Genomic DNA, 115,343 nt, shown 5'->3' with positions numbered 1-115,343 from the left:
TGAATCTATTTCTACTATTTTGCAACACTCCTTTATGTACTTATTAAACTTCTGGTCAGAAATTACAGGTAAAGGTTCGTGAATTGTATCTTTATATCTTTCTAAAATTTCACTAGAGAACTTGTTTAAAGGTATTTTAGTGTTGATTGCTTTCGTTTTTTGAATAGTGATCAACAAGTAGTCCTTTTTTACATTTGAAGGCTTTAGAGCTTTGTAATCCGATATTCTCAAGCCAGTTACAGAATTGAAAATATACATATCTCTTACTTGGTTTAATCTGTCAGATTCGAAATCATGTTTATAAAGCGTCATTAATTCATCCATAGTTAAATAGATAATTTCGGTTTCATCCTCTCTAGCTTTAAATTTTTTATACTTCAAATTACTGTGATATTCTTTATCTAAAGACCAATTCATAAAAGTTTTTAAAACCTTTATAATAAATGCGAAGTAGCTGTTTTTGTTCTTTCTTTCTGTAAAAGTATAATCCTGTAATTTTTCGAAAAAGGTACTATCAATTGAATCAAATAACAATTTTGTCTTAGAATAGGCTTCAAAATCTTTGAGAAAATTTATAGTTGTAACATAAGACTTAATAGTTCTCGGTGCCTTTGTAGACTTACTTGAATCTTTAAATTCCTCAAAAGTTGGAAAAAACTCATGCGTAAGGTTTACTTTATCTAATCCATTTTCAAGCTTCTCTAAAATATAATCTTTAGTAGGATTGATATTGTTTAGCAGTATATACCTAAACAATTTCTTTATTTCATCCTCTCTTTCGTCAATTATCTTATTGTATTCTATGTGATAATTATAAGGGCTATTTTTCCTTGGAGGATTAAGACGTTCACTTCTTTTATCCCAAAGAGATTCTTTACAGTTAACACCTTTTATTACTTTGAATATTTTACAGTCTTTCGCTGTAATTAACATTCTAATAGGCATTAACCCTTCTTTATTAACCTTATCCTTTCTTAAATGAAATGAAACTTTCATAACTATACAATTTAATACAAATATATAAAACAGGGCAATTAAAAGGGCTACCTATTTAAATAAAATTTGATTAAAATTAATTTCATATAAATTAATTAAGCTATATTATATAGTATTTAAAGGGTTTAAGTAGATATAAACTGATTTAAAAACACAGGTACTCCCACCTTGAGTACCATTTAAAAGAGTTATTACGTTAATATAAAACGTTTTAGCTCTTTTTTTTTGTAAAATTCCGAAAATAGCCCGAAAACATCTTTTAAATATTAATAGAAGTTACAAAAAATAAAAACTAATATTTATGAGTACCATCAACAGACCTATCAACCTTTATACAATTTCACATAAAAACCTGAGATAATAAACTAACACTACAGAAAAGATATCTAAGTGATAATACACAACGGGGTATCTTACTTTTTTACAACTGATATATTTTTTTCATTAAACCCCACTATTCTCCTTTTTCACTCAACAGAAGTCCTTGTTGATATTTCTACTAAATCCAAAATAACGCACTGTAACACCTATTCTTGTTTAAAAACGAATAGTAAATAAATAAACTTTCTTAAAATTACCAAAACGAATCACACTGAAATTGTTTCAGCATGTTATGCCTTAGTAATACAAATAAATATCAAAATGAAAAATTAAATTCAAGGTATCTATCATCTATTTATATGAAATCTATAATTTTCATTAAATCTAAAGGATGCTGTAATACCTGTGCAGCGCCAGCATTAACAAGACTTTCCTTATCTCTAAATCCCCAAGAAACACCTACGGGAAGCATATTTGCATTTTTGGCCACTAAAATATCTACATCTGTATCACCAATAAAAATGGTTTCTTCGGGCTTTACACCGATCTCCTCACAGACTTCCAAAGCTACTTTGGGATTTGGTTTTTTATCAACCTCAACTTTCAATCCCAAAACCGGACTCAAGAATTCTGGTAATAAAAAGGCCGCTATTTTTTTAGTCAATGTATCTTCTTTATTAGAAAGCACACTTACTTTAATATTTTTAGCATTTAATTTTTCTAATAATTCTAATATGCCTTCGTAAGGTTTTGTTTTAACTGTGCAAACCTCACTATATACCTGCATCATATCTTTAAGACACGCTTCTACTTCTTCATTTTTAGGATTCTCTTCTGGAAGCGCACTCACTACTAAACTCCTAACCCCACTACCCACAAAAGTTTTGTAAGTTTCATAATTGTATGTAGGATAGTTGCGTTTTTTAAGAACAATATTCATCGCATCCGCAATATCCTTTATAGAATTTACGAGTGTACCATCTAAATCGAAAATAACAGCTTTATACTTCATTTTTTTTTGATAAAATTACTAATAATATCATAATTACGAGATGAAAAACAAGAAGATTTACATTTGTTTTTTTTTATAAATATTATAACTAGTATCCACTAAAAGACTTCAGACCGCTCCGCTAAACGACAAAAGAAATAAGACTTTCTCCATTAACCATTTTTAAGTGTTATGCATATTAAAAGATCATTTAAAAAAAAAGATTCGTAATTCAAATCTTCACCTAGTAATTTCTATTTAACCAAATTGAATTTCATAAAATTAACTTAAGAACGTGCTATTTTTAGTAGACACTTGAAATATTATATAAAATAAAAATCCCTCTTTTAGAGGGATTAAAAACATTAGAAGTTATAATTCTTAACACTAAAAGGAACTATAATACTAATAATTTACTTTACTATTTTTTATTTTCCACTTAAAAACTTAGGTTTAATTACTAACATTGCCCAAGCCCAATTTTGATTATTTGCCGCAGCCGCTTCTGTAACTCCTTTTAACTCGTACATACCATCACTTGCAAACATTTGAGAATAACCAAGTACTAAAGAATAGCCTTTAAATTTCTTGCTATAAACTAAATCTATTTCTGTTCCTAAATTTTTTTCTCCACTTGCTAATTCTTGTTCTCCTCTAAAGTTTAATGCTTTTACCATTAAACTAGAAGAATTATCTATGGTAAAGTTGGCACTTACATGTACATCTACCAAACCAACAGAGTTTGCGTGGTTACCCACATAAAAATAGTCCATAAAACCATTAAACTTATGGTTTGTTCCATATAAAGGAAAGAATGCTCCGGTTTCTCCTGCAGCTCCATCATTACCACTTATAACCTCTAAACCGGCTCCTAAACCTACTTTCGGTGCTACTTTATAACTTGCATCTAAACCTACTAAATAAGCACCTTTTACATCAACGTCTCCCTGACGTTTTCCTGTTTGTAAAAATGCATTTGCAGACAACCCAAAACTTCCGTCTTTATACTCTAAATGCGTTCCTAAAGTTTGTAAATTACTAACTCCATCTGCTTCATTTGTTGTAGCATCAAATTCTTGAAAACCGTTGTTTAATATTAATAAACTACCAGATAATTTTTCCCATTTTTGCTTCATATATAACATTTGCATCGTTTTATATGAGAAATAACCTGTTGTATTATACGCAGTTCCTGCGGATTGAAATCCTGTTGGATTTGAATAATCTTGGTTAAATGCTAGTGCAAAGTCTAACATAAAATTGTTCTTTTTATACTTAATTAAAGCAGCATCATGATTTCTACCTTGTTGTGCCCAATCTAAGCCTCCTAAAATTCTTTGATCATCATAAGATAACACTTGACGACCAACTCTTGTAGATGTATTTTCTCCTAATTTAATTTCTGCCCAAGCCTGAAAAATAGCAAATGAGTTGTTTTGATCATAAGGTAAAATTTGTCTATTTTCTCCCCAAACCATTACGTCTTGTAAACTAACATATACCCAATAATTATCGGTCATGTAGCTTGTGTTTAACCGTACTCTTGTAGAAATTCCAAACCCTGCATCTGCTGCATCCGGAATTAAACTTCCAAATCCGTTTCTGTATTCTGTACGTGGTCTAAACTCTCCGTCTAAAGTAAGTTGTGCGTTTACAAATTGGAAACTCACTAACAATAACGCTAAAACTATGTATTGTTTTTTCATTTTTAATTCTATTTTAAGTTCTAATTTAATTTTTATTTGAGCACGCAATATAAAAAGACAAAAATATCTTTTTTATGATAAAACTCATATTATCCTGTTGAAAAACATCTTTATTTTAAACTTTTGTATGTTGTATAAATTGATGTTATTTAACGAGTACTATTTTCTGGAAACTACTTTTAGAAGCCTCACAAAGAGGACATTCATAACTTTCTGACAGGTCGTTAAAAAACGTCTTTGGAGGAATATCTTGAGTAATATCTCCTAAAGATTCATCATAAATGGTTAAACAATCTGTACATTGATATACTTCTAATTCAACTGCTTCTTTCTTAGATGCAACCTCTTTTTCATCTTCTTTTTCGCTACCTAATTGATCAAAATACAACTGACTTAATTCCATTAACAAACCTGGTAACTCTACCTTATCCACATCTTGTACGTGCATAATATATTGCCTAGTATTTGGATCGAAATTTTTAGCATATAACAGGTTATACGTATCTCTTGTCTGAAAATTACCAATCATTTCTGGTTGCTTATTTTTTTCAACTACGATGGATGTAAAATAATAAGCCGCTTTGCTATAATCTGTAATTCCGAAGGTTAAACCATAGGTACTAATATCATTCTGATCGAAGTTAGAAACCAAGTATTTCTTTAAATTTAAGGCATCTTTATTTGCTACCGGAATGTGCCAATTTAACTCTAACATAGAATGGCGAACATTGATTCCTCGCTTGCCTAAAAACTTCTCCCAAACCAGTTTAGATTCTTTCGGAATCCCTTTAACCACAAAAGATTTCCAAGGTGTAATAGAAATTTTTCCTATCTTATTTTCAGAGCACAATTCGCACATTTCTTTTAAGAAAGAAATATCATATTTATTGTTTCTCCAATACAAGCCCAACCAATATTTATCCATACCAATTTTGTTCATTCCTTCAAAATAAGGAAAAGGATAAAAAGGCACTTCTAAAGGTTTATCAACCGTTCTATTATTGGTATCTATGGCATCACTTACCAAGTCAAAAATCATTTCTATGGTTTCTGGTTCTTCCTGAAGGATGTTTTCTATAGCAGTTTCAATTTTATCTAAATCCCAACTGTAAATTAAAGCAGGATACATTTGTGTCTTTTTCCATTCTGGAAGCCTTACATACAAATACCAATAATCTTCATGTTCTGAAGCTATAAAATTTATATTCCCTGTAAAAAGCGGAACCAAACGTTGTTTTGGATCTGTTAAATTTATTTTTAATTTTGATTTTGAACGAAACTGTTCTAATAAATACAAGTACCGATCTCCCGTTAACCAAGAAGTGCTCGGAAAAATATCTGCACAAACATAAGACGATACAATATTTTCTACACCAGTTTCATCAGCTTCAATTAATTTTAATTTATCAAATTGAGATAATTCATCTTGATTTATTTTTTTGGGTAATAAAATATCTTGTCTAGAACCAAAAGAAATCGTTTTTTCTCCTAAACTTTCTACAGATTCGCAAATATATTTTAGCTCTCCTGGAGATAAAACACCACCTCTAACTATTAATCTATTTAATTGCTTGCTCATACCGTTACTTTTGCATTATTCAAAATATCTCTTACTTCTGTTTTACAGCTTCCACAACCTAAACCGGCTCCGGTTTTGTTACATAATTCTGTAAAATCTGTACAACCACTTGCAATGGCTTCTTCTATATTACCAGCACCAACCTGACTGCAAGAACAAACTAATTCACCCAACATAGGCGTATCGTTAGAAGCACCTCTTAACAAAGTGTCTCGCTTGTCAGACATTTCAATCTTACTCTCTATTAAAGTTTTAAACTCTGCAAATTCGTTTTTATCACCTACTAAAACTGCTCCAATTAATAAATCGTCTTTTACAATACACTTCTTATAATATCCTTTAGAAATATCTGTGAAAATAATTTCCTCGTAACTCGGATCGTTTTCGGGTACTTTAATTTCACCAATGCTACACAAGTTTAAATCGCTGAATTTTAAAATATTCATCAACACAGAACCTTTGTAAGCTTCACTAATATCTCCCGCAATAAAGTTCGCTAAAATTCCTGCTTGTTCCTCTGCTGCAGAGGTAATTCCGAATAATTTATTTTCGAATTCTGCAATTTCTCCAATGGCAAAAATATCTGGATGTGAAGATTGTAAATGCTGATTTACTTTTACACCTCGTCCGCATAGAACACCATTATTTTTTGCAATTTCTATATTTGGTCTGGTACCTATTGCATACACAATTGCGTTTGCGTTTATATATTTTCCAGATTTTAAGTTGATGGTTAACTCACCTGTATCTTCATCATCAAAAACAGTACTTACTTCATTATCAAAATAAATTTGAATACCTCTTTCTTGTACATTTAGAGATAATAATTTACTAGAAATCTTATCTAATTGACGTTCCATTAATCGAGATGCACGCTGAATGATTGTAATTTTCACATTCTTGTGTTTCATGGCAGCAGCCAGCTCTAATCCTAATAAACCACCACCAACAATTACAACATGTTGTTCTTCTGGCGGCAAACCAGTATTGTCTAAATATTTTTTAAAGCTATCTGCATCACTTTTATTACGCATGGTAAAACGACCTGGTAAATCTATTTGTACATCTTTCGGAATAAAAGGTCTACTTCCAGTTGCTAAAATTAATTTATCAAACGAATGTGTTTCTCCGTTAGAATCTGTAACTACTTTGGTTTCTTTATCAATCTTAGAAATAATTGTTTCTGGGTGAATTTTGATATTTAATTTACCTAACTCCGTATTTTTAATCTTTAATAATTGCTCCCAAGAAAGCTCTTCTGTAATATATTCTGGTAATAAAACACGGTTGTAAAACAGGTTCTTTTCCATAGAGAAAACATGAATTTCATCAACCTCATTATAATCTCTATAATTTTGTAAAAAACGAAAAGCGGCAGCACCTGCACCTGCAATAATAATTTTGTCTTTCGGTTTTTTATATTTTGAAACACTTACAGATGTAAACTTAAAATCGGGTTCTTTAGAAACCGGATCTACATGTGTATTTGTTAAATTATTAGCTCTATTTAAATTACTTTTTAGCACTTTACCCCAATGCATTGGCAAGAAAACAACTCCTACCTTAATATCTTCTGTAATTTTTGCACGAACTCTCACAACTCCGTTTGCACTTTTTATTTCGGTAATATCTCCTTCTTTAATTTTGTTTAAAAAAGCATCTACAGGGTTAATTTCTAAAACAGGTTTTGGGTAATGTGTTTTTAATCTTGCTACTTTCCCTGTCTTTGTCATGGTGTGCCACTGATCTCTAATACGACCCGTGGTTAAAATTAAAGGAAATTCATCGTTTGTTTTTACCGATGTATTTTCTATGGTAGATGGAACATTAAAAATTGCTTTCTGAGAAGGTGTATAAAACTTCTTATCTTCAAAAAGACGCGGTGTTCCTTTACTTCTATATTCATTTACAGGCCACTGAAAAGTACCTTCGTTTTTTAATCGATCATAATTTAAAAAAGAAACATCAATATTTGTTCCTTTAGTCATTGACGCATATTCGTCGTAAATTTCTTCTGCTCCATTAAAATCAAAACCTCTAAAGCCCATTCTTTGTGCAAAATCACAGAAAATTTCTACATCTGGTCTTGCTTCTCCTGGAGCTTCTATTTCTTTTGGTAAATAAGAAATTCTACGTTCAGAATTTGTCATGGTACCTTCTTTCTCTAACCAAGCTGCAGCTGGTAAAACCAAGTCTGCAAAAGCTAAAGTATCTGCTTTGTGAGAAATCTCTTGCACCACCACAAATTTAGATTTTGCCATGGCTTTTTCTATCTGATGAGAGTTTGGCATACTCACCAACGGATTTGTACTTGCAATCCAAACAGCTTTTACTTTTCCGCTTTCTAAAGCATCAAATAATTCTGTTGCTGTTAAGCCTGGTTTTGCAGATATTTTATCTACTCCCCAAAACTGAGCAACTTCTCTTCTGTGTTCTTCGTTTCCTAAATCTTTATGAACTGCTAATAAGTTTGCCATTCCGCCAACTTCTCGTCCGCCCATTGCGTTTGGTTGCCCTGTTAACGAAAATGGACCAGCACCTGGTTTACCAACTTGCCCCGTTATTAAAGATAAGTTTATAAGTGAGGTGTTTTTGTCTGTACCAATTACACTCTGGTTTAAACCCATTGCCCACATGCTGATAAATCCTTTTGCAAGACCAATCATTTCTGCGGCTTTTTGAATTTCTTTTGCCGGAACTCCACAAATTTTGGAAGCTTGTTTTAAAGATGTTCCAAAGATTACTTCTTTATAACCATCAAAACCTTGCGTATGTTTTTTGATAAAATCTTCGTCAATTAAACCACTTTTATACAAACACCTACCAATGGCATTGTGCAAAACAACATCGGTTCCTGGTGTTAATTGCAAATGTAAATCTGCAAATTTTGCTGAATCTGTTTTACGTGGATCAATTACTATAACTTTTACCTTCGGATTTTCTTCTTTGTGTTTTTCTATTCGTCTAAATAAAATTGGATGACACCAAGCAGGATTTGCACCTGTTATTAAAAAACAATCTGCTAATTCTATATCATCGTACGAAATTGGCACACTATCTTCTCCGAATGTTTTCTTGTAACCAACCACCGCAGAACTCATACATAAACGTGAGTTGGTATCTATATTATTGGTTCCTAAAAACCCTTTTGTTAGCTTATTTGCTATGTAATATTCTTCGGTTAAACTTTGTCCTGATACATAAAATGCTACTGAATCTGGACCATGTTTTTTTATGATGGATTTAAAAACGTTCGCAGCTCTATCTAAAGCCGTATCCCAAGATACACGCTCACGCGGATGCGAACGAGACCATCGCATTTCTGGATATAAAATTCTGTCTGAAGTATCATTGGCAACGTAATGAAGATTCATCCCTTTAGAACACAACATTCCTTTGTTTACAGGATGATCCTTATCACCTTCAACAAAAACCTTGTTATTGATGTCTTTTTTTACGATAATTCCACAACCCACTCCACAATAAGAACACGTTGTTTTAATTTCATTTTTAATCATGTAGACCAATATTTTATACTAAATACGACATTATAATTATACCTACCAAAATTCCATTTTATTATTCTGAATACACTAAAAAAAGTATCTAAAAAGGAAATTTATTATCAATCTGAATTTATTTCAAATTCTTTTGAATTTCAACAAATTGTCATACTAAAACAAGTTCAGTATGACAATATTTAATCCTTTTTATTATCCTTTAACATTTATAGGAACTAAAACTGGATTTACACCTTCTGGAATTTGCTCTTCTTCCTCTTCCGTAGAAAATCTTATTGTTAATGCCACAATACCTGTAACTACAACGACAAAACCAATTAGTAAATATCCGCTAGAAACAGCACTTGAAGAAGCGGCAGATTGTGCTGCTTTCACAACCTCTGCACTTAAACCTTCACTAGATAAAATTGCTGATTTTTCTGCCAATGCAGATTTCGATTTTAATAACATTGCTGCTAAAAAAGCTCCTACGTTTCCTCCTGCTCCCACAATACCGGATACAGAACCTATTGCTTTTTTATTGATAAATGGCACTACAGAAAATGTTGCTCCTTCTGCCATTTGAACACTTAAACTAAATAAAATCAATAAAACAACTCCTAAAACTAAACTTGTAGCTCCAGAGAAAAATATCAACATTACTCCTTGTAATGTTAAAATGAAAGATAAGAATAAAACACGACCTCTTAAGCCTTTTAACTTTCCAAATTTATCACCAAAGAAACCACCTAAAGTTCTTGCAAAAATATTCATCAATGCAAATGACAATACAATGTTACCAGCTGTAACTCTTTGTAATTGAAAAGTATTTTGCAAATAATCATCCATGGTACCATATACCGTTAATTCAATTCCGAAACTTGCTGCATAGACAACAAAAAGAATCCAAACCCTATAATCTTTTAATACTTCTAAAAAACCAACTTGGTCTTTTTTAGTAACCACCATTTCTCCAGCTTCTTTTAACTCGCTAAAATTTCCTTTTGGCGTATCTGTTGTAAAGAAGTAATATACAATTCCCATTGCAAAACAAACAATACCAGCAATTACCATAGAATATCTCCAAGCCTCACCATCTGCAACACCAAAAGCAACAACTGCTGCTGCTATTAATGGCATCCCTAATCTATTGGCTCCACCACCTAAATTTCCCCAACCTGCAGAAGTTGCATTTGCAGTACCTACAATATTAGGCGCAAACATTAAAGAAGTGTGTACTTGTGTAATTACAAAGGATGCACCAATAAAACCAATAAATAGTCTACAAACTAAAAATTGAGTGGGTGTTTGTACCAACCCACATAAAATTACAGGAATTGCACCTAACATTAACAACCAAGTATAACATATTCTTGGTCCGTATTTGTCACATAATTTACCAATTAGTAAACGGGCAAAAACAGTACCTGAAACGGCTAAAATAATTGAGTTCCATTTTTGGTCTGGTGTTAATCCTAAATCTTTTACAACATCTGGCATAAAAGGGACAATACCAAACCATGCAAAAAAGCATAAAAAGAATGATATTGAGGTAATCCAGAATGTACGAGTTGCTACATTTTTAAAATCGAATAGACTTAATTTTGTTGACTTTTCTTGAGCTAAATTTATCATAATACATATTTTTAGTTACACAAAACTAAGTATAAATACTTAATTACAATGCTAAAAATACGTATTTTTTAAAATTTACTAGATTGATAATTACGTAGTATCGAATTTAAGAATTTGATAAAATTGGGGTTAAAAAATGAAAGGAGTGTAAAGTTGTTCAATAGAAATTTACTGACAAAAGAGTTATTTCACTGACATTCAAAGAGAAATGAAGACACACACAGAGCTTTTCCCTTTGCGCCCTTGGCGATAATACTTTGCGAACTTTGCGGTTAGTTCTAAATCAACTGGTATTCTTTTGCTTTATTGGTTAATTCTTGAAGGTTCTTAGCTTCTAGTTTCTTCATTAAGTTAAAACGATGCACTTCTGCAGTACGTTTGCTAATCGAAAGCTCATCAGCAATATCTTTATTATTCTTTAACTCTAAAACTAAAGTCAATATTTGTCTTTCTCTCTTTGTCAATTTAAAAGGAAGCTCTTTTATTGCTGTTTTTTGTTCTTCTTTTCTGGCTGTATTTCCGTTTACAAAGTTGTTCATGATAATTGTAGAAACATCACCGGTAAAATACTTATCTCCTGCAGCTACATTATTTACTGCCTTTAAAAATTCTTCTTTACTCGCCCCTTTTAATAAATAGCCATCTGCTCCTGCTTGAATCGATTTTACTACGTATTCTTCAGAATCGTGCATAGAAAGCACCAATGTTTTCACATCAATCTTGTTTTTAGTAATTTCTGCAACTACTTCAATTCCGTTCATTTCCGGCATACGAATATCTACAATAAGAACGTGTGGTTTGTTTTTAGCAATAACTTCTAGCGCTTCTTTTCCATTAGAAGCTTCATCAATCACAGTAATTCCTGTTTGATCTTCTAAAAGTGCTTTTATTCCGTCTCGTACCAAAACATGGTCGTCTGCTAAAACTACATTTATCATACTTGTAACTATTTTATACTTACAAAAATAAGGTTTTTAAGTAAAACTACGTATTTATCTGGCGTGGAGTTTTGTGTTATCACTATTATGGGACTTCTCAATACTTCGAAGTGACAAATTGAGTGGTTATTTCTACATCCAGTTTGTCATTTCGACGATAGGAGAAATCACATAAAGTTGCTCATGTTTTTGTTATCACTGTTATGAGACTTCTCAATACTTCGAAGTGACAAGTTGAGTGGTACTTTCTACACCCAGTTTGTCATTTCGACGATAGGAGAAATCACATAAGGCTTGGTTTGTGTTGTTGTGGTATCACTGTTATGAGACTTCTCAATACTTCGAAGTGACAAATTGAGTGGTGCTTTCTACATCCAGTTTGTCATTTCGTATTCTATGACTCTACCAAATATATTTCACTAATTTTTAAGCAGCATATTTTAAAACATTTACATAAGGAGTTTGTCTTTTTATAGCTGCAAAAATTCGTGATAATAATTTATTTCTAATGATGTTAATTGTACTCATTTTATTCTTTCCTTGTTCGACTCTTCGATTATAAAATAGCTTCATTTCTGGATTGTGTTGTATTGCTGATTTAGCACACATATCAAAAAGACTTTTGAGTTTTTTATTAGCAAGATTACTCACTTTGGTTCTACCTCTTATACTCGTTCCAGAGGTGTTAGGAAAAGGAGCAATCCCACAATATGAAGCAAACTTTCTCCAAGAAGCAAACTTTGTAAATCCGTTGGTTGTAACAATCATAAATAAAGCTGTTTGATTACCAATTCCTTTAATACTCACAATTAGTTTGTATTGTTTTTTAAGTTGCTCACTAGCCTTAATTATTTTGTTCATTTCGGCTTCAACACTTTTAATTTGCTTTGTAAAATATTTTATCATTTTCTCTTGAGTTTCTAAAAGAAGTTGATTCTCTTTTCTAGTATAAACTCTTTTCTGTTCTTTAAGTGTTGCTTTATAACCAGCGTTTTGTTTCACTAGCCTTTCTCTTAATGTTAAAAGGCGTTTTAATTGATGAATGTTTTTTGATGGAAGTTTATATGGTTTAATTTCATCTCTTAATCGATACCCATATAATGCTATTTTTGTAGCATCTACTTTGTCATCTTTTCCTCTTGATATTCCTAGAGATTTCTTTATTTCTAAACCTGGAATTAATGCGAAATAAAAGTTATTTACATCAAAAAATGATGCGATTTCTTCAGAATAAATACCTGTGTGTTCCAAAACAAATAAAGTGTGTTCCTTAGAAATAGAGTTGTTTTTTTCTACCCATTTTATAAGTGCTTTAAAACCTTTTAAGTTATTCTCAAATGCTTGATAACACTGATTACTGTGAATACGAACATCAAAGGTTAATTTACTAATGTCGATACCAATAGTTTGTTTAATTTTCATAATTTTGTTTTGTGTTAGTAAAAAATGATTACGTTGACTAAAACCTTTAAAAGGTCGAAACTGAAATTCTATTTGGTCCTTTGTAATCGGAAATAAAAGAATGGAGACTAATACGAAATATAGATCTGATAAATCTAGACTTAAGGAAAGTTCACTCCATTCTTTTTTATTATAAAACATGAGTTCTATATTGGACTTAAATATAAGAATTAAACTCAATAATTATACTTTGCTAATCTAAAGGACGATAGGAGAAATCACATAAGGCTTGGTTTGTGTTGTTGTGGTATTACTGTTATGAGACTTCTCAATACTTCGAAGTGACAGGTGTTTTGTAATTTGTGTTTTTCTTCTAAATAGGAATATTCAGCGTAACTCTAGTTCCTTTTCCTAATTCAGAATTTAAGAATAAACGACCTTCAATATATTTAATACGCTCCTTCATAAAAGTCATGCCCATGCCACCATCTCCATTTTTAACTTTCTTTACTTTAGAAGGTTCAAAACCTTTTCCATCATCATCAATATTAATACTTAAAATATTTTGGCTATGAGAAAGAGACACTAAAATATGTGAAGAATCTGCATATTTAATAGCATTATTAATGGCTTCTTGTACAATTCTATAAATATTAATTTCTATTAAGGAATCTAAACGCTCATTAAAATCTGTTTTATTAAAAAATATAATTTCTTTTCCTGTTAACCTTCCTAACTCATGCGTTAACTTGGTAATTGCTGGCACAATTCCGTGATCTGATAATTCTGGTGGCGTTAAATTAAAAGTAGCGGTTCTAACACCTTTTATAATATTAGTAGTTAACTCTTTTAGGTGTTCAATTTTTAAAGTCGTTTTCTCAATATCATTCATATTGATACTTTCTAGATTGTACTTCAACCCAGTAAGCATTTGTCCAATTCCGTCATGCACATCTTTAGCAATTCTATTTTGCTCTTTTTCTTGATTTTCAATAATCTTACTAGAGATTATTTTTTGCTGACTCATTTTCTCTTCAAAACTTTCTTCTGTAAGTCTTTCAACTTCAATTTGAGCTGCTTTTCTATCTGTAATTTCGGAGGCAATAATTAACAATTCAGATCTATCTTCTGTTGGTCTATAAGGCACTAAAGACATTTCTAACCAAACAGCTACAGCTCCTTTTATGGTTGCTTTTACTTCTCCTTGCCAACCTGTTTTTTTATATTTATTAATCAAATTTTCAATTAATAATTGTTCGTTTTCATTATCAGATAAAACCTTCCAAATCAATGTTTCTTGATTCGTTTTTGATAATTTAAACAAACGAGAAAACTTATTTCCCATATGAATTAAACTTCCACTTGGAGAAATTCTTGCAAACAACAACGTTTCATCCATTGCATGACTTAGAGCACGTAATTCTTTTATTGATTTTTCTTTAGAAAGACTTAACTCATCGGCATCAAAAGCCATTTTTTTAGCTCTTTTTTCTGCTGATAATAATTCTGAGAGTGTTGCTTTTACCGATTTTGCTGTTGGCCAAAAGATGAATAAAAATTCGCCTAAAAGAATTATTAATGTAAAAGACATTAAAAGAAATTCTAATTTTTTTAACCAATCTATTTTTTTATCAGCCTCTACATTATACTGATTTACAATTTCATCCATCATCAATAAAAAAGAACCTTCATTATGGGTTACTTTTTCAATTTCTGATGATAATTCATCAATAGAAATAGTAGGGTTTTCTAACTTTTTTAAAATAGATTTTGATGCTTTCTGAATAGTCTCAAAAACAGGATTAATCGCTTTAAATTTACTTTTAATTTTATCGCTATTCTGTTCAGGAAGCCCTAAACTGTCATTTCCCTTTTGAAGCGAATAATGAGATAACTGCCACAAATCAAGAGTTTCAATGATATTATTTTTAAGTCGAAGTCTATTTTTTTTATCAGAATAATCAGAAAGGGAAACAATTTCTTTAGTTAATTTCTGACTCAGCATTCTTTGTCTACCAGCAACATTAATTACGGTAGAATCACTTTTTTGAGTCTCTAAATGATTACGAACAAAAATCTGACTTATAATAACCGAAAGTGCAATGGTACTTAATGCAATAATATATAAACGGCTTAATTTATCAAACGTTCTTTGGTCTAATGAATTGCCGTTTTTAGTCATTTTAAATTACATTTTGTTTATGAGATAGCTTGTTTTACCAAAGCCAAGCTTTTTTCTGAAAATGGAATTTTTAAGGCAGCTGCATGTCCATTGTCAGACATTTTTACCCACGTTTTCTTTAAAATATCAATAATTTTTTCGTCGGTATGTTTTGCTGCAAATTCATCAAAATAATAATCTAGAAAAACCAGACAAATAACATCTTCTAAAGTTTGAGATTCTTCGTTTTTCTTTATGAGTTTTTTTAAGATAATTTTTTCTACTCTGTCTACAAATTGTTTATCAAAACCAACTTTTTCCAAAATTTCTCCAGTAGTACTTGCGTGCATCTTTTTTAGTTCTTCACGCCATTTTAAATACCCAACTCTATCCATAGGATATTCTTTTCTACCAATTTTCCAACGACAAATATGATGACCTCTTACAGAAATTTGAAGTGCCTTTGATGCATTTGGATCAAACTGAAGCAACTTTCTCGTCATCCTTTGCGAGTACAATAACTCTTTAGGATACTCTAATCCAGAAACTTGATAGGTGTTTGGATCTTCAGCGTTTTTTTTATCTATTAATGCAATGGCAGTTTCAAATCTTGTTGGCTTCATCTTGTGTGTTTATTCTGAGAAGCCAATATACACATTTTCTGCTTCAATCTTAATTGGGTAGACCGCAATAGGTGCTAAATCTGCATTTAAATTTTCGCCCGTTTCTAATGAAAATGTTTTTTTATGCAACGGACATGCAATTTTAGGAATCCCTTTATGATCGCCCAACATACCTCTAGACAATACGTTTTCTTGTTTTTCTGGTGATAAATTTTGGCAAGCATACCATTTATCTAATCTCGAAAAATTGAAAACTGCAATTTGTAAATCTTTATACTTTACACATGCTCCGCCATCTTTTGGAAATTCACTAATAGGAGCTGCTTTAAACCAAACTTTTACATCTGCTTCTTTTACTGTTTTGTATTTTGAAAGTAATGTATCCATAATTGTTGTTTTTGTTGATATGTTCTCGATACAAAATTTCTGAAAAAGAAATTTCACTCGAACTGACAGTACGTTTTAATAGTTCTAATTTTGTGTTGTCACATCGAGTGATTTTGCTTTTTTGCAAAATTGTATCGAGATGTTGTTATTACTTAGTTTATCTTTAATTTTTCCAGAGTTCTGGCATTTTCTGATCACGTAACGGAACAAATACTAAGTTGTCATCTCTATCTTCTGAATTAACAAAATGTTGGAAACGTTTTTCTGTTTCTTCGTTTTCAATTGCTTGTTTCCACTCACATTCGTAAGCATCTACTAAGAATTGCATTTCTTTTTCTAAATCATCAACAATATTTAAACTGTCTTCAATAACCACTTTTTTCAATTGCTCAATTCCACCTTCTAATTTATCTAACCAAGCAGCAGTTCTCATTAACGGAGCAGCCGTTTGTATGTAATAAATTAAATATCTATCTAAATATTTTATAACTGTTTCGTTGTCTATTTTTTCTGCTAATAATTGCGCATGTCTTGGTGTTGCTCCACCGTTTCCACCAACATAAAGATTCCAACCACCTTCTACAGCAATAATTCCAAAATCTTTACCTCTTGCTTCTGCACATTCACGGATACAACCAGAAACTCCACCTTTAATTTTATGCGGAGAACGCAACCCTTTATATCTATTTTCTAATTCGATTGCAAACGTGATACTTTCATCTAAACCATAACGACACCATGTAGAACCTACACAACTTTTTACAGTTCTTAAAGATTTTCCATATGCATGTCCACTTTCAAAACCAGCAGCAATTAACTCTTTCCAAATTGCTGGTAAATCATTTAATTCAGCTCCAAAGAAATCAATACGCGCTCCACCAGTAATTTTGGTGTATAAATTATATTTAGAACCAATTTGCCCCAAAACAATTAAATCTTCTGGAGTAACCTCTCCACCTGCAATTCTTGGAACTACAGAGTAGGTTCCGTTTCGCTGAATGTTGGCTAAAAATTTATCATTAGTATCTTGGGTAACATCTTCTTTATTTGGAGTGTCATTATATAAACTTGCAAAAATTGAAGAAACTAATGGCTTACACGTTTCACAACCATGTCCGGTTCCACAAGCATCTAAGACCTCGTTAAAAGAAGTCAGTTTTTTAGCTTTTATAATTCCGTATAACTCTTGTCTGCTATATTCAAAATGTTCACAAATAACATTTTTAACCGTTTTACCAAGTGATTTCAACATTTCGTTTACCAAATCTGTAACCATTGGTTTACAACCACCACAACTTGTACTTGCTTTTGTAGATGATATAACTCCGGCTAAATCCTCACAAGAACCGTCTTTTATGGCGCCACAAATCTGACCTTTCGTTACATTCTCACAAGAACAAATTTGAGCTTCGTCTGGTAAATCTAAGGCACTACCAAAAGCGCCGCCTTCTGTTGCTGGTAATATTAATTGTGCTGCATCTTCTGGAATTGGCATTCCGTTTAAATACACTTGATGCAACATATTATAGTCTGATGCGTCTCCTACTAAGATTCCTCCTAATAAAGACTTTCCATCTAAACTAACGTTAATTCTTTTATATAAATGCTGTGTTTTGTTTTCAAAAATAACCGAATGTCCTTTAGATGCCGGCATAAAAGGTTCTCCAAAACTTGCTACATCTACACCAATTAATTTTAATTTGGTAGACATGTCAATTTCTGCAGGCATTAATTCTTCTACATTTCCAATAATTTGATTTACGGCAACACCCGCCATATCATAACCAGGAGCCACCAAACCAAAAATCATTTGGTTGTACAAAGCAACTTCTCCAATAGCAAAAATACTTGGATCGGAAGTTTGCATTTTATTGTCGACTACAATTCCGCCACGAACGCCCATTTCTAAACCAGATACTTTACCTAGCTCATCTCTTGGTCTAATTCCGGCAGAAACTACTAACATTTCTACGTCTAAAACATCATCTTCGCCAAACTCCATTCCAGTAATAGCTTTATCACCTAAAATTTGATTAGTTGCTTTATTTAAATGAATATTTAATCCTATAGATTCTAATTTTAATTGCAATACATTACTACTTCTAGAATCTAATTGCCTTGGCATTAACTTAGAGGCAAACTCTACAATATGAGGCTCTAAACCCATATCCATAACCGCTTTACCCGCTTCTAAACCTAACAATCCTCCACCTAAAACAGCAGCTCTCGCATTCGGATTCTTTTCTTTCAGTTTTGCAGCATACGCCAACATTCCTTCTAAATCTTCTATAGTTCTGTATACAAAAACCCCTTCTTTTTCTACGCCTTTAATTGGCGGAACAAAAGCCGAAGAACCTGTTGCTAATACTAAATAATCATAAGAAAACTCTCTATCGTTTGCTGTAGTAATTACTTTAGATTTTCTATTGATTTCAGATACTCTTTCATCAACAATTAAATCGATATTTTTTTCTTTATACCATTCTGCAGGCGCCATTTCTAGTGCTTTTGCATCTTGATTTTCGAAAAACTCACTTAAATGAACTCTATCATAAGCGGGTCTTGGTTCTTCACCAAAAACAATAACTTTAAAATCTTTACTTTCTGGAGTTGCTGCAAATTTTTCACAAAATTTATAACCAACCATTCCGTTTCCGACAACTATAACTGTTTTCATAATTACGTATTTGAATCACAAAACTAAGTATTATTACTTATTTATACGTATTTTTAGTTATAATATTTACGTATAATTCAAATTATTATTGATTTAAAGAATTGAATACTTATAAATTTGATATTATTTAAAATTTAGCGATCAGAATTGTTAATAGTGTATTTAACCTTTATTTGAATTACAGTTTTTAATATCTTTGGCACTTACACAAACTATATTAGATATTAATGGACGATTTTTTACTGTATTTTAAAATGGGCTTGAACCATGTGCTAGATTTTTTGGCATACGATCATATTTTATTTTTAATTGTTTTGGCTGTAGTTTTTAGCTTTAACCAATGGAAAAAAGTTTTATGGTTGGTTACCTTATTTACAATTGGTCATTCTGTTACGTTGGCTTTATCTGCTTACGGAATTCTAAAAGTAAAAATGGATCTTATTGAGTTTGCTATTCCGGTAACTATTTTTATAACCGGGCTTATAAATGTGCTTACCGCTAAAAAGGCTTCTTCTGACAAACAAAGTATCAATTTACTGTTTGCTGTTCTTTTTGGTTTAATACATGGTTTGGGGTTTTCTAACTATTTTAAAATGATGGTAGGCAAGGAAGAAAGTAAATTGTTTCCGCTATTAGAATTTGCTTTAGGCATAGAGGCTGCCCAAATTATTATTGTTTTAGGTATTTTAATTATTGGGACCATTCTTCAAAACTTTTTTAGAGTTACCAGAAGAGACTGGATTTTAGTTTGCTCTTCTGTTGTTATTGGTTTTGCCATACAAATGATGATAGATAGAGTGTTTTGGTAAGCTAAAAAGTTTCCGTTTTTAATATTTGTTAACAAGTTAGTCGCGTTAGGGATAGAACGGTCTGTTTGAGCTCTTTTTTGTTTTTACAAAAAAAGCGAGTAGTGAAAGCCCGACCTGCAAGGTAACGCCCAAAAAATTATCTTATTATTAACGTCCTATTTCTGTAAATATTTTTACTTTCGTTCTGTATGACTGAAAAAAAACAATTAAAATACGATAGAGCTTATTTAAAAATGGCTCGCGAATGGGGAAAACTCTCTCATTGTAAACGTAAACAAGTAGGCGCATTAATTGTAAAAGGCCGAATGATAATTTCTGACGGCTTTAACGGAACTCCTACTGGTTTTGATAATTCTTGCGAAGATTGTAATGGAGTTACAAAGTGGGAAGTTTTACACGCAGAAGCAAATGCCATCTTAAAAGTGGCCTCTTCTACCCAATCTGCAGAAGGTGCTACCTTATATATTACGTTATCTCCGTGCACACAGTGCAGCAAATTAATTCACCAAGCAGGAATAAAACGTGTTGTGTATGCAGAGTCTTACAAGGATACTTCTGGTATCGATTTTCTAGAAAAAGCAGGCGTAGAAATTATGCATTTACCTTATGAAAAATAAAAACAACCAACCTATATATTTAGCTTTAGCTGTTATTTTTGGCCTACTAATTGGGGTTTCATTAAATGGAAGCTCTACCAATATGCTGTCTTTAAATAAGAATTCTTCTCAAGAACTGAAGATAAAAAGACTCATTAATTTTATTGAAAAAGATTATGTAGATACCGTAAACACAGAGAGCCTTTTAGATGGTGCTATTACGCAAATGTTAGGTAAATTAGACCCACATTCTGTGTATATTCCTAAAGAAAACTTGCAAGCTGTAACAGAAAATATGCAGGGTAATTTTGTGGGAATTGGAGTTCAATTTAGAATGATAAATGACTCTATTACTGTAATTCAACCTATAAAAGGTGGCCCAAGTATAAAAGCAGGCATTAAGGCTGGAGATCGAATTTTAATGGCAAATGCAGATACTTTGTATGGTAAAGACATGTTTACAGATAAAGTACCTGGTTATTTAAAAGGAAAACCAGATACCAAAGTTGCTCTTAAAATTTATAGGAAAAGTATCGATTCTACGTTTACGGTTTCCGTTACTCGTGGCAATGTAAATATTAAAAGTGTTGATTTAGCGTATATGATTAACGACTCTCTTGGTTATATTAAGTTAGATCGTTTTGCTAGAAACACGTATCGTGAATTCCAATCTTCTTTACATTCCTTAATTGATGATGGAATGAAAGATTTGGTGTTAGATTTACGTGGAAATGGTGGTGGATTTGTAGATATTGCTACCAGTATAATTGATGAATTTTTAGAAGACGACAAACTCATTGTTTTTACCAAAAACAATAAGAATAAAATTGAAGAGTCTTTTGCAACCGATAAAGGCGATTTTGAAAAAGGTGGTTTGTATGTTTTAATTGATGAAAACTCTGCTTCTGCATCAGAAATTGTTGCGGGGGCTTTACAAGATAATGATAAAGGTACTATTATTGGGCGCCGCTCTTTTGGGAAAGGTTTGGTACAAATAGAAATGGATTTAGGTGATGGTTCTGCAGTGCGATTAACAACAGCTCGTTATTATACTCCAACAGGTAGATCTATTCAGAAACCTTATAACCATAAAGGAAATAAAAATTATTATAATGATTTTCAGAATAGAATTGCTAACGGAGAGTTGCTAAGTAGAGACAGCATAAAAGTGGTAGATTCATTAAAATTTACAACTCCAAAAGGAAAAGTTGTTTATGGCGGTGGTGGTATTATTCCAGATGTTTTTGTACCCATAGACACCACTTCTTACATGACTAGTTTCTACTTTAATTCTGTAAATAATTTTGCGTTTGATTATGTAGATAATAATAGAAAGAAACTTCAAAAATGGACTATAGATAGCTTTATTACTGATTTTGACAAAGATGAATCTGTTTTTGATACTTTTTTATCTAGCATTAAAGAAACCTCTAAGCCGTCTCTTAAAACCAAACAGAGTTTAAAAAAATACTTAAACGCAGCTATTGCAAACACACTTTTTGGTGATGTTGGTTTTTACAGAATTATGCATCAAGATGATAAGATGATTCAGAAAGTTTTGGAGTTAGAAAGCGGTAATTAGTATTCGGTTTACAGTAGCAGTATTCAGTGTTTTTTAACGCTGCTTGTCTTTTCTAATGTAGAAAGAGAAACCTCATAATGTTGCTCGTTGTTTTGAGATTACTGTTATGAGATTTCTCCTAACGTAGAAATGACAAATTAGGTGTCTTTATCCGTTCAGTTTTGTCTTTTCGACCTTTTGGGAGAAATTACATAAAGTTACTCGGCCTTATGGTATCACTGTTACGGGATTTCTCCTAGCGTAGAAATGACAGATTTGCTTTACTAAGTCTAACTCTTTAAAAAATCTATACAAAGCTCAGTTACCTCTTCTAATTCTTTAGACATGTTTTCTTTTTTCCAAGGATGAGAAGTATTAAAAACATGATCTGCATTTTTGATAATTTCAAATTTACTTTCCCTATTCCAAGAATGTATATTTTTCCCTTCATCAATAGAAACAGAAGTATCTTTATTTCCGTGAATTATTAACTGCGCTATTTTTAAATTCTCAACAGCTTTCTGAATATTTAAGCGTTCTTCGTTTTCCTTAAAATCTAAATAAAACTGATAAAAATGAGGCATATTCTGCTTTGTCCGTCCGTTTAAAACATATTTTACGCCTGTTTTTTTCCAATTTTCTAAATCGCCAATAGTTGAAGTTCTTGAGCCAAAATCTGAAACTGCAGATAACGTAATTACCTTTTTTACTCTTGCATCTTCACTTGCTTTTAAGAGTACAATTCCACCACCTCTACTATGACCAATTATAGAAATATCGTTTACATCAACTTCCTTTTTATATTTTTCTTCGGATGAAATCCAATCCAAAACACACTCTAAATCGTCTAATTCTTTGGTATAATTATTATTACCAAAAGCTTCTAAATCCGGAAAATCTATAGGCTGTTCAACAGTTCCTCCATTATAGGAAAAATTAAATTTTATAAAGAAAAAGCCTGCCTTTGAAAACGATTTTGCCATTAAATTCCAAGCGCCCCAATCTTTAAAACCTTTATATCCATGACAAAAAATTACTATTTTTTTGGGTTGATGATCTTCTTTGTAAAAAACATCTGTTACAATAGGTTTACTGTGTTTTCCTTTAACAACTATATTTTTAATTATTTTCATCTTTTGTAAATTATACTACAAATTTAAGAAATGTAACCAAAGCAAAACCACCTGTAATAAAACTTAATAACAAATTTATGTTATTGGTTAAACTCCCTGTTTTTTGTTGAATTAATTTTGCAAACCGACCATATAAATACAGTATAAAATAGGTACCAACTACAGAACCAAACATAAAAAAAAATGTTGAAGCAAGATTAAAACTAAAACCATTAAATGTAATTAAAAGCGCTGCCGATCCGCAGAAAAAAGGAATTGCAAACATGTTTAATAAAGATAAAATAATACCTGTAAAAAAAGAGTTTTTCTGTTTAACTTCTACTTGTTTCTTTTCTTTCTGATTCTGTTTATAAAAATAAATTGATAAAAAAATAAGGACAACAATGCCAGTTTTTTCTAATATTTCTATAAATGTTGGGTTTTCTAAAATGTACTCTAAAATATAAATGGACACAAAAACTTGTACAAAAACAACCAAAGAAACACCTAAAGTAAACTTAGTAAACTCTCTTTTATTAGTCTCTAAACTAATTTTTAAAGCAGTCATGTTTAAAACACTTGGTAACGTGTATCCTAAAAAGGAAAAAACAAACCCAAAGAAAAAAAGAGAAATCATGTTACTTTATTTAGTAACAATTAAGTCGAAATTTATGTATAAAATTACGATTCTTATTAAAACAACTGTTTTATAAGAGAAAAAACAGCCACTAAACCTGTTAAAATAGCCAAAATTATATTGATGTCCTTTGTTAATTTTCCGGTTTTTTGTTGAATTATTCTAGCAAACTTTCCATATAAAAAAAGAATATAATAAGTACCAATTACAGCTCCTAAAGTAAAAAATAGAACAGGAATGTATTCGAAACTAAAAAGATTAAAAACATCTAACGTAATTATGGTTCCGCTAAAAAAAGGAATAGAAAACATATTTAAAACAGACAATGTAATTCCGGTTAATAATGGGTTTACATCCTTTGCTTTTACTCCTTCCACCACAATTTTACCTTTCTTAGATTCTCTATAAAAATAGTATGATAATGCCATAAAAATAACAATTCCGGCTTTTTCTAAGGTTTCTAAAATAGTAGGGTTTTCTGAAACGTATTTTGTTAAAATAACTGCAATTATTACTTGCGGTACTATAATTAAAGAAACCCCTAAAGCATATTTATTTGTTGCTGCTTTTCCTTTTTCTAAACTAATTTTAAGCGCAGACATGTTTAACATACTTGGTGTTATAGACCCTACAAAAGAAAAGAGAAATCCGAAGAAAAAAAGAGAGATAAGTATCATCAAAAAATATAAATATTTAAACGTAAAAACAAACAACTTTTTTAAATAAGTTACACAAAAAAACGCATCAAAAAAAATTGATGCGTTTTAAAATTTTAAATAAAGCTTTATAATTTATACCACACCTTGCGCTAACATTGCGTCTGCAACCTTTACAAAACCTGCAATATTTGCTCCTTTAATATAGTCTATAGACCCATCTTTATTTTCCCCATATTGCACACAAGAATTATGAATATCTTCCATAATTACTTTCAACTTATCATTAACCTCTTTACGAGTCCAACTTAAACGTAATGAATTCTGACTCATTTCTAAACCAGAAGTTGCAACACCGCCTGCATTAGATGCTTTTCCTGGAGCAAATAAAATTTTTGCTTTTTGAAATTCGTGAATTGCTTCTGGAGTAGAAGGCATATTTGCACCTTCAGAAACACACATACAACCATTCTTAATTAGTTCTTTTGCTTCTTCACCATTTAACTCGTTTTGCGTTGCACAAGGCAAAGCAATATCACATTTTATAGACCAAGGTCTTGCTCCTGCCACAAATTTAGCATTTGGATATTTGACTACATATTCACTAATTCTTCCACGTTTTTCGTTTTTAATAAACATAACGTGTTTTAATTTTTCTGTATCGATACCTTCTGCATCATAAATATAACCAGCAGAATCCGATAAAGCAACCACTTTTGCACCTAATTCTATTGCTTTTTCTGCGGCATATTGCGCAACATTTCCAGATCCAGAAATAACTACTATTTTTCTTTTAATAGAATCTCCTTTTCTTTTTAACATATTTTGAGCAAAATATACGTTTCCATATCCTGTTGCTTCTGGTCTAATTAAAGAACCACCCCAAGAAGCCCCTTTACCTGTTAAAACACCTGTAAAAGTATTGTTTAGTTTTTTATACATACCAAACATATAACCTATTTCTCTAGCTCCAACACCAATATCTCCTGCAGGCACATCTGTATTGTGACCAATATGTCTATACAATTCTGTCATAAAAGAATGACAGAAACGCATAATTTCGTTATCTGATTTCCCTTTAGGATCAAAGTCTGAACCACCTTTTCCGCCACCCATAGGCAAAGTTGTTAAAGAGTTTTTAAACACTTGTTCAAAAGCTAAAAACTTTAAAATACTTGCATTTACCGTTGGATGAAAACGCAAACCACCTTTATAAGGCCCGATTGCAGAATTCATTTGAATTCTATATCCTCTATTAACTTGTATTTCTTCATTATCATTTACCCAAGAAACTCTAAATGATATTAACCTTTCTGGTTCTACCATTCTTAATAGAATACTTTTTCCTTTATAAATTTTATGATTATTAATATAAGGAATTACAGTTTCTGCAACTTCTTGTACAGCCTGTAAAAATTCTGGTTCATGGTTATTTCTTGTTTTAACCATTTCCATAAATTCTTTAATTTTTAACTCCATAATTTTTGATATGATTTTTTACGAATATTATAAAAATTTAACACCGTAAAGATAAGAGTTTTTTAATATCACAAAATTAAAATAACACTAAAAAAGCCCCGTATAATGCTTTACATTTCATACTGTTATTATCTATAAAACTTCCACTTCCTGTATTTAATAAAATCCTATTGTTAGTTGTGTTTCTTAAATAAATATCATTGTTATTCTATAAAAGGCCATTTTGCTTTTAAAGCCAAGACCCCCATTTATATTTCTATAAAAAGCAAAAAAAAACGCATCAAAAAATGATGCGTTTTTTTCTTAAAATATATTTACTTTATATAACTCCTAAATCTATCATAGAATCTGCTACTTTAATAAAACCAGCAATATTTGCTCCTTTTACATAATTTATATAACCATCTTCTTCTGTTCCATATTTTAAACAAGCTGTATGAATAGAATGCATTATTTGATGTAATTTATCATCTACTTCTTCTTTAGTCCAGTTTAGTTTCATGGCATTTTGAGACATTTCTAAACCAGAAACTCCCACTCCACCGGCATTTACAGCTTTACCTGGTCCGTATAAAATTTTGGCGTTATGAAAGATATGAACAGCCTCTGGAGTACAACCCATATTAGAAACTTCTGCTATATATTGTACACCATTTGCAACTAATTTTGTTGCATCATCTCCATTTAATTCATTTTGAGTAGCACAAGGCATTGCAATATCACATTTTACACCCCAAGGTTTTTCATTAGGATAAAATTTAGCTTCTGGAAATTCATCTGCATAGGGAGAAACAATGTCATTATTAGTAGCTCTTAATTGTAATAAGTAACTAATTTTATCTTCATCTAATCCTGCTTCATCATAAATATATCCATCAGGACCAGAAATTGTAACTACTTTACCGCCTAATTCGGTAATTTTTAAAGCAACACCCCAAGTTACATTTCCAAAACCAGAAAGTGCAATTATTTTTCCTTTAAAATCATCATTTTTAGTTTCTAACATTTGTTTTGTAAAGTAAACACCTCCAAAACCAGTTGCTTCTGGTCTAATTAAGCTTCCTCCCCAATTTAAACCTTTTCCGGTAAAAACGCCTGTATGTTCTTGCTGTAGTTTTTTATACATACCATACATAAACCCAATTTCTCTACCACCAGTACCAATATCTCCTGCTGGCACATCTGTACTCGGGCCAATCATTCTCCATAACTCTAGCATAAATGCTTGACAAAAACGCATAATTTCTGTGTCCGATTTTCCTTTTGGACTAAAATCAGAACCTCCTTTTCCACCTCCCATAGGTAGTGTTGTTAAGGCATTTTTAAATATTTGTTCAAATCCTAAAAACTTTAAGATACTTAAATTTACACTTGGGTGTAAACGAATCCCTCCTTTGTAAGGCCCTAATGCATTATTATATTGTACTCTATGTCCTAAATTTACTTGTACCTGGCCAGCATCATCAATCCAAGAAACTCTAAATGTTAAAATTCGATCTGGCTCTACTAAACGTTCAATTATTTTAGACGCTTCGTATTGTGGGTTTTCATTATATATATCCTCAATAGACTCTAAAACTTCCTTAACAGCCTGTAAATATTCTTTTTCACCAGGGTGTTTAGTTTCTAAATTTGTTAAAATTTCTTTTACATTCATAATAATATAATTAATAACTTTTTATTAAATAAATTTAAGATCAAAAATACATTTTAAAATTGATAACAAATAAAACGTTTATCGTATTTTTTGATACATTATTGATATTTTATGCTTTTTTTATGAATATGAATATTTTTCATATTATTGAAAGTATTTTTTTATTATATATACATTCTAAATAAAACCATCCGGAGGTAATTCATCAAATGATTCTTTTATATTTGAATTATTATTTTCTAACGAAATACCCTCTTTAAAGATAGCCGCTTTATTATTTTCTCCATCTATAATAACTGTAAGGTCCTTTTTAAAAGAAATATGTCTTAAATAAGTATCTTCAAAAACAGCTTCTTGTTTATTTAAATAAGCTACGTCAAAAAAACCATCTTTTATAAACGGATTTACGGTTAAATACCCTACTTTAAATGAGGTTAAATTTTGAAAAAAATGAGTTCCCTGACTTGGATCTATTCTAAAATCATTTAAACCAGATTCTACAATTATTTTTGCAGCAGAAATTTGAGACCAAAGTACTGGAATACCTAACCAAGAATCGCTAGACCCCCAACGACCTGGACCTACCAAAATATAAGGTTTGTCTAATGCCACAAATTTTTTATTAATTTCTTCAACTGCGTTTGCAATTGCTCTTGTATTTGCCGAATTAAACGTTTCTGGTTTTACATAAACTACGTCACAAATGTTTTGATATTTACCATTCCCTAAAGCAGATTCAGAATAAATTATGGTATCAGAAATATCTAAATTTTTTGGTAATTTGCTAGCTGTTTCCATGCTTTCTATAATAGGTCTTATCTGTAAAAAACTAAATTCTTTAGGTTTTCCTGATGGAACATCTAACTTTACAGCAAATTCTATTTCTATAGGACTTCTCATTTCTCGCTGTCCTACTCGTAAGAGTTCTTGTAAAATTGCTGGCAACGGAAACGTATTGTATTTTAAAATATTATCGAACGTAATTACACGAATACCATCATGCATTACACCTGGCCTAATGGTATTATTTTGTAAATCGTAGGTAGATGCTACAAACTTTAGAGATCCATGTTTTTCTGCCTGTCTAATTGTTATTTTCTTTTTATTGATGGCTTCACAAGTAGAAACCTTATAACTCTCTGGATCTAAATTTAAACCATAAAAATACTGTTGTGTATCTCTTTGCGTAGATCCTGGAGAAGATAATTGCAAGATTTTTTTAGGATAACGTGGTGAAAAACGTAATGTTTGTCCGCCACCAACAATAATTTCACCTAAACCAAGCGCAATATTTGCAATACCTTCACTAGCCTTTTCATCTCCAATTGGATAAAAATTAATAGAGCGTGCTACTCCAGAAATATTTGGATAATAGACATCTTGGTATTGTTTACCTGTAACTTCTTGTAAAATTACAGCCATTTTATCTTCTTCTATGGTATGTGCTATTGCTTTTAAATAAGATTTACTACTTTGAAAAAAAGCAGATGCTATTACAGATTTAATTGCATTAGAAACCATTTCTACTTTTTTATCTATGTCAGAATCTGGAATCATATAGGTTGCAAAAACACCTGCAAATGGCTGATGATTAGAATCTTCTAACATACTAGAAGACCGAACAGCAATTGGACATTTGGTGGTTTTTAAAAATGCCGTAATATCTTCTAAAGCCCACTCAGGTAAATCTTTTGAGATAAATTCATTTAATATTTTATCATCATCTATGCAATCTGCAACAAACTTAATTAGTTTGTGGGTTTCTATAAACTGATCAAAAACTTCGGTACTTATTACAACGGTTCTTGGTATGGTAATACTTACGTTTTCATATTTATTATATAAATTATTGCGTTTTAAAAAGGAATCTATAAATGCCAAACCTCTACCTTTTCCTCCTAAATTGCCTTCGCCAATTCTTGCATAGACAACAAACTCATCATAATTGTTTTTATTAAATTTTACAATAACACCTCTAGATCTGTAGACCAGATAGGCTTTTATAGAATTAATTAAAAATTCTCGAATTTGATCATTGTTTTCAAATTCATCATATTCTATAACACTTAATAAATCTGCTAAAGGAAAAAGTGCTCTAGATTTTAACCATTTAGAAAACTCACTTCTTGTGGCATGATACATCAAGCAATCTTCTGAAACAATTTTTATGGCTTTTTGAAATTCACTTAGATCTTTGGCTTTTGCGATAACTTCCATTTGAGTAGGATCCCAAAACTCAAAGTCGCCAAAAGCAAAGTATTTTATAATATAATTTTTAATATCAACACCTAAAGTTTCTGAATGTTTGTATAAAAATTTACCTTTTAATTCTAACGTTCGTTTTTCATTATTTTCATTAGATGATTGCATTAAAAAAGGAAAATAACGTTTATATTTTCTTACATAATCTAAAAATAAGAATCCAGCTTCTTTATTTCTAACGCCATCTTTAAAATAATTAACATCAGATATTACACCCAATAAATTATTTTTATAGGTATCAAATAAACTAATCCCTTCTTCGTAAGTAGTGGCTAATAAAATTTTTGGTCTTCCACGCATTATCAGCATTTTTCTATGCTCATTCAAGCCTTCAGACATTAATCCTTGTGTTTGTTTAAGAAGAACTTTATAAATAAGCGGAATATATCTAGAATAAAACTTCAGCGAATCTTCTACTAATAATATGGCTTTAACACCCACAGTATTAATGTCAACCTCTGCATTCATTCTATCTTCTGTAAGTTTTATAATCGCTAAAAAGATATCTGCGTTTCCGTTCCAATGAAAAATAAAATCGATACTATCTGTATTCTCTTTTTCTAGTTTACTTCTTAATACAGAAGAATGATGACTAAGCGCTGCAATTGGCACATCTGGAAAAGTCTCTTTAATTTTTTTTGAGGTCTCAAACGCATTGTAATTATCAATATCTAACCAAGTAATAACAATGTCTATTTGATGAAATTCCATCATTTTAATTGCTCTCTTTGCAGAATTTGCATGTATAAAACTTGGTGGGTGCCTTAAGTTTAAAGAAGTATATTCATTAAAAATTCGTTCTTCTATTCTACCATCTTCTTCAAGCATGTAAAAATCGTAATTAGAACAAACTATTAATACCTTATTAATCCTGTTTTGCATTAATTTATCAAAAGTTACCTCTTTAAATGCATGCGTTTTTAAATTTGATAAGATATTTGGTTTCATTTTAATTCCTTTTTAATAAAGTACAATATATTAATTTTCTAGTGTAAAACTTTAATAAACGTAAGTATTCAGCACAAAATTAGATTCAACAAAAATAAAAATGTGTAAATTTGCTTCCCAATTTATTATGTAATGTTAGATAAAGTAAAAGAACTTATTGGCGATGTAAAATCTTTTAATGCAACTACAAAAGAAGAAGTTGAAACTTTTAGAATTAAATACCTAGGTTCTAAAGGTTTATTAAAAGATCTATTTGCCGAATTTAAAAATGTAGATGCCGAATTGCGTAAAGATTTTGGACAAGCATTAAACAATTTAAAGAAGTCTGCAGAAGGTAAAGTTGCCGAGTTAAGCGATTCTTTAGACAATGCCTCTAGTCAGAAATCTTTTTATGGAGATTTAACGCGTCCATCAGAACCTATTAATTTAGGATCTCGTCATCCAATTTCATTGGTAAAAAATCAAATTATTGACGTTTTTAATAGAATTGGTTTTACGGTTTCTGAAGGTCCAGAGATAGAAGATGATTGGCATAACTTTACAGCCTTAAACTTGCCAGAATATCACCCGGCAAGAGATATGCAAGACACGTTTTTTATAGAACAAGATCCAGATATTTTACTACGTACACATACTTCATCTGTACAAGTACGTTATATGGAAGAAAATAAACCGCCTATTAGAACAATTTCTCCAGGTAGAGTTTTTAGAAACGAAGATATTTCTGCAAGAGCACATTGTATTTTTCATCAAGTAGAAGGTTTGTATATTGATACTGATGTTTCTTTTGCCGATTTAAAACAAACACTTTTATACTTTACAAAAGAGATGTTTGGTAAATCTAAAATACGTTTACGTCCTTCTTATTTCCCGTTTACAGAGCCAAGTGCAGAAGTAGATATTTATTGGGGATTAGAAACAGAAACAGATTATAGAATTACAAAAGGTACTGGTTGGTTAGAAATTATGGGATGCGGAATGGTAGACCCTAATGTATTGAAAAATGCAAATATAGATCCAACAAAATATTCTGGTTATGCTTTTGGTATGGGAATAGAACGTATTGCCATGTTATTATATCAAATACCAGACATTAGAATGTTTTATGAAAATGATAAACGTTTCTTAGAACAATTTAAATCGGTTTTATAAAATTTCTAACTTTACAAAAGAAAAGAAGTAACACGCTTGTATAATCGTGTATTGTAAATATTAATAAAAAAATAATTTAGATAATGAACTACTTTACACAATTTTGGGACGAAGAAAGAGATGATGAATATGCAGACTGGGGAACCTCAACTTGGTATTTTGAAACTAATGATGCAGACGAAGTTTTAAAACAAATCACGGTATATAAAAACGGAAAGGTTACTAAATATAATGATGAGAACCAAGAAGATGAATTTGGTGGATTATGTGAAGACACATTAACTATTGATGAATGTGATGGAGACGTTATTTCTAAAGAAGAATTCTATAAACTTTGGTAATTTAACAAAAAACGAATTCTTTTTAAGAAATCATTTCTTTTCTTAAAAACACCACAAAACACTATTTTACAGCGTCTTGTGATACTTTTAAACAACTTAAAGCCGATATTTCTATCGGCTTTTTCCTTTAACAATATTTTAACTTCGTTTAGTTCGGTTTGTTCCGAACTAACAATGTATCTTTGCCAAGAATTTGACTGTGCTTTAACTATGGCGGTTATAAAAACAGAATTAAAATAATTAAAAATGAAAGAAGAAATCTGCAAAGTGAAAATGAGTTTAGTAGAAAAACTAGGCGTTCATTTAGAAGACAGAGAGCAATTAGCTCCTGTTGCTGCACGTATTCTAGCTTACGTAATTCTTACAGGTAAAAAAGGAGCCACTTTTGATGATATGGTAACCATACTTTGTGCAAGTAAAAGTACCATTTCTACACACCTTAATCATTTACAAGATTTACAGAAAATTATGTATTTCACCAAAACTGGTGATCGAAAAAAATACTTTACCATAAAAAGAGATATGGTTTTTCAGCATATAGAAGAAATGATACATAAATGGAACGAAGAACGTGATATGCATTTAGAATTAAAAGAATATAAAGAAACTATAAATGCAACTAAAATTGAAAATGTTAGCGAAAAGTTCGATTTAACTTTTCATGATGATTATATAAAATTTATAGACGGTGCAACAGCCTCTGTAGAAGAATTAAAAACAAAACTAGCCAATAATAAATTCGATATTTAAACCAAAACAAAAATGAAACATTACAAATTAATAACATTACTATCATTAAGCGCCTTTTTGGTCTTTGCAAGTTGCTCAAAAGATGAAAAACAAGCAAAAGCTGCTGTAAGCCGACCAGCACCTTCATTTCCTGTAGTTGCCATGCAAACTAAAACAGTAACAGGTTATAAAGAATACCCAACAAGTATAGAGGGTATTGTAAATAGTGCTGTAAGAGCAAAGGTTTCTGGATACATTCAAAAAGTAATGGTAGATGAAGGCCAGAAAGTACGTAAAGGACAAGTATTATTTAAATTAGAAACACAATCTTTAAGTCAAGATGCTGGTGCTGCCAAAGCACGTATTAATGTTGCTCAAGTAGAAGTTAACAAATTAATACCATTGGTAGAAAAAAATATTATTAGTCCAGTAGAATTAGAAACTGCTAAAGCAAATTTAGCACAAGCCAAAGCAAATTATAGTAGTGTTTCTGCAAGTATAGGTTACGGAACTATAAGAAGCCAAGTAGATGGTTTTGTTGGTGCAATTAATTATAGAGAAGGGGCCTTGGTAAGTCCTTCAGACCCAACTCCATTAACTACCGTTAGTGATATTAGTAAAGTATATGCTTTTTTTAGTTTAAATGAAAGTGAGTATTTAGACTTTTTACAAAATGCTAAAGGCAGCAATTTAAAAGAAAAACTAGCCAATTATTCTGCTATCAACTTAATTTTAGCAAACGGAAGTACGTATTCTGAAAAAGGTAAAGTAGAAACAAGTAGCGGTCAAGTAAATAAAAACACAGGAACTGTTAGTTTAAGAGCTGTTTTTAACAATCCAAACCAACTATTAACAAATGGTAATAGTGGTAAAATTCAAATTCCAACAGTTTATGAAAATGCAATTGTGATTCCACAACAAGCAACTTATGAACAACAAGGAAACATTATATTGTTTAAATTAAGTGAAGACAACAAGGTTACAAGCAGTATTATTAAGGTCAAAGCTATAATAGATAATTTATATGTTGTAGCATCTGGTGTAGATTTAAAAGATAAAATTATAGCATCTGGCGTTGGTAAATTAAGAAACGGTATGGCTATTACACCACAAAAAACCTCTTTTGAGGAGGCAATTAAACCCGTAGCAATTTTATTTAAAAACTAGCAAACCAAAACTTATTTAGTTATGTTAAAAACATTTATTGAAAGACCCGTTCTTTCAACCGTAATTTCTATTATTATAGTTTTGCTTGGAGTTATTAGTATTACAAGCTTACCAATAGAAGAATATCCAGATATAGCACCACCAACCATAAAGGTAATTGCCTCGTATGCTGGAGCCAATGCAGAAACCGTTTTAGAGAGTGTAATTATACCCATAGAAGAACAAATTAATGGTGTAGAAGGAATGACGTACATTACCTCTACCGCATCTAATACAGGTACAGCAGAAATTACTGTTTATTTTAATCAAGAAATAGATGCAGATATTGCTGCGGTAAACGTTCAAAACCGTGTAGCAAGAGCAACTCCATTATTACCTGCAGAGGTTGTACAAACTGGGGTAACCACTCAAAAGCAAGAAACAAGTGCTTTAATGTTTATTTCTATGTATTCTGAAAGTGATGATTACGACGCTACTTTTATTCAGAATTATTTAAAAATAAATGTAATTCCTGCTATGCAGCGTATTAGTGGTGTTGGAGATGTTAGTGTATTCTCTCAACAAGATTATGCAATGCGTATTTGGTTAAAACCAGAAAAACTAGCAGCATATAAATTAATACCTTCTGATATTACTGCAGCTTTAAAAGAGCAAAATTTAGAAGCAGCAGCAGGATCTCTAGGACAAAATAATGGGGAAGCATTTTCTTATACATTAACTTATAGTGGTCGTTTTAAAGAAGAAAAACAATATGGAGATATTATTATAAAAGCATTAGGTAACGGACAGTTTCTTCGCTTAAATGATGTAGCTACTATAGAACTAGACGCACAATCTTATGCGGCTAACGCTATGAGTAAAGGAAACCCTGCCGTATTTATGGGGATTTTTCAAACTAAAGGATCTAATGCAAGAGAAATTATAGAAAACATTAAAGTAACTTTAGAATCGGTTAAAAAAGACTTACCAGAAGGATTAGATATTTTTGTACCTTATGATACTAGTTTGTTTTTAAATGCATCTATAGAAAAAGTAATTAGTACTTTAATGGAAGCTTTTTTATTAGTGTTTTTAGTGGTATTTATCTTTCTACAAGATTTTAGGTCTACTTTAATTCCTGCAATTGCAGTACCGGTTTCTATTATTGGTACGTTCTTTTTCTTAAATGTTTTTGGCTATTCAATTAACTTATTAACGCTATTTGCATTAGTACTTGCAATTGGTATTGTGGTAGATGATGCCATTGTGGTTGTAGAAGCTGTGCATGCCAAATTAGATGAAGGAGAAAAGAGTCCTAAAAAAGCTACATTAACCGCCATGAATGAAATTTCTGGGGCAATTATATCTATTACTTTAGTAATGGCAGCTGTATTTATTCCGGTAACTTTTGTCACTGGGCCAACAGGTGTTTTTTATGAGCAATTTGGGGTTACTTTAATTATAGCCATTCTTATTTCTGCCGTAAACGCATTAACTTTAAGTCCGGCATTGTGTGCTTTATTATTAAAACCACATAAAGAAGATGAAGAACTAAAAGGTAAAAATCCTTTAAAACGTTTTTATACCTTATTTAATCGTGGTTTTAATGCTACTGTAGAAAGATATGGAAAATCTCTTCACTTCTTATTCAAAAGAAAATGGATACCTGTTTTATTATTAGCAATCGCTATTGTAGGTATTTTTTGGGCATCTAAAAATACACCAACAGGTTTTGTACCTAATGAAGATAGAGGAATTCTTTTTGCAAATATTGAGTTACCTGCAGGTGCTTCTTTAGATAGAACAAATGCTGTTGCTAGAGATTTATACAATAGAATAAATGGTGTAGAAGGTATCGTTGCTGTAAACATGATTAAAGGTAGAAGTTTAATTAGTGGAGCGGGTAGTAATTATGGTTTTGGTATTATAAAATTAGCAGATTGGAGCGAGCGAAAAGATCCATCAACCTCTGTGCAAGCAATTACAGGTAAATTATTTGGAATTGCAGCAGGAATTCCAGAAGCAAATATTATTTTCTTCTCGCCACCAAGTATTAGAGGTTTTGGTAACTCTGCTGGTTTTGAAGTAAATCTATTAGATAAATTTGGAGGAGAATTTAAAGATTTAGATAAAGCTAATAAAGAATTTGCAATGGCTTTAATGAGTCATCCAGAAATTAAATATGCACAATCTTCTTTCAACACCAATTATCCGCAATATGAAATGGAGATAAATGTGCCTTTAGCTAAAGAAAAAGGAGTGCCTATTAATAGTATTTTCTCTACACTGCAAGGTTATATTGGAGGTATCTATGCTTCGGATTTTTCTAAATTCGGAAAACAATTTAGAGTATACATTCAAGCTTTACCAGATGATAGAGCAACGGTAGATGATTTAAATAGCATGTATGTAAGAACTAATTCTGGTGAAATGACGCCAATTACACAGTTTGTAAAATTAGAACGAGTTTATGGACCACAATCGGTAACACGTTTTAACTTATTTAACTCTACCTCTATATCAGGTGCTACTAACGAAGGTTTTAGTACTGGAGATGCTATTAAAATTATTGAAGAAGAGGTTGCAAAATTACCAAGTAATTATACCATTGCATATTCTGGATTAACAAGAGAAGAAGTGAATGCTGGTAACCAAACCGGATTTATATTTGCTTTAAGTATTCTGTTTGTATATTTCTTACTAAGTGCACAATACGAAAGTTATTTATTACCATTTGCGGTTGTATTATCACTTCCGTTTGGTGTATTCGGAGCCTATATAAGCACCTATTTCTTCGGATTGGAAAACAATATATATTTCCAAATTGCTTTAATTATGTTAATTGGGCTACTGGCCAAGAACGCCATATTAATTGTAGAGTTTGCACTGCAGCGACGTAAAAATGGAGAAAGCATTGTAGACGCAGCTATTCATGGAGCAAAATCTCGTTTAAGACCTATTTTAATGACTTCATTTGCCTTTATTCTTGGTTTAATGCCACTAGTATTAGCTCAAGGAGTTGGGGCAGCTGGAAACAATTCTATTGGTACAGGTGCCGTTGGAGGAATGTTAATAGGAACCATTTTAGGAGTCTTTGTAATTCCGATACTATTTATATTATTTCAATGGTTACAAGAAAAAATTTCTAGTAAACCAGCAGTTATTTCTCAACAAAAAGAAGATTAATAAGATGATATCAATTATAAAAAACAAAAACCTTCAAAAAGGAGTCGTTTTAGCTGTAATGGCTTTTACGTTACAAAGTTGTTTTGTTGCAAAAGAGTACACAAGACCAGAAGTTACAGAAACAGAAAACTTGTACAGAACAGATAATTTGCCATCAGATAGTATATCTATGGCAGATTTATCTTGGAAAACGTTGTTTACAGATACATATCTTCAGCAATATATAGAAGAAGGTTTGCAAAACAATATGGACATTCGAATTGCAATTCAACAAATAGTTGCTGCAGAAGCGTATGCTAAACAAGGAAAAGCAGGTTATTTGCCAACAGCAAGTATTGGTGCTAATCTTACGCATCAAGAATTGTCTAAAAACAGTCAGTTTGGTGCGTTTTTAACAAACACCTCTACAGATCAATACGATCTTACTGCATCTCTTTCTTGGGAAGCTGATATTTGGGGAAAAATACGTAGTAATAAACGTGCAACACAAGCAAGTTATTTACAAAGTGTTGCAGGGCATCAAGCTGTAAAAACGCAATTAATTTCTAGTATTGCAGCTACTTATTACAATATTTTAGCTTTAGATGCGCAGTTAAAAATCACCAAAACATCTATTAATACAAGAAAAAAAGGTGTAGAAACCATTAAAGCATTAAAAGAGGCTGGTTTAACAAACCAGGTTGCAGTAGATCAAAATATTGCACAATATAATAATGCAAAAGCCTTAGAAGTAGATTTAGAAGTAGCCCTATTTAGAGCAGAAAATACACTAAGTATTTTATTAGGTAAAACACCTCAACAAATTGATAGAAGTAGTTTAGATACACAAACTATAACTGCTGATATAAAACTAGGTGTTGCTTCTCAATTATTAAGTAACAGACCTGATGTTGTAGCTGCAGAATACGGTTTAATAAGCGCTTTCGAATTAACAAATGTTGCTAGAAGTAGTTTATACCCTTCTTTAACGTTAACTGCCTCTGGCGGATTGCAAAGTTTAGATGTAGATGAGTTATTTAACGCAAATTCTTTATTTGCAAATATTATTGGTGGTTTAACGCAGCCTATTTTTAATCAGCGAAAGCTAAAAACACAAAAAGAAGTTGCCATTGCACAACAAGAACAAGCTCTTTTAAAATTTAAAAAAACCTTATTAGTTGCGGGTAACGAAGTTTCTAATGCACTATACTCTTACAATTCTGAAAACAAAAAGTATGAGTTCTTAAAAAATGAAGTAGAAGCTTTGCGTAAAGCAGAAACAAATTCTGAAGAATTATTAAAAAACGGATATGCAACATATTTAGACTTATTAACTGCTAGACAAAGTGCTTTAAGTTCAGAAATTAAAGTAATAGATAGTAGATTACAACAACTACAATCTGTTGTTACTTTATACGAAGCTTTGGGTGGAGGTTTAAAATAATAACTTAAAATGGTTAGTAAACAAGAACTTATAGAATGTTCTATTACAAAATTTATCAAGTTTGGAAGCAAGCGTTTTTCTATGAACGAACTCGCTTCCGAACTTGGTATTTCTAAAAAAACCATATACAAACACTTTAAGACTAAAGACGAACTCATTTCTAAAGGGGTTCGTTTTATTATTGAAAAATACCTGCATGAAGTAGACAAGATTCTAAAAACTACAGAAGATCCAGTTGAAAAAATAGTTTTAATTCAAAAAGTTAATTTTCAATATTTAGACTATTTTCAACCGACTTTTTTATATGGAATTAAAAAATATTATCACAAAGCAGATACTGTTTTTGTAAAATTTAAAGATCATTTTATAGAAACCAACTTAAAACCTTTGCTAGAAGAGGCTATAGAAAAAGAGTATATTAGCAAAAATTTAAATATCAATTTGTTTTGCCATTTGTATTTTACAAAACTAAAAGGTTTTGTTTTTGAACCTATAAATCTTTTTGATAAATATGGTGTAGATAATGTTTTTGAACATCTTATTATTAATAATTTAAAAGGAGTAATAACATCAAAATACAAAGACACTAACAAATTGTTTTCTTAATTATTTTTATGAAAAAAGACATACATATACCCGAAGTTACAGATGTAGAAATGGCTGTTGTTTATGAATACAACGATATTTATAAAACAGATGATTGGAATGTTTATATTATTAATAACAAAAAGGTAGATTTAGAAATGATGGTAATTGTTTCTCAAGGTTTTTCTGATACAAAAACGACCTCTTTATTGCGTAAAAAATTAGACAAACTCCCTGCAAATTCTTTTGCCAAAATTGAATTTATTCAACCTGAATTATTTAAATTAAACAATCGTTTTCAGGTTTCTTTTTTCGAAGGCAACACTTTACACGAAAAAACATTTTTCTTTAAGGAAAACACAGTAAAAGAAGGTGCTTTACGTATGATTGATGAAATTAAGAAACGTGGTATTTTAGCTGAGTAAAAAGATATTTCATATATATTTATCAACCTCTTTAAGTTTAAAAACTTAAAGAGGTTTTTTATTTTAATAAAGAATTCGAAGAAGCTTTTAAACTGAACACTTCTATATTAGAAGAAGTCCCATAACAGTGATTACACAACACCAACCAAACCTTATGTGATTTCTCCCAAAAAAAGGTCGAAATGACAAAACTGTGTGTACCAAAAACTGAACACAAAAGAAACCCCAACAATTGTCATTTTGTATTCTATGACTCTACCAAATATATTTCACTAATTTTTAAGCAGCATATTTTAAAACATTTACATAAGGAGTTTGTCTTTTTATAGCTGCAAAAATTCGTGATAATAATTTATTTCTAATGATGTTAATTGTACTCATTTTATTCTTTCCTTGTTCGACTCTTCGATTATAAAATAGCTTCATTTCTGGATTGTGTTGTATTGCTGATTTAGCACACATATCAAAAAGACTTTTGAGTTTTTTATTAGCAAGATTACTCACTTTGGTTCTACCTCTTATACTCGTTCCAGAGGTGTTAGGAAAAGGAGCAATCCCACAATATGAAGCAAACTTTCTCCAAGAAGCAAACTTTGTAAATCCGTTGGTTGTAACAATCATAAATAAAGCTGTTTGATTACCAATTCCTTTAATACTCACAATTAGTTTGTATTGTTTTTTAAGTTGCTCACTAGCCTTAATTATTTTGTTCATTTCGGCTTCAACACTTTTAATTTGCTTTGTAAAATATTTTATCATTTTCTCTTGAGTTTCTAAAAGAAGTTGATTCTCTTTTCTAGTATAAACTCTTTTCTGTTCTTTAAGTGTTGCTTTATAACCAGCGTTTTGTTTCACTAGCCTTTCTCTTAATGTTAAAAGGCGTTTTAATTGATGAATGTTTTTTGATGGAAGTTTATATGGTTTAATTTCATCTCTTAATCGATACCCATATAATGCTATTTTTGTAGCATCTACTTTGTCATCTTTTCCTCTTGATATTCCTAGAGATTTCTTTATTTCTAAACCTGGAATTAATGCGAAATAAAAGTTATTTACATCAAAAAATGATGCGATTTCTTCAGAATAAATACCTGTGTGTTCCAAAACAAATAAAGTGTGTTCCTTAGAAATAGAGTTGTTTTTTTCTACCCATTTTATAAGTGCTTTAAAACCTTTTAAGTTATTCTCAAATGCTTGATAACACTGATTACTGTGAATACGAACATCAAAGGTTAATTTACTAATGTCGATACCAATAGTTTGTTTAATTTTCATAATTTTGTTTTGTGTTAGTAAAAAATGATTACGTTGACTAAAACCTTTAAAAGGTCGAAACTGAAATTCTATTTGGTCCTTTGTAATCGGAAATAAAAGAATGGAGACTAATACGAAATATAGATCTGATAAATCTAGACTTAAGGAAAGTTCACTCCATTCTTTTTTATTATAAAACATGAGTTCTATATTGGACTTAAATATAAGAATTAAACTCAATAATTATACTTTGCTAATCTAAAGGACAATAGGAGAAATCTCATAACAGTGATACCACAAAACTGAGCCACAATACTTGTCATCCTATGTTTGTAAACTCTTAAAGTTTATGTTAAAATTAATTACATTTAAGATTAATAATAACAGAAAAGTATAGGGTAAAGGTTAAGATTATAGTCTGTCATTTGTCATAGAAGACCGTTCGAAATGCTAATCACTTTACCCTTTTACTACTTAAAACTTGAACAGATCATTAGGCATTAAAGTCTGCATTTAGGATTGATAAGTATTGTAGTAACTTTTCTATAAAACATTTTAATATGAGTAAAATTATAGGAATTGATATTAGTAAACAAACATTTGATGTTTCTTTTTTAAAAAAAGATAAATGGGAACATAAAGTATTTAAGAATGTACCAAAAGGCTTTCAAAGTTTTAAAAAGTTAATAGAAAAAAATGATTGGATTGTAATGGAGGCTAGTGGTCCTTATTATGTTCAATTAGCAACTTATCTCAACACTTTTAACTTTAATATTTGTGTTTTAAACCCTTTAATTATTAGACGCTATAGTCAAACAAGATTATACAGAGCTAAAACAGATAAAAAAGATGCAAGAACAATTGCTGAATATGGAGCTCAATATGATTTAAAGAAATGGAGCCCTGATAGTAAGGCAAGTACAGAGATAAAACAACTTTACACAGCGTTAGAACTACTTAAAAAACAGATACATCAAACAAAAAGACAATTAGCTTCTTTTGAAGTAACGGGTTTATTAAATAATAGTCTTAAAAAAGAATTAAAACAAGTAGAATTACTCTTACAAAGACGTATTGATAAGTTTGAAAAACAAATAGAGAAAATTGGTAACCTAGCATATAAAGAAACAATTGCCCGACTAAAAACAATACCTGGCGTAGGTATAAAGACAGCCATAATGATGTGTGTAATTACAGATAATTTCACAAAATTTGAATCACATAAACAGTTAATTGCTTTTGTAGGGTTTAGTCCTAGATTATATCAATCAGGTACAAGTGTTAGAGGGAAAGGGCATATTTGTAAGATGGGAAAATCACAAATTAGAAAATTATTATACCTATGTTCATGGTCAGCAAAAAGAGTTAATAAAGCTTGTATAGAAATGTATCAAAGATTAGAATCAAAAGGAAAACCCGAAAGAGTAATTAAAATTGCACTCGCTAATAAACTAATAAAACAAATTTTCTCTATTGCTAAAAACAAACAGAATTATGATGAAAATTTCAAGAATTTATATGTTATAAATTAGAAAGAAAAATATTTTAAATTTTAACAAAATATAGTAGGTTTTTAACACAGATCATTTCGAAGTACTGAGAAATCTCATAACAGTGATAACACAATACCAACCAAACTTTATGTGATTTCTCCCTAAAAAGGTCCTTTAGATTTCAGTTCTTTAATACCCTTTATGTACAATGTATTAGTTTCTGATTTGACGTAATACCAAAGAAGATTTTCTTTACTGTATGCGTCTTTAAACAACATTAACCCAAAACTTCTGCCCCAGTAGGTTGTATCCATTAAAACAATAACCTTCTTTGGTGCTATTTCTACTTGCTTTACTTGATAAAGATCTAGTTTACGTTGGATTGTTCTTTTTGAGCATCCATATTTGACTGCTAGTTGTATATACGTTTGTTTTCCTCTGGCATATTCATCCCAAAGAAAATCTGCTGAAATTTGTTTTCCTCCATTAAAAATCTTGTTACAATTTAAACATTTGTAACGTTGTTTATTTAAGCGAGTACCGTATTTATGTGTGTTTAAACTATCACAAAATTTACATTTTTTTTATTCAAAACCTTTGATTTGCCTCAAAGCTAATAAACAAAAGGGATAAGGAAGATTTTACCAACCATTTTGTCTATTACACCTAAAATTCACTATTCAAAAAAGAAAAAGAAGGGTTCATTTCCTTTATGAGTGCTAATTTTTTTTCACGTCTCCATTTTTTTAATTCTTTTTCTCTAGCAATAGCTAATTGAATCCAAGTATGTTTTTCATAATACACTAAAAACTCAATATTATATTTTGATGCAAATGTTTTCTTCTTTTCAATAATGTTTGTTTTATGCAGTTGTAAACGTTCTTTTAAGTTATTGGTTACTCCAATATAAAATGTGGAACGGTAGCTATTTGTAATTATGTAAACATAATAACTATGAAATCCTTTTTGTGGGTTGAGCATTTTGTTTTAAAGGTAAGAAAAAATATTTGTAGCAATTGTCATTTCGAAGTATTGAGAAATCTCATAACAGTGATAACACAATATCAACCAAACTTTATGTGATTTCTCCCTAAAAAGGTCGAAATGACAAAACTGTATGTACCAAAAAATGGACGCAAAAAAAACCAACAATTGTCATTTCGACGCAAGGAAAAATCCCATAACAGTGATACCACAAAACTGAGCCGCAACAATTGTCATTTCGAAGTACTGAGAAATCTCATAACAGAGATAAAACAACACCAACCAAACTTTATGTGATTTCTCAATCGCTAAAAAGCTCATTTCGAAATGACAAACTGTATGGTTATTGAGTAAATTTTAACTCTATAAAATCAAAAAACTCTAAAATTTTCATTTCGACTCACATAACAGTGATAACACAAAACTGAGTCGCAATACTTGTCATTTCGAAGTACTGAGAAATCCCATAACAGTGATTACACAACACCAACCAAACCTTATGTGATTTCTCCCAAAAAAAGGTCGAAATGACAAAACTGTGTGCACCAAAAACTGAACGCAAAAAAAACCAACAATTGTCATTTAAGAGCATTTCGAAATGAAAAACTACACGAAATTGCAACTGATTTATAGATACGACGCCCGCGTTAGCGATTGCAACGGTATCCTTTTTGTTTTTCACAAAAAGATATAGTGGAAAGCGCGACCCTTGTGGTAACGCCCAAATTCTTAATAAGATTAAATAACCAATTTAGCCTAAAAAACCAATAATTAAATACATTAAAACGGTAATTGCGCCACCAACCAAAGCGTAAGGTAATTGGGTTTTTACATGGTCTATATGATCGCTTGCAGATGCCATAGATGAAATTATAGACGTATCTGAAATTGGTGAGCAATGGTCTCCAAAAATTCCTCCTCCTAAAGTAGCAGCAACCACAATAGTTACATCTGCTCCATGAATATTTGCCATTGGTACAGAAATTGCCAACATAATTGCAAATGTTCCCCAAGAGGTTCCGGTAGAAAAAGCTATAAAAGAGCTAATGATAAAAACGACTGCGGGTAATAATTCTGGCGATAACCATTCTTTGGTAACATTAGCTACATATATACCTGTTTCTAGTTCTTTACAAGCATCTCCAATAGCAAAAGCTAACAACATTAATAATGCTAATGGCATTAGCTCACTAATACCTTTTAATATTAAATCTACCGCTTCATTTGGCTTCATAATTCCTTGGATAAAATATAGTATCATGGCCACTAATAATGCAGTAATTACAGCATATAAAACAGAAGAAGAACCAGAACCTAAACCTATTGCTTCTGTTGCGTGTATAAAGAAAGAACTTTCGTTTTCTACAGCGTTCCAACCTGTATAAATTAAATTTATAGGCATCATTAAAACCATCACTAATAGAGGCACAATCATATTATAAGCTCTTGCCGGTATTCCGTCTTTTGGAGGAAAAGAAGTTACAGCATCAGAAACCAATGGCTTAGAACCTTTATCCATTAACAAGCCCGTTTCTTTGGTTCTCTTTTCGGCTTTTTTCATCGGACCAAAATCTTTCTTCGTTAAAATGATAATAAAAACAGTTGTTATGGCAATTAATGGATAGAAGTTGTATTTAATAGAACTTATTAACATAGCAAACGGTTTGTCTATTCCTTGTGTTAATAACAGGCCCATTATAAAAGCACCCCAAGCATTAAACGGAATTAAAATGGATGATGGTGCAGAACTAGAGTCTGCGATGTAGGCTAGTTTTTCTCTCGGAATTCCTAATTTATCAAAAATTGGTCTATATAAAGTACCAACTGTTAATGAGCTAATACTTGTTTCTACAAATAATAAAAGTCCTGTTAAGGTTGCCAAAACTTGCACCATAACTCTACTATAACCCGTTTTTTTCTCCTCTAATTTTACTAATCTTTTATTTAAAAGATTGATAAACCCCTCTACTCCTCTAGAAAACTGAATAAAAATTAATAGCGCTCCCACCAATGCACTAAACATAATGGTTCTTGTATTTCCTTTAGATTGAAAAACGTTTACCATTCCTTCTATCATTGCCAAGGTTCCGTCTAATGGATTCCAACCTTTTATAATCAACCAAGAAAACCAAATTCCTATTAACAAAGCAATATATACGTGTTTTGTTTTTAAAGCCAAAATAATAGCTACAATTGGTGGTATTACTGATAAAAATCCATATTCCATAAAAAAAGTTTTTATTTTGGTTAAAGGTAATAATTTATAAAACATTTTATCAATCGATATTTTGTAAATTGGTCAGCTAATAATTACGATTATGTCAAAATTTTATACAAAAATCACTTCAAGGCTTCAAAAGTTTATAGAAGCTCAAAAAATATTTTTTGTAACTACTGCTCCAAATAATGGGCGAATTAATTTATCGCCTAAAGGAATGGACTCTTTTAGAGTTGTTGATGAAAACCGCGTTTTATGGTTAAATGTTACTGGAAGCGGCAACGAAACTGCGGCACATTTATTAGAAAATGACAGAATTACCTTGATGTTTTGTGCTTTTGAAGGCGCTCCGAACATTCTTAGATTATATGGTAAAGGAAAAGAAATTAAAGAGGGTGATACTTCTTGGAATGATTTAATTACGCTGTTTCCAGAAACGCCGGGAACACGTCAAATATTTGACATCTCTATTGAATCTGCACAAACTTCTTGCGGAATGTCCATTCCGTTTTTTGAGTATCAAGGGGAAAGGAATGAATTGAATGATTGGGCTTCAGAAAAAGGAAAAAAAGGTATTAAACAATATTGGGAAGACAAAAACCAAACAAGTATAGACGGTTTACCAACAAAAATATTAAAATAAAAATGAACAATTTTTCATATTTAAATAGAGAAAACATTGCCAAAGAATTACAGTCTACAGAATTTGACATGTTAATTATTGGTGGAGGAATTACAGGTGCAGGCATTGCCTTAGACGCCGCTTCTAGAGGCATGAAAGTTGCTTTAATAGAAAAAAACGACTTTGCTTCTGGTACAAGTAGTAAATCTACAAAGCTAATTCATGGTGGTTTACGGTATTTAAAACAATTCGATTTTTGGTTGGTTAAAGAAGTGGGTACAGAACGTGCCATTGTGCATGATTTAGCACCTCATTTAGTGGTTCCAGAAAAAATGATTTTGCCTTTAATTGAAGGCGGAACGTATGGTTCTTGGCTAACATCCATCGGACTAAAAGTCTACGATATTTTAGCTTCTGTAGAAGGAGAAGACAAACGTAAAATGTTAGACAAAGAGGAAGCTTTAGAAAAAGAACCGTTGTTACCAGAAAGTATTTTAAATGGTGCAGGATATTATGCAGAATATAGAACAGATGATGCCCGTTTAACGATTGAAGTCTTAAAAACAGCCTTAGATTATAATGCTAAAATTATAAATTACACAGAAGCTTCTCAATTTATTTATGAAGATAATAGAGTTGTTGGGGCAAAAGTAAAAGACACTTTTTCTGGAGCTTCTTTTGATATAAAAGCAAAATATGTAGTGAACGCAACTGGCCCTTGGGTAGATGAATTACGACAAAAAAACCACTCTAAAACTGGTAAAAGATTGCATTTAACTAAAGGTGTTCATTTAGTGGTTGCACATGAAAAATTACCTGTAAAACAATCTGTTTATTTTGATATTCCAGATGGCCGCATGATGTTTGCCATTCCACGTGGAAAAGTAACTTATTTTGGCACTACAGACACCAATTATCAGCTAGATAAAAATAAAGTAGAAACCAATTTGGTAGATGCTACTTATTTGATTTCTGCGGTAAATAATATGTTTCCTGATATCAATTTAACTTTGGATGATATTCAGTCTTCTTGGGCCGGTTTAAGACCTTTAATTCACGAAGAAGGAAAGTCTACTTCAGAATTGTCTAGAAAAGATGAAATATTTGTATCTGATACAGAACTAATTTCTATTGCCGGAGGTAAATTAACAGGGTATCGTAAAATGGCAGAACGCATTGTAGATTTAGTTGCCAAAAAGTATGAACGCAGATTCGATAAAGAATTTGAAGAAATAAAAACCAAAGAAATAGCACTTTCTGGTGGTACTTTTAATAATTATCAAGAAGTACAAAGTTATACAGATGCTATTCAAAATAGAATTGCAGAAGTAGATTTCGATAGAAAAGATGCTGAGTATTTAGTACATAATTACGGAAAACAAACAGATATTATTTTGCAGAAATTTGATGATCTAATGCACGATAATATGCAAGAAAAATTGATACAAGCAGAAGTTTGGTTTACCATAAATTACGAAATGACTTGTACTCCAACTGATTTTTTTATGCGCAGAACTGGTCGTTTGTTTTTTGATTCACGCAGTGTACTTTTATATAAAGAGTATGTTTTAGACTTGTTTAAAACTCATTTTTCTTGGGATGAAAAAACAGCTGAAAAATACCTGAAAGAATTGGAAGAAAAAATACAATTGGCTACTACTTTTGAGTAAAGTGTAGTTTTGTAAACACAAATAAAAAATCCAACGTTTAAACATCCTACTAAACAATCAACCTGCTGAAAATCAAGCTAATTAAAACATTATATATTCATAAAAAATTAATATGAATACGGGTTTTCAATAAAAAAATAGATTATATTTGATTATCAAAATTATCTTGCTTATGAATTTACCCTTTTCTATTTAAATAACTTCCTTCTCCCAAAGTATTTAAAATATTTATAATTTACAATAACCTTAATTTAAGAATTATGAAAACGTTATATACCGCTACAGTCATCTTGTTTATTGCTTTCTCTTTTTCCGCAAAAAAAATAGCATTTCAAGAAACAGTACATACATTAGTTGCTACTTATATTGGTGCTACAGAAAATCAAGATTATAAATTTATTGATGATAATAATGTAGAATATTTATTTTATGATATCTCAAAAAATATAAGTTTTGAAAAAGAAGATGATAGTAAAATAAATAAAAAATTTATACTTACTTGGAAAAATAAACTTGTAGACGAATATGATTCGGTGGGTCAAAAAACTGGTGGGCAAATTATAGTAAAAACTATATTATCTATTAAGACAAAATAATCATTAAAACCATTTGTAAAATTTTACAAATGGTTTTTTTATGCACTCTATCAATAGTCTTTTATCCTTTTTTTGGTAGATTTTTTAACTAAAATCTAGTGCGTCTTTTCTATTGATAAAATAAATACTTATAACGTTCGTAAAAGAAACCCCTACTTTTAAAGTTTGTTTTATATAGATTACAACTGTTTGAATATCAAGATAATTAAAGTAAAACTAACTTCAGAAAAAACTTTTCATAAAAAATAACTTTTTATCTTTTCAATTCAAAAAAAATGTATATTTGATATACACTATCAGTAATTTTAAGGCTTATGAAAATATAGTTTCGAGTACTCCAAACAAAAGCAGGTTCTTTTAAAAAAAGAGCAGCTACTATATTTATTAAAAAATAACTTTAAAATTAAAAATCATGAAAACATTATATGCTTCAGCATTCGTGCTGTTTATTACCCTATCTTTTGCTGTAAATACAATTTCTGCACAAGAAACAGAAAACAAAATTGTTGCTACTTTTAAAGGAGTAACAGAAATGGAATATTTTAAATTTGTAGATGATAAAAACGCTACTATTTTATTCTACGACTTAGATGAAAACATAGAACTTTCTTTATATGACGATGAATTTATAGGAAAAAAATTCGAGATTACTTGGATCAAAAAAGAAATAGAATTGATTGATGAGGAAGGTAATTTTACAGGAGAAAAACAAATGGTTAAATCCATTACAGCTATAAAGGAACAAAAATAATAATTTTAACACCGCTTATCAATAAAGCCGATAAGCGGTTTTTTTATGCCTATTAAATAAATATAAAATTACGCTTCTACTTGATTTGCTTCAATCTCTTCTGTTAAATCTAAGTCTCTTAAGGTTGGGTTTACAGCACCTATAGTAACAACAGTAATTAAAGTCATGGTTCCGCCAAAAATAACTGCCATAGCAGGACCTAATATTTTGGCTGCTAAACCACTTTCAAACGCTCCTAACTCGTTAGAAGAACCAACAAACATAGAGTTTACAGAAGATACTCTACCCCTCATATCATCGGGTGTTTTTAGTTGTAAAATTGTTTGACGAATCACCATCGATATTCCATCTGCAGCTCCACTTAAAAATAAAGCCAAAATACTTATCCAAAAAATAGAAGATAACCCAAAAGCAATAATGCTTAACCCAAAAACAAAGACAGAAACCAGCATTTTTTTACCTGTTTTTCTGTTGATAGGAATGTAGGTTGTTAAAAACATGGTTACAATACTCCCCATAGAAATGGAGGCATTTAAAACACCAAAACCTTCTGGCCCCACTTTTAAAACATCTTGTGCAAAAACGGATAAAATGGCTACAGTACCACCAAATAAAACGGCAATCATATCTAAAGTTAATACTCCTAAAATCGCTTTATTTTGAAATACAAATTTTATGCCTGCCTTTAAACTTTCTTTCATGGGCTCACCAATTTTTTTGTTTAAAATTGGTTTCTTTTCAATTGAAAAAGTAAAAATTAAAGATAAAATAACCAAAATAAATACCAAACAAAGTGTCATATCAACACCAATCCAACTTATAAAAAATCCACCAAATAAGGCTCCAGAAACCGAAGCCGTTTTCCAGGTACTGGTGCTCCACGTTGCCGCATTATGATATATCTTTTTAGGAACCAATAATGCCACTAAAGAGAAAATTGTAGGTCCAAAAAATGAACGTAAAAACCCGCCAAAGAAAACCAATCCATAAATGCAATATAAAATGGTTTTAGTAGACCAATGACCAACAAAAGTATCTGAAGTTAATAAAAACAATCCCAAACTAATCAACGAAAATGCCGCTGTACAAAGAGCTAATAGGTTTCTTTTTTCATTTTGATCTACAATATGGCCTGCAAACAAAGCCATAGTAAATGCCGGAATAATTTCCATTAAACCAATAATACCTAAAGATAAAGGATCTTTTGTAATGGAATATACTTCCCATTCTATTACAATAAATTGCATAGACCAACCAAAAACGAGTAAAAACCTAACAAATAGAAATATATTAAATTCTTTTATTCTTAATGCTGCATAAGGATCTTGCTTAGACATTTTAACTTAATTTCATATCCATTAGAATGGCAAAAGTTTGGTTAATATCTTCTTCTTTTACCACAATTGTCATTTCATTTGTCGTAGAAATAATTTCTTGTAATGGAATATCTGCCCAAGCCAATTGTTTTAAAATAAAGTAATAAATACCCGATTGTTCTAAGTTTTCTTTTGGAAGTTTAATAGTAATAGAAGCCAAATCTAATACATTAGAAATTAGCGCTTCTTTTTCGAAAATCTCATTTACAAAAGGCTCTAAATTTTTACTAGTTACAATATTGGTTTCAAAAATACCTTGAGAAACCGTTAAAAAATAATCAGAGCTTTCTGATGATTTCATTAAAATTTTTGCAATTTCTTTTAATAATGAAGTCGTATTTTTAAAAGTAAAATCGCACAGATCGGAACGTACAATTACATCTCCTAAATCTAAAGCCAATTTTTTAATGTTTTTTCTAATGCGTAATTCACTTGCAGGAGAAAGCCTATTAATTGCCATCATTACAGCACCAACCTTCACCTCTTTTTTTAAAGCAGCAGAAACTTCAGGTAAAATAATTCTAGCCAAAGAAGAAACATTTATCAATTTTTCATTTAAAGCCTCTTCTATAAAAGGTGTTTTTCTAATGGTGCTTTCTACAACTTCTTGTATTGTTTTCATTGTAATTGTTTAATAATTTACTTCAATGTTCAAAATTAAACATTTAATCTAATTTATCTGTCAATTTTTGAAATTCTTTTTTAGGGTTTTTATTCTCATACAGTATATTATAAACAGTGTCTATAATTGGTGTATTTGCTCCGATGTCTCCCTTCATTTTAAAGGCACTTTTGGTGGCATAATACCCTTCTGCAATCATACTCATTTCCATTTGTGCAGATTTTACCGTGTAGCCTTTACCAACCATGTTTCCAAATTGTCTATTTCTACTAAAAAGAGAATAACCAGTAACCAATAAATCACCCAAATAAGCAGAATTATTAATGTTCCGCTTCATTTTATGCACCTTTTTAATAAAGCCTTTCATTTCTCTAATGGCATTGCTCATTAGTACAGCCTGAAAATTATCTCCATAACCTAAACCATGTGCAATACCTGCTGCAACAGCATAAATATTTTTTAACATAGCGGCATATTCTGTACCAACTATATCATCTGATATCTTTGTTTTTATATACCAACTTTGTAAAGATCTCTGAATAAATTTAGCTTTTTCTTCATCTTTACAAGCAATTGTTAAATAAGATAAACGTTCCATAGCCACTTCTTCTGCATGACAAGGACCTGTAATAACACCAATATTTTCTATAGGAACATTGTATTCTCTATTAAAATGTTCTCCAATAATTAAACCTGTTTCTGGTACGATTCCTTTAATGGCAGAAAAAATGATTTTACCTTCTAAAGAGGTTGTCATTTTTTTTAATTCACTTGTTAAAAAAGCAGACGGAATTGCAAAAATAAGAACATCGTAATTTTGTACGGTATAATTAATATCACTAGACAAATCTAATTGACGTGCATACACATCTGCAGATTGTAAATAATTAGGATTATGATCGTTTTCTTTAATGTGCTCAATGGCTTGTTCATTACGCATGTACCAACCAACTGTTTCTAAGTTTTCAGACAACATTTTTACAATGGCAGTTGCCCAACTTCCACCACCAAAGACCGCTATTTTTTTATGTTCACTCATGAATAGTGTTTTTTATATCAAAAGTAATAAAACTATTATCTTTTGAGGATTACATTTGCGAATTATTATATTTGTAAACGCTAATTTAAAATTTTTGAGTTCCTTAAAACGATTTTTTAAAGACACCATAATATACGGAATTGCCGCTGTTTTACCGCGCGCAATTAACATATTTCTAGTAAAACTACACACCTCTACTTTAGATGCAGAAAAATATGCTATAAACACAGACTACTATGTGTATGCGGCATATTTAAATGCACTTTTAACTTTTGGAATGGAAACTGCCTTTTTTCGGTTTTTTTCAAAAGAAAAAGAGAAAGGTAAAGTGGTGTCTACTTCCTTTATTAGTTTGCTAATTTCAACACTAATTTTCTTGTGTTTAGCGTTGTTTTTTAATCATGAAATTACTGTTTTCTTCGGATTTAAAAATCCCTTATTTTTTAAATTATTAGTATATACAATTACGCTAGACACCTTAGTTGTTGTGCCTTTTGCATATTTACGCGTTACTAACAAACCTTTAAAGTTTACCACTATAAAATTAATAAACATTGGTGTTTTTTCTTTTTTAAATGTTTTCTTTTTGTGGTTTGTTCCTTATGCTATTAAAAACGGAATTTCTTTACCAGAACCTATTGTAAATTATTATAATAACAATCCTAAAGTAATTTTCATTTTTGTTGCAGGAACCGTGGCTAGTTTGTCCACTTTTGTATTGCTTTTTCCGTCCGTTTTTAAATTCAAGTTCGAGTTTGACTTTGAGCTTTTTAAAAGAATGTTCCGGTATAGTTTTCCAATAATGATTGGAAGTTTGGCCTTTGTAACCAATGAAAATTTAGACAAACTTCTTTTAGGTACTATTTTAGGTGAAAAACAAATGGGAATTTACGCCGCTTGTTACAAATTAGGAGTTTTCATGACCTTATATATTATGGCATTTCGTTTGGGTGCAGAACCTTTTTTCTTTAATAATGCTGATAAAAAAAATGCCAAAGAAAACTATGCGAAAATTTTGACTTGGTTTACCATTTTTGGATCCTTTTTTATGCTAATTGTAGTTGTTTTTATAGATTTGTTTGCCCAAATTTTATTAGGTAAACCAGAATATTTTACAGCACTTTCTATTGTGCCCATCATACTTTTAGCAAATTTATTTTTAGGAATTTATAATAATTTGTCTATTTGGTACAAACTAACTGATAAAACAAAATACGGCATGTATTTCTCTATTATTGGCGCCTTAATTACCATTGTTTTTAATATTGTGATGATTCCTAAAATTGGTTTTATGGCTTCTGCATGGGCAACATTAATAGCATTTGGTACTATGATGATACTATCTTATTTTGTAGGTAAAAAGCATTATCCTGTAAATTATAAATTAAAAAAAATAGCTTATTATTTAGTGTTCTCCATAGTATTTGAGTTATTTTCTTTTGTAGTATTTAGAGGGCAGTATTGGTTTTCTATTTTAACCATTTTTCTTTTCTTTGGATTAATTTATTACAATGAAAAAGAGGAAATTAAACAAATTTTAAAACGATAAATATGAATAGAATATCCATACTATTTTTAGCTTTTTTACTTGTTTTAATTTCTTGTAAAATAAAAAAAACCGAAGAAATAAAAGAAATTAAATCTAAAGAACCTTCAAAAAAAATTTCTACCAAGGCAGACAATGTTTCTATTTTAAAAAAAACATTTGTTATTGATGGTTTAAACACTATTGCGCATAAGGTTTGGTTGTATTTACCTCCAAATTATCATACATCAACTGAAAAATATGATGTAATTTATATGCACGATGCTCAGAATCTATTTGATGATGCCACTTCTTTTGTGGGCGAATGGGAAATTGATGAAACATTAAATGATCTTTACAAAAAAACAGGGAAAAGTTTTATTGTAGTTGGCATAGAAAATGGAGGAGAGAAAAGAATTGAGGAATATACACCTTGGGAAAACGTAAGATATGGAGGAGGAAAAGGTAAAATTTATGTCGATTTTCTGGTAAACAAACTAAAACCTTACATCGATAAAAATTACAGAACTAAACCTGACGCAGAAAACACTGCAATTATTGGGAGCTCTTTAGGAGGATTAATTTCCTTTTATGGAGGCTTAAAATATCCTGAAGTTTTTGGTAAAATTGGCGCACTTTCTACCTCTTTTTGGTTTTCTAATAAAGTAATTACATTTGCCGAAGAGAATGGAAATCAGAAAAAAACAAAACTTTATTTATTAGTGGGTGATAAAGAAGGGAACTCTATGGTTCCGGATACCGAAAATATGGCAGAATTATTAATAGATCTTGGTTTTCCATCTCAAAATTTAAAAACAAAAGTACACCCAGATGGCAAGCACACAGAGTCTTTTTGGAAAGCAGAATTTTTAGAAGTAATTACATTTTTATTTAATTTAGAAAACAATGAACGTACAAATAATTAACAAATCGAAACACGCAACACCTAATTACGAAACAGAAGGAGCTGCAGGAATGGATTTAAGAGCAAATATTGAAACTGCAATAACATTAAAGCCGTTAGAAAGAGCGATTGTTAAAACGGGCTTATTTATAGCTTTACCAATTGGTTTTGAAGCACAAGTAAGACCAAGAAGTGGCTTGGCAGCTAAAAAGGGGATTACCGTTTTAAACTCTCCAGGAACCGTAGATGCAGATTATAGAGGTGAAATTGGGGTTATTTTAGTCAACTTATCTAACGATGATTTTGTTATAAATGATGGAGAAAGAATAGCACAATTAATTATAGCAAAACACGAACGTGTAAACTGGCAAGAGGTAACCGTTTTAAGTGAAACAGAACGTGGAGCCGGTGGTTTTGGAAGTACAGGTGTTTAGTCTTTAAACATAGAATTGTCTAAACTAGTTTAACCTTATCATACCAAACTTGTTTCAGTATCTAAACTTACTGAAATTTAAGAATCTCAAATGAATTCCGATTGATAAATAACCAGTTGTTTAGACACCCTATTTCTTTATAATTTTATTCCCGCTTTCGCGGGAATTTTCTTATTAATACAAAATATATAAGATTTTTTTAAATGTTAACTGTTAGATGAATAGCTATTTAATTTAAAAATTACCTGATTCTAATATCAAATAAATTTAGGACAAAAACCTACGTTTAAACTATTAAGTATATTTTTTTAAGGACAAACAATTAATTTTATAGTTAAAAAGAAAAAGAGTTTTTAAGTTTCTGCAGGTATTCTTTTCCAATAGGAATAAAATTTTCTTCTAACTCTTTTGTCACCTCTGTCTGTTGTAAAAACAGTTGACCTTTCCTAGTATTTAATCGTTCAATGCAGTTTCTGTTTACGATGAAACTTCTATGTACACGAATAAAGTTTTTAGGCAAAGTTTCTTCAAAATGTTTTAAAGATTTTGATGTTGATAATTTTTTTCCTGTGATATTAAAAACACTCGTATAATTTCTTTCCGCTTCTAATAAACAAATGTTTTTATAAGCTATAATATGTATATCCGAACCCGTTTTTACTGCAAGATGTGTTTGTTTTTCTGTAAAGACTTTCTCGAACCTTAGTAATGAATTTTCTAATTCTACTCCTATAATTGGTTTACTTAAAAAATAAGAAATTTGATTGTTTACTGCTTCTTTTGCATAATAATTATGAGAGGTCGTCATAATAATGGTTGGCAACTCCATAAAAAATTCCTTTAATTTAGGAATGAGTTTAAAAGTATTTTCTTCTCCAATTTCAACATCTAAAAAAATAAGGTTGGGTTTTGTTTTAATTATTAAAGAAAAACCTTCTTCTAAATTCTCTGCAGTGTCTACAAATTTATAATTAGAATATTTGTTTAAAGCTAATCTTAAGTCGTCATAAGCTTCTTTCTTGTCCTGAATAATGACATATGTATATTTCATAATACGCTTTTCAATAGATATAATCTTAAAAAATGAATGTTTTGCAAATTTATATAAAAAAGTACTAAATACCACTTAATTAGGATTGACATTTAATTATAAAGGACAAAATAAAAAAATGAAGATAAATTTATATTTACAATGGTTTCTTTTAGAAACTTTATATAATTCTCTTTCACAAGAAAATAGAGACCTAGTATTAGAATTAAAAGGCTTTGATTGCATTTACCACCTATAACAAAAAATTTAAAAAAATGATTTTAGGAGTTTCAGATTGGTTAAGTCCAAAGATTAATGTAGAAGCAAAATTTATTAGAATAGGTTTTGTAATGCTGTTTTATTTGCAGGTTTTGGGTTAGGTTTATACCTTATCTTATGGATTGTAAAGTTACTTTCTAAGTAAAATTAGAAAAAATTATATCATAAAAAAACTGCTATAACTTGATTACTTCTATAGCAGTTTAATAATAATAGTTAGAACTTTTAATATTTATTCTTGATTTTCAATAGCAATCTTAATTTTACCTTCTAGTTCTTCTGCTAACTCAGGATTGTCTTTAATTAAACCTTTAACAGCATCTCTACCTTGGCCTAATTTTGTTTCCCCGTAACTAAACCAAGAACCACTTTTCTTAACAATACCTAATTCTACACCAATATCTAAAATCTCACCAACTTTAGAGATTCCTTGTCCGTACATAATATCAAATTCTGCAATTTGAAACGGTGGTGCTACTTTATTTTTTACAACTTTAACTTTGGTACTGTTTCCAATAACTTTGTCTCCGTCTTTAATCTGTGTTCTTCTTCTAATGTCTAAACGTACAGAAGCATAGAATTTTAAGGCGTTACCACCCGTTGTAGTTTCTGGATTTCCGAACATTACCCCAATTTTTTCACGTAATTGGTTAATAAATATAACGGTACATTTTGTTTTAGAAATAGTACCTGTTAATTTACGTAATGCTTGAGACATTAAACGTGCATGAAGACCCATTTTAGAATCTCCCATTTCACCTTCAATTTCTGCTTTTGGCGTTAAAGCCGCAACAGAATCTATAACCACAATATCAATTGCACCAGAACGAATTAAGTTTTCTGCAATTTCTAATGCTTGCTCACCATGATCTGGTTGAGAAATAATTAAATTATCGATGTCTACTCCTAAATTTTCTGCGTAAAATTTATCGAATGCATGTTCTGCATCAATAAACGCTGCAATTCCACCTGCTTTTTGAGCTTCTGCAATTGCGTGTAATGTTAAAGTAGTTTTACCAGAAGATTCTGGCCCGTAGATTTCAATAACTCTTCCTCTTGGATAACCACCTACGCCTAATGCTAAATCTAATCCTAAAGAACCAGATGAAATTGCATCTATATCTTCAGTAACTACATCACCTAATTTCATTACAGCTCCTTTACCATACGTTTTATCTAGCTTATCTAGAGTAAGTTGAAGTGCTTTTAGCTTTGCTGTTTTTTCTTTATCTGTCGCCATTAATCTTGCTTGTTTTATTTTTAAATAAGTCCGACAAGTTACAAAAGAGTTTCTTTTTTTACGCATCTTTTTTTGTATTTTTATAAAAATTTGTAAAATATGAAAAAAGAAATTATACAAGGCTTAGCAAATAGTTTTGAAGACTTTTCTCAAACTACTGAGAGTGGAATTGAGTTTTGGTTTGCAAGAGACTTACAACAGCTTTTAGGATATTCTGAATGGCGAAATTTTCAAAAGGTAATTTTAAAATCTAAAACGGCATGCGAAATTACCAATAATCTTATTTCGGACCATTTTGTTGGCGTCAACAAAATGGTAACATTAGGTTCTGGAAGTAAAAGAGAAATAGAAGATATTATGCTAACAAGATATGCTTGTTATTTAGTTGCTCAAAATGGAGATCCAAGAAAGGAAAGTATTGCTTTCGCTCAAAACTATTTTGCAATGCAGACTAGAAAATTTGAGTTAATTGAACAAAGAATTAAAGATTGGGAAAGGTTACAAGCAAGGCAAAAACTAACGTTGTCAGAAAAAGATTTATCAGAATTAATCTATGAAAAAACTGGTAATGACAGAAATTTTGGATTGATAAGAAGTAAAGGAGACCAAGCATTATTTGGTAAATCTACTAAACAAATGAAAGCTAAATTAGGGATTCCTAATAGTAGAGCTTTAGCAGATTACTTGCCAACTATTACAATTAAAGCAAAAGATTTTGCAACAGAAATAACTGTTTTTAATACCAAGGAAAAAGATTTAAAAAATGAAAAAAGTATTTCAACAGAACATATTACCAACAATAAATCTGTAAGAAAAATTCTAATAGAAAGAGGTATTAAACCAGAAAACTTACCAGCAGAAGAAGATATTAAAAAACTAGAAAGAAGAGTAAACTCTGAATCAAAAAAAATAGGAAAGAATCCTAAAAAATTAAATTAATATGCAAAATATCCTGTCTTTAATTTCTGAAGATAAAAAATCGAAAGTAAACATTGAAAAAGGAGAAATCATCAGTTTTCAAAAAGATGATAAAGAATATATTCATCAAAAAGGAAACAAAGGTTGGCGCAATTCTGATGATGAAATGTTTCCGGTAATTGGTCCTACTTCTAAAAATAATTTTAGAGTGCATACCAAAAATGGCGATGCAATTTTAGATCAACATGGTTTGTTGCGTGAGTTAGAATATGACTTAGTTTCTTCGGATGATAACTCGGCTAAATTCATTAAAAAATATATAAAAAATACAATTGTAAACAATAGTAAATTTCCTGTAAAATCTACGGAAGAAAATCTTTCTTGGCCTTTCGATTTTTCGTTTGAAAAGAATTTTACTTTAGAAAATGATATTTTAAATATAGAATTTATCATCAATTCTATTGAAGGAATGCCTTTTATGTTAGGGTATCATCCGGCATTTATGTTGTCTAATACTGGTAACGAAACCTTAATTTATAACGATACCAAAATTACTTTAGCCGATGTTTATAAAGCGGGTGCAAATGCGTTTCCTATTTTAAATGCTGATAAAATCATTTTAAAAAATATTGATAGAAACGATTTAGAAATTACTACAAAAGGTTTTCATAATTTTATGTTGTGGACAGAGGTTGATAACATGCTTTGTATAGAACCAATTACCCAATATACTTCTTATACAGATCAAAAATTTTCTGAAGAAAACATGCGTTTATCAACAGGAAAAAATAGTTTTTCTATCTCCATAAAAATTTTATAGTTTGATAAAAAAACACCGTCATTTTATAATTCACAAACCTTGGGGAATGATTTCTCAGTTTGTAAATCCCGCAAAGCGGAAGAAAAAACTATTAGGAGATTTACACAATTTTCCAGAAGGAACTATGGCCATTGGTCGTTTAGATGTTCCGTCTGAAGGATTACTTTTATTAACAACAGATGGAAAAGTATCTGCAGAAATTAGAAGTCATAAATACGAAAAAGAATATTACGTACAAGTAGATGGAGTGATCACCGAAAAAGAAATAGAGCAGTTAAAAAATGGCGTAGAAATTGGTTTTAATGGTAAAAAATACATGACAAAACCAGGGAAAGCTTCTATTATTGATGATCCTAAATTTCCGTTAAGAAGTATGAAAATTAGAGATGAAAGACACGGACCTACAAGTTGGGTTTCTATTATTATTACCGAAGGAAAGTTTAGACAAGTTAGAAAAATGACTGCTGCTGTAGGTTTACCTACTTTACGTTTAGTTCGTGTAAGAATTGGCAAAATAGAATTAGGTAATTTAGAAATTTCTGGCGTAAAAGAAGTTGACGAATTAATGTAACATTTATCACAAAAAAATAATATATATATTTCTAATTTTACAACATGAATAACTCCAACACCACTTTATACATAGTAGCTGCAGTAATCATTTTTCATTTTTTGGTAGGTTTTGGTTACCTGATTTATAAAATGACAAAAAAGGAAGATAAATAATCTTTTACTACTCATTTTTACACCTAAAATTTTAAACTTAAATAGATTTTACGAACTGTATTTTTTAATAGAATAACTTTGTTTTATTTTTACACTTTATATTCTTTTTTAAAACCTCTATATGAGTAATAAATCTCTTTGTGATGAAATCTATTTTAATGAGTTTTACACTTCCCATATTCAGTCTGCAAGTAATTTTGCCTACTATAAATCTGGAGATAAAAACGCCTCTTTAGATTTAGCACAAGAAGCCTTTATAAAAATTTGGGAACATTGTTCTAACATAGATTTTACAAAAGCAAAATCTTACTTATTTACCGTTATTAACAATCTTTTTTTAAATAAAGTAAAACATCAAAAAGTGGTTTTTGAATATGCAAAAAGCAGTCCTTATTTAGATGTTAATAACCAAAGTCCAGATTATTTATTAGAAGAAGAAGAATTTAAAGACAAACTACAAAATGCTATTGCAGATTTAACAGAAGCAGAACGAGAAGTTTTTTTGATGAATAGAATTGATGGAAAAAAATACCGAGAAATAGCAGAATTGTTAGAAATATCTCAAAAAGCAGTAGAAAAACGAATGTCATCAGCATTAAAAAAATTAAGAAATAAAATAGACGGAATTTAAGACCGATTTAAGGTAGGGTAAACTACTGATTAGTTGTTTTATATATAGAAGTAGAAGAAATGGAAAAAGAAAACGACATCTTAAAGTGGCTAAACAGAGAAATTTCTGATGAAGAATTAATGCGTTTAAAAGAATCGAAAGATTTTAATACTTTAGACAAAATTGCGCATTATTCATCACAAATAGAAACGCCTAAAGTAGATCTTAACAAATCTCTTGCAGATTTAAAATTAAAAACTAAAAATACTTCTAAAAAAGGAAAAGTTATTCCTTTTAATTTTAAGAATTTATACAAATATGCAGCGGCAATTATTTTGTTATTAACAACTTCTTATTTTCTTCTTTTTAACACTAATAATACAAACTTTAAAACCGCTTTTTCAGAAACGAAAAACTTTAATTTACCAGATAATTCAGAAGTAGTATTAAACTCAAATTCAGAAATTTCTTATGCGAATAAAGATTGGCAAGAAAACAGAAATTTAACTTTAAACGGAGAAGCATTTTTTAAAGTACAAAAAGGAAAAAAATTTACAGTAAATACCGAAATTGGAGATGTTACAGTATTGGGTACGCAATTTAACGTTAAAGAAAGAGTTAATTATTTTGAAGTAAAAACCTATGAAGGTTTGGTAAGTGTTACTTATAAAAACACGCTGATTAAACTACCTAAAGGAAGCATTTTTAAAGTAGTAAATGGAGTTATAGATACTACAAATACCTTTGATATTAACGAGAAATCTTGGTTGCAAAAAGAGTCTAATTTTAAAAGTACAGCTTTGCATTTTATTTTAGATGAAATAGAAAATCAGTTTGGGTATACTATTGAAACTAAAAATGTTGATTTAGATATTTTATATTCTGGCGGTTTTACACATTCAGATATAAATATTGCATTAAAATCTGTTACAATTCCGTTACAATTATCTTATAAAATTGATGGTAAAAAAATTACTATCTTTAACCATGATAAATAAAGTACGGCTTGTTTTATGTTGTTTTTTATTGATAACAAGTGTTGTTTTTACACAGAATTCTTCTGATAAAATAGCACTTTCTTCGTTATTATTAAAACTTGAAAAAAGTTATGATATAAAATTTTCTTATTCTGATAATGATATAAAAGATATTTTTATTCAGCATCCAAAAAAAGGAATTTCTATAGAAAATTTACTCGTTTTTTTAAATAAAGAAACTTTTTTACAATTTAAAACTTTAGATAATAGGTATGTAACTGTTTCTTTTTTAAACAAGTATATTTCTGTTTGCGGAACCATTTTAAAATCTAATACCTTAGAACCTTTATTTTTAACTTCTGTAAAAGTAAAAGGTTATAAATTAGGTACAACCACAAATAATAAAGGTGTTTTTTATTTAAAAAATGTACCCGTAAATGCCACTTTAACTATTTCTTTTATCAGTTTTAAAACAAAAACTATTACTGCAAAAGAATTGTTTGCCACCAGTTGTAAAAAAATATATTTAGAAGAAGAAACAGAAGAATTATCAGAAATTACAATGCCTAAGTTTTTAACTGCTGGTTTGCATAAAAATGCAGATGGAAGTACTGTTTTAGACACAGAAAAATTCGGAATTTTACCTGGCTTAATAGAACCCGATATTTTAAAAACAATTAAAATTTTACCAGGTGTAGAAAGTATCAACGAAAGTATTTCTAACATTAATGTTAGAGGAGGTACAAATGACCAAAATTTAATGCTTTGGGACGGAATTAAAATGTATCATTCAGGTCATTTTTTTGGACTTATTTCTGCTTATAATCCGTATTTAACAAAAAAGGTAGCTGTTATTAAAAACGGAACCAGTAGTGCATTTTCAGACGGAGTTTCATCTACCATAAATATGGAAGCTTCTAATGAAATTACCAATAAATTTTCTGGAGGTGGTGGTTTTAATTTACTTAGCGCAGATGCTTTTTTACAAGTGCCCATAAAAGAAAATTTAGAACTTCATGTTTCTGCCAGAAGATCTATTACGGATGTTATTAACACACCAACTTACAAGAATTATTTTACTAGAAGTTTTCAAGGTAATTCTACCACAAATAATACTGTAAATAACACAGATTCAGACTTTTATTTTTACGATTATTCTTTTAAAATTTTATATGATATTAGTTACAATCATGCCATTAGAACTAATTTTATTCACATAAAAAACAATTTAGATTATAAAGAACAATACACTTCAAATAACACTACAATAGAAGAAAATAGTGTTTTAAAACAAGAAAATTTAGGAACAAAAATTAGTTGGGATGCAAATTGGGATGCAAAGTTTTCTACTAATTTATCTATTTTCTTTTCAGATTATAAAATAAATTCTTCAGATTATAATAGAGATGCAGATCAATATCAAATACAATTTAATAATGTATTAGAAACAGCAATAAAATTGAATACAAAATATGAGTTTTCTGATATTTTAAATTTAACTAATGGATTGGTATTTAATCAAATAGAAGTTAAAAATAGTATAACTGTAAATGCACCAACTTTTATTAACACAGAACAAAATGTATTGTTAAAAAGTGCTTTTTATTCTGAAATTGAATATCATAAAAAGAATACGTATGCTAGATTTGGGGTAAGAGCAAACTATTTTGAAAAGTTTGATAAACTTATAATAGAACCTAGAATTAATATTCGTCAGCAATTAAATACAGCCTTATCTTTAAAATTAGAAGGCGAATATAAAAACCAAAGTACAGCTCAGAAAATAGATTTTGAAAATAATTTTTTAGGAATAGAAAAACAAAGATGGGTACTTTCTGATGATAATATTACACCTATTATAAAAAGTAAACAAGCCTCTTTTGGAGTGGAATATGCTAAAGAAAATCTTTATATAGATATTACTGGTTTTTACAAAAAAGTAGATGGAATTACTGCTGAAAATCAAGGTTTTTATAACAATCAGACTGCAAATTCTATAGGAAATTATGAAGCAAAAGGTGTCGAATTTTTAGTAAATAAGCAAACTAAAAAAATTAGTACTTGGTTAAGTTACACATACTCTAAAAACGATTATACATTTGATATTTTTAACCCAACAACATTTTCTAATAGTTTAGATATTACACACTCTTTAAGTGCTGCTTTTAACTATAATTTTTCTAAAGTTTTTAAAGTTTCATTTGGGGGAGTTTTACGTTCTGGTAAACCTTATACAAAACCTGTTGTAGGAAATGAAACTATAGAAAGTAAAAATAGAACGATTGTTAATTACGACAATCCGAATCAAGAAAAACTAGCTAATTTCTTTAGAGTAGATCTTTCTGGTAGTTATGATTTTAATTTATCTAAGGCTATAAAATCTACTATTCGTCTTGGTTTTACAAATATTACAGATAAAAAAAACATCATAGATGCTTATTATCTTGTAGATAAAACTCGTAAAAATAATGTAAGAAGAGTAGATAATTATTCTTTGCCTTTTACGCCAAATTTAAGTTTTAGAGTCAATTTTTAGTTGAAAAAAAATTCTCGGGGCTCTGCCTTAAAATTCCCTAAAAGACTAGAATTCATTTCTTTACAGTATTATAAATTAAAAATTTTATAAAGTTAGATAATTCTTGTGTTATTACTGTTATGAGATTTCTCAGTACTTCGAAATGATCTGTGTTAAAAACCTACTATATTTTGTTAAAATTTAAAATATTTTTCTTTCTAATTTATAACATATAAATTCTTGAAATTTTCATGATAATTCTGTTTGTTTTTAGCAATAGAGAAAATTTGTTTTATTAGTTTATTAGCGAGTGCAATTTTAATTACTCTTTCGGGTTTTCCTTTTGATTCTAATCTTTGATACATTTCTATACAAGCTTTATTAACTCTTTTTGCTGACCATGAACATAGGTATAATAATTTTCTAATTTGTGATTTTCCCATCTTACAAATATGCCCTTTCCCTCTAACACTTGTACCTGATTGATATAATCTAGGACTAAACCCTACAAAAGCAATTAACTGTTTATGTGATTCAAATTTTGTGAAATTATCTGTAATTACACACATCATTATGGCTGTCTTTATACCTACGCCAGGTATTGTTTTTAGTCGGGCAATTGTTTCTTTATATGCTAGGTTACCAATTTTCTCTATTTGTTTTTCAAACTTATCAATACGTCTTTGTAAGAGTAATTCTACTTGTTTTAATTCTTTTTTAAGACTATTATTTAATAAACCCGTTACTTCAAAAGAAGCTAATTGTCTTTTTGTTTGATGTATCTGTTTTTTAAGTAGTTCTAACGCTGTGTAAAGTTGTTTTATCTCTGTACTTGCCTTACTATCAGGGCTCCATTTCTTTAAATCATATTGAGCTCCATATTCAGCAATTGTTCTTGCATCTTTTTTATCTGTTTTAGCTCTGTATAATCTTGTTTGACTATAGCGTCTAATAATTAAAGGGTTTAAAACACAAATATTAAAGTTAAAAGTGTTGAGATAAGTTGCTAATTGAACATAATAAGGACCACTAGCCTCCATTACAATCCAATCATTTTTTTCTATTAACTTTTTAAAACTTTGAAAGCCTTTTGGTACATTCTTAAATACTTTATGTTCCCATTTATCTTTTTTTAAAAAAGAAACATCAAATGTTTGTTTACTAATATCAATTCCTATAATTTTACTCATATTAAAATGTTTTATAGAAAAGTTACTACAATACTTATCAATCCTAAATGCAGACTTTAATGCCTAATGATCTGTTCAAGTTTTAAGTAGTAAAAGGGTAAAGTGATTAGCATTTCGAACGGTCTTCTATGACAAATGACAGACTATAATCTTAACCTTTACCCTATACTTTTCTGTTATTATTAATCTTAAATGTAATTAATTTTAACATAAACTTTAAGAGTTTACAAACATAGGATGACAAGTATTGTGGCTCAGTTTTCTGTTATCACTGTTATGTGAGTCGAAGTGAAAATTTTAGAGTTTTTTGATTTTATAGAGTTAAAACTTACTCAATAACCATACAGTTTGTCATTTCGAAATGAGCTTTTTAGCGATTGAGAAATCTCATAAAGTTTGTTGGTATTGTGTTATCACTGTTATGGGATTTGTCCTAATGTAGAAATGACAATTGTTGCTGCTCAGGTTTGTGTTATCACTGTTACGCGGTTTCTCCTTTTTTAGAAATGACAAGATCAGGATTTAACATTAAAGACCTCACAAGTTTTAAAAACCTGTGAGGTCTGCGTTACTCTAAATTAACTTCCTTTTTTAGTATTCACTACGCGTTAAGGATAGAGCAATTGTTTGAGCTCTTTTTTGTTTTTTACAAAAAAAGCGAGTGCGAGAGCCTGACCCTTGTGGTAACGCCCAAAAAACATTATAATTATTCTTTTTTCTGTGTTTTCTACCTCTCTTTTTAATGAAATTATTTATTATTAATTTCATGGTAAATCCATTGTACAAATTATATCTTTGCATTTACAAAATTCTACAAAAATGTTACAAGTACAATTTATTAGAGACAACAAAGAAACTGTTTTAGCTGGGTTAGCAAAACGTAATTTTGCCAATGCAGAAAAGATTATTGAAGAAGTTTTAACTGCGGATGAGAATAGAAGATCTACGCAAGTGGAGTTAGATAATACTTTGGCAGAATCTAATAAATTATCCAAAGAAATTGGTGGTTTTTTTAAGTCTGGAGAAGTACAAAAAGCGAATCTTTTAAAGGAAAAAACAGTTCAGTTAAAAGAAAAATCTAAGGAACTTGGCGAAAATTTTAATGCTTTTGCTGAAGAGTTGCAAACATTATTATATCAGATACCAAACATACCACATACTTCTGTTAAAGCGGGGAAATCTGAAGAAGATAATGAGAACATTTTTAGTGAAGGAACAATTCCTGATTTAGGGGAAAATGCTTTACCTCATTGGGAATTGGCTAAGAAATATGATATTATAGATTTTGAATTAGGAAATAAAATTACAGGTGCTGGTTTTCCGGTTTATAAAGGAAAAGGAGCAAGATTACAACGTGCTTTAATCAACTATTTTTTAGATAAAAATACCAAAGCAGGTTATACAGAAGTGCAAGTACCTCATTTGGTAAATACAGAATCTGCAACGGCAACGGGTCAATTGCCAGATAAAGATGGGCAAATGTATCATTCTACAGTAGATGATTTGTATTTAATTCCTACTGCAGAAATTCCTATTACAAATATGTTTCGTGGTAATTTAATGCAAGAATCAGAATTTCCAATAAAAGTTACTGGATATACACCTTGTTTTAGACGTGAAGCAGGTAGTTATGGTGCACATGTTAGAGGTTTAAACAGATTGCATCAATTTGATAAAGTGGAGATTGTACGTATTGAGCATCCTGACAATTCTTACCAAGCTTTAAACGGCATGGTAGAACATATTAAAGATATTTTAAGAGATTTAAAATTACCTTATAGAATATTACGTTTGTGTGGTGGAGATACTGGTTTTACGTCTGCTTTAACATTCGATTTTGAAGTATTTTCTACAGCGCAAGACCGTTGGTTAGAAATTAGTTCTGCATCTAACTTCGAAGCATTTCAGGCAAATAGATTAAAACTTCGTTTTAAAAACAAAGAAGGTAAAAGCGAATTGGCACACACCTTAAATGGTAGTTCTTTGGCTTTACCTCGTGTTTTAGCCGGAATTTTAGAAAACTATCAAACAGCAGACGGAATTAAAATACCAGATGCTTTGGTACCTTATTGTGGGTTCGATATTATAGATTAAATTTAGTATTCAGTTTACAGTTGCAGTATTCAAGTTTGTGAAAATATGATTCAGTAGCGGTTTGCAGTTCTAATATTACTGCAAACTGAGACTGATTACTGTTTTTTTACTGCTTACTGACGACTGACGACTGACGACTGCAAACTAACTTTAATTTGCTACAACAGCAACCATTAATCTTTTATATTTATTCATTTCTAAAAGAGCGTTTAAATACGCACTAATTTGTCCGTTTTTCATAAACTCTATAGAATTGTTTTTTGCAATTTCGTATTGTTTTTTAAATGTATTCATCATCTTAAAATTTGATTGGTTATATACTCTTTAGACAAGTTCCGTGCCAAAATGTTACAAAGAACTACTCAGAATAGGCTCCTTTAATAAAGTTTTAACGTTTAGGTTGATTATCTTTGGTACTGATGAAAAAACTATTTTTACTTATTTTTATTACTGTAACTAGCGTTAGCTTCTCTCAAGGTGATTATTACTTAGCAGAAGATTACTATAGAGAGGGAGCGTATGAAAAAGCGACTCAAATCTTTAAAAACTTATATGCTAACAACCTTTTTAATACCACTTATTTAAGTCGATTAATTTCTTGTTATCAAGAAACAAATAAATTTAATGAAGTAGAAAAAATATTAAAAACTGCGCTTAACAAAGACCCAAAACTCGCTTTTTATTATGTTCATTTAGGGTATAATTACCAAAAACAACAATTGCTAGAATTAGCACAAAAAAATTACACTATAGCCTTAAATTCTATTGATACAAACAGTTATTATGGTGGTTTTATTGGCAGATTATTTAAAGATTATAATCTTTTAGACAATGCAATTTTAGCTTATACAAAAACAATGGCTAAAAATAAAAAAGCAGATTATAGCTTTAGAATTGCTCAGATTTACGGAGAAAAAGGCGACTTAAAAAAAATGTTTGAAGCTTACTTTAATCTGGTTGATAAAAACATTGAAAATTATGATTTAGTAAAAAGATATACCAGTAGTTATATTACTAATGATGCAGAAAATGAAGCAAATATTTTATTTAGAAAAACACTTTTAAAAAAATCTGCTAGCAACCCAAAAGACGCTTGGAATGCTTTGTTAAGTTGGTTATTTACGCAGCAAAAAGACTATAATAAAGCTTTTATGCAAGAAAAAGCTTTGTACAAAAGAAACCCTGTAGACTTAAATTCGGTTTTTGATTTAGGAAAAATAGCTTTTGATAACAAAGATTATATTGCTGCAAAAGAGTGTTTTAACTTTATAACGCAACAAGAAACGCTACCAATAGAAAAAATAGACGCCTCTCTTTACCTGGCTAAAATAGCAGTAGTAACAAACAACCCTAAAGTAGAAAAACTGTTTCTATCGCTTTTTAATCAATTTGGTAAAAATTCATCAACCATAAAATTACAAGTGGAATATGCAGATTTTTTAACCTTTAAAAAAGACCAACCAAACGAAGCTAAAACTGTTTTAGAAGAAGCCTTAAGTTATACTCGTTCTAGATTTGATAAAGCAAGAATAAAACTAAAATTAGGAGATATTTTGGTTTTTACAGGAAATTACAACAAAGCATTGATCTATTTTTCTCAAATTCAAACGCAACTCAAAAACCACGAATTAGCACAACAAGCTCGTTTTAAAGTAGCACAAACAAGTTATTATAAAGCCGATTTTACTTGGGCAAAAGCACAATTAAAAGTATTAAAAGGCTCTACAACACAATTAATTGCAAATGATGCCTTAGAATTGTATTTAAAAATAACAGATAATGAACCTGTAGATTCTATTCCGTCTGGCTTAAAGCAATTGGCAAAAGCAGAACTGCTCTCTTATCAAAATAAAAATGAGGAAGCATTAGCAGAATTACACAGTCTGTTTACACCTAAAATTGTTTTTGAAAATGGATTAACCTCAACTGAAGTTATTTATGATGATGTACTCTTTTTTGAAGCAAAATTATTCATCAAACAAAAAAAATATAACGAAGCTCTTTTAAGTTTTTCAAAAATTATTGCAGCAGATAATCAAGGTATTTATGCAGATGATGTGTATTACGAAATGGCAGAATTGTATAATAATCAATTAAACAACCCAGAAAAAGCCTCAGAATACTATCAAAAGATTATTTTTGACTATTCTTCTAGTATTTATCTAGTAGATGCTAGAAAAAAATATCGAAAATTAAGAGGAGATAAAATTTAACACTCTAATTTTTTCAATTAAATATTTACACAAAATTACAATTACACAGCATAATGTACATATACAACGTAACTATAAATATAGATGAAACCGTTCATAAAGAATGGCTTACATTTATGGAAAGTCATATTTTAAAAGTCTTAAATACTGGCAGATTTACGTCTGCAAAACTAACCCAAGTTTTGGTAGAAGAAGAAATGGGTGGTAGCACTTATTCTATACAATATACTGCAAACTCAAGAGAAGATTTAGATGCTTATTATAAACACGAAGCAGAAACATTACAACAGAAAAGTCTTCAGAAATTTGGAGATAAAATGTTAGCTTTTAGAACAGAATTAAGATTAGTAAAAGAATTTTATCCTACAAGTGTAGGGAATTAAAAAAGTATAAATATGTCAGTTAAAGCAAAAAAACATTTAGGTCAGCATTTTTTAACAGATGAAAGCATTGCAAAAGATATAGCAGATGCATTAACTGGTAATGGATATGATGATGTCTTAGAAATTGGTCCTGGAATGGGAGTTTTAACCAAATATTTATTGCCCAAAAAAGCAAAGGTTACTGTCATGGAATTAGACAGAGAATCTGTTGCGTATTTGCACGAAACTTTTCCTTTAGAGCACATTAAATTGGATACTTCTAGGGATCATTTCGAAATTATAGAAGGAGATTTTTTAAAGAATAATATTCAAGATATTTTTAACAAAAAACAAGTAGCTATTATTGGTAATTTCCCTTATAATATTTCTACTCAAATTGTTTTTAAAGCCATTGAAAACAGAGAATATGTTCCTGAATTTGCGGGTATGTTTCAAAAAGAAGTGGCAAAAAGAATTGCAGAAAAAGAAGGATCTAAAGTATACGGAATTCTATCTGTATTAACCCAAGCCTTTTTTGATGTAGAATACTTATTTACCGTTCCGCCAACGGTATTTAATCCACCTCCAAAAGTAGACTCTGGGGTTATTAGATTCATCAGAAAAAAAGATTATTCGTTACCTGTAGATGAAAAGATATTTTTTAGAGTAGTAAAGACCGCATTTAATCAACGAAGAAAGATGTTGCGCTCTAGTTTAAAGTCCTTTAATCTTTCGGATTCCTTAAAGGAAGATCCTATCTTTGCGAAACGCCCAGAACAGTTATCTGTTGAAGCTTTTATCTCTCTAACGCAAAAATTAATAGAAAATGGCATTTGAACTTACTGATCAATTTCTAGAAAAACTAATAGACTTTATTGATGAACACAATGATTCTGAAATAAAAAAACTATTTACAGAAGTCCATTTTGCAGATATAGCCGAAGTTTTAGACGAAGTAAATTTTGAGGAAGCTATTTACATTATCAAACTTTTAGATAGCGAAAAAACATCAGAAATTCTAACAGAATTAGATGAAGACACACGTGAGAAAATTTTAGACAACTTATCTGCTAAAGAAATTGCAGATGAAGTTAGAGAAATGGATACCGATGATGCAGCAGATATTATTGGAGAACTTTCAGAAGAACGTCAGCATCGTGTAATTTCTGCTTTAGAAGATGATGATCATGCAGCAGATATTAAAGAATTATTGTCTTATAACGATGATTCTGCAGGGGCATTAATGGCAAAAGAGTTGGTAAAAGTTTATGAAACTTGGACAGTTGCGGGATGCATGCGTAGAATTAGAGGTCAAGCTAAAGATGTAACGAGAGTGCATTCTATTTATGTAGTAGATAGAGAAGATAAATTGGTAGGTAGAATGTCTTTAAAAGACTTAATAATTGCCAAATCAGATCATAAAATTGCAGAAATCTGTAAAACCAAAGTAGATGCCGTAAACGTACATGATCCAGAAGAAGAGGTTGCTAAAATAATGGCTAAATACGATTTAGAAGCCATACCTGTTGTAGATGATAACAATGTTTTGGTGGGTAGAATTACCATTGATGATATTGTAGATGTTATTAGAGAAGAGGCCGATAAAGATTACCAAATGGCGGCTGGTTTTTCTCAAGATGTAGAGGCAGATGACACTATCTGGGAACTTACAAAAGCACGTTTACCTTGGTTAATATTAGCGCTGTTTGGTGGCTTTATTTCTGTTTCAATTTTAGGAGGTTTCAGTGGAGCTATGCAAGATCATAAAGAACTTTTCTTTTTTACACCACTAATTGCGGCAATGGCAGGTAATGTAGGTGTGCAATCTTCTGCAATTATTGTGCAAGGTTTGGCTAACGACAGTTTAAAAGGCTCACTTTTTAAAAGGTTATTAAAAGAAATTTTACAAGGGTTATTAAACGGTTTTGTCTTGGCTGCATTATTAATGTCTGCAGGAATGTTATTTTTAGGTTTTGATTTAGAATTAGGAATTACCGTAGCTGCATCTTTAATTTCCGTAATTATTATTGCCTCAATTATCGGAACCTTTATTCCTATCATTTTAGCAAAAAAAGGGATAGATCCCGCTTTAGCAACAGGGCCATTTATTACAACAAGTAATGATATTTTAGGAATTTTAATCTACTTTTCTATCGCTAAATTAGTATTGGGTTTCTAAGTTTAATTTCTTGCTTAAAACCTATTAAAATAGAGTTAAAGTCCTTCCCAAAAACAAAAAAAATCTTTCAGATAAACTGAAAGATTTTTATTCTTTTCATTTTCGATATACCTTAATGCATATCTGCAATTGTCCCCTTAATTATACGTAATATAATTATTACACAAACATACTACTATAGTAAAAATGTAAAATGTAAAAAACCGAAATTAAAAATGCGGTTTTCCGCAAAAAAAATAATTGTTGTTTTAAAATCAAACACACCTATTCTTTTAGGTTAATCTATAATTCCTAATTCTTTTGCTTTAAGAACTAGGTCTGTATTATTTTTTGCATTTAAATCTGTTCTTAAGTTACACAATTTAGTTTCTATAGAACGAAGTTTTAAAAAAGAACTATCTGGTTTTGTAATTACACCTTCTAAATTACTTATTTTAGGGTGTTTTGGAAGCTCCTTTAAAATTTGAATAGCAACATCATCCATTTGAATTTGAACAATGTTTCTACGCATTATTTTTTGATGAATCTCATGGGTATAATAAAAATTATTTGCTAACATTTTTTGAACAGCAAAACCAATTTCTGTAACATCGCATTTGCTTTTTAATAGGTAGGCATTTGGTTTTAAATTACTAATTACATTATATACTCTATTGGTTTCTGTATGCCCTGTTATAACTGCTATTTTAATATCAAACTCATTATTTCTAATAGCTTTTATCAATTCTTCTCCCCCATCTAAATTGGTTTCATCTGTAGCATTATCAAAACTTAAATCGGTAAATAATAAGTGAAAAGGGTTGGTTTTCTGGTGGCTTTTTATCAACCGGAAAGCGTCGTCACAAGTATTAGTTGTTACCACATCAAAATCGCCAACTTCCTTTAAAGAGCAAAGTATTCCTTGTATTACTAATTGATGATCATCAACAATTAAAATTCTAGTTTTATTTTCCATTCTTAGGGATTTCTACACTAATATTTGTTCCTTTTTCTACCTCACTTTTAATATTAAAGATTCCATTAATTTCATTAACTCTTTCTTTCATATTTTTTAAACCTATTCCGTTTTTCTTATCTGTAAGATTAAAACCTTTTCCGTTATCAGAAATCGATAAAAAGATAGAGTTATTTGTTTCACTAAACTCTAACACAACTATTTTTGCTGCTGCATGTTTTTTTGCATTTTGTATACCTTCTCTTATCGATAAAAATAATGTTCTTTTTATGGAATTGTTTATTTCTAACCAATTTACGCTATCTATTTCTTTTACTTTAATCTTAAAATCTATTTCAAAAAAATCTGATACTAGATTAATTATCTGATTTTTAAATGAAACTTTATCAAAACTTTCACTACTTAATTGATGCGATAAATTTCTAACATTTTCTTTAATAATATTTAAGCTTCTGGCTTCTTCTTGTTGGTTAGCGTTTTCTAACTTTAAAAGCAACATTCTAATATCTCCAGCAACCTCATCATGCAAAGATTTTGCAATTTTTTGTCGCTCTTTTTCGCGTGCTTCAATTTTTTGCATCTTTGCTTCAAACATAATTTTTTTTCTTCTATTAGAAACCACAATTGCCGCAAAACCGATAAATAAAAGACTTGCAGTAGCTATTAACCAACCAATAATTTTTTGTTGTTTCTGACGCTCTAATTCTAAATTTTTTCTTGAGTTTTCTTGCTTTAAACCAACGTTTTCTTTGTCCTTTTTTTCAGTTTCATATCTAATTTTTGCAAACTGATTTTTTAAAGACCTTTCTCTTCTATAAAGACTATCATTTAAAGTAATATGTTCTTCTAATAACAGCCTCCCTTTTTCACCTTTTACCAAATGAGATAAAAGTAAAAGATTGTCTAAAGTGTACCTATTGAAGTTTATTTGTTTCGCTAATTCTAATCCTTTATTAGAATGAAATATTGCTTTTTTAGTTTCCTTATTTGCCTCATAAATTTTACCTAAATTAGAATGAGTCAATACTAAACCTCTTTTGTAATTTCTTTCTTGTCTAAGTATTAAAACCTCTAAATACCCTTCTAATGCATCTTTTTTATTTCCTAATAAAAAATTATTAAAAGCAATACCTCCCAATGCAGTTTCATATCTATAAACATTTTTAAATTGAAGACTGTCTATAGCTAAACTTTTCTTAAAATAATTTATAGCTTCTGTATAATTCCCTTCAGACTCATAGGTAGTTGCTAAATGATTAAACAATCTTGCCTCTTGGTATTTTATATCTAATTCTGGACTTTTCTTTTGGATTTCAAAGAATTTTAGATACGTTTTTCTAGCTTCTTCCTGTCTATCTGTCATGAATAAAACATTTCCTAACCTTTCATATAAAAGCCCCGTAAAAAAAACTTCATTAGGATAATTTTCTAGACCCGAACCTTTAATACGAGGTTCTACAAAACGTAATCCTTCTATAATAGAAATTTCACTTCCTAAATAATCTCTTTCATCATATTGAAGCGCAGCCATAGACAACAACCTTCTGGTTGCTTCTAAAGAATCTTTTAACTGTACAGAAATGTCTTTAGATTTGCTATAATAATAAAAAGTGCTATCAAATTTAAATTTAACCTTAAAATAAAGCCCCTTATAATAATAGCTTTTTGCTAAAGCAGAAGCATCTTTAGTTCTATTATAAAATTGATGCAACTTCTTTTCAGTTACACTCAAATTTGTAGTGTCTCCATTAAAAAAGCTTTTCATACCAAAATTTATGTAGGTAATTCTAATTAAAGAATCATTTTTGGTATTTTCTGATAATAGATAGGCTTGTTTTGGTATATGGAGTTGTTTAGTTTTTTGGTATTCTTTTAATAAATAATCTAAAGAATCTATACTTTTCTCTTGAGAAAAAATAGAAAAACTGACTAAAAAGAGTAACAGCAAATACTTGTTTTTACTGCAAAAAATATTTTCTTCAAACTTCATTTATTAGGGGCCAAATAATTAGAAGACTATAAAAATAGAATTTTATAAATTAAACCAACTATAATTTCCCCATTTTTTGAAATAAATCCCAAATAACAACTCCTGTAGTTACAGAAATATTTAAAGAATGTTTGGTACCCAATTGCGGAATTTCAATACACAAATCAGAGGCATTAACCACTTCTTGTTGCACTCCTTTAACTTCATTACCCATTACAATAGCATACTTCTCTCCTATCGTCGGATAAAAAGTGTCGAGCATTGTAGCATTTTCTGCTTGTTCAATAGACAGGACTTTTACATTTTCTGACTTTAATTTTTCAACTAAAGTCAAGGTATCTTCTACATATTCCCAAGCTACAGATTCTGTTGCACCTAAAGCCGTTTTATGAATATCTTTGTTTGGCGGAGTAGCGCAAATACCACATAAATAGATTTTTTCAATCAAAAAAGCATCAGAAGTTCTAAAAACAGAACCAATATTATTTAAACTTCTAATATTATCTAAAACTACAATTATTGGCGTCTTTTCAACAATTTTAAATTCATCAACTGTAATTCTTCCTAACTCGTTATTCTTTAATTTTCTCATATCTTGTGGATAAGTTCACGGCAAACTGCCAACTGAATACTGCCTACTTTTTCTATCTTCGCAAAACTAACTGAAAATTTCCAAAAACTTGGCAAAATCAAAAGCAAAAAAGGTAACTCCTTTAATGAAACAATACAACGCAATCAAGAATAAATATCCTGATGCAATGTTACTTTTTAGAGTAGGAGATTTCTATGAAACCTTTGGTGAAGACGCAAAAAAAGCTGCCGATGTTTTAGGAATTACCTTAACAAAACGTGGTGCCGGAAGTGAAACCGAAACTGCTTTGGCAGGTTTTCCGCATCACTCATTAAATACCTATTTACCAAAGTTGGTAAAGTTTGGAATGCGTGTTGCTATTTGTGATCAGTTAGAAGACCCAAAAATGACCAAAACCATTGTAAAACGTGGTGTTACAGAATTGGTTACACCCGGAGTTTCTTTAAACGACGAAGTGTTACAAACCAAAACCAATAACTTTTTAGCAGCTGTTCATTTTGATAAAAAACAACTCGGAATTTCTTTCTTAGATGTTTCTACAGGTGAATATTTGGTGGCGCAAGGAAATGCAGAATACATAGATAAATTGTTGCAAAATTTTAGTCCGAGTGAAGTCTTGGTTCAAAAACAACACAAACAACAATTTTTAGAACTTTTTGAAAACCGTTATTACACGTTTTATTTAGACGATTGGGTTTTTCAAAAAGAATATGCCAACGAAACATTACAAAATCATTTTGAAGTAAAAAGTTTAAAAGGTTTTGGAATCGAAGATGTTAAAAACGGAATTATTGCTGCCGGTGCAGTGATGTACTATTTATCTGAAACGCAACACAATCAGTTAAAACACATTCAGCATATTAGCAGAATTGCTGAAGATAATTATGTTTGGATGGATCGTTTTACGGTTCGGAATTTAGAATTGTACAACCCGAATTCCATCAACGCAGTTACCCTTTTAAATGTAATTGATAAAACAATATCGCCCATGGGCGGAAGATTGCTAAAACGTTGGTTGGCGCTTCCTTTAAAAAATATTGATGAGATTAAAAATCGTCATGAATTGGTCAAGTTTTTTATTGATTCAGATGAATTTTCTCAGACCGTAACCTATCAACTAAAACAAATATCCGATTTAGAAAGATTAATTTCTAAAGTGGCAACTGGTAAAGCTTCGCCAAGAGAAATTGTACTTTTAAAAGATTCTTTAAAAGCAATTCTTCCGATAAAAACATCCGCAGAAAGCAGTAAAAATAAAGCAGTAAAACAACTCGGTAATCAATTACACACTTGCCAAGATTTAATTGAAAAAATTAATGAAACCTTATTTGATGATGCTCCGGTAAACATCAACAAAGGAAATGCCATTGCAACGGGTGTTCATCAAGAATTAGACGATTTACGTGCCATTTCTAACTCTGGTAAAGAGTATTTAGATAACATGCTAAAGCGTGAAACAGAGCGCACAGGAATTACAAGTTTAAAGATTTCTTTCAATAATGTTTTTGGCTATTATATTGAAGTTCGGAATTCTCATAAAGACAAAGTGCCAGAGGAATGGATTCGTAAACAAACTTTGGTAAATGCAGAACGATATATTACCGAAGAATTAAAAGAATACGAAACTAAAATTCTTGGTGCAGAAGAAAAAATAGCCAAAATAGAACAAGAAATATTTTCTAAGTTATTACAATATATCATTCAATATGTACAAGTTGTACAAGAAAATGCACAGGTTATAGCAAAAATTGATTGTTTACTTTCTTTTTCTGTTTTAGCAATAGATAACAATTATGTGCGTCCGATTATGGATGAAAGCACCGATTTAGAAATAAAAAATGGTCGTCATCCTGTTATTGAAAAACAGTTACCGATAGATCAAGCTTATATTGCAAATGATGTTGTGTTGAATAGAACTCAACAACAAATAATTATGATTACCGGACCGAATATGTCTGGTAAATCTGCCATTTTAAGACAAACAGCATTGATTGTTTTATTGGCTCAAATGGGAAGTTATGTTCCGGCTCAGAATGCAAAAATTGGTATTGTAGATAAGATTTTTACCAGAGTTGGTGCAAGTGATAATATTTCGATGGGGGAATCTACTTTTATGGTAGAAATGAATGAAACGGCTTCCATCTTAAATAACGTTTCTGAGCGTAGTTTAATTCTTTTAGATGAAATTGGTAGAGGAACGTCTACTTATGACGGAATATCGATTGCTTGGGCCATTTCTGAGTTCCTACACGAGCATCCAACCAAAGCAAAAACATTGTTTGCAACGCATTATCATGAATTAAATGAAATGACTACTTCTTTTGAGCGCATTAAAAACTTTAATGTGTCTGTAAAAGAATTAGAAAACACCATTATTTTCTTGCGTAAATTGGTTTCTGGTGGCTCTGATCATAGTTTTGGTATTCATGTTGCCAAACTTGCAGGAATGCCGAATATGGTGATTCATAGAGCGAATAAAATTTTGGCAAAACTAGAAAAGAACAATAAAAACGCCGAAGTTAAAGACGTTTTAAAACAAGAACAGAATGAAGAAATGCAACTCAGCTTTTTTCAGTTAGATGATCCGTTATTAGAAAACATTAAAGAAGAAATTTTAGCCACAAATATTGATACTTTAACGCCTATTGAAGCCTTAATGAAGTTGAATGAAATTAAAAGAATGTTGATTAAAAAATAATGGTAAATAATTTAGAACAAGGTTTTTTCGGTATCGGAATTCAGAATGGAAAAACACCCGAAAATTTAGGTGTCCTTTGGCGTTCTGCCCAAAATATGGGTGCTAGTTTTATTTTTACTATTGGCAATCGCTATGCTAAACAAGCTTGCGATACGCACAAAGCCACTGGAGCAATGCCTTATTTTCATTACGAAAATTTTGATGATTTCTTTAACAACTTGCCAAAAGGCGCCATGTTAGTGGGGGTAGAATTAGATGAAAAAGCGGTACAATTAGAAACTTTTAAACATCCGAGACGTTGCGTGTATTTATTAGGCGCAGAAGATCATGGATTGTCTAATGCAGCTATTGAAAAATCGCATCATTTAGTAAAATTTAAATCGGAATTGAGTTTAAATGTTTCTGTTGCAGGAAGCATTATTATGTACGATCGACAAGCAAAGTTTAATTTTATAGTTGATTAAAAATCATTATTGTCCGATAAAAGACATAAGACCGCTTCGCTTTTAGAACCAAGAACCAAGACTTGACTCTAATACCTTGACAAAGAGATGTAACTTAAATTAAAATTAGTCTGCCTTTTCTCAGTAATTTTACTTTAAAAAAGCAAGGGTATCATCAAAAAAAACACATAAAACCCTTGTTTTGTAAGATTTATCAAACTGAAAAAAAATATTAATCGGACACTAATGATTAAAAATCCGTAAATATTATAAAATAGGATTCTTTTTATTAATTGGATCTTGCTTTAATAATTTCGTCATACTTTCATACAATTCTGGCTCGTTTTCTTTAAAATATGCTGCTTGTTCAAAAAAGGTTTCTAATGAAACAGAAAAGAACTCGACAAGATTTGTACCTGCATAATCCCTTAAAACGATGTTTTCTTTCGCTTTTATTTTTTTAAATTTCGTTTTTGCTTGACTTTTCCAATTTTCAAAATCACTATTATTAAATATTTTAGAGAAATAAGATCTTGTATGATTCTCGAAAATTAAACAATGACCAAATTCGTGAATAGATAAATTAAGTGCATCATCTGTAATTTTAAAACCTTTTTCTATTGCAGGCCAAGACATATTTACCTTTTTAGTTGCAATATTTACATCACCCTTAAAAACGGCTGTATTATTTTTATAAGAGTAAGAACTTGGGGCAACAAATAAATACATCATTAAACTTATTTAAAGTATCGGTTTTTAATCCAAATGTAATTTGAACAAAAGCACTCGAAATAATAATTTTCATTTTTTTATTTACAATGAAACCAGGCTCTGAACTGAAGTTTGTTGTAGAAATAAATAACAATGTTCTTAATTGAAAATTAGCTTTATGAACTTCTGAAAGATTTTTATAATATGAATTAGATTTTACTAAAACTTGATGACATTCAATTTTTGATTTTTTTCGATAAAAAGGAGCTAATATTTTATACTTTATTTTCAAATTTTAATGTTTTATAAAGTAAGAATGATAGTGACGAAGATGTTTAAAAAAGTAACGTTCTTGTGTTTGGTTTGGTTCGTGTTTTAAGCTACTAATTTAGTAAATAATTACCGACCAAGAAAGTCCGCGAGAACTTTCGTAAGTAGGCGAGAGGCCAGCAATAAATTATATACGGTGTTGTGCGTTCGTACTTATATTGGCCAATCAACTTTATTAAACTTATCAAAATATTCTTGACCTATTATTGGCTCAACAGAATAAATAAAGCAGATGTTCCCAAATAACCAATCTTTAAAGTTTCTATTCGTTATTTTAGCTTTTGTTAAATGCCCCATAACTCCATTTTTTAAACAATGAAATAAATGATGTTCAACCTCTTTCTTTTTTCGTCTTATAACTTTTACTTCGCTATTATGTACAGATAAACCTGTGACAAAAAATGGACTGCCTCTTTTAAGAAATTTGGTTTTACTAAAATTAACAAAGAGATTTTCATTATGAATTATTTTATAAACAATTTTCTTTATGATTTGTAATTCTATGCTATTTCCAGAAAAGGTCAAATCGTCAGCGTATCGTGAATAATTAATTTTTCTTTTTTCACAAAGTTTAGATAATCTATGGTCTAATCTCCTTAAAATTAAATTAGCTAGCTTTGGACTACTGGGTGCTCCTTGAGGTAAAACACCTTCTTTTTTATTAGTTAAATAAGATTTTAGTTTCTGTTCACTTTTTTCAAATGAGTCATAGAATTTTTCTTCGTGTTCTATTGTGCAAATTTTAGCGAATGAAACACATAAGTTTTCTTTATAACCTAATGATTTGAATATACCATAAATTCGTTTTTCATTGATTGAATCAAAAAATCGAAGTAGGTCTATTTTTAAAATACATTCTGAATTAAGGTGGCATTCTGCATTTTTTATAATTGATGTGTTCTTATCAAATCCTTTGCAAGAATGATGAGAAGGGATTTTCTCTAAAATATTATCCAGAATCCACCTTTGAAGAAATTTCAATTCGCTTACTGGGGTTTGAATAACACGATAACCGCCTTTTTTCTTTTTTAATTTGAATCGCTTATAAAAAACTCTTCTATTTGATTCACATATGGTTATTGTGTTTTTTATACTTACGGATGAAGTAAGACATAAATGAGGTAAAGAAAAAATAGGGGGAAATCCTTTTTTCGAAATTAATTCAATATATTCAGAAGTTTCTTTTATGAATTCTTCACTCCTTTTTAATTCAGCGGCTCTTTTTTTATAAATATCCAATGAGTAAGTCATAATGGCAACTCTTTTTTAAATTATGCGAAGCGTATTATGCCACAACTCTTGAATACTTGCAGAGATGTTGTGGTATGAAAGTTGATAAGTAACTTCAGCTAAACGTGAACAACTGTTCAAGTCACCTTTCTTATTACAATTTGTATTAAGACAAGATATTGCTTGCCATTTATGACTTCCCATTGAATGTTTTTGGTATGTAATTAATTTCTTTAATATTACAACTATTTCTGTTCTCATGCTTAAAATTAAAACTGTTCTTTATACATTTCTTAGCATCACTATATAGTTCTAATCCTTTTAGAGAAATTTCTAATTTCTTATTGAAAATCCCTTTCTTTTTTCCAATGCTAAGATATTCTAAATAATCCGAATGCAAAATACCTAACCTTTGACATATATTGAAATCGGAAAAACCTTCTCTTTTCAATTTTAAAATTGCATAAAGAGAAAAATCAATATGATTTACAGAGTCAAATATTTTTTCACCTCTAGTTATTTCATAAGTTACAAATTCTTTTCGAATTCTATTTGTTCCAAATTCTTGCAACAGACTTAATTCAAAAGAAATATTTTTTCTAAAATCTCTTGCTTTTGAGATTTTGTGATGATTAAATCTAGGCAGTAATGATACCCATTTAAACTCAGTTGAACTTTCTTGCCAAAATATTGGAAGAGTATTATTTGGACTACCATAGAAAAAACCAACCATTGATTGAGAATTAGAAAATCCTAACGCGCTCGTATATTTTAATTTACCTGATTTTAATTTTTCTGGCCTTGTTAATTTTTCCCCATATTTATAAGCGATTTTTCTATGTTCTTTTTGATTTCTATATCCAAAAAAATTGGCATCACTAGAGAAAACTTTTTTATAAATGTTTGAATGAGGTATTCGTATTTCATCAAAAATATTTTTTATTTTATTAATTCCATACTCCATTCCAGCGACTCCTATGAATATTACTTTGTTATATTTTTTACGGATATTTATTAAATCACTATTGTAATAATCACTAACTGACTTACCTGAACCAATGAAATCATCTATTAATATTAATGTATTATGAGAACTATCATAATCGTTTAAAATAGAACTATTTTGGCATAACTTAATTCTATCGGGATTACATTTAAACGTATTTGTCTTTTTTATTAGATAACTCATCATACTCCCGCTTTTTCCAAATTCTCCAATTGGGTGTATAACTAAATTCTGTTCTTTTGGTAGTTTTCTCAAGACTTGATTTAGCTCAGTATGAAAAATCTCTTCTATTTCATTTGAAGTATAAATTGTGAAACGTTTTATAAAATCAATTGCAAATGTTAACTCTTCTTTTTCGAAATTATTTAGCCATCTTAATATTCCCATTGGGTTAACCACGTTTTTTAGCCTTTTAGAAAGGATATCAAGTGTAATACTATCTATATGAACTTTAATTGACATATGTTTTTTCTTGTATGACGCACAACGTTTTGGTATAAAAACAGTTGCGTTTTAAGTGCGCGAGGAATTTCCGAAGGAAATTCAGAAGCAAACTTAAAAAAGCAATAGCCTTTGGTTAAGCACTAATTTAGCATTTTTTTTTATACGGTGTTGTAATTTCGTTGTGAAACATTTGAGTAAACACATTTTGGTTCCGTTTTCAACATTTCAGCGTTTGAGTGATTTCCTACATTTTAACTTTAAAACACTTTTTCTAAAAAAAAACCGTGAGAAAATTCCGCATTTTTGGTTTCGAGTTTGAGTAAATTCCAACGTTTTAATTCCGCAAAGATTTTCAATTCCGGTTGATTTGTAATTCGCGAGAGAGTGTTCCACAAAATTCAGTTTTCCAACATTGCTAAATTCCAAACTTGAGTGAATTCCACAAAGATTTTCAATTCAGAATTTGAGTGTTTTCCAGTTTTTTTACAAATTTAATTCGTTTTTTTTCAGCGTTTCAATTTTTCTGAACAATGAATTACAACGTTGTTGTATATGGTTTGTTGCGTGTTTTAAGCACCTAATTTAGTAAATAATTACCGACCAAGAAAGTCTGCGAGGACTTTCGAAAGTAGGCAAGAAGCCAGCAATAAATTATATACGGTGTTAGCCATAGTTATTTTTTCATTAGTTTAGAAATTAATTCAATTATAGAAATTATTTTTTTTGTTTGTTTTCCTTCGGTTATAAACTTTAATAACTCTTCTTTATGATTAGGGTTAATAAAAGTTTTCATATCCTTATATGTTTTATCTTTTTCGTTTAAAAGAATTAATTCATCTTGTAAAAGTTTTACTAAATTTTTGCCATCAATACCAAACGAATTTATTTTACCGAATTTATTTGGTTCTAAAACTATCCAATCGGTCAATCTTTTAAATTTTCCATTTGAATAAAAAATACGAGTAAAACTCTCAAGTAATAATTTTGATTTTTTTAGAGTATTTTCTTGGATTTCGTTATTGACTTCATAGGCTAAATCTAAACTGTTATCTTCATTGTTACAATTAATAAAATTAACTTTTGGAATTGTTGTCGCTTTTTTATTTTTACCTAATCCTTCTAAATTACAATTATAAAAGAATGTATTATTATTGTTATTACACTCCCAAAATAAGTTGTAATGTATAAAATCACACTTCTCAAAGGTTATATTAGAAAAATTAAAGCGCACTTTAGATTCTAAACTATTTATATACATTAGTTTGACATTATTTAATGTATTGTGACCGACAGAGAATAAATCTAAAAGTAATTTCGTGTTATGCTCTCTACTAATTGAAAAGAACTTAATATTTATAGATAAAGCTAAATTAAATAAGCCAGATATGGCTTTTCGTTTAGTTTTATAATCATCTAAATCATACTCATTTGTTTGTTCTATTAAATCACGTATTTTAAGGATATTGTCTTCTGTCCAATTTTTAGTGTTTTTTACGATATAATTAATAGTATCAGAACCGTGTGTTAACTTTTGACCAATAAGCTTGATTAAATCAAAATCTATAGGTTTTTCATCATCAATTTCCAGCATTTTCCTTAGAAATAAACTAGTGAAATAATTTTCAAAAAAATCATACTTAAAAGAAAATAGCTTAGTTTTTCTTGTGAATAATAGAAAAGGATGAGTTTGTAACGAATTTATTGTGTTATTATCTATATCTTTTAAATTAAGTGTATTAATTACGAAGCTTTTGAGTTCATCTTCCTTTATAAAACCTTTATTGTAAATAGCAAGTTGATTAAAAATAAGAATTTGAGAATCTACTGGAATTTGTTTTACTCTTTTTTCTTCTCTTTCACAAATTCTATAAATTATATAATCAATTTTATTCGTCTGATTTAGCCAATTTGATTCAACTGAAGAGTCTGAAAATAAAACTTCTTGGTCACTTTCAACAATTTCTTTTATTATATCTAATACGAAAGGATGGTAGTACGCGATATTGTTTTCATCAGGAATGTTAAAATCTTCAGAAATGGAAATTGCTTTTTTCTCCTTTCTTTCGTCAGGTCTAAAACTTTTATTGAAGAACTTATCTCTTCTTTCTATATCAAAAGGTTCTAATTCAATTGATTTAATTGATTTGTCAATAATATTAGTTTTGTCCCAGAAAAATGTCCTTGAAGTGATAACTATTTTAGTATTTCCTAAGCCAGAATTAGAACTTATTATTGAATTAAAGAAATGGTCTATATCTAAATAAACTGACCTTGAAACTATTTCTTCAAGTCCATCAACAATTAAAAGTAAGTTTCCTGCATCCATACTTAAAGAAAATAATTCTTTGTCAATAGAGCTCTCGTTTGAAGAATTAGAAGCAATGTAAAGGTTATACAAGTCTAATTTGTCTCCTGTTCTTTGTTGTTTATTTAATTGTTCTTGAATCTCAAAAGAGTCTATAAATAAAACATTTCTCCTTTTAGTTTGGCTATATTCATCAGAAATATATTTTGCAAAAGTTGTTTTTCCAATTCCAGCAGTTCCTTTTACAACAAGAATTGGACTATCTGTTTCTTCAAACCATTTCTTAATATTTAAGTTTTCACTTTTATAATTTGGTTCAATAAAATTTTTAATATTTAAATATTTCTCATCATCATCATCAAGATATTTTTCAATTAAACCTTCTATGAATTCATCTACATAATAGATGTTTAAAGGTTTAAATAACGATTGAATATTATTTTTTCGTTTTTCGAAATTTACTTGATTTTTTTCTTTAGGAATAAAAATGATGGTGTTGTTCTTAAAGATTACAGGATGTTTTTCTTTAAGAAATTCTAATGTTTTTGTTTGGATTATACCTTCATATAAGTACAAGTAAAACGTGACACTTCTCTTTACTTTATCTTCTTCACGAATTAAATGAAAACCAATTTTGTTCGCTTTACTTTCATAGATTTCAATTTCCTCAATTAAGTTAGACGTTGTGTAATTTGATATAATTTTTTTAAATAGCTTATATCCTCTAAATTGATTATTGTCTAATTCTTTTACGTCTTTAATTTTAAAGATATATTCGCCTCCTTTATGATTTTGGTCTGAAAGAGGGTAACCTTGTGGTTTCTGTAATAAATTAGAGTCAAACCTAGTCTTAACAAATTCTATTATTGAACCAAGTCTAATGTCATTTTTAGCATTTGAAAGAAATTCAATTATACTTTCTCCGAAGTAACTATTCTCTCCTTTACTACCACAATATGTTACTTCTCTTCCAGATGTTAATGCCCATCTTGAACTATATGTATCTAAATCAATAGATGTAGATTTACTTGGGTTGGTAAGAAGTAAAGATGTTGCAAAACAACAATCTGAAAGAATAATTATATGCTTGGAATTTATTTTGGATACTAGATTTAAAATTGTTTCATTTCCTATCCAGTTTGTTGTATTTTCTTGATGTCCATCAGATGGTACCCAAAAACCTCTATCAGAACTTTTCTTTAAACCACCGTGACCAGAAAAATATATTATCAGACTATCTTTTTCATTTAAAGTCTGAGAATAGTTTTCTAATTCATTTTGTATGTTAATACTTGTTGCATTTTCATTTATCAATTCAGTAATAAAATCATTTTCAAAAAAATACTTTTCAAGTAATACATACTTAAAATCTTGAACATCTTTAACACAGGTAGTGAGTAAACTTCCTTCTCCTTTAAATTTAGGGTATCTGTCTATTCCTATTAAAAGTAGATGGTTTCTCATATTTTTTTTTAATTATGGCTAACGGAGGGTTGTAAGGTTAGTAGCGCCTTTCACACTATAAGTTCTTAAACCGCTCATTTCAGTAAAAGTAAAAAAATATTTCTCAAACAAGCTAAAAACAGCTATTAACTTTACAAGTTGTTAGATAACGTAGTGCCGCCAAAAGTTCACTGCACTCAATGGCTTATTTTATGCACTATTCACCTTTTTTTTCTAAATCGAACCAGAATGCTCAGAATTAAGATAATAAGTAATAACTTATAAAACAGTTTATCAGCAAATATTTACTAGATTTTTTGCATTTAGATTTAGAAAAAAAAGGATGGTTACTCACGAACTCTTTTTTTGGATCAGATTGAACCAGAACGCAAACAATAACTTTCCAAATAAGTTTAATAACTAATTTCATTAAAAACTAAAAAAAAAATCGGAGAAAAAATTTCGTTGAAAAATAAGCAATTAATATCTTAGTTTCTGGCTTCAAAAAGTGTTTAAAAAAGCATATTCCTTTGATGCGTTTAAATCCCAAAAAAAGAATTCTAAGGCTATTAATCAGCAAGTAAAATGAATTGTTGAGGTTACTGTTATTCAGCGATTAAAATGCACTAAACTTCGTCTAGGCACTATGATTTTCTAACTATCTATATAACAGTAAAAATTTATTTTATCCCCTAAATTCAAAGGGTTTAAAAAAAAGTATTTACTTTTCTAATTATTTTTAGATATTTAGATTTAGTAATTTATTATATAGTATAAATATACTTGTTAATAACAAAACAGTAAAATTTATTTTTTACTAAAACGTCTCGAAAATTTGAATAAAAAATATACCGCGGCCGCCAAAAATATTATTTGAATTACTTGCCAAATAAAAACTCCTCCACTAAAGTCGTTTATTAATTCTTCCATAATATATTTTTAAAAAAAAACTTTAATAATTATCTCTCAACTCTTCAAAAACAGTTTGCATTTTACTTTTTACATCAGCATTAGAATGCATAAAATGATTATTCATATAACTGAATATCAAAATCTTACCAGATTTTGTAATTAAGTAACCACTTAAATTATAATTGTTCCCCAAAGTACCAGATTTTGCATGAATATATGGTTTTGGATTCCCAGAAAACCATTTTTTTAAAGTCCCTGTTTTTCCTCCAACAGGAAAAAATTGAAACAATCGTTCTTCAGGGATCTTTTGATACATTTTGGTTAAAACTTCCACAAAAGAAATGGGTGTAAATAAATTATACCTACTCAATCCAGAGCCATCTACCCAACGTGGTTTTTGTTGTAAATCTTTCAATTGATTTTCTAATAGATAGTTTCTTGCTTTTGCAGAACTTAACGTGTCTGAAAGAGTGGATGAAGCTAAAACTAAAATCTGTTCTGCTAAAAAATTATCGCTTACTTCCATCATTCTTTTAAACAAAGAGTCTTTAGGAATACTATACGCAATTGTAGACGGTTTTAAAGTCGATTTATGAATTAAACTTACTTTGTTAGGTAAAATATCATTCCAGAGATTTAAAAGCAAAGAATCGCTTATAATCATCGGAATTTCAGTATCTCTTTTTCTATTTCTTCCAAAGTAAAAAGAATTAGAAAACTCTTTTCTACCGTAACTTTTATCCGTTATTTTTAATTTATCAGCAAAATAATAAGGAGTTACATTTATGGAATCTTCATTTTGGACTGCTACTACATTTCCATACATAGGAAAAGCACTTCTTTCTGGACTAAAATAACTATCAAAATCTTCCCAAGCCCAACCTGGTCCATATCTTTTATCAGAGATATTATTGGTAATTAAATGTACTTTTTTATATTTTTTTGCCAATTTTAAAGCAGTACTATCTTTAAAAAATGGATGTAAAAAAGTAGGATCTCCTGTGGCTTGTATTGTAATTGTATCTTTATTTACAGCGTATTTAAAAGCCGGAATTGAATCTGGTAACATTTCTAAACCGGTAAACAGTGTAAAAATTTTGGTATTACTTGCGGGTGTAAAATACTTATCTGCATTATAATTATAAAGTACTTTATCTGCTTTTACATCATAAATATAAATGCCTGTAAATTGATTTTCAAAAAAAGGAGTAGTCATTATTTTATCTATATTATTTGATAGATTTACTACTTTACAACCAGCAATACTAGTGGTTAAAATAAAAATTACAAGTACTCTTTTAAGCATTTACACTATTTTTAAAATATTTTGTTTCTAAACTACAAATATTTTAGTTTGTGAAGATTATATATTGAATAAATATTTACCTTTGTTTTATGAATTCTACTCTTTTATTTATTAGTGGTCCAGAGGTTATGGTTGTCATGTTAATTGTGGTGATGCTTTTTGGTGCAGATAAGATTCCTGAAATAGCCAGAGGATTAGGAAAAGGAATGCGTCAGGTAAAAGATGCAACCAATGATATTAAGAGAGAAATTAACGAAAGTTCTAAATTACCAAAAACAGAAACTGATTCTACCAAAGAAGTTACTCAAGGCGTTAATGAGGAATTAAAAAGTATTACAAAAGACATTAACAAAGGAATTAATTCTGTAAAAGATAATATTGAAGATCTAACAGGACCAATAAAAAGAAATTTTTAGTCGTTTTTTATTATTTCACTCTACTAACTGTTAAACCATCTCTAATTGGTAAAAGAACAGTTTCTATTCTATCATCTGTATTTAATAGTTTATTATACGCTAAAAGTACTTTAGTGTCTTTGTCTTTAGCATCTAATTTTTCTACCACTTTACCACTCCAAAGTACATTATCAGACAAAATAATTCCGCCAGAATTCATTTTATCAATAATTAAATGAAAATAGTTGATGTAATTCTTTTTATCAGCATCAATAAAAACCAAATCAAACTTCTCATCAATAGTTGGTATGATCTCTATGGCATTACCTACAATTTGTTTTATTTGACTTCTAAAACCAGATTTCTCAAAGTATTTATTTTGAAGATTTTCTAGTTCCTCATTCTTATCTAAAGTAAAAATTTTTCCTTCGGATGCTAAACCTTCCGCTAAACATAAAGCAGAATAACCAGTATAAGTACCAATTTCTAAAATGTTTTTGGGTTGCATTAATTTTGAAATCATAGACAATACTCTCCCTTGAAAAGCACCACTTAACATTCTAGGATTCAATACTTTTTGCCAAGTTTCTTTACTTAATTCTTTTAAAATTGTTGGTTCTTGTTGCGAATGTTCCACAACGTAATTATCTATATTTTCTGGTAAAAAATGCATCTGATATCTGGTCGAGCGCAGTCGAGACCTTATTAAGTTTCTCTAAAAACCTCTCGACTGCGCTCGAGAAGACAAAAAGCTAAAGTACAAAAAAACGGAATCTATATTTCTATAAATCCCGTTTCAATCTAACAAAAAATCAAAAATTGTGATTTTCTAAAAATCACCAAAATATTTTTATATCTTAATTTTATCTAGCTCCTTTTTCAAAGCTTCCTTTTCTTCTTTACTTAAACAACGTTTTGTTTCTTTACAGCTTTTTGCATGCCCTTTATACAAATTTGTAAGCGTATTATTTTGCTTTGTATATAAAGAACAAACCTTACATCGTAAAAAATGAATACTTAATTTCACTTTTTCTCCTAAAGTAGCAGCTCCATATTGGCTTTTGTCACAAATGGTTGTGGCTTCGTCGCAAGTAATTCTTAAACTTTTAAACATTTCTTAATTATTAAACCAATTATCTTCCATACATTTTCTGAGCTGTGTTCTTGCTCTATGAATGATAACCCATAGGTTAGACGCCGTAATATCTAACTCCTTACAAATTTCTTCAGTTTCAAACTCTTGTATGGTTTTCATTCTAAAAACCATCGCATATTTTTCAGGTAAAGCATCTATACAAGATTCTAACTGACTTTTTAATTCTTCGTTTTCAATGGTTTTTTCAGATTGATTGTCCCAACTCTGTGGCACTCTCTCTTCTATCCAATTACCTTCATTTTCACCATCATCATAAAAATTCATTCTAACTTCGGCTTGTCCTTTTTTAGAATTTATTTTACGGTAATGATCTATTATTTTTCTTTTTAAAATAGAAATTAACCAAGTTCTTTCCGTTGATTTACCTTGAAAATTTTTGGCAGATTTTAATCCGGCAAAAAAAGTATCTTGAACTAAGTCTTTAGCTAAATCACCGTTATTTACACGTACAACAGCATAATTATACATATAATCTGCATAATTATCTATCCATTTGTCTGTATTTAATAAAACTTGCTCTTGTATCATTTGATAAATAAAATCCAAATATAATGTTATTCTGTATTACTTTAAAATTTCGTCTCCGATTTATAGCTACCAAAATAATTAACCTATTAAATTTTGCGTCTGAAAAACATCAATAATCTGTATATTTTATAACGCAATAAATCTAAGCAAATAATCAATTCATATTTTTTATTTACTTAAGATTAACGAAAGATTAACTAGTTTAATATTTAATGCTTTTTCTTACATTTACAGTCATTAAAAAAAACATAAAATATGTCAGCAGCAAAAAAAGAATATAAAAAAGTTACGGTAAAGTCTTTAGTAGATATGAAGAAAAATGGAGAGAAAATTTCCATGTTAACTGCGTATGATTTTACAATGGCAAAAATTTTAGATGGCGCTGGTATTGATGTGCTTTTGGTTGGTGATTCTGCCTCTAATGTTATGGCAGGACATGAAACTACATTGCCTATTACTTTAGATCAAATGATTTATCATGCAAGTTCTGTTGTTAGAGCTATCACTAGATGTTTAGTGGTTGTAGACTTGCCTTTTGGTAGTTACCAATCTGACCCAAAAGAAGCACTGCGTTCTGCCATTAGAATTATGAAAGAATCTGGCGGACATTCTATTAAATTAGAAGGTGGTAAAGAAATTAAAGAATCTATAAAAAGAATTTTAAATGCCGGAATTCCTGTAATGGGGCATTTAGGTTTAACACCACAATCTATCTATAAGTTTGGTACCTATACCGTTAGAGCAAAAGAAGAAGAAGAAGCAGAACAATTAATGGAAGATGCGTTAATGTTAGAAAGACTAGGCTGTTTTGCCGTTGTTTTAGAAAAAGTACCTGCCAAATTAGCCAAAGAAGTTGCAGAGGCAATCTCTATTCCTGTTATTGGTATTGGAGCCGGAAATGGTGTTGACGGTCAGGTTTTAGTAACCCATGATATGTTAGGAATGACGCATGAATTTCATCCTCGTTTTTTACGTAGATATTTAGATATGCATACAGAAATGACTGGTGCCTTTAAAAACTATATTGATGATGTAAAAAGTGGCGATTTCCCAAGCGATAAAGAACAGTATTAATTTAGATGGTTAGATGGTTAGATGGAAATTTCTAAAATCCAATATATTAAACTACCAATAATCTGTTAAATTGGATTGTTAGATCGTTAGATTGTTGGATTGTAATTTCTAATAATCTAAAATACTAAAAATCTAGTAATCTGTTTATTTAGGTATATGTATAGAATAGACTCGTAATTCAAAAATATTGTTCTCTAATAATATGGATTGTTGGATTGTAATTTCTAAAAATCTAGTAATCTAGTAATCTAGTAATCTAAAAAAAATAAAAAATGCATCGCTATAAGGATTTAAAGTTTTGGCAGTTAAGTAGAGTCTTTTGTAAAGATATTTACCTTATTACAAAGTATTTTCCTAATGATGAAAAATTTGGATTGACATCTCAATTAAGAAGAGCATCAGTATCAATTCCATCAAATATTGCTGAAGGAGCTTCAATGGTATCTAATAAAGATTTTGCTCGGTTTTTAAGAATTTCCTTAGGTTCTTGTTATGAAATAGAAACTCAATTACTAATTTCATGTGATTTAGATTTTATTCAAAAAGAAGAATTAGAAAAACTTCAACACACTTTAGACCAAATTATAAAAATGATGTCAAGATTTATTTCCACTCTAAAAATCTAAAAATCAAACTATCTAAAAATCGAATTTTGAAAATACTACACCTAGACTCAAATCATCCTTTATTATTAAATCAATTAAACGATTTAGGCTATACGAACCATGAAGATTATACTTCTTCAAAAGAAGAAATTTTAGCTAAAATTCACAACTACGATGGTTTTATAATTAGAAGTCGTTTTTCTATTGATAAAGCATTTTTAGATAAAGCAACCAATTTAAAGTTTATTGGACGTGTTGGTGCTGGGCTAGAAAATATAGATTGTGAATATGCAGAAAGCTTAGGAATTACTTTAATTGCCGCGCCTGAAGGAAATAGAAACGCTGTAGGAGAACATAGCTTAGGAATGCTATTATCATTATTTAACAAGCTAAACAAAGCGGATAAAGAAGTTAGAAACGGAAAATGGCTACGCGAAGAAAACCGAGGTATTGAACTAGACGGAAGAACAGTTGGTTTAATTGGTTATGGAAATATGGGTAAATCTTTCGCTAAAAAACTACGTGGTTTTGATGTTGAAGTACTGTGTTATGATATAAAACCAAATGTTGGCGATGCTAATTGCAAACAAGTTTCTTTAGAAGAATTACAAGAAAAAGCAGCAATTTTAAGTTTGCACATACCACAAACCGAACTTACTCAAAAAATGATCAATGCCGATTTTATAAATGGTTTTAAAAATAATTTTTGGTTGATAAATACTGCACGTGGAAAATCTGTAGTCACCAAAGATTTAGTTTCAGCTTTAAAAACGGGTAAAATTTTAGGTGCAGGTTTAGATGTTTTAGAATATGAAAAAGCATCTTTTGAAAATCTTTTTTCTGATGATAAAATGCCAGCAGCTTTTCAATATTTAATCAATTCAGAAAACGTTTTGTTAACGCCTCATGTTGCTGGTTGGACCATTGAAAGTAAAGAAAGATTAGCGCAAACCATCGTAGATAAAATTAAGGCTAAATTTTGTTAGATACTTTTATAATATAAAACCTAACAAGAAATTACATAGGTTTGTGTTATCACTGTTATGGGATTTCTCCTAAAGTCGAAATAACAATTTTGTGTGTTTTTTATGTTCAGCTATGGTTACACCCAGATTTGTCATTTCGACCCTTTTGGGAGAAATCTCATAAAGTTGCTCAGTTTTACATTAGCTTCTTTATAGGTTTATTCAAAACTTCTAATTCACAAAATATGTTTAACTTGTAATCCTTTCTCTTTCCGAACAAAGAATAAGAAGAACCTTATTATTGTCAAATTTGAAGAGATTTATCAATCAACAAAAAAAGTCTCATTTCAAAATGACAATTGTATACACCTAAAATTATGCAATACAAAGCCACATCAGCAGAAGATTATATAGATCAGGTTCCGGAAGAACGTAAAAGTGCGTTACATAAATTACGTAAAATCATTAAAGAAAACCTACCAAATGGTTTTGAAGAAGGCATTCAATACGGAATGATTGGGTTTTATGTTCCTCATAAATTGTATCCAGACGGATATCATTGTACCCCAAAAGAGCCCTTACCTTTTATGAGTTTTGCTTCACAAAAAAATTCTATAAATTTATATCATAGCGGTATTTATGCCATTCCAGAAATTAAAGATTGGTTTGTCAACGAATATCCTAAACATTGCAAACGTACATTAGATATGCGTACAAGTTGTATCCGTTTTAAAAAAATCGAAGAAATTCCTTTTGAATTAATTGCTGAATTATGTAAAAAAATAACTGTTGATGAGTGGATCGCAGTTTATGAAACTAATATTAAAAAGAAGTAGTTTATGAAAAATAGAGTTACAGGAATTGGTGGAGTATTTTTTAAATCTGAAGATGCAAAAGCAGCCAAAGAATGGTATAAAAATCACTTAGGTTTTAATACAGATGAATGGGGTTGTACTTTTTGGTGGAAAGATGAAAACGGAAATAAATGCTCTACACAATGGAGTCCGTTTGCAGAGGATACCAAACATTTTGAACCTTCTAAAAAGGACTTTATGTTTAATTATAGAGTAGAAAATTTAGTAGAATTATTAGCTGAATTAAAGAAAGAAGGTGTTACTATTGTAGGTGAAATGGAAGAATACGACTATGGTAAATTCGGTTGGATTTTAGACAACGAAGGAAATAAAATTGAGCTATGGGAACCTATTGATAAAGCTTTTCTTTAGTTTTACATAACAATAATATAATCAAAAAAATCATGAAAGAAAAAAATAAAAATTCAGACGAAGAAGTAAAAAAAGCAACAAGTTCTATTGCTAATGAAACAAAAGAGAACATTGAAAATACCAAACAGAAATCTAACGAATTTGCAGATACTGCAAAAGAGAAAACAACCGAGTTTGTAGATGATGCTAAAGAAGCTTTAGAGAGTGCAAAAGAAAAAGTAAACGAGCTTTTATCTGATGAAAATATAGAAAAGGTAAAACACAAAGCAGAAGAATATACAGAAATAGCAAAACAAAAAACAACTGAGTTTACAGAAGACGCCAAAGAAACTTTTGAAGACATTAAAGAAAATGCATCTGAATTAGCTGGAGAAGCTGCAGAACATTTAACTGATTTTGCAGAAGATGCCAAAGAGGAACTAAAAGAGATCAAAGAAAAGTCTAAAAGCTTTTTACAACGCTTATTCGGAAAATAATAAAGAGAAGTAATTATGCGTTTTTTATCTGAATACCCAACGGAGGTTTTAATCTTACTCTTTTTAATAATCACTTATTTAATATCTGCCTTTGAAAAAATTTCTGATTGGAAAGGAAGTGTGAATTATATAGAAAGTCATTTTAAAAATTCTCCTTTAAAAAATAAAGTTTCTTTTTTATTGACAATTCTTTTCATAACAGAAATTATTGCATCGATATTAATGATAATTGGAGTGTATCAAATTTACATTTTTCAAATAAAAGAAATTGCATTACTCGGAATAGAGCTTTCTGCGGTAAGTATAATTTTTATGCTTATTGGTCAACGTTTGGCAAAAGATTATCCAGGAGCAATGTCTTTAGGTGTCTATTTTATCATTACACTTTGTGGTGTATATTTATTAAATAAGTAAAATTGATAGTTTTTTAATTATCCTATAAATAATATTTATAAAAAAAGCCCTTAAAACAATCGTTTTAAGGGCTTTTTAAATTTTATTAAACAACTAATACTATTCCTTATATAAAAATGATTTACAAATAGTTTAAAATCGATTTTAGCTCTTTTTAACTACATATATTAAGGAAGAGTACTCAGAAGTTGTTCTTGCTTTAAGATTTGAAACAAAACCTCTATGAAAAGCTTTAAGCGGATTCATTTTACCAGTTTTATATTTTTCACTTAAAAGAGAAACATAATAAGAATCAAATTTCATGGGTATCGTTTTTTCTACCACCATATTTTCTTCAGAAAACAGTTTATGAATTGAGGTTTGAGAAAAATGCCAAAGATGTCTTGGTACATCAAAAGCAGCCCAGTATTCTTTATAATATTTTGCATCGTCGCTTTTATAATTTGGAACCGCAATTACAATCCTTCCATTTTCAGAAAGTAGCTCTTTTAACTTTATAATATATTCCGATAATTTTTCTACATGTTCTAAAACATGCCAGAGAGTAATTACATCAAACTTTTTATTTTCAATTTCAAGTAATTCCTCTTGTAAAACAATTCCTTTTTCATTGGCAATATTTCTTGCATCAGCACTTGGTTCTATACCTAAAACATTCCACCCATTAACATCACATATTTTTAAAAAATCTCCTGTCCCTGCTCCAACATCTAAAATATTTTTAGACTCCGTTTTAAAAGAATTAATTAGCGCTAGTTTTCTTTTTAAGGTTATATTTTTTACAGCTTGATATACTTTATCCATCAATGATTTTTTACTATCAGTATGTGAAATATAGTTTTCACTTTTGTAGTAATTTTCTAAATCTACAGGCACTGGTGAAGTCACCAACATATCGTATTCTGTATTAAACATTACTTCATAAGTTTCATCTGAAACCGTAAAATCTTTACAATTTAAAAAAGGCTCTAATTTTGTATGAAGCACTCTTTTTTTCCCCATAATACTTTTTCTTTTCAAAATGTTCCACGAGGAACATTCACATTTTTTTTCATTATACTATCTACCCATATACACTAAAAGCACAGAAATGTCGCTGGGAGAAACGCCACTAATTCTACTTGCTTGTGATATAGATGTTGGTTGAATTTTACTTAATTTTTCTCTCGCCTCAAATGAAATCGATTTTACTTTTTGATAATCAAATTTAGAAGGAATCATTACATTCTCTAATCTATTTAATTTATCTGCATTGTTTTTCTCTTTCTCTATATAACCAGAGTATTTTAAATGAATAACAGCTTGCTCAATTGCTTCTTTGTCAATTTTATTTTCTTCTAAAAAGACGTTTAATTTCTCGACACTTTTAAAATCAGAAAAATCTAATTGAGGTCTTGCTGCTATTTTATAAAGCTTCATAGATTGATTAATTAAAGCCAAACCTTTTGCTTCTAAAATAGGATTTATCTCTTCTTGCTTTACACTTGTATTTTGTAAAAACTGAATTAATAAATCTGCTTTTTCTTGTTTTTCTATTACTCTATCTAATCTCTCTTGAGATGCTAAACCTAATTTAAACCCTAACGGAGTTAATCTTAAATCTGCATTATCTTGTCTTAACAAGGTTCTATATTCTGCTCTAGATGTAAACATTCTATAAGGCTCTTCGGTTCCTTTAGTAATTAAATCATCTATTAAAACACCTATATAAGCTTCGTTCCTTTTTAAAATAAATGGCTCTTTTTCTTGCGTTTTTAATGCTGCATTTACACCAGCCATTAAACCTTGTGCTGCCGCTTCTTCATAACCTGTTGTTCCGTTTATTTGACCTGCGAAAAATAAATTTTCTATAATTTTTGTTTCTAGAGAATGTTTTAATTGTGTAGGTGGAAAAAAGTCATATTCTATTGCATACCCATAACGTAAGAATTTTACATTTTCGAAACCAGCTACAGAACGAATTGCTTTGTCCTGGACATCTTCTGGAAGAGAAGTTGAAAACCCATTTACATACATTTCACAAGTAGTCCATCCTTCTGGCTCAATAAACATTTGATGTCTATCTTTAGTTGAAAAACGATCTATCTTATCTTCTATCGAAGGACAATATCTTGGCCCTGTAGATTTAATTCTACCATTAAACATTGGCGATCTATCAAACCCTGTACGCAACAAATCGTGCACATCTAAATTGGTATACGTAAGCCAACATGAACGTTGTTTTACCAATGCTTTAGTAGTTGGTAAATAAGAAAACTTTTCTGTTACTTCATCACCAGGTTGCTCAATCATTTTAGAATAATCTAAAGATCGTCCATCAACTCTTGGTGGCGTTCCAGTCTTCATTCTACCAGATTCAAAACCTTTAGCAACTAAATCTTCTGTAATACCGGTAGATGCTCCTTCTCCTGCTCTACCTCCACCAAAACTTTTATCACCAATATGAATTAAACCGTTTAAAAAAGTACCTGCAGTAATTACCACGGTCTTTGCTTTTATTTCTAAACCTAAAGCCGTTTTAACTCCTATAATTTTGTTGCCATCAAACAATAAACCATTTACAGAATCTTGATAAAAATCTACATTTTCTGTTTGCTCTAACATCGTTCTCCAACATTCTGCAAACTGCATTCTGTCTGATTGCGCTCTTGGACTCCACATTGCAGGTCCTTTAGATTTGTTAAGCATTTTAAATTGAATAGCGGTCTTATCAGTTACAATTCCACTGTAACCTCCTAGTGCATCAATCTCTCTTATTATTTGTCCTTTTGCGATTCCGCCCATGGCTGGATTACAACTCATTTGTGCAATATTTTGCAAATTCATTGTAATTAATAAGGTATGTGCACCCATATTAGCAGCGGATGCAGCAGCCTCACTTCCTGCGTGACCACCTCCTACTACAATAACATCGTATGTTGTTGAAAATAAACTCATTTTTTTATAGTTCCACGTGAAACTCTCTTAATTTTTAATTACTAATTTCTTAATTAAAGGCTGCCAATGCTTTATTCTCGGCTGCTCTCATCTTCTTTTTTTCTTCTTCAGACTTATCTTTATAACCCATATAATGCAATACACCATGAATCATTACTCTATGCAATTCATCTATAAAATCTTCCTTAAAATCTGTTGCATTATCTGCTACCCGTTCTACAGAAATATAAATATCACCACTCACCAACTTCCCTAAAGTGTTATCAAAACTAATAACATCTGTAAGTGTATCATGTTGTAAAAACTCCACATTTAATTTATGAAGATATGCATCATCACAAAAAATATAATTGATTTCACCAATACTATAATCATGATTTGAAACAATAGTATCTACCCAATATTCTAGCAGATTTTCATGATCTAATTTAAATTCAGTTTCGTAATTAAAAGTTACCATACCTACTCTTTTTTTATGTCAGAAAAATATTGTCTGACTTTCTTTTTATAATTTAGCTGCAAAGGTAACGATTGTCTATTTAATATTTCTGTTTGATTGTAAAACTGCTTTTTAAATTGAATAGCTTTTATATTCCGTTTTTGAGATTCCTTTAAACTAGCATTCGATTTTCTCTTTTTATCTTCTCCTTGCTCTAACGCCGCCTTATCTAATTTTAATAATTCGTAATTTAAATGCTCCATTTTTTGAAGCGTTCCAGCATTAAAACCTTTTTCTAAAATTTCGTTTTCTAAATCCTCCATCTTCTTTAAAGCTTTCTTAGCATCAGAATTACCACCATTACCATCTCCCTCAGACAACCTAATTTGTTTTTGCAATTCTTGCCTTAATAAACTTTGCTGCTTATAAATTTCATAGATTTCTCCATTTAAATCATCACTAGCACCACCTTCTCCATCTTCACCTTTCTTACCATCTTTACCTGGTTTATCCCCTTTACCTTCTTTTCCTTTTTCACCTTTCTCTCCAGGCTTACCCTTTTCTCCAGGTTTCTTTCCTTTCTTCATTCCATCCTTCATCTTTTTAGACAATTCTCCCTGTTTCTTAATTAAATCTGGCAGACTAAATCCTTGTCCTTTTCCTTTCTTTCCTTTACCCATTTTCATGGACATAGAATTTTTCATACTACTTAAAATGTTACTTAAATAATCTGCTAAACTATTTACAGAAGTCATTACATAACGTTGGTTAGACACTCCGTTTATAAAGAGATTTTCAGAAAAATTATATAAAGACTGTTCTAAATTATAATGAGTAGTAGATAAATCATCCTTAATTTTAGATGAAATTTTAGGCACTCGCATAGACAACACATACAAGCTATCGTCTATATGTTCAAAATAAGTTCTTAGTTCATTTTGCCTCTTTAAGTCCTTACCAAAATTTGGATGTGACGTAGAACTTTCTTCAAACTTATTCATTAATTTTTCCTGACCAAAAGAAAAAATAACTAAGTTTTCTAAAATTTTTCGCAAGTCATCCATATTCTCTTCCATAGATTCCCCTTCCATATCCAGCATCGCTTTTTGCATTTTAGCGCTCATTTCTTTCATCTTTTTAGATGATTTCTTTTGACTACTTTTTGCTTCACTCTTATTTTCTTTAGAAAGTTCTTCTTCAGACATATTTAATTCTTCCTCTATATTTTCTTTTTCATCTTCCACATCCGGAAGTTCCATAGGTTCTTTTAATTTTTCATTATCCTTATTTAAGTCATCCAACTCCTTCTTAATAGCATCAAACTCCTTTTTAATATCTTTCTGAGCATCTAAAGTAGCTTCTTTGCTTTCTGATAACTCCTCTTGTTTTTTAGATAATTTATCAATCTTATCTGCAATTTGCATTGTTTTCTGCTCTACATAAAAACGCTTCGTCAATTCTAAAATACGTTCTAAACTTCTTTCTTGTTGCTTATTTTGTTGTGATAATTCTTTCGCTTTTTTTAACAAATCATCTTTGTTAAGTTTCTCTGCCATTTTCTGAATTTCATCTAAAAGCTTTTGTTGCTTGTCTAATTTCTTTAATTCCTCAATACGCTTTTTTAACTCTTCTTTTTTATTCTGAAGATCCTCATTTTCTTCTTTCTTTTCCTCTAAATTATCTTGTAATTTTTCAGTTTGATGTTGCATCATTTTATTATAATTGTTCTGACGCTCTACTAACTTTTCTATTTTCTTTTTATCATTCCAATTAAACTTCTTCTTTCCTTGTAAATCTTGCTGAACCTTTTCTAAATTTTTCTGTTGATTCTTTTGTTTCTGTATAGAATTTTCAATATTATTAATGGTATTTTTTTGTTCTTGCAATAACTCCTCCTCTACTTCATCACTTGTTTTTTGCCGAAAATTAAAAACTTTACTCTTAGTTTTTTTACCTCCGTTTACAGCATCATTATCTGAAACCTGAAAATAGAATTCATAATTAACACCTTCTATAAGATTTAATCCTATCGGAAATTGATAAAAAAAAGATTGAATATTTTGATTGGATATTTCTAAATTGCAGCTATTTTTAATTGCTGATTGTAACTCATTATAATAAACAATCTGTAATTTTCTAATACCATAATCATCAGAAATCTGACCAGCAAATTCTGATGTTCCACGTGAAACACTATCAATATTAGATTGCACACTAATTAAAGGAAACTCATCTTTTACAACATCTACAGAAAATTGTAAATTCTCAAAATCTTTTAAATTATTATTTGAAGAAGCAATATTGTAATTCAGTGTATTTTTAATTGTTTTAGAATATTTAAATTGATGCTCATCTATTTGCCTAAAAAAAGATCTCATTTTATTGTAAATAAAAGCCACAGAATCTGTTTGGTTTGTAGATACATTCCAAGTAATGGTTGTACCTTCGGGAACTATAATATTACCAGAGTTTTTAATAGTTTCATTTTTCTTATTTAGATATCTTGGATAATTAATATCTAAAGAAATACTATTAATGGTAGGTGTTTTTATTACTTCTATATTATAATTTTGAGATTGAACCCCATTTGCTTCAATAAAAAAATCAATTGGATTTTGAACATCAGAAAACGTATAAGAAAACGTTCCGTTCCCATTATTTTGTAAAAAATATTTCTGATTTTCAAAATGGATCTGTGACTCCATAGGTAACACTTTTCCTTGGGTCTCAACCAAAATAGAAATAGACTTTCCTTGTACCACTTTTAAATCCGTATTATTTAATAAAAATTTAAATGGAGCAGGCGGATTATATGCCGTATTATGATGTACAACACGTTGTAAACTTTGAGATAATTTATCGTTATTATCTGTAAATAAGGTAATTAAAAAAATTAAAATAGGAATTATAGCATATTTTAAGTACTTTTTATTCTTTTTAAAATCTACAGCCTTTACAAATGGAATTGGTTGTAACTCTTCTGATTTTTGATCAATACTAGCCAACAATAAATCAGAATTATTACTGTTTTTTTTCAATTGCAAAACATTCAATAATTTATCTTGAACCGCAGGAAAATGATCTCCAATAATTTTAGAAGATTGCTCAAAAGAAATTCCTTTTCTTAAACCAACTAATTTAAAAATTGGGATAAAAATAAATCGAACTAACAAAAACAACTCTACTAATAAGAAAACCCAAAATAAAATAGTTCTAGCGGTTGGCTTTAACCACAAAAAATATTCTATAAATACCGTGAAAAAAAAATACAAAAATCCTAAGGAAATAAATAATATACTTCCTTTTATCAATTCACTTATGTAATACTTCCGTGTAAACTGACGTAATTTCTCCTCAATTTTTTTAAATCCGCTCATAATTAACTAATAAAAATACTATTTTTACTTCGATACACCATCAAATAATTGTTAAAACGATTTTTGTAAGTATTTATAAACTTGTTCTACCAAAAAATTAACCTGTCAATTACAATCAAAATTACATCCATTTATATGAAAAAAGTAACGCTATTATTATTCCTTTTAACAAGTTTATCAATATTTTCTCAAGGACCTTGGACTCAAAAAAAAGGAAAATTTTACACACAAATTTCGTTCACTACAATACCTAGTTATAACGAATTATTTGGCAACCCAGATTATGAAATTCCAGGTAAAATAACAGACAATACAATTCAACTTTATAGTGAATATGGTATTACAGATAATACAACATTGATTGTAAATGTGCCTTATAAAATTATTAAACATAAAGGATTAGTAAATCCTTGTTTAATTGGTCCTTGCCCAGAACATTCAAATAAAGAAAATAATTTAGGAAATATTGAAATTGGGATAAAACACAATTATTATAAAAAAGACTGGCTACTTTCTGCTCAGTTTTCTGTTGAAGCAAACACGGGTTCTTTTGATAAAAATTCGGGAATTAGAACGGGTTATAATGCATATACTTTCACTCCCCTATTTTTAGCTGGAAAAAGTTTTAAGAAATCTTATTTACAAACTTTTATAGGAACTAAAATTAGAACTAACAACTATAGTTCTAACTTTAAAGTTGGTGGTGAGTATGGTGGTAAAGTTTCTAAAAACATTTGGTTGATAGGTTTTCTAGATATCGAAAAATCATTTAAAAATGGTGATGTTGTTTTACCTTATTCAAATTTAGATACAGGTTTATATGTTAACAACCAAGAATATGGTGTAGTTGGTATAAAAGCAATTGGAGAGTTTTCTAATAATTTTGGAATTACAGCAAGTTTACCAGCTGCCTTTTTTGGAAACAATGTTGCCAAACAAGTTGCTTTATCGGTAGGACTTTATAAGAAGTTTTAGAAAATTACAATTCAATATATTAAAACTTCGACAAGCTCAGTTTGACATTTTGAGTATAAATTGATATTCGTATTTAATTTATACTATTATAAAATTCATAAAAAATCTATGCATCCAATTAAAAAGACCAATGTCTGTTGGAACTTGTAGAAGACTTTTTAGCACCATTCATTTAGAACCTAATAAGATTATTTATATTTATTCCTCTTTTGTAATTCAAAAACACCGCTATTTTTTCTTTTCTCTAATTTCTATTCTCTCTTTTAAAAAGTATCTTTGCACATTAAAAAAATACCTTAAATATTTTTTAAGGTACATTAACAATGTCTTTCCTGAAAAATCAGGAATTTAAAAATAAAAAAAATGGAATCTAATGTTCGCGTTCGTTTTGCACCAAGTCCTACAGGACCTTTACATATTGGAGGTGTAAGAACAGCTTTATACAATTATTTATTTGCTAAAAAATATAATGGAACTTTTGTACTTCGTATAGAAGATACAGACCAAACGCGTTATGTTGCAAATGCAGAACAATATATTATAGACGCTTTAGAATGGTGTAATATTCCTTTTGATGAAGGTCCAGGAAAGAACGAAAAATTTGGTCCTTACAGACAATCGGAACGTAAAGAATTATACAAAGAATATGCAGATAAACTAATAGCAACTGATTGGGCATATTACTGTTTTGATTCTCCGGAAGCCTTAGATGCAGAAAGAAAAGCACACGAAGCAGAAGGAAAAACCTTTATTTACAATTGGCATAACAGAGCTGGCGGAACGTTAGTAAATTCTTTAGTTTTAACAGATGATGAAGTACAAGCTAAAATAAATGCTGGTGAGAATTATGTAATCCGTTTTAAAACGCCACAAGATGAGCTTTTAAGAATGGAAGATGAAATACGTGGTAATATTAGAATTGACACCAATACTTTAGATGATAAAATTTTATTTAAAGGAGACGGAATGCCAACGTATCATTTAGCTAATATTGTTGATGATCATTTAATGGAAATCTCTCACGTAATTCGTGGTGAAGAATGGTTACCTTCTATGCCTTTGCATGTTTTATTATACAAAGCTTTTGGTTGGGACGCTCCTAAATTTGCGCATTTACCATTAATTTTAAAACCAGTTGGTAAAGGAAAATTAAGCAAACGTGATGGCGATAAATTAGGTTTCCCAGTATTTCCTTTAGAATATACCAACGAAGTTTCTGGCGATGTTTCACGTGGATATAAAGAAGATGGTTATTTTTCTGATGCCTTTATTAACATGTTGGCTTTCTTAGGATGGAATCCTGGAACAGAACAAGAAATTTTTAATTTAGAAGGATTAATTGAAGCTTTCGAATTAAAACGTGTTAGTAAATCTGGCGCAAAATTTAATCCGGATAAAGCTAAATGGTTCAATCAACAATATATGCAGACCAAGTCTGATGATGAGTTGACGGATTTATACTTGCCTATTTTAGCTGAAAAAGGAATTACAAAAGACAAAGAGTTTGTTTTAAACGTAGTTGCATCAATTAAAGAAAGAGCAACTTTTGTAAATGATTTTTGGGATTTATCTAGTTTCTTTTTCAAAACTCCAACAGAATACGATGCAAAAGCTTCCAAAAAGAATTGGAAGCCAGAAACTGGCTCGTTAATGCAAGAGTTAGTATCAGTTATTGAAAAAATACAAGATTTTTCATCAGAAAATACCGAGAAAGAAATTAAAGAATGGATTACTGCTAAAGAAATTGGTTTTGGTAAAGTAATGCAACCTTTACGATTGTCTTTAGTTGGTAAATTAGCTGGTCCTCACCTATTTGATATCATTGCAATGATAGGTAAAGAAGAAACAATTAAAAGGATAGAAAACGCAATTGAAAAATTGTAGCTAAGAATTTTACCAAATAAGAATAATAACATACAGTTTTGTCATTTCAACGAACGGAGAAATCACATAAAGTTAGATAATTTCAGATATCATAAATTATGAGATTTCTCCTATCGTCGAAATGACAATTGGACGTATTATTATTTTTTTTTCGTAAAATTGAATCGAAATGTTTTTAATATCTTGCAGGAAAAATAAAATTATCATCATGAAAAAAATAATCTTACTTATAGCATTAAGTTGTGTTTTTACAACTCAAGCTCAATATGGGTACGGAAACAATAATGGTAGACAACGACAAAATCAATTGCCGCAAACCGAACAAAAGGCTCCAGAACCTAATTTTGATGTAGAAAGATATATTGGTATTGTAAATTATGATATAGAAAAAGCAGCTAAAAAATCGAGTATAAAGCTATCATCTAACGTAGGTAAAGAATTTTCTAAGGTATTAACCAAATACAATAAAGATATTAAAGATATTACTAGAATTAACACTTTTGTATTAAGAAGCACTAAAGATTTGGTTGAGAACTATCAGAAAAAAGTCATAAAAACTGGGGATAATTCTTCTCAGAAAAAAGTAATGACAAAAATGGGAGAAAACCTAAAACCAATTTCTGAAATTCTAAAGAAAGAAGATTTAATATTGGATAAAAAAATGAAAGTTTTACTTTCTGAAAAACAATATAAAAAGTGGATTAAATACAATAGAAAAATATATAAAATTTTTCCGAAAGAAGAAGCATAAAGAAAACACTTAACAACTTTTAAAAATCCTGTAAAATTTACGTTTTACAGGATTTTCTTTTTAAAAAATTGTAACATTTATATAAAAGTGCGTCCTATAAATAACTACTGAAAATCAGTATCTTTACATAAAACAAATTATTAACTTATTTAAAAATAAACTATGATACCAACTTCTATTATTATTCCTATTGTTATAATTGCACTTATCTTGTTTTCATCATTTTTTATGGTGAAGCAACAAACTGCTGCTATTATTGAGCGTTTTGGAAAATTTCATAGCATTAAACAATCTGGACTGAAATTAAAAATTCCTTTTGTTGATAAAATTGCTGGAAAATTGAGTTTAAAAATTCAACAATTAGATGTTATTATTGAAACAAAAACCTTAGATGATGTTTTTGTAAAATTAAAAGTTTCTGTACAATATAAAGTAATTACAGAAAAAGTATATGATGCTTTTTATAAATTAGATTATCCGCATGACCAAATAACTTCTTATGTTTTTGATGTGGTAAGAGCAGAAGTACCAAAAATGAAATTAGATGACGTTTTTGTTAAAAAGAATGATATTGCTATTGCTGTAAAAACAGAATTAAATGATGCCATGTTAGATTATGGTTTTGATATTATTAGAACTTTAGTTACCGATATTGATCCCGATGCGCAAGTAAAAATTGCCATGAACAGAATTAATGCTGCCGATAGAGAAAAAACAGCAGCACAATATGAGGGAGATGCACAAAGAATTTTAATTGTAGAAAAAGCAAAAGCAGAGGCAGAAAGTAAACGATTACAAGGACAAGGTATTGCAGACCAAAGACGTGAAATTGCACGTGGTTTAGAAGAGTCTGTAGATGTTTTAAACAGAGTTGGTATAAACAGTCAAGAAGCTTCTGCATTAATCGTTGTAACGCAACATTATGATACTTTACAATCTATAGGTAGTGAAACAAATAGTAACTTAATATTGCTACCAAATTCGCCACAAGCAGGTAGTCAAATGCTAAACGATATGGTTGCAAGTTTTACAGCAAGTAACCAAATTGGTGAAGCTATGAAAAATGCAAAACCAAAAAAATTAGATAAATAATTCAACAACCTTAAACCAAAGGTAAAAGATATGCTTCTATAACAAATATTTAATATTTAGAGGGAATAATTGTGGTAACAAACACTAGCCTATAACCCTAAAATTGAACATAACCTTACTTCATCTTTTATCTATCTTATAAAAGATGAAGTTTCTTATAAAACAAAAATAAATGATTGTAACAACAACTCCCACCATAGAAAACAGACCTGCAACCCAATATTTAGGCATTGTAACAGGCGAAACAATTATTGGAGCTAATTTTATTAAAGATTTCTTTGCAGGAATTAGAGATATAGTTGGTGGACGCTCTGGTTCTTATGAAAAGGTTTTAAGAGAAGCCAAAGATTCTGCTTTAAAAGAAATGGAAGAAATGGCAAACTCTTTAGGTGCACAAGCCATTGTTGGTGTAGATTTAGATTATGAAACCGTAGGTAAAAATGGAGGAATGTTAATGGTTACAGCATCTGGTACCGCTGTAAAACTATAATAATTTAATATTCCAAAATATTTATTATATTTCTACCCAAAATAACCCCTTGATTAAAACGATTAAAAAATTCTATAAAAAAAAAATTAATTTAGAAACTTATATATCAAATAAGCTACCAATAACTATATTTCATGGAATACTAGTTTTTATATTTCTAAATGTTTTTAAACCATTTAAATTATACCTTTTAAAAGAACTTTTATTTGGTTATACTATTTTAATGGGTATTTTAACTTTTATAATTCCTTTTTTACTATTTGTACTCTTAGAAAAAATAAATTATAAAAAATGGACTTTAACTTCTCTTACCTTTCTTTTATTTTTTTTTATTATAGTTTATAGCTACATATTATGGTTTTCTAGCGGTATTTATAAGGATATTACCGGTTTGGTAAAATTATCTTTTTTACTTTTTTATAAGTATTCTGCTAGTTTAGCAATATTATCTATAGCTACTATTTATATTTTAAATGATAGAATAACAGTATTTAAGAGCAAGAAAAATAGTAATATAAAAGAACAAATTAGTGAAACAAAGACACAAGAAATAACAATCTATTCCGAAAATAAAAAAGATAATTTAACAATACATATTGATGAATTAGTTTATGCATCTGTATCAAGTAATTATACAAGTGTCTTTTTAAATACTAAAAATGGAATAAAAGAAATGGTGTTAAGAATTACTTTATCTAAGATTTTTATTCAAATAAACAGTCATCCTCAGTTTTTTAGATGTCATAAATCTTATATGATAAACACTTCTTTTTTTGACTCTTTAAAAGGAAATACCAGAAGATATTATTTAGAATCTACATTGTTAACAACACAAATTCCGGTTTCTAGAAGTTTTAAAAAGGAAGAACTTCTAAAAATTATTGGCTAATTTAAAAATTTAATTTTCTATGAAAAAATTTATTAAATGGCTCACAATGCCTTATTATTTTAATCCATCTATAAAATTTAAACTTAAAGTAAGTTTTTCTCTTGGGTTATTCATCTTCCTTTTTTTATATATTTTTAGACCGTTTTATTTAAATCTATTTAAAATAATTATTTTAGAATATACTTTAGGTATTGGTATTATTGCCTTTATATCTACCTTTCTTATTTTATATGTACCAGCATTTATTTTTAAAGATTATTTTAATGAAGATAATTGGACTATTGGTAGAAATCTATTTTTAATGGTGGTAGGTATTACAATTATGGGAATTATTGTTTGGTATTTTAGTAATCTATATACAGCATCTTATAACCTAAGAAAATTTGGTCTTTTAGAATTTCTATCTTACATGTTTTTAATTACTCTAATTCCTTTAACCTTTTTTGTTTTTATCAATGAAAAAAATATAAGAGAAAGAAGAGAAAAAAAGGTCTTAGAAATTAAAGAAATAAAAAAAGAAATTGATATTTCTAAAAAACTTGCCAGTGAAATTTCTATTACTTCAGATAATGGAAAAGAAGTTATTACTTTTAATATAGATGATTTAGTTTATGTTACTTCTCAAGGAAACTATGCAAGTTTCTTTTTATTACAAGAAAATGATTTAAAAGAAAAAATACTAAGAGTTACTTTAACAAAAATAGCCACAGAATTAAAAGAATACTCTAAAATTATTAGATGTCATAAAAGTTATATTGTTAATGTAAATTATATAACAGATATTTCGGGTAATGCACGAGGTTATTTATTAGAATCAGAATTTATTCCTATATCTATTCCTGTTTCTAGAAGTTTTTCTAAACAATCTTTACTAAGATGGTTACAATAAGTATTCCCATTTATCCCAAATATCCCTAAAACCTTCCTGTTTATAACAAATATTTATTTATATCATAGAACATATATATATTTGACTCAGATAAAAATGGATTAAAAATTTTGGGGGATTTTTTTAATTCAAAAGTAAAAAGCTCAACTTGTTTTATACAAATTGAGCTTTTCTTATTTATAAAAAGTAAATTAAACTTACTTCTTCTCTTCTAATTTTTCTTCCGGCTCTTCTTTAGCAGCATTTTTAAACTCTTTAATTCCACTTCCTAAACCTTTCATTAATTCCGGAATCTTCTTTCCACCAAATAATAGTAAAACTACTACTACGATAATGATTAATTGTGGACCACCAATGAATACAAAATTTGTTGCTAAACTATACATGTTTTCTTTAATTTAATGTTGCAAATATACAAAAAAGCATATTACAGCAACAGTTGTTAATTTCTTTTTTGAATAATACCTCCAATTACTTTTTTATCTTTAACAACTTTCGGATTTCCTTTGTAAAATATAGATCCTCCAAAACTTACTTTAGCACTTAAAGATTTTCCTGCTAAAATTTCTGCTTTTGCTCCTGTTCCTGCTAAAATATTAGAATTACCAGAAATTTTCATTTCAAAACCATTATAAACACCATATAAATCTACATCTACTTCTTGGCTTTCTGCACTACCTGTAAGTTTAATAATCCCTCCAGAAGACGTCCTAACCGTTAAATATTTAACTTTAGATGTTAGATTAATAAAAGCTCTTTCTTGCGATTTTACTTCTAATTTATCTTGATTTACATCTTTACCAGTAATAGTAGCACCTTCATTTGCATCTATAATAGCTATATTTTTATTGTAATATAGTTTTATTAAAATTTTGCCGTCTGCAGCATTATTTTCTGGTTTTAAAGAAAATGGTAATGATAATTTTAAGGTGTTATTTACATTCTTAATTTTTACCATTTCAGATTTTTCTCCAGTAATTTCTAATTTTTGATCCGCAGATTTTATCAACTCTAACTCTATTCCGTTATACACTTTCAATTCAGAATAATCTCCTAAATTTTTAGTTACCATTGTCTGTGCAATTGTTATATAACTTAACATAAGAGCACATATAAATATTATTTTTTTCATTATTTTAAAATTTGATTACTATATTAAAATCAATAAGTATACCACTATAAAGACTTTTTACGCTTTTTATTGTCGCAAAAATAATAAAGTTATTACCTCTCAAGTAGTAAAATTTCATTATTTATATTGAAATTCCCGCAGCTGCGGGAATTCTATATCAAAAATTTAATCAACAAACTCAATCCAAGGCTAAGAAGTGTGCTTCTGAAACAACTATTTTTCATTTTAACACAATTATCTGTAAATTAAATACTTGGATATATACCTGTTATTAAAATTTTATATTTAATCTTCTATTAAAGCAAAATCTAAATGCTTTCTTTCTAAATCTGTATGTTTAACTCTTACTTTAACATCATCACCTAATTGATACATATTTTTAGAAGCTTGACCAATAATTGCATATTGTTTTTCATCAAAAATATAATGATCACTCTTTATATCTCTAAGTCTTACCATTCCCTCACATTTATTAGAAGAAATTTCTACATAAATACCCCATTCGGTAGCTCCTGTAATAACACCATCAAAAATTTCATCTTTATGATCTTGCATGTATTTTACTTGCATGTATTTAATAGATGATCTTTCTGCTTTAGAAGCTAATTCTTCTCTGTTTGATGAATGTTTACATTTTTCTTCATAAGGATCTGCTTTTGGGCTATCTCCGCCATCTAAATAGTGTTGAAGCAGTCTGTGTGTCATTACATCTGGATAACGTCTAATAGGTGACGTAAAATGGCTGTAATAATCAAAAGCCAATCCATAATGCCCAATATTTTGAGTTGTATACACTGCTTTAGACATGGTTCTAATGGTTAAAGTCTCAATCATGTTAGATTCTGCTTTACCATGTACATCACTTAATAACTTATTTAAAGAATCTGATGTAGCTTGTTTAGTATCCGTATTAATTTTATACCCAAACTTACGAACCATATTTTCTAAAGAAGCCAGTTTTTCTACATCTGGTTCATCATGTACCCTATAAATAAACGTTTTGTTTGTTGCTTTTCCTTTAGAAAAACCAACAAACTCCGCTACTTTTCTATTCGCTAACAACATAAATTCTTCAATTAATTTGTTAGCATCTTTAGATTCTTTAAAGAAAACACCCACTGGGTTTGCTTCTTCATCTAAATTAAATTTTACCTCTACCCTATCAAAAGAAATGGCTCCAGCTTTCATTCTTTTTTTACGAAGAATTTTTGCCAATTCATCTAATTTTAAAGTAGCTTCTACAACTTCTGGTGCTACTACATAAGATTCATCTGTAATAGAAATATCTTCTGGCATTGTATATGGCTGAACATCATCAGATAATTTTACATTTTCTATAATAGATTGTGCTTCTTCATACGCAAAACGTTGGTCTGAATACGTTACCGTTCTACCAAACCACTCACCTACTAATTGTGCTTTTTCATTCAATTCAAACACGGCAGAAAAAGTTAATTTTTCTTCATGTGGCCTTAAAGAACATACTCCGTTAGACAGCATTTCTGGTAACATTGGCACTACTCTATCTACTAAATATACAGATGTTGCTCTTTTATAAGCTTCATCGTCTAAAATAGTTTTTGGTTGTAAATAATGCGAAACATCTGCAATATGAATTCCAATTTCGTAATTCCCGTTTTCTAATTTTGTAAATGATAATGCATCATCAAAATCTTTTGCATCTTTAGGATCTATCGTAAAAGTTAAGTCTTTACGCATGTCTCTACGCTTAGAAATTTCTTTTTCTGTAATTTCTGTAGATAACGATTCTGCTTCTTTTTCTACTTCTGGCTCAAACTCATATGGCAAACCATATTCTAATAAAATAGAATGCATTTCTGTATTATGATCTCCTGGTTTACCAAGAACTGTGGTAATTTCTCCGAAAGGATTTTTAGAATTTTTAGGCCAATCTAACAAAGTAGCTTGCACTTTATCTCCGTCTACTGCCCCATTTAATTTACTTTCAGATATAAAAATATCTGCGTACATTTTGTTATTATCTGGCACTACAAAACCAAAATTTTTGGTTTTACTTTTCTGTAAAACACCTACAAATTCTGTTTTTGCACGTTCAATAATTTCTACAACATCGGCTTCATATTTTTTTCCACTTCGTCTTTTATAAACATACGCTTTTACAGTATCATTATGTAAACCTTTACCCAAATTAATATTTGGTATAAAAATATCGTCTTCATAATCATCTGTTACAAAATACCCATTTCCGGTAGAAGTTACATCTAAAGTACCAATAGAATATTTTCTATCAAGATTAACTTGAAACTTACCTCTTTCTACTTCTTTAATTTCTTTAGTTGCAGCTAATTCTGCTAATTTCTTAATTATTTGGGTTTTCCCATCCGTATCAGAAATTTTTAATTTTGCAGCAATTTGCTTATGATTATAAGATTTTTCGCTGTCTTGTTTTAATACTTTAAATATATTTCTGGTTAAGTCTTTTACAACATTCCCTTTCTTTTTATATATTTTTTTCTTCTTTTTTGTCATTAATTCTTACTTCTTATTATATGATACCAAATTACAAATTTTTACTGTGATTGCCTATTAAAAAATAGTTATCAATCTATTATTGTATTTTGGGCTTACTTTAATTATTATTTTTATGTCTACATCTTGGTTTATAATTGCAAATCCTATTTCTGGAAATCGGAATTTTTCTAAACAATGGAAGGAAATTCAACAATTATTAAACAATAAGAAAATAGACTTTTCTTTTGCTTTTACAAAATTTTCTAAACACGAAATTGAATTGGTGAATACCGCAATTCAACAAGGTTTTAGAAATATTATTTCGATTGGTGGAGATGGAACACTACATAACGTAGTTAACGGAATAATGACGCAAAGGTACGCAAAAACTTCTGATATAACTATTGCTGTAATTCCACAAGGAACTGGTAACGATTGGATAAAGACGTATAACATACCTAATAACGTTAAAAAAGCGATTGAAATCATTCATAAAAAGAACATTATTTTACAAGATATTGGTGTTTTAGAAACTGATAATAGAACTGTTTTTTTTAATAATGTAGCAGGTTTAGGCTATGATGGTTACATTGTTAATAAACTTAAAAATTTAAAAAATTTTGGCTCTCTAGCGTATATATTAAGCGGAATAGCGGGGTTATTATTTTATAAAAAAACAGTGTTTAAAATTATTTTTGATGATAAAATACTAGAAACTAATTGTTTAATGACTGTTTTTGGTATTTGTAAATTTTCTGGTGGCGGAATGCAGTTTACAAAAAATGTAAATACTACCGATGGTTTATTAGATATTACCATTGCTAAAAACCTCACTATCTTCGATCTAATTTTTAATCTTCCTAAATTATACTCTGGTAAAATTGTACATCATAAAAAAATTGAAACGTATAAAACGAAAGAGATAACTGTAATTCCACAAACCTCAAAACCTTTTATTCAAGCAGATGGAGAAGTGATTGATACCGGAAAAGTATCCGTAAAAATTATTGAAAAAGCCATAAATTTTGTGGTGAATTAACTTTTTCTTAATAAAATGTTAAATATTTAGTAATTTTTAAATAATTATACGTCTTTAAAGTAGAGTATCAAACTATTAGGATGAAAAAACTACACAAAATTATCGCTTTATTCATTTTTATATTTATTACAGGTATTTTAGTTACTGTAATAACTGTTAATACTTCTTTAAATAAACACGATTCTCAAAAAGAAATTGTAGAAATTCAAAAAGACACTTTGTATCTTTTAAAAGCAGAAAAGGAACTTGTTTAAATTTTATGTACTCCTAATATTATTATCTCCTACCCTATTTTTATTTTTTAAATCTTAAATTCTAATTTTTAAAAGGAAACTCTTTTTTTCGTTTTCAACAGTTATCAACATTCTATATTATAATTATTTTTCTTTTATAAATTTTTAAAAAACAATAATGGTTATAATAGTGTGTGAATAGCTACTATAAAAAAAACACTATTTATTTTTATATTTCAGTTATTAAAAACCATTGACAAGTTATGAGTTACTTAAAAGCTTAAAAATCAATTTAAAATTAGAGTTATTAACAATAGTTATAAACAGTAATGAACTTAAAATTCTTAATAGTTAACAACCAAATCGATGTAAACAAATGGTTAATTTTATGTTGATAAACTTTTATCAAAAACTCATAAAAAAAGTTGTGTATGTCACAGTAGTGGCTGTATTGTAATAATTATTTAAATTACCAAATTTACTTGTAAAAGTTTACTGATAGTTCTTAACAATTACCTAACATAGCTAAAGAGTTAAAAATTAAAAGGTTATTAAAAAAGTTATTTTTTTGATTGTTTATAACTGTTGATAACCGTTAGTTTCTGTATTTTTGTGACCACAACACAATTAAAATCAATTTATTATGACAATTGCCATTGGTAACGATCACGCAGGTACAGAATACAAATTCGAAATTATAAAACATTTAGAAGAAAAAGGGTATAAAATTCTAAATTTTGGAACCGACACAAATGATTCTATGGATTATCCGGATGCAATACATCCAACAGCAAATGCTGTAGAAAGTGGTAAAGCAGAAATGGGAATTATTTTATGTGGTTCTGGTAACGGGGCACAAATGACCGCTAATAAACACCAAGGTATTAGAGCTGCCTTATGTTGGAATAATGAATTGGTTGCATTAACAAGACAACATAATAATGCTAATGTGCTTACAATTCCTGCACGTTTTGTGTCTTTACAACAAGCATTGGGTTTTGTAGATATTTTTCTTTCTACAGAATTTGAAGGTGGTAGACATGGAGATAGAGTAAATAAAATTTCTTGCGCTGGGTAATTATTAAAATATTCTTGATACAAAATTTATAAAAAATAAATAAATGTCACTCGACCTAACTATTAGATCGAGTGATTTTTTCTTTTAAATTGATATAACATGGATTTCAAAATAAAATCTTTTTCAGAATTAAATACTACAGAATTGTATAGTATACTTCAATTACGATCGGAAGTTTTTG

98 protein-coding genes (2 of these 98 only partly in view) are annotated in these 115,343 nt (G+C 29.6%); 51 read left to right on the top strand and 47 right to left on the bottom strand.

All coding sequences use genetic code 11. From position 1 onward, the window contains the following. The 12 genes from JOP69_RS12600 to nirB all read right to left on the bottom strand — a co-directional run. A protein-coding gene (locus tag JOP69_RS12600) for a site-specific integrase (protein ID WP_203393432.1) crosses the window boundary here: on the bottom strand, nucleotides 1-996 show its 5' portion. Its footprint begins 258 nt before the window's first position; the window shows 996 of its 1,254 coding nt (coding positions 1-996); it begins with the start codon at nucleotides 994-996; its stop codon lies off the left edge, out of view. Nucleotides 997-1,672: 676 nt separating this feature from the next. Beyond that, complete coding sequence (locus JOP69_RS12595; protein ID WP_203393433.1) at nucleotides 1,673-2,329, bottom strand: HAD family hydrolase; 657 nt, start codon at nucleotides 2,327-2,329, stop codon at nucleotides 1,673-1,675. Between the two features lie 407 nt (nucleotides 2,330-2,736). Further along, a complete protein-coding gene (locus JOP69_RS12590; RefSeq protein ID WP_203393434.1) occupies nucleotides 2,737-4,014 on the bottom strand; it encodes an alginate export family protein in 1,278 nt (425 codons plus the stop codon). Nucleotides 4,015-4,159: 145 nt separating this feature from the next. Further along, nucleotides 4,160-5,593, bottom strand: a complete 1,434-nt coding sequence (locus tag JOP69_RS12585) for a rubredoxin (protein ID WP_203393435.1) — start codon at nucleotides 5,591-5,593, stop codon at nucleotides 4,160-4,162. Beyond that, entirely contained in the window at nucleotides 5,590-9,111 is a 3,522-nt protein-coding gene (locus tag JOP69_RS12580; RefSeq protein ID WP_203393436.1) for a nitrate reductase, read from the bottom strand. The genes JOP69_RS12585 and JOP69_RS12580 overlap by 4 nt, the downstream gene beginning before the upstream one ends. Nucleotides 9,112-9,306: 195 nt before the next feature. After that, complete coding sequence (locus JOP69_RS12575; RefSeq protein ID WP_203393437.1) at nucleotides 9,307-10,728, bottom strand: MFS transporter; 1,422 nt, start codon at nucleotides 10,726-10,728, stop codon at nucleotides 9,307-9,309. Between the two features lie 278 nt (nucleotides 10,729-11,006). Continuing rightward, nucleotides 11,007-11,666, bottom strand: coding sequence for a response regulator transcription factor (locus JOP69_RS12570; RefSeq protein ID WP_203393438.1), 660 nt, complete (start codon nucleotides 11,664-11,666; stop codon nucleotides 11,007-11,009). A 426-nt stretch (nucleotides 11,667-12,092) separates the two neighbouring features. Beyond that, nucleotides 12,093-13,088: an IS110 family transposase gene (locus JOP69_RS12565; protein WP_215602593.1), complete on the bottom strand. Its 996-nt coding sequence runs from the start codon at nucleotides 13,086-13,088 to the stop codon at nucleotides 12,093-12,095. A 352-nt stretch (nucleotides 13,089-13,440) separates the two neighbouring features. Next, nucleotides 13,441-15,249 (bottom strand): ATP-binding protein, encoded by a 1,809-nt coding sequence (locus tag JOP69_RS12560; RefSeq protein WP_203395129.1) that lies wholly within the window; start codon nucleotides 15,247-15,249, stop codon nucleotides 13,441-13,443. Between the two features lie 17 nt (nucleotides 15,250-15,266). Next, nucleotides 15,267-15,851, bottom strand: coding sequence for a DUF4202 domain-containing protein (locus JOP69_RS12555; RefSeq protein WP_203395128.1), 585 nt, complete (start codon nucleotides 15,849-15,851; stop codon nucleotides 15,267-15,269). A gap of 9 nt (nucleotides 15,852-15,860) precedes the next feature. Further along, complete coding sequence (nirD, locus tag JOP69_RS12550) at nucleotides 15,861-16,238, bottom strand: nitrite reductase small subunit NirD (protein ID WP_203395127.1); 378 nt, start codon at nucleotides 16,236-16,238, stop codon at nucleotides 15,861-15,863. 163 nt (nucleotides 16,239-16,401) lie between these two features. Further along, nucleotides 16,402-18,915 (bottom strand): nitrite reductase large subunit NirB, encoded by a 2,514-nt coding sequence (gene nirB / locus JOP69_RS12545; RefSeq protein ID WP_203395126.1) that lies wholly within the window; start codon nucleotides 18,913-18,915, stop codon nucleotides 16,402-16,404. A 227-nt stretch (nucleotides 18,916-19,142) separates the two neighbouring features. Between nirB and JOP69_RS12540 the strand changes: the two genes are divergently transcribed. From JOP69_RS12540 to JOP69_RS12530, 3 genes are all read left to right on the top strand, one after another. Beyond that, on the top strand, nucleotides 19,143-19,724 hold the full coding sequence (locus JOP69_RS12540; protein WP_203395125.1) for a HupE/UreJ family protein: 582 nt from the start codon (nucleotides 19,143-19,145) through the stop codon (nucleotides 19,722-19,724). Nucleotides 19,725-19,912: 188 nt separating this feature from the next. Beyond that, complete coding sequence (locus JOP69_RS12535; RefSeq protein WP_203395124.1) at nucleotides 19,913-20,341, top strand: dCMP deaminase family protein; 429 nt, start codon at nucleotides 19,913-19,915, stop codon at nucleotides 20,339-20,341. Next, nucleotides 20,331-21,902, top strand: coding sequence for a S41 family peptidase (locus JOP69_RS12530; protein ID WP_203395123.1), 1,572 nt, complete (start codon nucleotides 20,331-20,333; stop codon nucleotides 21,900-21,902). Before JOP69_RS12535 ends, JOP69_RS12530 begins: the two co-directional genes overlap by 11 nt. Nucleotides 21,903-22,171: 269 nt before the next feature. Here JOP69_RS12530 and JOP69_RS12525 read toward each other — a convergent pair whose 3' ends face one another. From JOP69_RS12525 to JOP69_RS12500, 6 genes are all read right to left on the bottom strand, one after another. Continuing rightward, nucleotides 22,172-23,014, bottom strand: a complete 843-nt coding sequence (locus tag JOP69_RS12525; RefSeq protein WP_203395122.1) for a S9 family peptidase — start codon at nucleotides 23,012-23,014, stop codon at nucleotides 22,172-22,174. Nucleotides 23,015-23,024: 10 nt separating this feature from the next. Continuing rightward, nucleotides 23,025-23,630, bottom strand: a complete 606-nt coding sequence (locus JOP69_RS12520) for a LysE family transporter (protein ID WP_203395121.1) — start codon at nucleotides 23,628-23,630, stop codon at nucleotides 23,025-23,027. A 56-nt stretch (nucleotides 23,631-23,686) separates the two neighbouring features. Then, nucleotides 23,687-24,307: a glutamate dehydrogenase gene (locus JOP69_RS12515; RefSeq protein ID WP_203395130.1), complete on the bottom strand. Its 621-nt coding sequence runs from the start codon at nucleotides 24,305-24,307 to the stop codon at nucleotides 23,687-23,689. Nucleotides 24,308-24,421: 114 nt separating this feature from the next. After that, on the bottom strand, nucleotides 24,422-25,765 hold the full coding sequence (gdhA, locus tag JOP69_RS12510) for an NADP-specific glutamate dehydrogenase (protein ID WP_203395120.1): 1,344 nt from the start codon (nucleotides 25,763-25,765) through the stop codon (nucleotides 24,422-24,424). 319 nt (nucleotides 25,766-26,084) lie between these two features. Continuing rightward, nucleotides 26,085-27,422 carry an NADP-specific glutamate dehydrogenase gene (gene gdhA, locus JOP69_RS12505; protein ID WP_203395119.1) on the bottom strand — a complete coding sequence of 446 codons (1,338 nt, stop codon included), beginning with the start codon at nucleotides 27,420-27,422 and terminating at the stop codon, nucleotides 26,085-26,087. 177 nt (nucleotides 27,423-27,599) lie between these two features. Further along, nucleotides 27,600-30,632 (bottom strand): PEP/pyruvate-binding domain-containing protein, encoded by a 3,033-nt coding sequence (locus JOP69_RS12500; RefSeq protein ID WP_203395118.1) that lies wholly within the window; start codon nucleotides 30,630-30,632, stop codon nucleotides 27,600-27,602. A gap of 132 nt (nucleotides 30,633-30,764) precedes the next feature. On the opposite strand from JOP69_RS12500, the gene pheS reads away from it, so the two are divergent. The 8 genes from pheS to JOP69_RS12460 all read left to right on the top strand — a co-directional run bounded on the left by pheS (nucleotide 30,765) and on the right by JOP69_RS12460 (nucleotide 39,619). Further along, complete coding sequence (pheS, locus tag JOP69_RS12495) at nucleotides 30,765-31,784, top strand: phenylalanine--tRNA ligase subunit alpha (protein ID WP_203395117.1); 1,020 nt, start codon at nucleotides 30,765-30,767, stop codon at nucleotides 31,782-31,784. A gap of 83 nt (nucleotides 31,785-31,867) precedes the next feature. Continuing rightward, nucleotides 31,868-32,125, top strand: a complete 258-nt coding sequence (locus JOP69_RS12490; RefSeq protein WP_203395116.1) for a hypothetical protein — start codon at nucleotides 31,868-31,870, stop codon at nucleotides 32,123-32,125. 246 nt (nucleotides 32,126-32,371) lie between these two features. After that, on the top strand, nucleotides 32,372-32,875 hold the full coding sequence (locus JOP69_RS12485; protein WP_203395115.1) for a GbsR/MarR family transcriptional regulator: 504 nt from the start codon (nucleotides 32,372-32,374) through the stop codon (nucleotides 32,873-32,875). Between the two features lie 12 nt (nucleotides 32,876-32,887). Continuing rightward, on the top strand, nucleotides 32,888-34,021 hold the full coding sequence (locus JOP69_RS12480) for an efflux RND transporter periplasmic adaptor subunit (RefSeq protein WP_203395114.1): 1,134 nt from the start codon (nucleotides 32,888-32,890) through the stop codon (nucleotides 34,019-34,021). 21 nt (nucleotides 34,022-34,042) lie between these two features. After that, complete coding sequence (locus tag JOP69_RS12475) at nucleotides 34,043-37,186, top strand: efflux RND transporter permease subunit (protein WP_203395113.1); 3,144 nt, start codon at nucleotides 34,043-34,045, stop codon at nucleotides 37,184-37,186. Nucleotides 37,187-37,190: 4 nt separating this feature from the next. Further along, a complete protein-coding gene (locus JOP69_RS12470) occupies nucleotides 37,191-38,609 on the top strand; it encodes an efflux transporter outer membrane subunit (RefSeq protein WP_203395112.1) in 1,419 nt (472 codons plus the stop codon). A 9-nt stretch (nucleotides 38,610-38,618) separates the two neighbouring features. Beyond that, on the top strand, nucleotides 38,619-39,215 hold the full coding sequence (locus JOP69_RS12465) for a TetR/AcrR family transcriptional regulator (RefSeq protein ID WP_203395111.1): 597 nt from the start codon (nucleotides 38,619-38,621) through the stop codon (nucleotides 39,213-39,215). 8 nt (nucleotides 39,216-39,223) lie between these two features. Beyond that, nucleotides 39,224-39,619, top strand: coding sequence for a hypothetical protein (locus JOP69_RS12460; RefSeq protein ID WP_203395110.1), 396 nt, complete (start codon nucleotides 39,224-39,226; stop codon nucleotides 39,617-39,619). Nucleotides 39,620-39,898: 279 nt separating this feature from the next. Here the strand turns inward: JOP69_RS12460 and JOP69_RS12455 are convergent, their stop codons facing one another. Further along, nucleotides 39,899-40,894: an IS110 family transposase gene (locus tag JOP69_RS12455; RefSeq protein WP_215602593.1), complete on the bottom strand. Its 996-nt coding sequence runs from the start codon at nucleotides 40,892-40,894 to the stop codon at nucleotides 39,899-39,901. 539 nt (nucleotides 40,895-41,433) lie between these two features. Between JOP69_RS12455 and JOP69_RS12450 the strand changes: the two genes are divergently transcribed. Continuing rightward, entirely contained in the window at nucleotides 41,434-42,405 is a 972-nt protein-coding gene (locus tag JOP69_RS12450; RefSeq protein WP_215602591.1) for an IS110 family transposase, read from the top strand. 627 nt (nucleotides 42,406-43,032) lie between these two features. On the opposite strand, the gene JOP69_RS12445 is transcribed toward JOP69_RS12450, so the two are convergent. Further along, nucleotides 43,033-43,347: a GIY-YIG nuclease family protein gene (locus JOP69_RS12445; protein ID WP_203395164.1), complete on the bottom strand. Its 315-nt coding sequence runs from the start codon at nucleotides 43,345-43,347 to the stop codon at nucleotides 43,033-43,035. Nucleotides 43,348-44,101: 754 nt separating this feature from the next. Beyond that, nucleotides 44,102-45,577 (bottom strand): Na+/H+ antiporter NhaC family protein, encoded by a 1,476-nt coding sequence (locus JOP69_RS12440; protein ID WP_203395163.1) that lies wholly within the window; start codon nucleotides 45,575-45,577, stop codon nucleotides 44,102-44,104. A 91-nt stretch (nucleotides 45,578-45,668) separates the two neighbouring features. Between JOP69_RS12440 and JOP69_RS12435 the strand changes: the two genes are divergently transcribed. The 4 genes from JOP69_RS12435 to JOP69_RS12420 all read left to right on the top strand — a co-directional run bounded on the left by JOP69_RS12435 (nucleotide 45,669) and on the right by JOP69_RS12420 (nucleotide 49,207). Beyond that, the gene (locus JOP69_RS12435) at nucleotides 45,669-46,211 is read left to right on the top strand and encodes a pyridoxamine 5'-phosphate oxidase family protein (protein WP_203395162.1); all 543 of its coding nucleotides are present in this window, start codon (nucleotides 45,669-45,671) and stop codon (nucleotides 46,209-46,211) included. Nucleotides 46,212-46,213: 2 nt separating this feature from the next. Next, on the top strand, nucleotides 46,214-47,860 hold the full coding sequence (locus JOP69_RS12430; RefSeq protein WP_203395161.1) for a glycerol-3-phosphate dehydrogenase/oxidase: 1,647 nt from the start codon (nucleotides 46,214-46,216) through the stop codon (nucleotides 47,858-47,860). A gap of 260 nt (nucleotides 47,861-48,120) precedes the next feature. Then, complete coding sequence (locus JOP69_RS12425; protein ID WP_203395160.1) at nucleotides 48,121-48,456, top strand: hypothetical protein; 336 nt, start codon at nucleotides 48,121-48,123, stop codon at nucleotides 48,454-48,456. A gap of 412 nt (nucleotides 48,457-48,868) precedes the next feature. After that, nucleotides 48,869-49,207 (top strand): hypothetical protein, encoded by a 339-nt coding sequence (locus tag JOP69_RS12420; RefSeq protein ID WP_203395159.1) that lies wholly within the window; start codon nucleotides 48,869-48,871, stop codon nucleotides 49,205-49,207. Nucleotides 49,208-49,275: 68 nt separating this feature from the next. Here the strand turns inward: JOP69_RS12420 and JOP69_RS12415 are convergent, their stop codons facing one another. The 3 genes from JOP69_RS12415 to JOP69_RS12405 are packed head-to-tail and all read right to left on the bottom strand — an operon-like array spanning nucleotide 49,276 to nucleotide 52,244. Next, the gene (locus tag JOP69_RS12415) at nucleotides 49,276-50,544 is read right to left on the bottom strand and encodes an MFS transporter (protein ID WP_203395158.1); all 1,269 of its coding nucleotides are present in this window, start codon (nucleotides 50,542-50,544) and stop codon (nucleotides 49,276-49,278) included. Nucleotide 50,545: 1 nt separating this feature from the next. Next, nucleotides 50,546-51,205 (bottom strand): hypothetical protein, encoded by a 660-nt coding sequence (locus JOP69_RS12410; protein ID WP_203395157.1) that lies wholly within the window; start codon nucleotides 51,203-51,205, stop codon nucleotides 50,546-50,548. A gap of 43 nt (nucleotides 51,206-51,248) precedes the next feature. Then, entirely contained in the window at nucleotides 51,249-52,244 is a 996-nt protein-coding gene (locus JOP69_RS12405; protein WP_203395156.1) for an NAD(P)H-dependent glycerol-3-phosphate dehydrogenase, read from the bottom strand. 94 nt (nucleotides 52,245-52,338) lie between these two features. On the opposite strand from JOP69_RS12405, the gene JOP69_RS12400 reads away from it, so the two are divergent. From JOP69_RS12400 to dut, 3 genes are read left to right on the top strand one after another with little or no spacing between them, the layout of a single operon-like run. After that, nucleotides 52,339-53,793, top strand: a complete 1,455-nt coding sequence (locus tag JOP69_RS12400; RefSeq protein WP_203395155.1) for an oligosaccharide flippase family protein — start codon at nucleotides 52,339-52,341, stop codon at nucleotides 53,791-53,793. Between the two features lie 2 nt (nucleotides 53,794-53,795). Then, nucleotides 53,796-54,695: an alpha/beta hydrolase gene (locus tag JOP69_RS12395; protein ID WP_203395154.1), complete on the top strand. Its 900-nt coding sequence runs from the start codon at nucleotides 53,796-53,798 to the stop codon at nucleotides 54,693-54,695. Then, entirely contained in the window at nucleotides 54,676-55,107 is a 432-nt protein-coding gene (dut, locus tag JOP69_RS12390) for a dUTP diphosphatase (protein ID WP_203395153.1), read from the top strand. Before JOP69_RS12395 ends, dut begins: the two co-directional genes overlap by 20 nt. A gap of 334 nt (nucleotides 55,108-55,441) precedes the next feature. On the opposite strand, the gene JOP69_RS12385 is transcribed toward dut, so the two are convergent. Together JOP69_RS12385 and recA are read right to left on the bottom strand one after the other, a co-directional pair. Next, nucleotides 55,442-56,158, bottom strand: a complete 717-nt coding sequence (locus tag JOP69_RS12385) for a LytTR family DNA-binding domain-containing protein (protein ID WP_203395152.1) — start codon at nucleotides 56,156-56,158, stop codon at nucleotides 55,442-55,444. A gap of 490 nt (nucleotides 56,159-56,648) precedes the next feature. Next, nucleotides 56,649-57,656: a recombinase RecA gene (gene recA, locus JOP69_RS12380; RefSeq protein WP_203395166.1), complete on the bottom strand. Its 1,008-nt coding sequence runs from the start codon at nucleotides 57,654-57,656 to the stop codon at nucleotides 56,649-56,651. Between the two features lie 99 nt (nucleotides 57,657-57,755). Here recA and dinD point away from each other — a divergent pair, with 99 nt between their 5' ends. The 6 genes from dinD (at nucleotide 57,756) to JOP69_RS12350 (ending at nucleotide 64,243) form a co-directional block, all read left to right on the top strand. Further along, complete coding sequence (dinD, locus tag JOP69_RS12375; protein ID WP_203395151.1) at nucleotides 57,756-58,595, top strand: DNA damage-inducible protein D; 840 nt, start codon at nucleotides 57,756-57,758, stop codon at nucleotides 58,593-58,595. 1 nt (nucleotide 58,596) lies between these two features. Then, nucleotides 58,597-59,394: an aldose 1-epimerase gene (locus JOP69_RS12370; protein ID WP_203395150.1), complete on the top strand. Its 798-nt coding sequence runs from the start codon at nucleotides 58,597-58,599 to the stop codon at nucleotides 59,392-59,394. Nucleotides 59,395-59,398: 4 nt separating this feature from the next. Then, nucleotides 59,399-59,965: a pseudouridine synthase gene (locus JOP69_RS12365; RefSeq protein ID WP_302850206.1), complete on the top strand. Its 567-nt coding sequence runs from the start codon at nucleotides 59,399-59,401 to the stop codon at nucleotides 59,963-59,965. Between the two features lie 276 nt (nucleotides 59,966-60,241). After that, nucleotides 60,242-60,751, top strand: coding sequence for an RNA polymerase sigma factor (locus JOP69_RS12360; protein WP_203395149.1), 510 nt, complete (start codon nucleotides 60,242-60,244; stop codon nucleotides 60,749-60,751). A gap of 59 nt (nucleotides 60,752-60,810) precedes the next feature. Next, entirely contained in the window at nucleotides 60,811-61,728 is a 918-nt protein-coding gene (locus JOP69_RS12355; RefSeq protein WP_203395148.1) for a FecR family protein, read from the top strand. Continuing rightward, the gene (locus JOP69_RS12350; protein WP_203395147.1) at nucleotides 61,691-64,243 is read left to right on the top strand and encodes a TonB-dependent receptor; all 2,553 of its coding nucleotides are present in this window, start codon (nucleotides 61,691-61,693) and stop codon (nucleotides 64,241-64,243) included. The genes JOP69_RS12355 and JOP69_RS12350 overlap by 38 nt, the downstream gene beginning before the upstream one ends. 197 nt (nucleotides 64,244-64,440) lie before the next feature. On the opposite strand, the gene JOP69_RS12345 is transcribed toward JOP69_RS12350, so the two are convergent. Beyond that, on the bottom strand, nucleotides 64,441-65,412 hold the full coding sequence (locus JOP69_RS12345; protein ID WP_215602589.1) for an IS110 family transposase: 972 nt from the start codon (nucleotides 65,410-65,412) through the stop codon (nucleotides 64,441-64,443). Nucleotides 65,413-66,231: 819 nt separating this feature from the next. On the opposite strand from JOP69_RS12345, the gene serS reads away from it, so the two are divergent. Continuing rightward, complete coding sequence (serS, locus tag JOP69_RS12340) at nucleotides 66,232-67,506, top strand: serine--tRNA ligase (RefSeq protein WP_203392892.1); 1,275 nt, start codon at nucleotides 66,232-66,234, stop codon at nucleotides 67,504-67,506. Nucleotides 67,507-67,656: 150 nt separating this feature from the next. On the opposite strand, the gene JOP69_RS12335 is transcribed toward serS, so the two are convergent. After that, a complete protein-coding gene (locus JOP69_RS12335) occupies nucleotides 67,657-67,800 on the bottom strand; it encodes a hypothetical protein (RefSeq protein ID WP_197482030.1) in 144 nt (47 codons plus the stop codon). Between the two features lie 125 nt (nucleotides 67,801-67,925). Between JOP69_RS12335 and JOP69_RS12330 the strand changes: the two genes are divergently transcribed. From JOP69_RS12330 to mgtE, 4 genes are read left to right on the top strand one after another with little or no spacing between them, the layout of a single operon-like run. After that, entirely contained in the window at nucleotides 67,926-69,719 is a 1,794-nt protein-coding gene (locus tag JOP69_RS12330; RefSeq protein ID WP_203392891.1) for a hypothetical protein, read from the top strand. Between the two features lie 53 nt (nucleotides 69,720-69,772). Beyond that, complete coding sequence (locus JOP69_RS12325; RefSeq protein WP_203392890.1) at nucleotides 69,773-70,102, top strand: DUF4286 family protein; 330 nt, start codon at nucleotides 69,773-69,775, stop codon at nucleotides 70,100-70,102. Nucleotides 70,103-70,114: 12 nt separating this feature from the next. Beyond that, a complete protein-coding gene (gene rsmA / locus JOP69_RS12320) occupies nucleotides 70,115-70,918 on the top strand; it encodes a 16S rRNA (adenine(1518)-N(6)/adenine(1519)-N(6))-dimethyltransferase RsmA (RefSeq protein ID WP_203392889.1) in 804 nt (267 codons plus the stop codon). Next, entirely contained in the window at nucleotides 70,908-72,260 is a 1,353-nt protein-coding gene (mgtE, locus tag JOP69_RS12315; protein ID WP_203392888.1) for a magnesium transporter, read from the top strand. The genes rsmA and mgtE overlap by 11 nt, the downstream gene beginning before the upstream one ends. A gap of 277 nt (nucleotides 72,261-72,537) precedes the next feature. Here the strand turns inward: mgtE and JOP69_RS12310 are convergent, their stop codons facing one another. The 3 genes from JOP69_RS12310 to JOP69_RS12300 are packed head-to-tail and all read right to left on the bottom strand — an operon-like array spanning nucleotide 72,538 to nucleotide 75,797. Continuing rightward, nucleotides 72,538-73,215, bottom strand: a complete 678-nt coding sequence (locus tag JOP69_RS12310; RefSeq protein WP_203392887.1) for a response regulator transcription factor — start codon at nucleotides 73,213-73,215, stop codon at nucleotides 72,538-72,540. After that, nucleotides 73,205-75,205 (bottom strand): tetratricopeptide repeat-containing sensor histidine kinase, encoded by a 2,001-nt coding sequence (locus JOP69_RS12305; RefSeq protein WP_203392886.1) that lies wholly within the window; start codon nucleotides 75,203-75,205, stop codon nucleotides 73,205-73,207. The genes JOP69_RS12310 and JOP69_RS12305 overlap by 11 nt, the downstream gene beginning before the upstream one ends. Nucleotides 75,206-75,263: 58 nt before the next feature. Next, nucleotides 75,264-75,797: an RNA methyltransferase gene (locus JOP69_RS12300; RefSeq protein ID WP_203392885.1), complete on the bottom strand. Its 534-nt coding sequence runs from the start codon at nucleotides 75,795-75,797 to the stop codon at nucleotides 75,264-75,266. A gap of 88 nt (nucleotides 75,798-75,885) precedes the next feature. On the opposite strand from JOP69_RS12300, the gene mutS reads away from it, so the two are divergent. Together mutS and JOP69_RS12290 are read left to right on the top strand one after the other, a co-directional pair. After that, nucleotides 75,886-78,495, top strand: a complete 2,610-nt coding sequence (gene mutS / locus JOP69_RS12295) for a DNA mismatch repair protein MutS (protein WP_203392884.1) — start codon at nucleotides 75,886-75,888, stop codon at nucleotides 78,493-78,495. Then, nucleotides 78,495-78,959 (top strand): RNA methyltransferase, encoded by a 465-nt coding sequence (locus JOP69_RS12290; protein ID WP_203392883.1) that lies wholly within the window; start codon nucleotides 78,495-78,497, stop codon nucleotides 78,957-78,959. Before mutS ends, JOP69_RS12290 begins: the two co-directional genes overlap by 1 nt. A gap of 246 nt (nucleotides 78,960-79,205) precedes the next feature. Here JOP69_RS12290 and JOP69_RS12285 read toward each other — a convergent pair whose 3' ends face one another. The 6 genes from JOP69_RS12285 to JOP69_RS12260 form a co-directional block, all read right to left on the bottom strand. Then, on the bottom strand, nucleotides 79,206-79,670 hold the full coding sequence (locus JOP69_RS12285; protein ID WP_203392882.1) for a zinc-dependent peptidase: 465 nt from the start codon (nucleotides 79,668-79,670) through the stop codon (nucleotides 79,206-79,208). Next, on the bottom strand, nucleotides 79,630-79,941 hold the full coding sequence (locus tag JOP69_RS18840) for a zinc-dependent peptidase (protein ID WP_203392881.1): 312 nt from the start codon (nucleotides 79,939-79,941) through the stop codon (nucleotides 79,630-79,632). Before JOP69_RS18840 ends, JOP69_RS12285 begins: the two co-directional genes overlap by 41 nt. Before the next feature lie 191 nt (nucleotides 79,942-80,132). Next, complete coding sequence (locus tag JOP69_RS12275; protein ID WP_203392880.1) at nucleotides 80,133-81,230, bottom strand: reverse transcriptase family protein; 1,098 nt, start codon at nucleotides 81,228-81,230, stop codon at nucleotides 80,133-80,135. A gap of 169 nt (nucleotides 81,231-81,399) precedes the next feature. Next, the gene (locus JOP69_RS12270) at nucleotides 81,400-82,677 is read right to left on the bottom strand and encodes a hypothetical protein (RefSeq protein WP_203392879.1); all 1,278 of its coding nucleotides are present in this window, start codon (nucleotides 82,675-82,677) and stop codon (nucleotides 81,400-81,402) included. Between the two features lie 655 nt (nucleotides 82,678-83,332). Beyond that, nucleotides 83,333-86,428 (bottom strand): caspase family protein, encoded by a 3,096-nt coding sequence (locus JOP69_RS12265; RefSeq protein WP_203392878.1) that lies wholly within the window; start codon nucleotides 86,426-86,428, stop codon nucleotides 83,333-83,335. Nucleotides 86,429-87,359: 931 nt separating this feature from the next. Beyond that, the gene (locus JOP69_RS12260; RefSeq protein ID WP_203392877.1) at nucleotides 87,360-88,625 is read right to left on the bottom strand and encodes a D-alanyl-D-alanine carboxypeptidase; all 1,266 of its coding nucleotides are present in this window, start codon (nucleotides 88,623-88,625) and stop codon (nucleotides 87,360-87,362) included. Between the two features lie 89 nt (nucleotides 88,626-88,714). Between JOP69_RS12260 and JOP69_RS12255 the strand changes: the two genes are divergently transcribed. Continuing rightward, entirely contained in the window at nucleotides 88,715-89,041 is a 327-nt protein-coding gene (locus JOP69_RS12255) for a twin-arginine translocase TatA/TatE family subunit (protein WP_203392876.1), read from the top strand. A 10-nt stretch (nucleotides 89,042-89,051) separates the two neighbouring features. On the opposite strand, the gene JOP69_RS12250 is transcribed toward JOP69_RS12255, so the two are convergent. From JOP69_RS12250 to JOP69_RS12240, 3 genes are all read right to left on the bottom strand, one after another. Further along, nucleotides 89,052-89,693, bottom strand: a complete 642-nt coding sequence (locus JOP69_RS12250) for an O-methyltransferase (protein ID WP_203392875.1) — start codon at nucleotides 89,691-89,693, stop codon at nucleotides 89,052-89,054. Nucleotides 89,694-89,870: 177 nt separating this feature from the next. Further along, a complete protein-coding gene (locus JOP69_RS12245; RefSeq protein WP_203392874.1) occupies nucleotides 89,871-90,134 on the bottom strand; it encodes a hypothetical protein in 264 nt (87 codons plus the stop codon). A gap of 3 nt (nucleotides 90,135-90,137) precedes the next feature. Further along, entirely contained in the window at nucleotides 90,138-90,704 is a 567-nt protein-coding gene (locus tag JOP69_RS12240) for a sigma-70 family RNA polymerase sigma factor (protein ID WP_203392873.1), read from the bottom strand. Between the two features lie 255 nt (nucleotides 90,705-90,959). Between JOP69_RS12240 and panB the strand changes: the two genes are divergently transcribed. The 7 genes from panB (at nucleotide 90,960) to JOP69_RS12205 (ending at nucleotide 95,464) form a co-directional block, all read left to right on the top strand. Then, entirely contained in the window at nucleotides 90,960-91,778 is an 819-nt protein-coding gene (gene panB, locus JOP69_RS12235; protein ID WP_203392872.1) for a 3-methyl-2-oxobutanoate hydroxymethyltransferase, read from the top strand. A gap of 272 nt (nucleotides 91,779-92,050) precedes the next feature. Then, nucleotides 92,051-92,404, top strand: a complete 354-nt coding sequence (locus tag JOP69_RS12230) for a four helix bundle protein (RefSeq protein WP_203392871.1) — start codon at nucleotides 92,051-92,053, stop codon at nucleotides 92,402-92,404. 26 nt (nucleotides 92,405-92,430) lie between these two features. Then, complete coding sequence (locus JOP69_RS12225) at nucleotides 92,431-93,369, top strand: 2-hydroxyacid dehydrogenase (protein ID WP_203392870.1); 939 nt, start codon at nucleotides 92,431-92,433, stop codon at nucleotides 93,367-93,369. A gap of 356 nt (nucleotides 93,370-93,725) precedes the next feature. Continuing rightward, nucleotides 93,726-94,184 (top strand): DUF1801 domain-containing protein, encoded by a 459-nt coding sequence (locus tag JOP69_RS12220; protein WP_203392869.1) that lies wholly within the window; start codon nucleotides 93,726-93,728, stop codon nucleotides 94,182-94,184. Nucleotides 94,185-94,187: 3 nt separating this feature from the next. Continuing rightward, on the top strand, nucleotides 94,188-94,574 hold the full coding sequence (locus tag JOP69_RS12215; RefSeq protein ID WP_203392868.1) for a VOC family protein: 387 nt from the start codon (nucleotides 94,188-94,190) through the stop codon (nucleotides 94,572-94,574). Between the two features lie 32 nt (nucleotides 94,575-94,606). After that, nucleotides 94,607-95,050 (top strand): hypothetical protein, encoded by a 444-nt coding sequence (locus JOP69_RS12210; protein WP_203392867.1) that lies wholly within the window; start codon nucleotides 94,607-94,609, stop codon nucleotides 95,048-95,050. Between the two features lie 15 nt (nucleotides 95,051-95,065). Continuing rightward, nucleotides 95,066-95,464 carry a DoxX family protein gene (locus tag JOP69_RS12205; protein ID WP_203392866.1) on the top strand — a complete coding sequence of 133 codons (399 nt, stop codon included), beginning with the start codon at nucleotides 95,066-95,068 and terminating at the stop codon, nucleotides 95,462-95,464. 144 nt (nucleotides 95,465-95,608) lie between these two features. Here the strand turns inward: JOP69_RS12205 and JOP69_RS12200 are convergent, their stop codons facing one another. The 4 genes from JOP69_RS12200 to JOP69_RS12185 are packed head-to-tail and all read right to left on the bottom strand — an operon-like array spanning nucleotide 95,609 to nucleotide 102,217. After that, nucleotides 95,609-96,466, bottom strand: coding sequence for a class I SAM-dependent methyltransferase (locus JOP69_RS12200; RefSeq protein ID WP_203392865.1), 858 nt, complete (start codon nucleotides 96,464-96,466; stop codon nucleotides 95,609-95,611). Between the two features lie 57 nt (nucleotides 96,467-96,523). Beyond that, nucleotides 96,524-98,401, bottom strand: a complete 1,878-nt coding sequence (gene mnmG, locus JOP69_RS12195; protein WP_203392864.1) for a tRNA uridine-5-carboxymethylaminomethyl(34) synthesis enzyme MnmG — start codon at nucleotides 98,399-98,401, stop codon at nucleotides 96,524-96,526. A gap of 49 nt (nucleotides 98,402-98,450) precedes the next feature. Further along, entirely contained in the window at nucleotides 98,451-98,861 is a 411-nt protein-coding gene (gene ybeY, locus JOP69_RS12190; RefSeq protein ID WP_203392863.1) for an rRNA maturation RNase YbeY, read from the bottom strand. Nucleotides 98,862-98,863: 2 nt separating this feature from the next. After that, nucleotides 98,864-102,217 carry a DUF4175 family protein gene (locus tag JOP69_RS12185; protein WP_203392862.1) on the bottom strand — a complete coding sequence of 1,118 codons (3,354 nt, stop codon included), beginning with the start codon at nucleotides 102,215-102,217 and terminating at the stop codon, nucleotides 98,864-98,866. 135 nt (nucleotides 102,218-102,352) lie between these two features. Between JOP69_RS12185 and JOP69_RS12180 the strand changes: the two genes are divergently transcribed. The 7 genes from JOP69_RS12180 (at nucleotide 102,353) to JOP69_RS12150 (ending at nucleotide 109,187) form a co-directional block, all read left to right on the top strand. After that, nucleotides 102,353-103,192: a hypothetical protein gene (locus JOP69_RS12180; protein WP_203392861.1), complete on the top strand. Its 840-nt coding sequence runs from the start codon at nucleotides 102,353-102,355 to the stop codon at nucleotides 103,190-103,192. Nucleotides 103,193-103,555: 363 nt separating this feature from the next. Beyond that, entirely contained in the window at nucleotides 103,556-105,076 is a 1,521-nt protein-coding gene (gene gltX, locus JOP69_RS12175) for a glutamate--tRNA ligase (RefSeq protein ID WP_203392860.1), read from the top strand. 208 nt (nucleotides 105,077-105,284) lie between these two features. Next, on the top strand, nucleotides 105,285-105,827 hold the full coding sequence (locus JOP69_RS12170; protein ID WP_203392859.1) for a hypothetical protein: 543 nt from the start codon (nucleotides 105,285-105,287) through the stop codon (nucleotides 105,825-105,827). A gap of 162 nt (nucleotides 105,828-105,989) precedes the next feature. Next, nucleotides 105,990-106,919, top strand: a complete 930-nt coding sequence (locus tag JOP69_RS12165) for an SPFH domain-containing protein (protein ID WP_197482032.1) — start codon at nucleotides 105,990-105,992, stop codon at nucleotides 106,917-106,919. Between the two features lie 172 nt (nucleotides 106,920-107,091). Next, the gene (locus tag JOP69_RS12160) at nucleotides 107,092-107,409 is read left to right on the top strand and encodes a heavy metal-binding domain-containing protein (protein ID WP_203392858.1); all 318 of its coding nucleotides are present in this window, start codon (nucleotides 107,092-107,094) and stop codon (nucleotides 107,407-107,409) included. Nucleotides 107,410-107,632: 223 nt separating this feature from the next. Further along, a complete protein-coding gene (locus tag JOP69_RS12155; protein WP_203392857.1) occupies nucleotides 107,633-108,298 on the top strand; it encodes a LytTR family DNA-binding domain-containing protein in 666 nt (221 codons plus the stop codon). Nucleotides 108,299-108,317: 19 nt separating this feature from the next. Then, nucleotides 108,318-109,187, top strand: coding sequence for a LytTR family DNA-binding domain-containing protein (locus JOP69_RS12150; RefSeq protein ID WP_203392856.1), 870 nt, complete (start codon nucleotides 108,318-108,320; stop codon nucleotides 109,185-109,187). A 197-nt stretch (nucleotides 109,188-109,384) separates the two neighbouring features. On the opposite strand, the gene tatA is transcribed toward JOP69_RS12150, so the two are convergent. The 3 genes from tatA to rnr form a co-directional block, all read right to left on the bottom strand. Beyond that, entirely contained in the window at nucleotides 109,385-109,573 is a 189-nt protein-coding gene (gene tatA, locus JOP69_RS12145; protein ID WP_203392855.1) for a twin-arginine translocase TatA/TatE family subunit, read from the bottom strand. A 56-nt stretch (nucleotides 109,574-109,629) separates the two neighbouring features. Then, entirely contained in the window at nucleotides 109,630-110,319 is a 690-nt protein-coding gene (locus JOP69_RS12140) for a head GIN domain-containing protein (RefSeq protein ID WP_203392854.1), read from the bottom strand. Nucleotides 110,320-110,604: 285 nt separating this feature from the next. After that, on the bottom strand, nucleotides 110,605-112,830 hold the full coding sequence (gene rnr, locus JOP69_RS12135; protein WP_203392853.1) for a ribonuclease R: 2,226 nt from the start codon (nucleotides 112,828-112,830) through the stop codon (nucleotides 110,605-110,607). 115 nt (nucleotides 112,831-112,945) lie between these two features. Between rnr and JOP69_RS12130 the strand changes: the two genes are divergently transcribed. From JOP69_RS12130 to JOP69_RS12115, 4 genes are all read left to right on the top strand, one after another. Beyond that, complete coding sequence (locus JOP69_RS12130) at nucleotides 112,946-113,851, top strand: diacylglycerol kinase family protein (protein ID WP_203392852.1); 906 nt, start codon at nucleotides 112,946-112,948, stop codon at nucleotides 113,849-113,851. Nucleotides 113,852-113,931: 80 nt separating this feature from the next. After that, the gene (locus JOP69_RS12125; RefSeq protein WP_203392851.1) at nucleotides 113,932-114,105 is read left to right on the top strand and encodes a hypothetical protein; all 174 of its coding nucleotides are present in this window, start codon (nucleotides 113,932-113,934) and stop codon (nucleotides 114,103-114,105) included. Between the two features lie 622 nt (nucleotides 114,106-114,727). Continuing rightward, nucleotides 114,728-115,162: a ribose 5-phosphate isomerase B gene (gene rpiB, locus JOP69_RS12120; protein WP_203392850.1), complete on the top strand. Its 435-nt coding sequence runs from the start codon at nucleotides 114,728-114,730 to the stop codon at nucleotides 115,160-115,162. A gap of 99 nt (nucleotides 115,163-115,261) precedes the next feature. Next, nucleotides 115,262-115,343 carry the 5' portion of a GNAT family N-acetyltransferase gene (locus JOP69_RS12115; RefSeq protein WP_203392849.1) on the top strand. 359 nt of this gene lie beyond the right edge of the window, so 82 of the gene's 441 nt are visible here — the first part of the coding sequence; it begins with the start codon at nucleotides 115,262-115,264; its stop codon lies off the right edge, out of view.

The sequence above is a fragment of the Polaribacter sp. Q13 genome, assembly GCF_016858305.2.
Lineage (GTDB): Bacteria > Bacteroidota > Bacteroidia > Flavobacteriales > Flavobacteriaceae > Polaribacter.
This window is presented reverse-complemented; position numbering and strand designations above follow the sequence as displayed.

Coding starts and splice junctions, on each gene's coding strand:
- JOP69_RS12525 (WP_203395122.1), bottom strand. CDS start 23,014: ATGAAAATAATTAAAAATATAGTTGTTAAAGGAAAACACAGTAAACCT.
- dinD (WP_203395151.1), top strand. CDS start 57,756: ATGAAAAAAGAAATTATACAAGGCTTAGCAAATAGTTTTGAAGACTTT.
- JOP69_RS12440 (WP_203395163.1), bottom strand. CDS start 45,577: ATGGAATATGGATTTTTATCAGTAATACCACCAATTGTAGCTATTATT.
- JOP69_RS12290 (WP_203392883.1), top strand. CDS start 78,495: ATGGTAAATAATTTAGAACAAGGTTTTTTCGGTATCGGAATTCAGAAT.
- JOP69_RS12240 (WP_203392873.1), bottom strand. CDS start 90,704: ATGATACAAGAGCAAGTTTTATTAAATACAGACAAATGGATAGATAAT.
- JOP69_RS12305 (WP_203392886.1), bottom strand. CDS start 75,205: ATGAAGTTTGAAGAAAATATTTTTTGCAGTAAAAACAAGTATTTGCTG.
- JOP69_RS12310 (WP_203392887.1), bottom strand. CDS start 73,215: ATGGAAAATAAAACTAGAATTTTAATTGTTGATGATCATCAATTAGTA.
- rsmA (WP_203392889.1), top strand. CDS start 70,115: ATGTCAGTTAAAGCAAAAAAACATTTAGGTCAGCATTTTTTAACAGAT.
- JOP69_RS12475 (WP_203395113.1), top strand. CDS start 34,043: ATGTTAAAAACATTTATTGAAAGACCCGTTCTTTCAACCGTAATTTCT.
- gdhA (WP_203395119.1), bottom strand. CDS start 27,422: ATGAATGTAAAAGAAATTTTAACAAATTTAGAAACTAAACACCCTGGT.
- JOP69_RS12405 (WP_203395156.1), bottom strand. CDS start 52,244: ATGAGTGAACATAAAAAAATAGCGGTCTTTGGTGGTGGAAGTTGGGCA.
- JOP69_RS12425 (WP_203395160.1), top strand. CDS start 48,121: ATGAAAACGTTATATACCGCTACAGTCATCTTGTTTATTGCTTTCTCT.
- JOP69_RS12205 (WP_203392866.1), top strand. CDS start 95,066: ATGCGTTTTTTATCTGAATACCCAACGGAGGTTTTAATCTTACTCTTT.
- panB (WP_203392872.1), top strand. CDS start 90,960: ATGTCAGCAGCAAAAAAAGAATATAAAAAAGTTACGGTAAAGTCTTTA.
- JOP69_RS12140 (WP_203392854.1), bottom strand. CDS start 110,319: ATGAAAAAAATAATATTTATATGTGCTCTTATGTTAAGTTATATAACA.
- JOP69_RS12325 (WP_203392890.1), top strand. CDS start 69,773: ATGTACATATACAACGTAACTATAAATATAGATGAAACCGTTCATAAA.
- nirB (WP_203395126.1), bottom strand. CDS start 18,915: ATGAAAACAGTTATAGTTGTCGGAAACGGAATGGTTGGTTATAAATTT.
- JOP69_RS12460 (WP_203395110.1), top strand. CDS start 39,224: ATGAAAAAAGACATACATATACCCGAAGTTACAGATGTAGAAATGGCT.
- JOP69_RS12370 (WP_203395150.1), top strand. CDS start 58,597: ATGCAAAATATCCTGTCTTTAATTTCTGAAGATAAAAAATCGAAAGTA.
- JOP69_RS12300 (WP_203392885.1), bottom strand. CDS start 75,797: ATGAGAAAATTAAAGAATAACGAGTTAGGAAGAATTACAGTTGATGAA.
- JOP69_RS12335 (WP_197482030.1), bottom strand. CDS start 67,800: ATGAATACATTTAAAAAACAATACGAAATTGCAAAAAACAATTCTATA.
- JOP69_RS12410 (WP_203395157.1), bottom strand. CDS start 51,205: ATGAAAACAATACAAGAAGTTGTAGAAAGCACCATTAGAAAAACACCT.
- JOP69_RS12160 (WP_203392858.1), top strand. CDS start 107,092: ATGATTGTAACAACAACTCCCACCATAGAAAACAGACCTGCAACCCAA.
- JOP69_RS12415 (WP_203395158.1), bottom strand. CDS start 50,544: ATGTCTAAGCAAGATCCTTATGCAGCATTAAGAATAAAAGAATTTAAT.
- JOP69_RS12540 (WP_203395125.1), top strand. CDS start 19,143: ATGGACGATTTTTTACTGTATTTTAAAATGGGCTTGAACCATGTGCTA.
- mgtE (WP_203392888.1), top strand. CDS start 70,908: ATGGCATTTGAACTTACTGATCAATTTCTAGAAAAACTAATAGACTTT.
- ybeY (WP_203392863.1), bottom strand. CDS start 98,861: ATGGTAACTTTTAATTACGAAACTGAATTTAAATTAGATCATGAAAAT.
- JOP69_RS12260 (WP_203392877.1), bottom strand. CDS start 88,625: ATGCTTAAAAGAGTACTTGTAATTTTTATTTTAACCACTAGTATTGCT.
- JOP69_RS12485 (WP_203395115.1), top strand. CDS start 32,372: ATGAAAGAAGAAATCTGCAAAGTGAAAATGAGTTTAGTAGAAAAACTA.
- JOP69_RS12465 (WP_203395111.1), top strand. CDS start 38,619: ATGGTTAGTAAACAAGAACTTATAGAATGTTCTATTACAAAATTTATC.
- JOP69_RS12275 (WP_203392880.1), bottom strand. CDS start 81,230: ATGACTTACTCATTGGATATTTATAAAAAAAGAGCCGCTGAATTAAAA.
- JOP69_RS12250 (WP_203392875.1), bottom strand. CDS start 89,693: ATGCATTTTTTACCAGAAAATATAGATAATTACGTTGTGGAACATTCG.
- JOP69_RS12270 (WP_203392879.1), bottom strand. CDS start 82,677: ATGTCAATTAAAGTTCATATAGATAGTATTACACTTGATATCCTTTCT.
- JOP69_RS12170 (WP_203392859.1), top strand. CDS start 105,285: ATGAAAAAAATAATCTTACTTATAGCATTAAGTTGTGTTTTTACAACT.
- JOP69_RS12565 (WP_215602593.1), bottom strand. CDS start 13,088: ATGAAAATTAAACAAACTATTGGTATCGACATTAGTAAATTAACCTTT.
- JOP69_RS12590 (WP_203393434.1), bottom strand. CDS start 4,014: ATGAAAAAACAATACATAGTTTTAGCGTTATTGTTAGTGAGTTTCCAA.
- JOP69_RS12435 (WP_203395162.1), top strand. CDS start 45,669: ATGTCAAAATTTTATACAAAAATCACTTCAAGGCTTCAAAAGTTTATA.
- JOP69_RS12480 (WP_203395114.1), top strand. CDS start 32,888: ATGAAACATTACAAATTAATAACATTACTATCATTAAGCGCCTTTTTG.
- JOP69_RS12585 (WP_203393435.1), bottom strand. CDS start 5,593: ATGAGCAAGCAATTAAATAGATTAATAGTTAGAGGTGGTGTTTTATCT.
- JOP69_RS12520 (WP_203395121.1), bottom strand. CDS start 23,630: ATGATTTCTCTTTTTTTCTTTGGGTTTGTTTTTTCCTTTTTAGGATAC.
- JOP69_RS12395 (WP_203395154.1), top strand. CDS start 53,796: ATGAATAGAATATCCATACTATTTTTAGCTTTTTTACTTGTTTTAATT.
- JOP69_RS12285 (WP_203392882.1), bottom strand. CDS start 79,670: ATGATGTATTTATTTGTTGCCCCAAGTTCTTACTCTTATAAAAATAAT.
- JOP69_RS12595 (WP_203393433.1), bottom strand. CDS start 2,329: ATGAAGTATAAAGCTGTTATTTTCGATTTAGATGGTACACTCGTAAAT.
- JOP69_RS12385 (WP_203395152.1), bottom strand. CDS start 56,158: ATGAAATATACATATGTCATTATTCAGGACAAGAAAGAAGCTTATGAC.
- JOP69_RS12165 (WP_197482032.1), top strand. CDS start 105,990: ATGATACCAACTTCTATTATTATTCCTATTGTTATAATTGCACTTATC.
- JOP69_RS12255 (WP_203392876.1), top strand. CDS start 88,715: ATGAATTCTACTCTTTTATTTATTAGTGGTCCAGAGGTTATGGTTGTC.
- JOP69_RS12245 (WP_203392874.1), bottom strand. CDS start 90,134: ATGTTTAAAAGTTTAAGAATTACTTGCGACGAAGCCACAACCATTTGT.
- JOP69_RS12570 (WP_203393438.1), bottom strand. CDS start 11,666: ATGATAAATGTAGTTTTAGCAGACGACCATGTTTTGGTACGAGACGGA.
- JOP69_RS12265 (WP_203392878.1), bottom strand. CDS start 86,428: ATGAGAAACCATCTACTTTTAATAGGAATAGACAGATACCCTAAATTT.
- JOP69_RS12355 (WP_203395148.1), top strand. CDS start 60,811: ATGGAAAAAGAAAACGACATCTTAAAGTGGCTAAACAGAGAAATTTCT.
- JOP69_RS12230 (WP_203392871.1), top strand. CDS start 92,051: ATGCATCGCTATAAGGATTTAAAGTTTTGGCAGTTAAGTAGAGTCTTT.
- JOP69_RS12560 (WP_203395129.1), bottom strand. CDS start 15,249: ATGACTAAAAACGGCAATTCATTAGACCAAAGAACGTTTGATAAATTA.
- JOP69_RS12215 (WP_203392868.1), top strand. CDS start 94,188: ATGAAAAATAGAGTTACAGGAATTGGTGGAGTATTTTTTAAATCTGAA.
- JOP69_RS12455 (WP_215602593.1), bottom strand. CDS start 40,894: ATGAAAATTAAACAAACTATTGGTATCGACATTAGTAAATTAACCTTT.
- serS (WP_203392892.1), top strand. CDS start 66,232: ATGTTACAAGTACAATTTATTAGAGACAACAAAGAAACTGTTTTAGCT.
- JOP69_RS12535 (WP_203395124.1), top strand. CDS start 19,913: ATGACTGAAAAAAAACAATTAAAATACGATAGAGCTTATTTAAAAATG.
- JOP69_RS12500 (WP_203395118.1), bottom strand. CDS start 30,632: ATGAAACCAAATATCTTATCAAATTTAAAAACGCATGCATTTAAAGAG.
- JOP69_RS12185 (WP_203392862.1), bottom strand. CDS start 102,217: ATGAGCGGATTTAAAAAAATTGAGGAGAAATTACGTCAGTTTACACGG.
- JOP69_RS12345 (WP_215602589.1), bottom strand. CDS start 65,412: ATGAGTAAAATTATAGGAATTGATATTAGTAAACAAACATTTGATGTT.
- JOP69_RS12200 (WP_203392865.1), bottom strand. CDS start 96,466: ATGGGGAAAAAAAGAGTGCTTCATACAAAATTAGAGCCTTTTTTAAAT.
- pheS (WP_203395117.1), top strand. CDS start 30,765: ATGTTAGATAAAGTAAAAGAACTTATTGGCGATGTAAAATCTTTTAAT.
- JOP69_RS12490 (WP_203395116.1), top strand. CDS start 31,868: ATGAACTACTTTACACAATTTTGGGACGAAGAAAGAGATGATGAATAT.
- JOP69_RS12360 (WP_203395149.1), top strand. CDS start 60,242: ATGAGTAATAAATCTCTTTGTGATGAAATCTATTTTAATGAGTTTTAC.
- JOP69_RS12180 (WP_203392861.1), top strand. CDS start 102,353: ATGAAAAAAGTAACGCTATTATTATTCCTTTTAACAAGTTTATCAATA.
- dut (WP_203395153.1), top strand. CDS start 54,676: ATGAACGTACAAATAATTAACAAATCGAAACACGCAACACCTAATTAC.
- nirD (WP_203395127.1), bottom strand. CDS start 16,238: ATGGATACATTACTTTCAAAATACAAAACAGTAAAAGAAGCAGATGTA.
- JOP69_RS12470 (WP_203395112.1), top strand. CDS start 37,191: ATGATATCAATTATAAAAAACAAAAACCTTCAAAAAGGAGTCGTTTTA.
- JOP69_RS12130 (WP_203392852.1), top strand. CDS start 112,946: ATGTCTACATCTTGGTTTATAATTGCAAATCCTATTTCTGGAAATCGG.
- JOP69_RS12555 (WP_203395128.1), bottom strand. CDS start 15,851: ATGAAGCCAACAAGATTTGAAACTGCCATTGCATTAATAGATAAAAAA.
- JOP69_RS12150 (WP_203392856.1), top strand. CDS start 108,318: ATGAAAAAATTTATTAAATGGCTCACAATGCCTTATTATTTTAATCCA.
- rpiB (WP_203392850.1), top strand. CDS start 114,728: ATGACAATTGCCATTGGTAACGATCACGCAGGTACAGAATACAAATTC.
- JOP69_RS12530 (WP_203395123.1), top strand. CDS start 20,331: ATGAAAAATAAAAACAACCAACCTATATATTTAGCTTTAGCTGTTATT.
- JOP69_RS12155 (WP_203392857.1), top strand. CDS start 107,633: ATGGGTATTTTAACTTTTATAATTCCTTTTTTACTATTTGTACTCTTA.
- recA (WP_203395166.1), bottom strand. CDS start 57,656: ATGGCGACAGATAAAGAAAAAACAGCAAAGCTAAAAGCACTTCAACTT.
- JOP69_RS12350 (WP_203395147.1), top strand. CDS start 61,691: ATGGTAAAAAAATTACTATCTTTAACCATGATAAATAAAGTACGGCTT.
- JOP69_RS12445 (WP_203395164.1), bottom strand. CDS start 43,347: ATGCTCAACCCACAAAAAGGATTTCATAGTTATTATGTTTACATAATT.
- JOP69_RS12575 (WP_203393437.1), bottom strand. CDS start 10,728: ATGATAAATTTAGCTCAAGAAAAGTCAACAAAATTAAGTCTATTCGAT.
- JOP69_RS12450 (WP_215602591.1), top strand. CDS start 41,434: ATGAGTAAAATTATAGGAATTGATATTAGTAAACAAACATTTGATGTT.
- JOP69_RS12430 (WP_203395161.1), top strand. CDS start 46,214: ATGAACAATTTTTCATATTTAAATAGAGAAAACATTGCCAAAGAATTA.
- gdhA (WP_203395120.1), bottom strand. CDS start 25,765: ATGGAGTTAAAAATTAAAGAATTTATGGAAATGGTTAAAACAAGAAAT.
- JOP69_RS12220 (WP_203392869.1), top strand. CDS start 93,726: ATGCAATACAAAGCCACATCAGCAGAAGATTATATAGATCAGGTTCCG.
- JOP69_RS12125 (WP_203392851.1), top strand. CDS start 113,932: ATGAAAAAACTACACAAAATTATCGCTTTATTCATTTTTATATTTATT.
- tatA (WP_203392855.1), bottom strand. CDS start 109,573: ATGTATAGTTTAGCAACAAATTTTGTATTCATTGGTGGTCCACAATTA.
- gltX (WP_203392860.1), top strand. CDS start 103,556: ATGGAATCTAATGTTCGCGTTCGTTTTGCACCAAGTCCTACAGGACCT.
- JOP69_RS12515 (WP_203395130.1), bottom strand. CDS start 24,307: ATGATACTTATCTCTCTTTTTTTCTTCGGATTTCTCTTTTCTTTTGTA.
- rnr (WP_203392853.1), bottom strand. CDS start 112,830: ATGACAAAAAAGAAGAAAAAAATATATAAAAAGAAAGGGAATGTTGTA.
- JOP69_RS12330 (WP_203392891.1), top strand. CDS start 67,926: ATGAAAAAACTATTTTTACTTATTTTTATTACTGTAACTAGCGTTAGC.
- JOP69_RS12580 (WP_203393436.1), bottom strand. CDS start 9,111: ATGATTAAAAATGAAATTAAAACAACGTGTTCTTATTGTGGAGTGGGT.
- JOP69_RS12210 (WP_203392867.1), top strand. CDS start 94,607: ATGAAAGAAAAAAATAAAAATTCAGACGAAGAAGTAAAAAAAGCAACA.
- mnmG (WP_203392864.1), bottom strand. CDS start 98,401: ATGAGTTTATTTTCAACAACATACGATGTTATTGTAGTAGGAGGTGGT.
- JOP69_RS12420 (WP_203395159.1), top strand. CDS start 48,869: ATGAAAACATTATATGCTTCAGCATTCGTGCTGTTTATTACCCTATCT.